The sequence below is a fragment of the Bacteroidota bacterium genome (assembly GCA_016699695.1).
Taxonomy (GTDB): Bacteria; Bacteroidota; Bacteroidia; order Bacteroidales; family UBA10428; genus UBA10428.
Genome location: CP065006.1, coordinates 115,343 through 230,685, shown reverse-complemented (window position 1 = coordinate 230,685; position 115,343 = coordinate 115,343). Strand labels below are relative to the sequence as shown.

Here is a 115,343-nt window from a genome sequence, read left to right as displayed (position 1 = left end):
ATATGTTATTATTTATTATATTTGTCAATCAAATTTTCAAGTGAATGGCACTTATTGAAATTAATGCGCGGTACAGCACACTTGCTACCGAAAACTGTTGTTTATCTTGCGGGGGAGCCTTAGATTATTCTAAACCCCAAACAGGTGAAACCTGCCTTGATCTTGGCAGCGGCAGGGGAAATGATGTTCTACGCATGGCGGAAGAGGTTGGTAAAGAGGGTTTTGTGTATGGACTGGATATTTCCGACGGGATGCTGCAAAAAGCGGAATCTACTGCTGTTAAGCTAGGTATAGAGAATGTAAAGTTTATAAAGTCGGAGCTTGAACATATTCCCCTGGAAGATAATTCAATCGACCTGGTCATTTCCAACTGTACCATTAATCATGCCACCGACAAGCAGAAAGTTTGGAATGAGATTTTTCGGGTACTTAACACCAATGGAAGGTTTGTTGTGAGTGACATTTACTCTTTACAGCCTGTGCCAGAGCAATATAGAACAGATCCGGAGGCTATTGCAGAATGTTGGGCAGGTTCTGTAACCCGTCTGGAATATTTAGACCAGCTCGCGAAGGCAGGTTTTAAGAAAATTGAAATTCTGGAAGAAAGTGCACCCTATAAAAAAGGTGCAATCTCGGTGTGTAGTTTTACCATAAAGGGGTTTAAAACAAATAATTGTTGTAATTAAGAATAAATTTTATGAAAACACTTGTAAACAAAAAAGTAACCAACAAACAGCAAGTTGCTCAATGTTGTGCCAAGCAATCTAAAATTGTTGCTGGCTGTCACGATTAAAGAAAGTGGGGTTTTCCCCACATTCTTTTTTTTTCTGTTCTGGTTGGATTAGTCTAACAAAGTAAAATTCCCTGTTACACGATTATTCTTACTTGCAATTTTATCAGTTCACGGTAAAATTGAGATGTGAATTTGCTTCTTGTTTGTGAAGAAGCAGGTATCAACCAAAATACTTTTAAATTCCTGATGAAGCTATCAAGGTTTAACATTATATCAGCCATAAAAGATTCTGACAAATACTTTGTTGTTAATTTATTGTCTCAGAATGCCGATATTCTGTCGAAAGAAGAATGGAAATTATTAAACTCTGAAGATGGATTAATGCGTCAGGAGTTTATCGAGGCTGGCTATGTGGTTGATTTGGTGGAAGAGGAAAAGATGTATAAGAAGAAATACCTCGATTTTATTGATACGCGCAGTACAGACGAGGTTCAAATATTTTATGTGCCAGGTTATGTTTGCAATTTCTCTTGTTCATATTGTTACCAGGATGAATACATCAATACACAGAGCAATTTTTCGGAAGAGGTTCTTGGTGCTTTCTTTGGCTATGTGAAGGCTCAGTTTTTGGGTCGGAAAAAATACATTACCATTTTTGGTGGCGAACCACTTTTACCATCCGGGCAGCATAAAAAGCAGATTGCAAGCTTGCTAAACAGAGCCAAAGACGCGGGTTTAGACGTAGCTATTGTTACAAATGGTTTTCACTTAACCGAATACATACCAATACTAAAAGAAGCACATATTCGCGAAATTCAGGTTACCCTCGATGGAACCGAAAGTGTACACGATAGCAGACGGAAACACAAGAGCGGACAATCTACTTTTGCCAAGATTGTAGAAGGAATTGATGGCTGTATCCGGGAGAAAATACCAGTTAATCTGCGTATGGTACTCGATAAAGAAAATATCAGCAATCTGCCTGAATTTGCGCGCTTTGCAATTGAAAAGGAATGGACAAAATCGGCCTATTTCAAAACTCAGCTAGGGCGTAATTACGAACTTCATCATTGTCAAAGCCAGGCATCGCGCTTGTTTAGCAGACTTGAGATGTACGAATCAATTTACCAGATGCTAAAGGAATATCCTTTTGTAGCTGAGTTTCATAAACCTGCTTTTTCTGTCGCCAAATTTTTATTTCAGGAAGGAATACTCCCAGATCCTTTATTCGATTCCTGCCCCGGAACCAAGACAGAATGGGCTTTTGACTATAGAGGTAAAATATATTCTTGCACTGCCACAGTCGGTAAGCCCGGCGAGGAGCTGGGTAGCTTTTATCCGGAAGTAAAACTGAATGAGGATGCTGTTGCCGAATGGTCGGATCGTGATGTGCTGTCGATTGAAAAATGCCGGTCGTGTGAGTTACAACTGGCTTGTGGTGGAGGTTGTGCTTCGGTAGCTAAAAACAATCACGGTTCGGTGAATACTCCCGATTGCAGGCCTGTGCGTGAATTGCTTGAACTTGGTATTGCTCATTATTTTACAAAGTAATTCAAACTGTCTTAAAAGAACTGTTCGATTCTTTTTCTTAACTTGCCGTATTGTTCTTACGCTTTAATATATCTATTATATCTACATATGCAGATAAGTATGTAATTATGTCAGTATCATGCAAACTGGCACAATAAGTGTAAACGAAATGTTAAAATTTAGGAAACACTAATAATATAAAATAATGAAGGAAATATCTTCAGCTGAATTTGAAAAGGAAGTAATACAAGGTGGTAAAGTAGTCGTTGATTTTTATTCCGATGAATGTCCACCTTGTGAGGCTCTGGCACCAAAGTATGATACTGTGGGCGAACTATTTAAGAATGAGGCAAAGTTTGTGAAGGTTTTCAGGCAAAAGAACCGTGACCTTGCTGAAAAACTGGGTGTGAAAGGATCACCAACCGTTTTGTTTTTCGAAGATGGAAAGGAAGTTGGAATCAGGCTTACCGGAGGTATCAAGCGACATGAACTCTTCGAAGGAATGAAGTTTTTAGTAGGCAAAGAAAAGGTAGATAAAATAAAATCAGCCATTAAACCACAGATTAGTGAATACGATGTCGCGATTCTAGGGGGTGGCCCCGGTGGCTTAACTGCTGGTTTGTATTTGTGCCAGGCTCGTGTGAATGCTGTATTAATTGATGTAGGATTGCCCGGCGGTGCTGTTTCTACCACCCACCAGGTTTCGAATTATCCGGGTTTCATCGATCCTCAGCCTGGCTATATGTTATCGCACTTTATGAGCGAACAAACCAAACAATGTGGTACCTCATACAAAGTGGCCGTAGATGTGACCAAGGTAGATTTAGTGAATAAAGAAATTGTGATTGACGAGTATGAAACCATCAAGGCAAAGAAAATAATTATTGCTACCGGAACAACGCCTAACCTGCTGAATGTGCCAGGTGAACAAGAATTAAAAGGAAACGGGATCTCGTATTGTGCCACCTGCGATGCAAAGTATTTCGTAGGCAAGCATGCGGTAGTAATTGGCGGCGGTAATTCGGCCATCGAAGAATCTGATTTTATCTCCAAATTTGCGAGTAAAATTACCATTGTTCACCAGTTCGATAAGCTTCAGGCCAATAAATTAGCACAGGAAAAGGCTTTTGCCAACGAAAAGATTGATTTTATGCTGGAGCATGAACCTCGCGGTTTTAGAAGGCTTGGTGATAAAATAATTGTAGAAGTAGAAGACCTGAAAACAAAAACCCGCAAGGAAATCGAATCGGATGGCGCATTCATCTTTATTGGATGGAAGGCCAATACAGCCATGTTTACCGATAAATTGGAGCTTGATGATTGGGGTTTCATTAAGACCAATGAAGATAAACTTACCAGTATCGAAGGAGTTTATGCAGTGGGCGATGTAAGCAGTAAAAAATACCGCCAAATTACCACTGCAATTGCCGATGGAACTATTGCAGCAATTTCGGTTACACGCGAGCTGGACAGTCACTAATTGAATTGGTAGTGGTAAAACAAAAAAACCTTCATCCTCGATGAAGGTTTTTTTGTTATTAGTTAAACTATAAGTAAGGTGGCTAATCCCATACATATTTCCAGTTTCCATCTGGTAATTTTTTCCATATCGTATGGTAAACTCCCTGCCAGGATTTTACATTACCGGTTGAGTCGCGAAAGTGCCATTGATATCGCCCATAGGAGTATGCTATTGAGCCATCTTCCGAAACTTCGATAAAATCAGGTTTCCATTCAGCCGTAGCATTTTCAAAAATTGCTTGGGAATAATAATTTCTAATTGGTTCTTTGCCCTTTATCAGAGAATCATTTCCTCGAAGAATTACCGCATCTTCGGCGGCGTAATTGTAAAAGGCTTCAGCAGCACCTTTGGTTTGCAGTTCTAACATAAAACCATCTTCTGTTTGCTGAATTTCAGCTTTGAGTTCTTCTAGGTTTTTTTGTTGGCAGGCAGAAAATACACCTGAGCACAGTATTGCTAAAAGTAAAAATTTTGGTTTCATGAAGTAAGAGATTGTAATCTTATTTACTTGATAATAAATGCTTTTCGAGAAATATTTCCATGGTTCGATAGAATGCGAAGCGATTTTCCTCATTTTTAAATCCATGCCCTTCGTTTTCAATTAAAAGGTATTCAACTTCCTTGCCTTGCGCCCTAAGGGCGTTTACAATCTGGTCTGCCTCAGCCTTATTGACCCTAGGATCGTTTGCACCCTGCGCTATTAAAACGGGGGCACGAATGTTTTCGGTATGAAGAGCTGGGGATATTTTAGCTAATAATAGACTATCTTTTTCAGGGTCTCCTACCATTTCGAAGAACATTTCTCTTAATGGTTGCCAATAGGGAGGTAGAGATTGCATAAAAGTAAACAGGTTCGATGGGCCTACATTATCAATGCCACAGGCATACAACTCAGGAGTAAATGTCAATCCAGCCAGGGCGGCGTAACCTCCCCAACTCGAACCATAAATAGCTATTCGCTCCTGGTCAGCAATTCCTTTATCGATGAGCCATCTGGCCCCATCGGTAAGGTCATTTTGCATGGCGAGCCCCCATTGTTTCACCGATTTAAGCCAAAACTCTTTTCCATATCCAGCAGAACCACGATAGTTTATTTGCAAAACAGCATAACCACGATTGGCTAAAAACTGTATTTCAGGATTAAATTCCCAATAATCGCGAATCCACGGACCGCCATGCGGATGAATGATCAATGGAAGATTTTTAGCTTTGATGCCTGGCGGAAGAGTAAGGTACCCATTTAGTGTTAGTCCATCGCGGCTTAAAAAGCTTACTGGTTTGGTAGTAGCCAGATGTTCTTCTTCCAGCCAACTACTTGTGTTTGTAATTAAAGTAAGTGATTCGTCGTGAGTGCGGTACAGAAAATAAATGCCTTTTGCCCGGTCGTTGTATGCCTTTACGATGAATATGGTTTCATCTGTATTGCTCGACTCAATTTTAATATTATATTCTTTAAGTTTATTTTGAATCAACCGAAAGTGGTTTTCACGAGTTTCGTCGAAAAAGTGCTCGTGCTGCTTTGCAATATGGAATCCTGCGGATATGAGTACCTTGCGATTGCGGCTGAATTTAAGATCCGTTACATCGACATGTTCATTTTTAAAAAGCACCGATGTTTCAGTTTTCGATTTTGGATCGAACACCACCACTTCTAATTTATCACGACCAATATTGGAGAGAGCAAAAATACCGCGGTTGTCAAAAGTGAAAAACTGAGGGATAAAACTATCGCGCCAGGTTGTGGTGAGGATTGGTACAAAAGGTTTGCTTTCTGAATCGCGGTAAAGGATAACCTGATTCACACCTCCAATTATGGCCACTGCCAAGCGCAGATTTCCTTCATGATCCGTAATCCATTCGATAATATTTCCTGGATTTTTGGCAAGTAACTTAATTTGTCCTGTTTCGATATTTAAGCGGTATGGATCAAAAACAGTCGAGTCGCGTAGGTTTAATCCAATGATAACTTCTTCTGGTTTACAGGGTAATTCATTAATTAAAACCATGCTAACTCCTTTAAAACAAGTAAGGCATTTCGAGTCCGAACCATCAAGGTTTACTGAGTAGAGCTTAAACTCTTCGTTGCCTTCTTCATCTTTCACAAAAATCAGTCGCGTATCGTTGGCCCAGAAATAGCCACCAAGGTCGCGGGTAGTTTCGAATGTAATTTGGGTTGTTTTATTGGTTTCAAGTTCTTGAACATGCAAGTTCATTCGGTTATTCCATGGCGCCAGATATGAAATGTAGCGGCCATTTGGAGAAATCTTTATGGAAATCATTTCCGGATTCCGAAAAAAATCTTCCAAAGGAATTTTGGGTGGTTTTTGATCGAATTGAGAACAATTATCACAAACCAGCACTGTTAATAAAAGAAGTACCAAAGTATTAATTCGCATCTTTCATTACTTTTGAGAGAACTTTTAAATACTATCTATTTGATGGTAACAGATTGAAATTTATCTAATTTGTAGGCGATTTTGCAATGAATAAAGATACATTAAATAGCTTTTCGAAAAGAGTAAAAGGTGAGTTTTATCCGGATCAGCTGCACCGTTTAATATATGCTACCGATGCTTCTGCCTATCGCGAGGAACCTGTCGGAATACTGGTAGCAAAAGATGTAAACGATGTGAAAGAGGCAATTGCTTTTGCCCGCGAAAACAAGCTCAGTATTATTCCCCGTGCAGCGGGTACTTCGCTTGCCGGACAGGTGGTTGGCAAGGGTTTGGTTGTGGATTGTTCGAAATACATGAATCAAATTCTGGAACTCAATACAGAGGAACATTGGGTTCGTATTCAACCCGGAGTAGTGCTGGATGAGCTGAATCTTTATCTGAAAAAATTCGGTTTATTCTTTGGACCTGAAACATCTACCTCTAACAGGTGCATGGTAGGCGGAATGGTTGGAAACAATTCTTGTGGGGCGCATTCCGTTGTTTATGGTAGCACCCGCGACCATACCCTCGAAATTAAAGGACTTTTAAGCGATGGCTCCGAAGTTGTTTTTAATGCATTGAGCCATGAAGAGTTTTTGTTAAAAACACAAATAGATGGATTAGAAGGAGAAGTATACCGACAGATTGCACAGATACTGTCTCCTTTAGAAGTAAGGCAACGTATTGAAAATGAATTTCCTGATACAGAAATAAAAAGGCGCAACACGGGTTATGCCATCGACTTGCTCAGTCGCATGAAACCTTTTAATGATTTGGGAACTGATTTTAATTTTTGTTCGCTTTTGTGTGGATCTGAGGGAACCTTGCTTTTTATTACAGAGGTAAAATTGAACCTTGTTCCGCTTCCGCCGGCCCATACAGGCTTGTTGGTGGTGCATCATAAGAGTATCGAAGAAGCCCTAAAAGCAAATCTGGTAGCGCTGGCACACAAGCCTGTGGCCATAGAGTTAATCGATAAGTTCTTGCTCGATTGTACCCGCAACAGTGCAGAACATAGCAAGAATAGGTTTTTTCTTGAGGGCGATCCGGAGGCTTTGCTATGCATTGAGTTTGTAGCAGATTCGCAAAGGGCCATCGTAGCAAAATCGGAAGCGCTTATTTCTGCATTTAAACAAGAAGGTTTTGGATATCACTTTCCGCTTTTGTTCGGCAATGATATTTCACGAGTTTGGGCCTTAAGAAAGGCCGGATTAGGTTTGCTCTCCAATATACCCGGTGATGCCAAACCCCAACCGGTGATTGAAGATACTGCTGTGAATCCACGTCATTTGCCAGAATACATTGCAGAGTTTAATAAAGTATTGGCGCAGCATAATTTAACGTGTGTGTACTATGCCCACATTGCTACTGGCGAGTTGCATCTTCGGCCGGTTCTGAATCTTAAGGATCCGGAGGGAGTGAGGCTTTTTCGACTGGTAGCCACCGAAATTGCCCGTTTGGTAAAAAAATATCGGGGGTCGTTAAGTGGCGAACATGGCGATGGCCGGCTCCGTGGTGAGTTTATTCCATATATGATAGGACAAGAAAATTTCCAGCTTTTATTGGACATTAAACAAACCTGGGACCCTGAGGGTATTTTTAATCCGGGAAAAATTACACGCACACCACCCATGGATAGCTCTTTGCGCTTCGTGCCTGGCCAGGATACTCCTGATTTTGAAACCATACTTGATTTCTCCGATACCTTAGGTCTGGTTCGCATGGCCGAAAAATGCAATGGTTCGGCCGATTGCCGAAAATCTGCCTTGATAGGAGGAACCATGTGTCCCAGCTACCAGGCTACTTTTGATGAAAACAAAACCACCCGGGCGCGTGCCAATTTGTTGCGCGAAGTATTAAACAATCCTACAAAACTTAATCGATTCGACAACAAAGAATTGTACGAAATACTGGATATGTGCCTGTCGTGCAAAGCCTGCAAAACAGAGTGTCCGTCGGGAGTAGATATGGCCAAACTCAAATCGGAATTTCTTTATCAATATTACCAATCGAACAGGCGTCCTTTGCGAATGTACCTGGTAGCCTCCTTTAGTTATAGTCAAAAACTAGCCTCTTATATTCCAGGAATATATAATTACCTGGTTAGTAATGCTCTAACGAGCAGAGCGATTAAAAAGATAATAGGTTTTGCAAAGCAGCGCAGCTTGCCAAAAGTCCGACGCTTAACCTGGTCGCGCTGGTTAAACAAGAACGTGGATACCCTAAATCAGGCAAATTCAGGTTCAGATCGGCAAGTGGCTTTGTTTGTGGATGAATTTACCAATTACAACGAAGCTGACATAGGTATTAAAGCTACACAGCTCTTATCAAAACTCGGATACAGGCTTATCTACCTAAATCATTTCGAGAGTGGCCGGGCAAGAATTTCGAAAGGATTTTTAGAAACAGCCCGCAGGCTTGCCCTTAAAAATGTAAGGCTTTTCTTTGAGAAATTGCCAAATCAAGTCCCTTTAGTAGGCATTGAACCTTCGGCCATCTTAAGCTTCAGAGACGAATATCCTGATTTATTGCGAGGTGAGCATAAACAAGAGGCTATAGAGTTGGCAAAAAGAACTTTTACAATTGAAGAGTTTATGGCCAGTGAATTTGCAGCAGGAAGAATTGATGCTAACCTATTCACACTTCAAGAGACAAAAGTAATCTATCATGGGCATTGCCAACAAAAAGCAATGACTGGAACCTTAACGGCAAAACAAGCACTTTCAATACCGAAAAATTACCAGGTGGAAGAAATTAAATCGGGTTGCTGTGGAATGGCTGGCTCTTTTGGGTACGAAAAAGAACATTATGATTTGTCGATGAAAATAGGAGAGCTCATACTCTTCCCAAAAGTACGCTCACTAATCACAGATGAAGTAATGGTAGCTTCGGGTACCTCATGCAGGCACCATATAAAAGATGGCACCGGAAAGACAGTTTTTCATCCTGTTGAAATATTATGGAATGCCTTGAAAGAAAATCGAACTTAATCACCCTTATACTTAACATAATATAAGCGATTTTTTTAACCAAATCACTCCACATATACAAAAGGGGTAAGCACTTGGCTTGCATTATCTGCATGATTTTTTTTCTTTGTTCGAAAGTGTTCTGAATGGAAGACTTACAAGAAATCATTCAGAAATGATAATAGAGTATTTAGAGTAGACTAGTCAATAATTTAACTTTTCACCTTCCGATTTTGCTACAAGAACAGTAACCACTGTATCGCCAAATACATTCAGCGAAGTTCGGAGCATATCCAGGGGCCTGTCAACCGGCATTACAATAAGCATGTATTCGACCGGCAAACCAACAGCGGTAAAAACAATGGCCATGGTAACAAAACTTGCCATAGGAATTCCAGCTGTACCAATGGAAGCCAGCAAAGCTGTTGATACTAGAATAATTTGCTGACTGATGCTAAGATCGATACCTAGGAGTTGAGCCACAAAACCAGCCACCACAAGTTCGTATAGAGCTGTTCCATTCATATTGATTGTGGCTCCCAGAGGCAGCACAAAACTTGCAATTTTATTCGAGACGCCAGATTCTTCTTCCACAGTTTTTAGGGTGAGAGGCAAGGTGGCATTGGAACTGGCTGTTGAAAAGGCCGTTAGCATAACTGAAATTAATGCTTTGAAGTGTTTTATTGGATTGACACGGGCAATAAGCAACAGAAATAGCGGGAGCGTAACGATATAATGTATTGAAATCCCTAAAATAACTACCAGGGAAAACTTTCCAAGTCGTATCATTAATTCGCTGATATTGTCCTGCTCAGAAACTACCTGGGCAATGATTCCCATGATTCCTAGGGGGGCAAAGCGAATGACGAAGAGGGTTATTTTCATCATAAGGTCGAAAAAAGCATCGAAGAAATTAGTAAGAACAGCCTTATTCGAGGTTTCGAGTTTGCTTATAAAAATGCCTGCAAGAATGGAAAAAAAGATAATGGCAAGCATGTCGCCCTTTACCATGGCGCCTATTATGTTATCGGGAATGATTCCAATCAATGTATCGAGGAAACTGGTGGAAGCAAGATTTGGAGCTTGATCGCTGGCTAAACTAAATTCTTTTCCAACTCCTGGTTGTAACCAATTGACAAGAGCCAGACCAGTTACAAGGGCCAACAAGCTGGTAATCAAAAAATAAAATAAAGTCTTTCCACCTATGCGTCCCAGGGATTTTCCGCCTCCCAAACTGGCAACCCCAGAAATCATAGAGCTGAAAATAAGTGGCACCACAATCATTTTTAGAGCACGAAGAAACAAAGTTCCCGCAATGGAAAAGCCAGGCACCAGAGAGGGAAGGAAAACTCCTATGAAAGCACCTAAAATGATACCGATTAAAATTTGCCAATGAAGTGCAACTCGATTAAGCATAAGCTATGTATATAGATTTAAAGGTAAAATAATTTTTTGTTAGTCGGCAGGGATTGAATATTTAGCACCTAACCCAGATCAAAAAATTATACGACATTCTCAGGGGCTTTCGACAAAATCCAGTAAAAAACTACATTCTAAGCGCTACGTTACAAATGTAACAAAGGCAATAAAGTAATAAGTTTACATATCTACACTCAGAATATATAAAAGCTTAATAACAAATGTAAATAATAAAGGCTTAATATACATTGACATTTCATAATAGAATATTGAATTATAACTCACATAATATCAATGATTTATAATCAGTAAATTAACCTGTAGTTGAAATGAATTAAAGCTTTTAACTCCTATGACTGTATAAATGATCTGTATTTATTCTTTATATATAACAATATCAATTAATTATACTATTTATATAAACAAACAGATAATATAAAAGGGAAATAGATGAATCATTATTTGGAATTACCGGGTTACAGATGTATATTTAATAATCGGTATGAATACCTAAAACAACAATACAAAAGTAAACCTCTCGTTTGTTACAAATGTAAATATGAAAGATCGTTTCGAGCAAATCCTAACTTTTTACCAGCTTTCATCGGCTCAATTTGCCGATAACATTGGCGTTCAGCGTTCGAGCATTTCGCATATTGTTAGCGGCAGAAACCTGCCTAGTTTCGATTTTATACAAAAAATGTTGCTTAAATATCCAGAAATTGATGCCAATTGGCTCATTACGGGCAAGGGATCGCTTAAACGATCGATGGAAACAAATACTGTACCTGTGAGTAAGAGCGATCCTAATATATTTAGTCAAAACCCTGTAAAAGAATCTGTTATATTCAATAAAACTCCTGATAAAATAGACAGCGAAAGGAGAAAGGAAGCTATTTCTGAGTCAAAGAATGTAGCAATAAATAACGAGATTACAAATGTAAACAATGTAAAATCTATTATTTTAGTCTATCATGACGATAGTTTTAAGATTTTATCGGGCAGATAATTTCAATCTGCTTAACTTTGCATAAAAATTTCATGTATAAATTGCTTATCCGGCCTTTGCTGTTTCTCCTGGCTCCTGAAAAGGTGCATCACCTGGTGGTTTTAACTCTGAAAATTGCTTTTTATCTTCCTTTCGCGCGCATAATTGCAAAAAAAATATTTTCAGTTCAGAATTCTGCCCTTCAGCGCGAGATTGCCGGACTGGTTTTTCCAAACCCGGTTGGGCTTGCCGCAGGTTTTGATAAGAATGCAAGTTTTTATAATGCAATTGCAGCCTTTGGTTTTGGCTCTGTGGAAATTGGCACAGTTACACCGCTGGGTCAACCTGGCAATGCCAAACCCCGCTTGTTTCGTCTGCCTGCAGATAAGGCTCTCATTAACCGCATGGGCTTTAACAACCTAGGATTAGAAGCTGCTAAAAAGCAATTGTCGAAAAAGCGCAGCATTATTATTGGGTGTAACATTGGAAAAAACACGCTCACACCTAACGAGAAGGCCTATAGCGATTATTTGACCTGTTTTGAAGGACTGTATGCGCATGTAGACTATTTTGTTGTAAATGTAAGCTGCCCCAACATCTCCGATTTGCATAAATTGCAGGACCAGGATATGCTCGAACAAATTCTGAACGAAATTATGGCAAGTCGTGCCCAAAAAGTCTTTAAAAAACCTGTATTTCTTAAAATTTCTCCCGACCTGAATTCTCATCAGGTGGATGAAACACTTGCCATTGTGCAAAAAACCGCAATCGATGGTTTGGTGATATCCAATACCACCGTATCGCGTGAAGGATTAATCACCCCTGAAGGCACCATTCGTTCAATTGGCAATGGAGGCTTAAGTGGTTTGCCCATTCGCGACCGTTCTACCGCATTAATCCGCTATGTAGCAGAAAAAACGAACCACCAGTTGCCCATAATTGGTGTGGGAGGTATTCTATCACCAGCGGATGCAATCGAAAAACTGAAAGCTGGCGCCAGCCTGGTTCAGATTTATACAGGTTTTATTTACGAAGGGCCATTTCTTGTAAAAAGGATCAATCGGGCCATTCTCAATCAAGGACTCTGAGCTATAGCAAGTTAATATTTATCTTTAGGCCCAATTGACCATATGCGCTTAAGAACTTATATTTGTATATTTGATTATGATTAAGGACAAAAAAATATTAGTAAAAATTAAGCAGTTGGTTAATTTGACAGAGCCTTCAGCTACTATTATTTTATATGGTTCACACGCTAGAGGACAGAATAATAAACAGTCTGATATTGATATACTTATACTTGTTGATAATGATAAGATTACATACTCTGATGAACAGAGAATAAAATATCCTTTATATGACTTAGAGTTTGAAACAGGCAAGATAATTAGCCCATTAGTGTTTAGTCGTAAGGATTGGGAAACACGTCACTCAATTACACCTTTATATAAAAGTATAAAAAAAGACGGTGTTAAATTATGATTGGTAATTCAGAGGATTTAATAAAATATAGAATAAGTCGTTCTTTAGAAACATTCAGAGAAGCTGAAACGATGATTAAGAACAGGTATTGGAATGCATCTGTAAATCGGATTTATTATTCTTGCTATTATGCAGTAAGTGGATTATTATTAAAGAAATTCATTGAGACTAATTCTCACAAAGGAATTCGACAAATGTTTGGACTTCACTTTGTACAGACAGGATTAGTATCTAAAGAAGACGGAAGATTCTTTTCGGATCTTTATGATAGAAGACAAACTGGAGATTATGATGATTTTATATTGTTTGATGAGGATACCTTTTATAAACTTCATAAGCAGGCTGAAGGATTCATTAATCGCATAGAAGCATTACTTAGTCAGAATAGCAATTGGGTCTAACAAACGGTTTAAGGCAATGGAGGGTTAAGCGGTTTACCCATTCGCGACCGTTCTACCGCATTAATCCGTTACGTAGCAGATAAAACGAACCACCAGTTGCCCATAATTGGTGTGGGAGGTATTCTGTCGCCTGGGGATGCGATCGAAAAACTGAAAGCAGGTGCCAGCCTGGTTCAGATTTATACAGGTTTTATTTACGAAGGCCCTATGCTTGTAAAAAGAATCAATCGGGCTATTTTGCAAAGAAAATTCGAAAACAATTTATCGCTAATAATCTTTATTCTTGTAGATTAACATCTTCTTATTGAGTGTTTTATAAATAGCATCATTATGTGCAGTTATTCCTCAGAATGGATTACCTGAATCATTATTTTTTGAGGTGAGACAAGAGCAATTGTGAAAATCCCTTTCTATTTAAGCACAAAAAACCTCAAATTTCGCTACATTGCTTTATCATTTTAACAATTGTAAAATGCACACAAAGGCTAAACTATTTCTTGGAATTTTAACGTGTTGCGGAGTTTCTTTTCTTTCGCAGCCACTTTTAGGGCAATCGGCCAACCTGGTCAATAACTACAGTTTCGAAGATTATGAAAAGTGCCCGCAGGAATATACACCGCAGGATCATTCGCACAAATTCATTCCTGGATGGAGCTATCCTAGCCTTGCCACCCCCGATTATTTTAATCGCTGCTCACCGGGCAGGGCAGATGGGGTAAGTGTTCCTAAAAATTTTGCAGGCGAAAGTGAACCCCGTACAGGCGATGCCTATGCAGGAGCCATTTTAAGTGGTACCGACGATGGTTACCGCGAATATATCCAGGGCTCGCTCTCGCAAAGCATGATTAAAGGCCAGAAATACTGCATTACCTATTATTATAAACTGGCCTCGTATTCGAAATTTGCGGTTGATCAGCTAAGCGTTTACCTGAGCGATATTGAGATCAAGAATAGCCTTACAGTGAATCTTCCTTACAATGCGCAAATCAACAATTCAGCAGGTTTGTTTTTAGACAATATCTCGGAGTGGGAGGAGGTTTGCACTGTCTACACCGCCACTGGTGGAGAAAAGTTCTTCATTATCGGCAATTTTAAATCGTACGAAAACACCAATTATGTGGCTACCGACAAAAATATGGTCAACCTGAGGAATAAATCCTATGCCTATTATTTCTTCGACGATATCATTATAAGGCCACTCGAAAACTGTACCGATTGCGGCTGTGTACAACACGATTTTGAAGCACAGGTCCTCGATTCAACCTACCATGGCGGCCTTAATCCAATTACCCGCAAAATTGATAAAAAAACCAACGATGGGCATATTAAAATAGGCATGGCAGGCGGTACACCGCCTTACCGTGTTGAATGGGCAGATAGCATGCAGGGAGCAGAGCGCTGGAATTTAACAGAAGGAGTATACGATTATATAGCCTACGATGCCTATAACTGCCAAAGCAAGGGAAAAATCACTTTTGTTAAACCGGTGGAAGAACCCGATGAATTTGAAAAAGGCTTTGAAGATATTGAAGAAGGTGAGTCGTTGGTGTTGAAGAATATCTTTTTCGAATTTAACAAAACAACCCTTTTGCCTGAGTCCTTTGCCGAGCTCGACAGGGTTTTTGCTTTTATGCAGGAAAACCAGATAGACCTGATCGAAATATCGGGGCATACCGACAGCGAAGGTACCGACACTTACAATCAGAAACTCTCCGAAGGTAGAGCCAAAGCCGTTGTAGCTTATCTTCAGGGTAAAGGAATACAAGCTACACGGATGAAAGCCATGGGTTATGGAAAAACAAAGCCCATAGACTCCAACACCCTCGAAGCAGGCCGTGCCCGCAACCGTCGAGTTGAATTTACACTCATAAAAAAGTAACCAGAAATGTACCTCCGCATGAAATTATTTATTCTGATAAGCATACTGCTAGTTTTTTCCATCAGGCTCGAAGCCCAGAATGCCAAAAAAGGTTTTAATAGCCTGGAAAAACTCGAGTTCGACAAAGCGTATGACAGTTTTCAGAAGAATCTGGCTGAAAACAAAGACCATGTAGCTTCGAATTTTGGAATGGCCATGGTATTGGCCGACGAGCGTTCGCCCTCTTTCAATATTGTCGATTCCTGGCAATATGTAATCAACATGAAAGACCGCATCAACGTGCTTAGCCAGGAAGAATTGGAATACCTTTCGGAATATTTTTTAGCTACCGAAGAGCGTAAAACAAATCGTCCGGTAAAGAAAAAGATTGAGTTGGCTATTGAGGCCGTTGAAAGTAGATTAATCAAATACATTCGCGAAGAAAACAACTTAGAAGCCGTGTATTCGGTATTGGAAAAATATCCCGATTTTAAGTACCATGGCAACGTGGTTCATATTCGTAACCAATTCGAATTCAGAAAGTATGAGAAGATGCATACCCTAGCCGGATACGAAGAATTTATCCAAAAATTTCCGGATGCAGCACAAGTTCCTAAAGCCACGCGGTACCGAAACCAGCTTGCTTTTGACCAAACAAAATCGGCCAACACCGTTCAGGCATACAATCAGTATATCAAAGCTTATCCGCAATCTGCTTATTTGCAACAGGCTATAAAACTTCGTAACGAAGCTGCCTATGCCGAATCGCGCAAACTGCATACACTGGCTGCTTATGATAATTTTATTGCCCTTTATCCCGATGCCCTTCAGATTCCGGAAGCCAAACAATACCAGCGCGAATTGATGTACGAACAAGCGAAGCGAATTAAAACCCTCGAGGCCTATAACCGTTTTATCAGCATGTACCCCGATGGAGCTTATTACATCGATGTATTTAACCTGAAAGCCAGTGATTTAGGCCAGAAACTATTTCAAACATCCGGCTTTCAGGCCGATAAACTTAAATGGGCCCGGGCTTTTGACAACAACAACCAACCCGATCGGGCAGAGGCGTTTGCCCTGTTGCCCGATGGCAGTTATGTGCTCGCTGGCACAACCCGCAGCAGCGATTCGGCATATACCGATGTGTGGATCATTAAACTCGATGCCGCAGGGAAAATGTTGTGGAATAAAACCATCGATCAGGGTTATCACGATGCTGTTCAGCATCTTGTAGTTACAGACTCCAATGCCTTGATTGTGATTGGCAAAACCCAGGTTAGTCCTGAGCTTAACGATTATGCAGGTTGGATGTTTATGATGGGCCCCGACGGGGAGAAAAAGTGGAACAAAAACCTGGGTCCGATAGAAGTGCCTGCAGTTGTTTTGGGAGCAAACAATAAGTTGTTGTTGTCGGTACAGCGCACAGATACCACTGTTGCGTTTCATAATCTGAACCTTTTCGACCTGAATGGAAAAAAGGTAGCAGACCGCGATTATTCCCGCCCTGGGACCTTTAAAAATATTTCCTCACTGACCTCAGGAGATTTGATGCTATCTGGCGAAAAATGGATCATCCATTGCGACAATAAACTCTACATCAAGTGGGAAGATACCCTGACCACACAATCGGATTTTATAGCAGAATCAAGCTCCAACACTGCAACCTACCTGGTAAGTTCCGATAGCGTGCAAAGTTATTTCTATCGCTATTCCACAGCCGGGAAAAAGGAAATTAGTCTGCCCTTGAATCTTCCTGCCGATGAGCAGCTTGGTGGTCTCAAAGCCCTGAGCTCTGAACAGGTTTTGTTACATAGCAAAACTTCCACTGATGCCCGCATCTTAAAGCTCGATAAAATGGGCAACCAGATATCGGAAACCCGCATTGCAAATGGTTACTGCGTGAAAAGCATTATAGAAACTGCTGGTGGAGAAGTGAGTTATCTGTTGCAGGGCCCGGATATTTTAATAATCACCTTAACTGGTGCTGGGTTTTAGTGGTTGATTTCGAATGACGGCCCTTGGTGCTTAGTGAACGCTATCGGAATTAACCTCTCTCGTCCTCGTTTAGCTTCGCTGAGCTCTTCCGATTTACATCGGAAGAGGTTGTAACGAGGATGGGCAGGATAAAGAGCGATGAGTAAGGCATTTGTAATGCCAAAAAAAGAGATAAAGTAATATAGATAGCCAACTAAGTTAAAAACTTAAAAACATAAAATCCTCGTCGCAGACGAGGACTAGATAGCGGTAACAAGTTGAACCAGGTTATTTTGTATATTTGATAAAAATTTTAGTATGTCGACGAAAGAATTAAAAGAAGAGATAAACAAAGTACTATCTGATGCTCCTGACGAAATACTTGAAAGTGTACTTGATTATCTTAAAGGATTGCTCTCAAGATCAAAATCAAGCGCTATTCTTTCAAATAATTTAAATAGAATACTTCACGAGGATAAAGAAGTTCTTGAAAGATTAGCTAAATGATATCAATTTCAGAAGTAATCTTGATTCAGGATATCCTTATTGAGAAATTTGGTGGTACTCATGGGATACGTGATAAGGGATTATTAGAATCTGCACTATCCAGACCATTTCAAACATTCGACAAGAAGGATTTATATCCAACAGCGATACAGAAAGCAGCTGCGCTGATTGAAAGTATTGTAATAAATCATCCATTTATTGATGGTAATAAGAGGATTGGATTTGTTATAATGAGACTGTACCTGATGGAACCCCTCTCGTCCTCGTTTGTAACGAGGATGGGCAGGATAAAAAGAGATGAGTAAGGCATTTGTAATGCCGGTTAAAATGAGATAAAATATTATAGGTAGGCAATAAGTTAAAAACATAAAATCCTAAAACCCCCCGCGTCCGGGTTTGCAACCCGGACCCAAAGGATTTTAAAGAATATATAGTGCAGAAAAAAAGGCAAAAATAGGCACGCGCGCTAGAAAAAGATCCTTCAGAATAGATAAGTATACATACTTAATTAATGTGCAAAACGTTTATAAATCAGTGGTGTGTTAAAACTCCTTTTGAACCCTGGCACAATGCATTTACCTAAATCTATGCCATCAGAAAGTAAAGACGATTTATTCGACAACCTGATCAAGCAGAAAAAAGAGCTCGACCAGAGCATTCAATATGCCAGCTATATCCAAAGGGCTATTTTACCTACCGAAAAAGACCTTCAGCGAGTGTGGCCTCAAAGCTTTGTTTTCTCCCTGCCACGCGACACCGTAAGCGGCGATTTTTTCTGGATTCACCGGCAGAAGAACAAGTTCTTTCTGGCAGTGGGCGATTGCACCGGCCACGGTGTGCCAGGAGCATTTCTGAGCATTTTAGGCATCTCGTTCCTGAACCTAGTTAGTTCGAAGTACGATCCGGACAATCCGGCCGAGTTATTGAATCTGATGCGCGAATACATCATGCATGCCCTCAATCAGCAGGGAAATGCCGACGAACAAAAAGATGGAATTGACCTATCGGTGTGCATGGTCGATTTTAACAAGCAACTGTTTTTGTATTCAGGTTGCTTCAACCCTTGCTATGTCATTCTCGGCAACGAGCTCATTCAGCTCCAGGGCAGTAAAATGCCGGTGGGGGTGAATGCCGATACGGAGCAAAGCTTTACCAACCAGCAAATGCCTTTAGACCAGGTCGATTTTGTTTACCTCTTCACCGATGGATTTCCTGATCAGTTTGGGGGTGAACATGGGAAAAAGTACAAATACCCAGCGTTTCGCAATCTGTTACTGAAATGTAAAGATATTCCTGTGCTTCAACAAAAGGAATTTTTAGGTCAGGAACTCCAACGCTGGCAGGGAGCCCTTCCGCAACTCGACGATGTAACCATTACAGGCTTTAACCTGAAATAGACCAATAAATATTTGTCTCCTGCCGATTTGCCAAGGCAACAATATCATAAATAGCATCCTTCAACCGTTAAATATTCGTATTTTTCCATTGTAGCACTAATCTGCCAGAAAATGTCGAATGTTGAATTGCAGTCTTTTCGCGTACAGAATTTCCGTTCCATCGTCGATTCCGATTGGCGAAACCTCTCATCCGATCATATCACAGTGCTCATTGGGCAGAACGAGTCGGGAAAAACCACTGTACTGGAAGCACTTTACAGTTTCTATACCGGTAAAATTATTGAAGATGTATTCCGAAGCGACCAGCGTTTGCCGGAAGTGAGTTGCCAATTTACTCTTCCACAAGGTGAAAACCTTCTTGCGCATCTCGATGCAGAAAGAATTCCTGCCGAGCTGAAAGAAAAGATAAAAAAGCAAAAAACCTTTACCTTATCGCGAAGTTGGAGTAAAAACCACGAAAGTAGCATTCTTTATTCTGGCGATGAAATATTGAATTATTACCAGAAACGGGCACAGGAAATAGAAAAGTCCGAAAAGCAAACTATACAACTTTTGGATAGTTTTTTTGCACAGGCCGAAAAAGAATTTGCCGCATTACCCGAACTCGAGAAACTACGCGATGCCTCCCTGCAGCAGCTTATAGAGCTTCAGCAACAAACAAAAGCTCAGCAATTGAGAGTAAATAAAGCACAAAACGAAGAGGAAAAGAAGATAGCCTCAGATGCACTTCAGCAACTTACCGAGAAACAAGACCAGAAAAACAATGAATTTTTAAAGCAAAAATCCAACTTCGATACTCAAAAAGCTGCCACAAATGCCCTCACAGAGCGCTTGTTATTTTTTAAAAGGTGCCGTCAATATACCCACGAATCTGATGAACTTGAAGCACAGCTCAGCGAAATAAAAACTCAGTTAAGTGGTATGCATCAACTCTTCGAGCTTGGCACTCATAATAGAGACAAACACCGCATTAAAAAACAAATTGAGAAGATAAGCCTTGAACAAGCCAGGACAGATGCCAGGCTTAGCAGTTCTCTGGCCCAGAGGCATATTCAATTAGCGGCTGCCGAAAAGGTTTTAACAAACAATACCGACATTTCTGAGGCTGTTAAAACCTCAAAACTCGACTATGCGCAAAGCACCAGGTTGTATACTCTGACTCAGCTGGGTAAAGAGTGCATGAAGCTGGTGCCTGTTTTTGAATTTTTCGAAGATTTTAGCGGACTATTGCCCAACAAAATCGATCTCGAAGACATTCTGCACGAACGTGAGCACACTGAAGGCTACAAGGCAGTCTGTAATTTTTTGAGCCTTGCCGGCTTGAGCAGTTCATTCTTTCACGAAAAAAATCAGCGCATTTTAAAGCAGGGCATAGAAGCGTTAAATACCGATGTCACCATCAATTTTCACGACTACTGGAGTCAGATGGTAGGAAAGAATAACAAAATAAAACTTCACCTTGAATTGGAGCATTACGATTATACAGTGCCTGAAAAGAGTGGAAAACCTTACCTCGAATTCTGGATCAAAGACAAGCACGAACGCTTATATCCCAAGCAGCGGAGCAGGGGGGTGCGCTGGTTTTTGTCCTTCTACCTCGAACTAAAAGCCACCGAAAAACAAAACTCCGGCAACAGAATATTGCTCATCGACGAACCCGGGCTTAGCCTTCATGCGCGTGCCCAGGAAGATGTGCTGAAAGTGTTTGAAGACCTGAAAGATAAAATGCAGATCATTTACTGCACCCATTCGCCACACCTGGTGAAACCGGAAAAACTATACCGCATATTGGCCGTGCAGCGGCTCGACCAGACCGACGACCACAGTGAAACCCATATTCTCGATCCCCAAATGCTTACGAAGGCATCGGCCGATACCCTTTCTCCTGTTTATTCCATTATGGGCATGCACCTGGGCGATTCGCAGCTTATCAGCAACCGAAATAACATTCTTGTTCCCGATATAATACATTATTACTACCTAAGCAGGATTTCAAAAATAATATCGGGTGCCGATAAATTGAATTTCATACCTGCAACTTCTGTCGAAAGCATTTCCCTTTTGGTTAATATACTCACTTCCTGGCAGGTTCCTTATGGAGTGTTGTTTTTTGGCAATACCCCGGAAACGCTCATCGAACAGCTGCAGTCTGAAACATTAATTCACTCCGATTCAGTAAATCATCAGAAGTTGTTGTATTTTAGCACACTGGACGAGGTGGAGGATATTTTTTCGACCCTTGATTTTAAAAAGTACATTTTACTCAGGCGCGAAGGGATAACTGTCACAAATTCGGCATATATTTTCGAAAATGACTTGTCAAGAAAGATTCTTGCAGCTAACTTTGTAAATAGTTTTGAGGCGGAGAAAAATCCTGCCGATATGTTTGACCAAACTACCATAAACAACATGAACCAAGTGTTCGATTCAATTAAAATACTGATCAAACCATAATATCATTTGTATGAATTTTGTAACTGGATGGAATCTTTTTCATAAGCGCACTGTTTTAATAGCAGGAATACTTATGCTAACCCTTAGCCTGCAGGCCCAGTTGCCGGAGCCTAAGCGCGAACGCAGGCTAACGAAACAGGGTGATGAGCTATTTCAGCAAAAAAAATACACTAAGGCAATTGAAAAATACAAAGAAGTGCTCAGCCGGTACGACGGAAACCCCGATGTATGGTTTAACCTGGCAGTATCTTACCAGGAAGTGGGGAATCCGGATTTGGCACAATTGTATTATTCGAAAATTTTAAAGACAAACGATCAGGCAAATCCCATAGTGCACCTTGCCCTTGGAAAGGTTTTAATGATGCAGGGTAAATACGACGAGGCCCGAGAGCAGTTTATTGCCTACAACGAAATACTCGAATACAACGATCAGATGGCGATGCGGTATATTTCGAGCATCGAAAATATCGATCGATATTTTGCCGATTCTACCTTTTTTCAGAAAGAATCCCTGGCCATTAACTCACCGGCAGCAGATTTTGGAGCCTCTACAGCCGATAAATCGTTTTACTTTTTGTCGACGCGCGACCGTAAAAGCGATCTTACCGACCTTTATACCTCCGATTTATTTACAGCTCCTTTAAAAGATATTGAAGCTTCCACTACTACTCCTGTGCCCCAGAAAGTAAAAGGTCCTACCAACACACGTTTTGGTGAAGTTGGCTATGCCATTGTACCCAGTACCAACGAAATTTACATTTGCCGTTTTCATCCCAACGAGCAAGATCAGTATTCGCTGGGTTATAGCCTCTACAAAGCCTATATGGGATACAACAAAGACATTACCAAACCAGAAAGGATAGTAGCAGACAAATTTAAATTTGCCATAGCTTACCCCACGCTTAGTGAGAATGGCAAGAAAATCGTATTTTCTTCCGATGCCCCTGGCGGTTTTGGCGGTTGGGACCTTTATCAGGCCGATTTTACTTCAACCGGGTTCAAGAACATTCAAAATCTCGGCGAGAATGTGAATTCGGCCGGCGATGAACTCTATGCCTTTTTATTAAACGACAGCATACTCTTCTTTGCCACCGATGGGCACGGAGGTTTAGGTGGATTCGATATTTATTCGAAGAACCTGGGTAACACAGAATACGCCCGTAATCTTGGTTATCCGGTCAATTCCTCCGCTAACGATTATGCCATCTATTTCGAATCGGGCCTGAGTGGCTATTTTACCTCAAACCGCGAAGGTGGAAAGGGTAGCGACGATATTTATAAATTTGATATTCATCAACTTAAACTATCGAGCGAGATTGTTGAAAAGGGCAGTGGAGATAACCTCAAAAATGTCAATATTTCGGTTACTCGAAGCAAAGGCAACGACGAAGTCTTGGCCCTGGCCGATAACGGAAAACTGGTGTTGGTTGCCCAACCCAACGAGGTGTTGAAAATAACTGTTGAAAAGGAAGGCTACGAAACCAAAACCTTTGAGGTAAATACAGCCGGCATGTCATTTATTGGTAATCACTCTCTGGAGCTGGGTAAGTTTGAAGTATTGAAAATCGAAAAGGACATTCCCGATACCTATACGCTTGAACCTGAGCTAACGGTGCAGGCCGAAGTGAAGGAAGAAATCTTCTTTGCTACCGAAATTAAATATAGCCGTACACGTTTGAGTCAGGCTGAGCTTAAAAAGATATATTCGGGTAACCTTGAAATTACAGAGATGCGTGACGATAAATACTACCGCTATATGATCGGTCGCTACGATTCGTATTTCGAAGCTAAAGAAGTGTTTTTGTCAGAAAAAATCGAAGAGCCGGTACTTGTGGCTTACATCAATGGCATACCAGCCAAGGTGATGAAAGCCCTGAAAGACGCACATGTGACCCCGGCAGAAGCCAAAGACCCTTTAGTTCATGACTTTATCGATCGCACCAATCAATTGGGTTCCTCTCTGGTGTTTTACGATCTGGATAAGTTCAGGGTGCCTCGTGGTTCGGAAATTAAACTTCAAGCGGTTGTCGATACACTTAAAGCCAATCCGGACTATTTCCTTGAAATAGCAGCACACACCGACAGCCGTGGCTCAGACATGTATAACCGTGCATTGTCCGAAGAGCGGGCCCGCTTTTTACGCGAATACTTTTTAAGCAAGGGTATCGACGAGCTGAGGATAATTTCACATGGAATTGGAAAAAGTCAGCTAAAGAAATACTGCACAAATTGCACCGAAGAAGACCATGCCTTAAACCGTAGGGGTGAATTAATCATTCGCATTGATAAAAACGGGAGCAAACAATAACATTGGAATGTAAAGTTATTGTTAATAACTTTTTAAACTAATTGAAAATATTTATTGACGAACGCTTGCAAATCTTTGACGAATGAATAAATTTGTACAAAACAATTCGTCATGGGTACAATTTTAATCATTCATCTTGTTTCGGCCATTATAATTGGTGTGTTTATTTTTAGAGCACCCGAAATTTCAAATGAATTAGCAGAATAGTTAAAAAACGGAAATTGCAGAGAAATCAGGAGCCCGCTTAAGGGTTCCTGATTTTTTTTAGGTCATTTAGCAAGATTGCTTATTTTTGCATGCCAAGCACAAGTTTAAAATGATTCAACCTTATCGCTCTATCTTATTCTTAATCGGTATTTTCGGCAGTATGCTGATCAATGCCCAACACTTTACAGTGGCCGATTTTCAGAAAGGTGTAGCCTTAAAGTTTTCTATCATTGACGAAAAGCGTATCGAAAAAGCTGTAAGTATTATTAACGATGCCAGTGAGAAAGAAAGTGCCGCACTGGCCTATATTGAATCCATTGCCGAGGACGAAAAGTTAAATGCCACCTCGCCTGAGTACAAAAAAGCCGTAAAAATGTTGCTCACAACATCAGAGACTTACCGCGAAGGTTTTATGCTTTTTTATACCATATACCAGGAAAAAGCCATTGGTTTTAAGGAAACCCAACAGAAATTGAACCATTATGCCGCTGGCGTAAACAAAGCCCGCTATTACGAAAGTAAATCGCGCAAGGCATACGAAAGAGCTATGTCCATCCGCGACCTGCTCATTCAACTCGAGAAATACGACCTTATTCAGTACAAAATGACTGAAGCCTTTGAATTGGAAAAAACCGCCATTCGCGACAGGGGCAGGGCTTTACAGATTTACCAGGATTTTCCGGTAGAATATAATTATGGTTGGGAAGATGATGTTACGCCTGAGCAAGTGAATGCTGCTTTTGGCGATCCTACTATCAACAGGCCACCCGACGATTTGTTTGTTCAACGCACAGTAGTGGATACCAGCTCTGCCGAAAAAAGCAAACCCGCAATGGAGCCAATTGTATTTTATGTGCAAATTGCAGCCCATACCGAACCCATGCCAATGGAATATATTCGCGAACACATTTATGCCGGTAATTATGAAATACGAGAGGTTTATGAAGGTAACTGGTATAAATACTCCATCGGAACTTTTGATAATTTCAATGATGCCAAGGCTTTGTTAACTTCCAGCCGTGTGCAGAAAGCCTTTGTCGTTGCCTATCAGAATGGTCAGAAACTCACCATTCACGATGCATTGAACCAGATTCGCCAGAATCAATAGAAAAGAACCCGGTAGATTATGTTGCTGAGAAACAGAGAACTGTTTGCCTGACAGATAACTTTTACCGACATCCAGCGGCCAATACCTTTGTTTAGTACTAATTCTTTCATTTCCTGGGTGATGGCACCATTGTTATTCGACTCACCAATGTAATATCCGCCATAATTGTAGCCAATAGTAAACTCACTTATACGAAGCCATTTGTCGGAGCCAATCAGGTCGTTGGTATAAACCATAAACATAGTATCGGCATTGATAAAATCCTTATGATCGACAAGAATGCTGTCGGAAACTATAATCTCGTCAAAAGCCAACTGTGGTGAAGGCAAGGTATTCACTTTAAAGCTTTTATAGCCAAGGGTGTCAATATTATCGTCAATAAATCCAAACACTTCGATACGCAAACTACCTGGACGGCGCGGTATCACTACATAGCACGAATCAAAAAAAACCTTTCCGTTGTTACATTGAAGGATTATGCTGTCATAACCCATTGTTTCATCAAGTTTTAATTCCAGGTAATTGTCAATGCCAGTGTACAATGTATTTGATCGGGAGCTTGTAGAAAAAATAGTTTCGGCACTTAAATCGAGGCCAAATCGCGATTGCGCATATAAAGAGGGAATAAAAAAAAGAGTTATCAGAAAGAAAAAAAGTGGTCTCATATCATCCATCGCTATTAGGTAGAATCAATATGTTGAGTATCTATTGATCCTGAATAATCTTTCCGGTGGAAAGCATTCCGCAGGCAGCCATAATATCTTCACCCCGCGAGGTGCGAATAGTGGCAATGATACCCTTGTTGTTCAATTGGTCGCGGAAATTGGTGAGCGATTGATGGCTGGCACCTTCCAGTCCCGAACCAGGAATGGAATGATATTGCATCACATTAACCCTGCATCGCAGGCCGTTTAAAAGTTTGGCCATCTGATTTACATGGGCCTGAGTGTCGTTTATGCCCTTGAAGAGAATATATTCGAAAGAGATGCGTCTTTGGCGTTCAAAATTGGCCTGACGAATGACCTCTACTACCTCATCAATCGGGTATAACCTTTGAACGGGCATTAATTTTTTACGCTCCGGGTCGAAAGGGCTGTGCATACTTACTGCCAGATGGCACTTCGATTCGGTAATAAACCGTTTCATGCCGGGTATGAGTCCGATGGTGGATACGTTTATTCTACGCGGACTAAATCCAAAACCGTAATCGGCAGTCAGCAATTCAAGCGCTTTCAGAACCTCATCGGTATTATCAAAAGGTTCGCCCATTCCCATAAAAACCATATTGGTTACTTTTTCGCGCTCGGGTAGGCTTAGCAGTTGGTTTAAAATATCGCTTGCAGTTAATTGTCCCTGCAAACCCTGGCGGGCAGTCATGCAAAACCGGCAGCCCATTTTACAGCCCACTTGAGAGGACACACAAAGTGTATGGCGGTTTTCTTCCGGAATATAGGCTGTTTCGATGTATTTTCCATTAAGGGCATGAAAAAGGTACTTTTTTGTGCCATCGGTCGATTCTTTCACTTCGTCAGGAGCAGCTAGCTGTATGGAATAGTGCTCTTTGAGCAAATCGCGTCCCTTTGCTGGAAGGTTAGTCATTTCGTCGAAGCTTTTGGCACCGCGTTGGTAAATCCATTTGCCTACCTCTTTAGCAAGGTATTCGGGCATTTCGAAAGATTTGACAATAGATTTTAGGTCGGGTAGGGTTAAACCCACAATGTTTTTCATAGCGATGTGCAAAAATGATTGGCAAAGATATAATAAATAATTGGCTTGCAGTTTAACCTGTTAAAGGCAGGCCATAAAGCGGTAACAAACCGGCAACAGTTCGAATTAGCGGATTCAACGAATTAAATCATACAGAAGTGATTTTTTTGTAACTTGTTTATTTATGCTTTTTTATTTTAATCAAACCAAACTAAAATTAAACTTATGGCAAAAAAGTTATGTTTTCTCAGTATTGGTTTGCTGGGTGGTATGCTGACCGTTTTAGTATCAGCCCAGCAGCAGGTAATTGCCAGTTCAGGGGGAGAAGGGGTAGCAGCGGATGTGAACCTTCAGTGGACACTCGGAGAGAGTATTGTCTATTCTTCTGCGGTAGTTACAGGAGCCCAGCTTACACAGGGTTTTCAGCAACCTGGGTATGAAGTAACCACTCTTGTCGATGCACCCGGCCTGGCATTCGAATTAATGGTCTTTCCCATTCCATCCTCCGATTTTCTTACTATTTCTGTAGGAGAAGACGGAATGCCTGGAATGACCGCTGTTCTTTTAAATATGAGCGGTAGTGTTATTAAACAACAATTGTTGTACCTGAATCAAAATCAGATTGATATGCAGGTGCTGCCAGCCGGCTTATACCTGTTGAATATTTCGGATAATTCAGGTAAATTATTAAAATCCTTCAAAATTGCTAAACCCTAAATCCTATAACCATGAAAAACTTATTTTTATCACTAATACTATTTCTTTTCGTTTCATTAGTTTTTGCTCAAACCCCCGAGATGCTCAATTACCAGGCTGTGGTGAGAAACACTGGCGGCGAACTGATAAAAAGCCAGTCAGTTAGTTTCAGAATAAGTGTTTTACAAACAAACGAAACCGGAACGGTTGTTTATACCGAAACGCATAATGCAACCACCAATACACAGGGCATTGTGAACCTGAAAATTGGCAGCGGAACCACAACCGACAATTTTGTCGATATTGAGTGGGGTGCCGACCTTTATTTTTTAAAGGTAGAAATGGACCCAGCAGGAGGCACGGCTTATTCGCATTATTCCACTACGCAGCTTCTGTCGGTGCCTTATGCCCTCAATGCAAAAGAAGCTGCGACAGTTGCAAACAATGCTATCACAGCCGGAAAGATATCTAATAATGCCGTTACTGCGGCAGAAATTCTTGATGAACCGGGTATAGCAGCTTCCGTTAAAACCCCTTTGAATTCATTTAAAGATATGCCAACCACGATTTCTGCAATTGATACGGTCTACATAGAGGTTCCTGCCGAAGGTTATGTATATGTTACAAGCTCATTATCTTTAAAAATCAACCATTCCAATGGCACGAATGATGAAGCTCATTTTCAGTTGATGGCAGATAAGAACGATGTTAATTATGGACAACCAGGATTTGGTTATGTCCGCCTACCATCGAGCCTTCCAACCGAATCTAATTATGGTTATCCGGTGCATCTTTCAAGGGTATTTTATGTACCGGCCGCCGGATCCTATACCTTTTATTTAAACGCACGTATGTTTTACGGAGGCGACACAGGTGATGATTTTTTTAATGCCCAGATGGCTGCCATGTATTTTCCGACGGCTTATGGAGGTGTTTATTAATCAGCTTTGACCAGCAACACATCATCAAAAAATTTTTATGATATGACGGAGAGGCTTTTGCATAAGCTTCTCCGTCATTCTTTTTAATTTTATGCGGTTGTAGCAAACATGGCATTAATATGAATAATATATGCCCACGGCATTCCTGTATCAGATAAGAATCGGTTTGCCCTGTTGCAAAAAAAAAGACCGCCCGGTGTGGGGCGGCCGCCTTCTTCTAACGAGATAGGTTAGTAAACATTCATCTGAGAATTGCGCTTAACCAATATTTCGGGTTTACCTTCGTAAGCAGTAATTAATCCGGTGATTGCAATATCCTGGTTCATAAAGTACCTGGCAGGTTTGTGGCTATAGTTACGGGCAATGTGTCCGGGAACAATTACAGTCAGGTGCTGATAGGGAAAGTATGGTCCAATGTAGAGAAAGAACTCATCGGTTTCGGGTGCGTAGTATACATCGGTTACGCGACCGTAAACTTTACGTACATCGCCAATGTAGTATTCAGCATTGTAAGCTGGTACCGATGCAATGCGGTAGCCATAAGAATACTGCCAGTAACGGTGCGATGGATACATTTCAACATAATGCCTGTGTAAATCGGCTGTCCAAATTACGTCAACATGACTCGGTGCACGATAAGTATAGTACACATCGCGGTATACGGTAGTAGTATGATTGTGATGACTTACACTGTGAGCCGGGCGTCTGTAGGCAGAATGATTCACGCTTTCGTAACTTCCGTTGTGGTGTTCTCTCTGGTAGGTTCCGGTATTTACATCTCTAGAAGTGTTGACTTCTCTGGAAGTATTAACCTCTCTTGAAGAACTTGTATTAGGAGCACTTGTATTGACTTCACGAGAAGTGTTGCTATTGCGTGTAACAGTAGTTGGAGTGTTCTGGTTACGATTGGCTGTTTCTGTATTTGCACTGGTAGTCCTCCTTGAAGACTGATTGTATGCTGTTGCAGCTGTGATCAGCATTACCAATACGAGTATCGATTTTTTCATGGTCTGAAATTATTGGTTTCGATTATCAAATTTGCAAAGAGTATGCCAAAAATGTAAAAATCATATTATCAGATATATACACCGTATTTTACAAGCATGATTTTTATCATGACGATTAGCTTAATTGTATTATTTTTACACCATAAAATTTTTAACATGCCATTAAACATCCCCGATAAACTTCCCTCTGTTGAAATTCTAGAGCAGGAGAATATTTTTGTGATGAAAGAAACTCAGGCCATTCATCAGGATATCCGACCGCTCAGATTGGTGTTGCTTAACCTGATGCCTTTAAAAATTAAAACTGAGACCCATATATTGCGCCTGCTTTCGAATACTCCTTTACAGGTCGAAATTGTTTTATTGCACACCCGCGAGCATATTTCGAAAAATACACCCCTGGAACACCTGAAGGCCTTTTACAAATCTTTCGACGAAATTAAAGATCAAAAATACGATGGTTTAATTGTAACCGGGGCACCTGTGGAGCAGCTCGATTTTGAACAAGTCGATTACTGGGATGAAATTAAGCGGGTAATGGACTGGTCGTTAAGTAATGTAACCTCATCGCTTTTTATTTGTTGGGGCGCGCAGGCCGGATTGTACCATTTTTATAAGGTTCCTAAATACCCTCTTAAAGAAAAAATGTTTGGTGTGTTCGACCATACTTTGTACAACCGCCATATACCGCTCATCAGAGGGTTCGACGAGGTTTTTCAGGCTCCCCATTCCCGGCATACAGAAATAAGGCGCAACGATATTATTGGCATTGGCGATCTGGAGATAATATCGGAGTCGAACGAAGCCGGAGTTTACATTGTAATGGAGAAAACAGGCCGTCAGATTTTTGTTACCGGACACTCAGAATACGATCCGAGTACTTTGCTGGAAGAATATCAGCGCGATTTGGCCCGTGGACTGGACATACAGGTACCCAAAAACTACTTTCCAAACGACGATCCTACGCAACCGCCCAGGGTGCGTTGGCGCAGTCATGCCAACTTGCTGTTTTCAAATTGGTTAAACTATTATGTTTATCAGGCTACTCCATACAATATCAACGAAATCGGATAAGAGTCTACTTTAAAATGGAGGGCACTCATCAGGCATAAGTATTCGTTCATAAAAAGGCTTATTTAAGAAAAATGGAAATAGTATTCATTTTTTAGTCTATTTCTTTTCCTTTCCAAAACCTTCCTGCTGTGGTGTTTTTTCATACTTCAAGGGAGCTCTGTCACTCAATTATTTTATATATATTCGAAGAAGAAAAAAGCTTAGAAAAAAAAATAGTAAAACCTTTTAACAATACCGGCGTATATTGGAACATTGTTTATGAGTGAGTGGAAGGTATTTTAAAGGGTAAAACGTTTTTAAATGACAGAAAAGATTTTTGAAGGTATATCGTCGAAAACTATCGAGAGGAGTACAAAATTGGAAGAGACAATCGACTGGAGCGCCAAAACAATATTAATTGCGGAAGATGAAGATGTGAATTTCCTTTACCTGCAATCTGCATTGCAAAAGACCAAGGTAAACATTCTACGGGCTCATAATGGCGAGGAAGCATTGGAAATGGCCCGAATCTATCCGAATATCGATTTAATTCTCATGGATATTAAAATGCCAAAGATGAATGGAATCGAAGCCACCAGAGCAGTAAAATCGTTTCGCAAGGATGTGATTGTCGTGGCACAAACCGCTTTTGCCATGGAAGAAGATAAACAAAATTGCTTTTCGGTAGGTGTTGATGATTTTCTGGCTAAACCGGTTCGTTATAAACTTTTGTACGATACATTAGCGAAATATTTAGCATAGAGCATTAACCTTTTTATCCACTATATGGCAGAAGTCCAGCTTACACTTGCTACACCCGCCCTTCTTTTTTCTGCTATTTCTCTATTACTTCTGGCTTATACCAACAGGTTTCTGGCACTTGCCAGCCTGGTAAGAAGTCTTTATGCCCAGTACCAGGCAAACCCTAACTCAATCATCTTCGGACAAATAAAAAATCTGAAAAAAAGGTTAAACCTGATTCGCAACATGCAGTTTTATGGCATTACAAGCCTTCTACTTTGCGTGGTGTGCATGTTTATGATTTATGTGCAGTGGCAGGCATTTGCAGAAGTAATATTTGGCATTGCCCTTGTGCTACTGATTCTTTCCCTGGCTTTGTCGGTGCGCGAGATACAAATATCAGTAAAGGCACTCAACATCCAGCTGCAGGATTTGGAGTAGACTTTTCTCCTTCTTACAATTTCGACGAAATCTTTATGTTAAGCCGTCTGCCGGTCAGGTAGTTGGGCACTGCAAAGCTGTCCTGTCTTCCTTCGTTGTTTTCTACTGTCTTTACCCAATCATAAGAAGCCATATTAGAGGCATCCAACAGATTCAATATTTCTATACCAATCCAGATGTCATGCAATCCCACTTGGGTTTGTTTCTGACGTTTTATGTTGCGCGAAAATCCAACATCCACTCTCCGGTAGGAGCTTAACATGTAATATTCCGAAGGTCTGTCGGGTGTGGGCCCTGAATAGGGAAGTCCTGAACCATAATTTACAAGCAAATGCAATTTATAGTTTGGGTTCGAGGGCAGATAATCCTGAAAAAATACCGAGAATGTAAAAAACTGATCCGATGGCCGTCGGTAATAACCAGGGTAGTTGATCGTACCATCCGATAATTGGTAAGAGTCCTGGTAAGTATCTTCGCGGGTTTGGAGCAATGATAAACTAAACCAGGATTCGACTCCGGGTACAAATTCGCCATTCACCCTTAAATCGAGGCCGGCAGCATAGCCTCTGGCCCGATATTCCGGCAAATACTTTACCTGCACGTTTTCTATCTTATATGGTGTTAGCTGGTAGAAGTTTTTATAAAAAACCTCACTTGTAAAAATAAAAGGTCTTCCCCAGGCCTGGTAGTGATAATCGGTTCCAAGTACAAAATGTGCCGATTTTTGGGCTTTGGCATCGAGAAAAAGCTCTCCTTTGTAATTGGTAAGCTCTTTAAAAAGTGGAGGTTGTGAATAAATGCCTGTGGCAAAGTAAAAATGCACCTTTCGCTCCCAATCGGGTGTAAGGCCAATGGATGCCCGGGGCGAAAGCAAAAACTCCTTGTTAAGGGTCGAATAGTTTGCCCTCACTCCATAGTTCAGCTCAATGCGCGCCAGAGAAGCATAAAACTCATAAGTATGCTGTACAAAAGCTTTATACCGATAAGAAAATATAGAATGCTGGGCCTTATAAGAATAATCCAGTAGTAACTCAGATTCGGAATAGGGTAGGGAATAGCCTGCCGAGTCGATCAGCCTCCATTCGCTTAAACGGTTATCGAAAGACTCTTGCTGCATGCTCAATCCCCATTTAAGAGAAGCATTGTTGAAAGTATAGAGACCCTTGTGCTCAAGGGTGGACACATTTCCTTTCAACTTATTGCGGGCATGTTCCAGGCTAGCTCCTGTGCCGATATTGATAACCGTATCACGATTCGAAGCACCGGAAGAGATCTGGTTCAGCCAATACTCCGAAATTATATCATAATTTACCTGCTCGGCCGTACTGAATACGGAAGAAATTAACTTGAGAACAAGTCGCGAATTAGGCGTATAGGTGTAATTCAAAGCGCCCTGGTAACTATCGAAACGATCGTATTCCTGACCCTCGTAGAAAACTGTAAAATTGAGGGTTTGCGTAAGTGTGCCAAAGTCTGTGCTGCGGCTTATCGGTTGCAGTGCGAACTGATTGGAAGCATAATTTCCAAGGAACGAAATACTTGATTTAGGGCTGAAATTGTATTGAATCAGGGTCTGAAAATCGGTAAATCGTGGTTGGTATTCGCCTTCGATGTCAAGCGAGTTTAACAGGTAGTTTGTAGTTTTGTAACGAATGCCTGCATTTACAGTTAATTTCTTCGATTTATCTGCCCCAGCCAGTTGAATGCCTCCTCCAAGTAAACTGGCATATACATTTCCTTCGAAATCGGTAGGTCGTTTGTAATTCACATCCAGCACCGAAGCCATTTTATCGCCATATTCTGCCGCGAAGGCACCAGCCGAAAATTGCAGGGAACCAACCATATTCGGGTGAACAAAGCTAAGTCCTTCCTGCATGGCACTCTGCACCAGCAGAGGCCTGTAAATCTCAACATCGTTGACATACACCAGGTTTTCATCGAAACTACCTCCACGAACAGAATATTGCGAACTCATTTCGTTGCCCGATACAACCCCCGACATAGTTTTAATGACGGTTTCGATGTTTCCGCTGGTATTTGGAATCTGGTCAATCGATTTCATGTTGATGCGCATGAGCGTGTTCTCGCGCTGCTGAATACCTGTAACCGTAACGCTTTCAAGTTCGCTGGTTTCTTCCTGAAGTATTAAATCAATTATCAATGTTTTTCCGGCTTCTAACATTATGCTATCAATTATGCTTTTATAGCCAAGGAAGGTACATTGGAGTGTAAAGTTTCCTGTCGGAAGGTTTTCAATCAGAAAGCTTCCATCGTCTTTGCTTATTGTACCAAAATTTGTTTGAGAAATTATAAGCGTAGCTCCAAGCATTGGTTCACCGGCTGAGTTGGTTACCTTGCCTGAAATGCGCGCTGATTGGCCATGGACAAACGAAACACCAAAACATGCAAAAAAAAGCAGAAAGCCGATATATCTGATATGGATCATGAATTCTCTTATGCAATTATGGAACAAACTCAAAGAATGCAAATAAATTGTAATAAAACAAGCCAAAGTTTCTGTCGCGCGAAATTTTTGCTATTCCTTGTTTTGCTTGAAATCGCCATTTTTTAGTGCCTCGAAAAACTTGCTCCAGGCCATGATATTAAATATCTGGTAAGTAGGATAGGTGCCTCGTGTCAGCGAACCATTCATGTTTTGTTGCATTACATGGCGGTAATTGGCCGAACCTGAAGGGTCTTGTTCAAGCTTAATCTGTGCTTTTATCATGGCAATGTTTCTTTGGGCTCTATCCATATCATCTTCCGGTAGCTGAAGGTTAAGAATAGCTTCTTTGAACTCGTTATAATCTTTCCAGGGGTAAATTTCAACCTCGGCAATCATAAAAGTATCGGCTTCGAGCAAAACATCACGGGTATAGAATTTCTTCGATAAAGTGTCGGGAATAATTACAAAGGCCTTTTTGTAACCTATCGATGTAAACCTTATGGTGTCAAAGGGTTCAACCACAAAGGTGAATTTTCCTTCACGATCGGTAATGGCACCTCTTTTCTTGTTCACGATGGCAATATCGGTAAATGGAAGAGGTTGAACAAATTCGTTAAAGACCCTTCCGGTAAACTGAATGAGTTTTTTCTCCTGAGCCATCAGCTTGCAAGAAAAAATCAACAGAAGGGATATAACAAGTTTTGTATGCATAATTTCTTACCCTTTCAACCCGTACGCTTGTAATTGGTTCAAAAGTATCGAAATCTTAATAAAAATTACCAGAAGATTTACCATACAAGGTTAAAAAGTCTTAATTTGAAGTATTAAAACCAGACTTTGATTTTGGCATGGTAAGGCAACAAGAATTAGTACTGAAGGGATACAGCCGTGGGTTTCATCTTATCACACCGCTTATCGAGCAGGAACTGGAAAGCCAGCCCGAAACGGGCTTGTTGAATATCCTTTTAAAGCACACTTCGGCTGGTATTTGCCTTAACGAGAATGCCGATCCATCGGTTCGAGCCGATTTTAGAAGTTTTTTCGACCGCCTTGTACCCGAGAATCAAGGCTATATTACCCATACGCTTGAGGGTAGCGATGATATGCCTGCACACTTGAAATCAGCACTGGTTGGGGCTTCATTGTCTATACCTATTACAAAAGGCCGGTTGAACCTTGGCACCTGGCAGGGTATCTATTTCTGCGAGTTCAGGAACAGCGGTGGCCCACGAAATCTTGTACTAACGATTATTCATTAAATTAATATAACTGAATTCAACATGTTTAACCAGCAAGACATTAAGGTATTACAAGACAAAGGAATAAGTCTTGAAAAAGCAGAATGGCAGCTTGAGATGTTTCGAAACGGAGTAAAACCCGCCGTAATTGTAGCTCCTGCCACACCTGAAAAAGGAATTATACAGCTTGAAGATGCTCAGAAATGGGCTGCAAAGTACGAATCGGAAAGTTTGAAAATAACCAAATTTGTGCCTGCCTCGGGTGCGGCCAGCCGTATGTTTAAATCTCTGTTTGAGTATAGAGATGCTCTAAAACAAACCCCGGCTCTTAGCCCAGATAAAAATGAAGAAATAAAGAGTTTTTTTCAGCATATCCGGAAATTTGCTTTTTACCACGATCTTTCAGATACATTAAAGGACGAAGGCCCTATCGAAAGGCTAATAGCAGGAGGAAAGCACCTGCTCATTTTAAATGCACTTCTCGAAAGTCAGGGACTATCTTATGGCAACCTGCCTAAGGGGTTGCTGAAATTTCATTTTTACGCCGGCAACATTGCCCGCACACCTTTTGAGGAGCATCTGGTGGAAGGATCGCGCTATGCCCGTTCTGCCAACAACGAGGTTAACCTGCATTTTACTGTATCGCCCGAGCACCTGAAGCTGTTTCAGGAATTGAAAGAAAGGGTAGTTGTAAAATACGAAAATATGTACAGTGTAAAATATCGTATCGGATTTTCTGTTCAGAAAAGCTCTACCGATACATTGGCTGTGCAGTCCGACAATAGTCCCTTTTACGACCAGGATAAGAAGCTGCTTTTCCGCCCCGGTGGACATGGCGCCCTTATTGAAAACCTGAATGAAATTGATGCAGACATTATATTTATCAAGAATATTGATAATGTAGTGCCCGAGAAAAAAATTGGTGCCACGCTTTTATATAAAAAGGCATTGGCAGGAATTTTAATTGATACTCAAAAAACCATTTTTAAGATTATTAAAGCCTTGAAAGAAAATCCTGATTCCGTTACCATTCAAAAGGCTTCGGATTTTATCGAACAAACACTTTGTATTTCGATTCCGGAATCGGTCAAAACCAATGCTGATTGGTTGCTTCAAATATTAAACCGGCCACTAAGGGTATGCGGAATGGTTAAAAACACCGGAGAACCTGGGGGCGGACCCTTTTTAGTGAAGGATAAGAATGGCGTAGTTTCAACACAAATATTAGAGTCTTCGCAAGTTGATTTAAACAATTCCGAACAAGCAGGATTGTTTGCCAAGTCCACCCATTTTAATCCTGTAGACCTGGTTTGTGCTGTAAGAGATTATGAGGGAAACAAATTCGACCTGAAAGATTTTATTGACGAGGATACATGCTTTATTTCCATAAAATCAAAGGATGGAAAAGAGCTCAAGGCATTGGAATTACCCGGCTTGTGGAATGGTGCCATGGCAGGTTGGAATACGCTCTTTGTGGAAGTTCCCATCAGCACGTTTAACCCGGTAAAAACAGTCAACGATTTGCTTCGCGAAGCCCATCAGTAAAATTCGCAAAAAAGGAACGGTACTGTTTTAGAGAAATAAATATTAAGCAAACGCCCTTTGAGGGATTGTTTCGAGGTGCAAAAAAAAGAGGTCTTACAATAAAAATATGAAGGGTTTTTGGCTTGCTCTTTTTCTGCTTTATTTTTTTGGCGCTTCCTTACAGGGCCAGGATGATAAATTCAAAGCCCTTTTCATGTACAACTTTACCAAATACCTCGAGTGGCCTGCAGAAAAGCAAAGCGGCAATTTTATCATTGGCATTTATGGCAATTCCAATGTGATGGGCGAACTGGCTATTATTGCCCAAAAGCGCAAAATAGGCGATCAGACCATGGAGCTTCGAAAAATCTATACTGTTCAGGAAGCACGCAATTGCCATATCCTTTTTATACCGAACAACCGAAGTGCCCAATTGAATGAAATTCTGAAAGAAATTAGCAGGGCAGGGGTTGTAGTAATTACCGAATCGCCGGGGATGGCAGAAAAAGGTTCGGGCCTGAATTACATTAAAACTAACGGAAACCTAAATTTCGAAATAAGCAAAAAACACCTTGAACAGCAAGAAGTTAAAGTGAATCCTGCCTTGCTAACCCTGGGAGTTTTAGTTGATTAATTGCCAAATCTGTATGAAAAATCCGATTCTATTTTTACTAATCATGTTGTTGGCGCTCAAGCTGCAGGCGCAGCACACCGACATTGACAACATGACCAAAGAAGATGTGTTGCAAATGAGTTACAATGAGCTGCTTGCCCTGCCCTTTGAAGATTTGCTCAAACTAGCCCAGATTGTAGGGGTATCGCTCGAAGAATTAACTGATATGCTACTCAATAAAGAACTGGTTTCTGCCTCGAAGAAGTTGGAGAGCAGTTTTATCTCGCCCTTATCGAGTTCTGTTATTTCGTACGACGAAATTAAAGCATCGGGAGCCAGGTCGGTCGAAGAAGCCCTGCGGCTTGCTCCGGGTTTGATTGTGCGCGAAAAAACCAATGGTAATTACGATATGCACATTCGGGGAACAGATAATCTGCCCTCGGAACACATGCTTATCTATTCCGAAAATTCCAATACACTTGTAATGATAGACAACAGGCCTGTTTATAACTATGCTCATGGGGGTACTTTTTACGAATCACTACCAGTGGGAATTGAAGACATAGACCGGATAGAAATTGTGAGAGGGGCTTCCAGTGCACTGTATGGGCCCAATGCCGTGTCGGGAGTAGTGAACATTATTACAAAAAAATACATGACCCGTAAACTTAAAGTGAGCGGTAATCTTATGGTAGGTTCTCAGAACAGCCTGCTGGCAGCCCTTTCGGCAGGCAAAAAGATTTCTAAAAATTGGAGTATTGGGCTTACAGGAAATTTTGAAACCCTCGACCGCACAACCGATAAACTTTATGTACACAAAGCAAATTATGGTCAGGGTGCTTTTATATCGAAAGAAGAATTAGAGGTTTTACCGGATTATGCTGCCCAGGCAGTAGATACAAGTCAATATTCCGGCGATATCGATAAACTCATCTGTCCCGAAGGCGATAGCAATTATTATTATAGGGTACTCGACCCAAAAGACAATATTGACCTGATGTATCCAAATCCTTCGCTTTCGCGCAGAAGAGCGGGAAGCAACGCCTATCTGTCATTTAAACCTTCCACAAATCTGGCATTCGACCTTAAAGGGGGCTTTCAGCATTCTGAGGTTTTTAGTTCTACAATGGGCGATACCCCATCGGCACAAACAGGTCGGGTATCGAATACGGCTTATACCGATCTGAATGCCAAAGTATATGGCCTTGGTGCTCAAATTAACTATCTTGCTGGTTGGCAAGACATTGTTCGAGAGGATACAGGATTCAAAGTAGATGTGCAGCATGTAAACGCCAATGCAGAATACGATTTCAACATAGGCAAACTGAATATCAGGCCGGGAATAACCTTTCAGTCGGCCCTCTACAACGATTTACCGTATTTAAGCTACAATGGTCAGGGTTTTTTAAATGGACCCAAGGAGTTTACTACCCTGGCTTACAGTCTGCGGCTCGATTACCTGGCTTTGGAAAAGCTAAGGTTTATAGGTGCCTTACGAGTAGAGAAATACAACACCCATGAGCGACCATATCCTTCGTTTCAGTTAATAACTACTTATCGTTTCAACGAAACACATTTGATTCGGGTTGTAGCATCGGGGGCAAACAGAAGTCCCTTTATGGTCGATTCTTATTCAGATTTTCTATGGGAGCGTGAGGCCAGGCCGGCACCAAACAACATTTTATACAAAGGTCAGAAAGACATTGATTTATTGCGTATGAATAGCTTTGAATTGGGTTATCGATTGAAACCTTCGGAAAATGTTTTAATCGATTTAGAGGCATATTATAACCTAACAAGCGATTTTGGTGCCTTGTACCCCGATTCGGTAAACCTGCTTACCGATGGCATGTCTGCTAGCTGGGTGCGCATGCATTATACCAGCATCGACATGAAAGCCAGACAATTTGGAGTTTCGGCTGATATTAAGTGGGTTGTAAACGAAAACGTTTATTTTAAGATTTTTGGAACCCTCCAGACCAGCTATCTGACGGATTATATACCCTTTTCTCTCGATGAGACCATTACACTTATGTTGGAAGATGCCAGTTCAGATTCAACAAAAAACTATTCTACAAGTTTTCCGGAACGGCGAGAGAGTGGCCAGCATACAGCTACCCCTGCATTTTATGGAGGTATGATGGTGAATGTTCGATTTTTAAATGATTTTACTGTCAATGTCAATGCATATTCCTATACGCAACAGACATTTGCAAGCAAATACAGTTCGGTTGACATAAACGCTGCGTTGATAGTGAATACGCGCTTATCATACGAAATTAAAAACCGGGCAGAAGTGTTTATCAATGTTCGCAATATGTTAAGCCAATCACTCCAGTTTGCTTACATGGAAAAACCAGAACCTGCCTATTATGCGGGTATTAATTTTCAATTCTAGCAGGCTGCAATCACAAGCCCAACTCATATTAAATTAAGGTTAATTAACTCACTAATAATTAACATAAAATTAAGTAAAGGATAATTCTGATTTAAGGTCCATCTATTTTGCTTGCCCTACCTTTGCTGCATATAAAAAAGTATTTATGAAAAAATTATTTATTTTAAGTCTGGCAGTAATGTTCAGTCTTTCTTTAATGGCAGGTGAGGAAGTAGAAGGTAGTGCAGAAGGAAAAACCACACTTAACGGAGTGGTTGTCGATGCTGAGAATGGTGAAGCCCTGGCAGGCGTTGCTATCACTGCAAACGGCGAAACCCGCTTTACCGATTTTGATGGAAGGTTTACTTTCGAGAATGTCTCATTGGGTAGTGCAATTAAATTGGAAGCAACTTATGTGAGCTACAATACAGAAGTTGTAGAAATTGAAACAGTAAACAAGCAAGTTGAAATTGCACTTTTAAGCAAATAAGTCAACAAGAAAATAGATAAAAAAGGCCGGTTTTTACCGGCCTTTTTTTATGCTTAATCGGCAAGGTCGCCCTGGCCATAGTCGTCGACATTAAAGACAGAGGCATTGTTTTCTTCGTAATAATGTATGCGAATGCGCACTGTATCGCGCAGAAAGTTGATACGACCAATTTCGATGCGGTTAATTTTAATGCCTGTTCTTTCTTCAAGGTCAGCAATCAGTTCTTCTCTTCTGTCTTTTTTAATTAGCTCAATTTTTTCGTATTCCACGATTTTCGACGATTCGTGTTTTACCAGGTTTACTTTTTCCAATATCAGGGCAATGATCAATACACTGAAATTGGTGAACAGCAATTCGGCATAACTTACTTTTTTGTTGGCCAGGGCATTGATTACCGATATGCCAATGACCAAAAACAGGTAGGTCATTTCTTTAATCGGTATTGGATTGGTTCGGTAACGGATAATGCCAAAAATAGCAAATAGCCCCAGGGCAAAACCAATCTGAAGTTTTACATTATCGAGCAGGATGCACAATAAAAAGATGACTGTACTGATAAGTATGTAGGTAAAGAGATAATCTTTGCGCTTGGTACTGGGGTAATACAGAAACCTTACTGCAATTGTAACAATGAGTAAATTAAAGAGAAAACGAACAACAAGTTCTGTAAATTCTACTTTCTCGATTAGTTTGATTCCAAACAATTGGGTGTCGAATATACTAGATGCTTCGGCTATAAAATTTACCATGCTCAATATTTTTTAATGTAATTATTTTTCGTTTAAAGTTATTTTTCTTCAGGTTACTTTCGATCAGCGCCCTGCCGAGGCAATATTTGCTCATGCCATTCGGGTGTATTCCTTTTTGGTTTAAATAGCTGCCGATGGCTGAATGCAGGGAGTTTTCGTCGCGTTTAATTTCAATCACCACACAATTGTTCAGCTGGAAGGTATCGTGATTTTGGAAGTAAAAATCGATGTGGGTATCGATGGTTACTCTTTCGGTATGCATTTTATCTGTCAAGGTCATTCGGTTGAAGCGGGTGTAAAGCTTCGATTCGAGTAGCTCAGCATCGAAGGGAGTATGCTTCATAATAAAGGATTTCGAGTTTTCGAGTAGCGAAATTTCGAGGTTTTCCACAAGAATGCGTTTCTTGATAGTGCGCGAACCTTTTACCTTTTGCTTGATTTCTAAGAAGGTGTGGTTGCTCTGAAGGTATTTTCTGAAGCGGATTTTATGCCGGTTAGGTTTTCCATTGTGGTGGGCATGGTACATTTCGTTCTTCACCGTATCGTAATAAAGCGATTCATATGGAAATATTCGGCTGTTTTCCATCTGCAGAATGTAATAATCGTCTTTTACGGCGCAAAGAATTTCCATGAGTATTTCTTCGTTCAAAACATATTTTGTGTCGGTGCGGTTCATAAGTTTTACCCGGTCCATTTCTTCCAGACTGATAGGGTTAAAACTATTTGCAAGACTAGCGAGAGGCATTTTGTTTTTTTTGTTGATACGAAAATTTAAATCAAGTGGTTTAAATAAATTAAATTCGTTGCTTAATCTGTTTCTACTACAAGATTAGCAATAATAAGTAACCTTAATTTAATATTGGCTGTTTTATGAAAAAATATCAATGCATTGTTTGCGGTCTTGTTTATGATCCGGTTGAAGGAGACCCAGACTCGGGTATAAAGCCCGGTACGGCATTCGAAGATATACCAGATGATTGGGAATGCCCTGTGTGCGGGGTATCGAAAGCTGATTTTGAGCCACTCGACGAGTAATTTTAATACGTAGAGTAATCTCTTTGAGCTGCTCTGGTATTGAAATATGTTAACTTTTTTATTCGTGAGACTTAAATTTCATGAGTTCACGAAAAGAAATTTTATAGTCGAATTCTGATTTACATCGGGACTGAAATTGGTGCGTGGGTAAATACCCCGCCTCTTGTGGCGAACAAAATAAAATCCTTTGCAGATACCCCGTCAGTTTGCTGCGGGGAGCTTCATTCTTCGGGAATTTCTTCTAAAATCTTTAAAAAGAATGCCCAGAATTTTTCTACCGATGCAATATGAAGGCGTTCGTCGGGTGAGTGCACGCCACGCATGGTAGGACCAATGGAAATCATATCAAGATCGGGATATTTTTCGAGGAACAATCCGCATTCCAGCCCTGCATGAATAGCTTTTACTTTGGCTTGCTCGGAGAATAGAGTTTGATACACATTTTGGGCCAACCTAAGCACATCAGAGTTTGGATTAGGAGTCCATCCCGGATAGCTGTCGGAATGACGAATAGTGGCCTCTGTTAAGGAAAAAGTACTGATTACACGGTTCATGGTATCCAGTTTAGCCGATTCGACAGAGCTTCGTTGGCTGGTGACAATTTCAGCAATATCAGGCTCCTTAAAATGTACCGAAGCAAGGTTGGTGGAGGTTTCAACCAGTCCTGGAACGGTCTGACTCATGGCCATAACTCCGTTAGGGCAGGCGTATAGGGCATTGAGCAATTGAGAAGAAACCTTATTTTTCAACACTTTCTTAAGTGGTTTGTGTGCTTCCAGTTTTACTGATAAATCAGGTTCAGTATACGAAAATTCATTTCTTACCATTTTTTCGAAGCGGGCAACATATTTTTCAAAGCTTTTAGCATTTAATGCGTCCAATGTAACCAGAGCATTGGCTTCGCGCGGAATAGCGTTACGAAGGTTTCCGCCCTGAAAATCGGAGAGAAGCAGCCCGAAATCTTTTCTGGCTGTCCACAGCAGGCGTGTAAGTAATTTGTTAGCATTAGCCAGCCCTTTGTTAATGTCATCGCCAGAATGCCCACCCTTAAGCCCACGAATACTTACTTGATAAGTCGACCATTTCTTTGGAGGCTTAGTATATTTCAGTGGAAAGGAAATTAAAGTATCAATACCCCCGGCACAGCCAATAAAAATTTCGCCTTCATCTTCCGAATCGAGGTTGATGAGTATTTTGCCCGAAAAGAAGTCTTTTTCCAACTTATGTGCACCGGTGAGCCCTGTTTCTTCATCAACTGTAAAGAGGCATTCAATAGGACCATGCACAAGCGATTTATTGGCAAGTACGGCTAATGAAGTGGCTACCCCAATGCCATTGTCAGCTCCCAGGGTTGTGCCACTGGCTTTTACCCAATCGCCTTCGATAAGCGGCTTAATTGGATCGGTATCGAAGTTGTGCCTGACGTTGCTGTTTTTTTCGCATACCATGTCAACATGGCTTTGAAGCACAACCGTTTTTACCCGTTCTTTCCCTTTGGTGGCAGCTTTTTTTATCAGCATATTGCCGATTGCATCCTTTTTGTAATCGAGGTTGTTTTCGAGTGCAAAATTTTCAAGGTACGCAATAATCTTTTCTTCTTTCTTCGAAGGACGGGGGATTTTAAGGATGGCATCGAAATATTTCCACAATAAAGTGGGTTGTAAAGAGGTAAGCTGGCTCATTTTTAGTTTTTCTTGGCGTACTAAAATACTAAATTCATTTTTAATTTACGTTAAATTAATCTCATGTTAAAAATGGCTTTTAATCAGGTTGAAAAAAGTGTTTTTTGGCGCATAGCTGTTTACCCTGGATTGTGATTAAAATGTCTTTGGCCAAACATAAATGAAAACTTTATGATTATTTCGAAGGCTTTCGCATCTTTATGCGAGATTAATTCTAAACAGATTGATGGCATTGCACAAACAATGGTTAGGGCTAGTTAAGAAAGCCGCAATTGAAGCTGGAAAGGCTACGCTTGAGTATTTTGGAAAACAGGCAGGTCATAGCTTTAAGGCCGATCAGTCTCCGCTCACACTTGCCGATTTAGAATCGAACCGGATTATTGAAAGCTACCTTCAAACCACTCAAATTCCTATTATAAGTGAAGAAAGCCCGTTACCCGATTTTCAGCAAAGAAGAAACTGGGCTCAGGTATGGCTTGTAGATCCGCTTGATGGTACGCGTGAATTTATTCAAAACAGAGGGGAGTATACAGTAAACATTGCACTGGTGGAGCATGGCGCTCCGGTGATGGGGGTAGTGTATGTTCCTGTGCATGATGTTTTGTATTATTCAGTGAAAGGGAGCGGTGCCTTTAAAATAGAGAAGGCATCAGCCCTTGTCTTGGAAGAAGCTTTTCAATTAGCAATTAGTTTGCCTTGTACAAAAATCGTGAATAAAACCATAGTGGTTGCCAGTAAAAGTCACCTAAGCAGCGAAACATCAGATTTTATTCGAAATCTCTCGGTGAAACCCGAGGAGATAGAAATTCAGCAATATGGAAGCTCATTAAAGCTTTGTAAGCTGGCCGAAGGTGTGGCTCATATTTATCCGCGTATGGGTAACACCATGGAATGGGATATTGCCGCCGGACATGCAATTCTTGAAGAGGCTGGTTGCAGGTTGGCAACCTATCCGGGTTATGGAAAAATGCACTACAATAAGGAGAGTTTACTAAATACCTGGTTTGTTGCTTTTAACCCCTCGATAGAAGATTTTTTACCCGGATAGTAAAAAGAATAAACCCATGTGGCGGGCTAAAGGCCACATGGGTTCTGATTTTCCTTATTTGGTTAATTTTACAGTACCGTATTTGGTATCGATGGTAACCTGGGCAGTAGAGTTCTGGTTTGAGCCAACCTTCCCTTCGAGCCTCAATTCGTTCGATTCATTGAATCGATTCACCCGGGCATTGTCGGAAATAATGATGTTGCCATAATTAGCTAAACCATTTAGTTTATAAGAAGCGCCATCTTCCAGCCCCACCGAATAAGAGCCATAGCGGTTTATGATTTTAATTTCTTCGAACCCGGCTGGCATAAAGGCTATTTTGACATCGGTATATTTGGTTTCGGTGTTCAGTTTTTTTCCTATGCTCTGGAATTTGAAATTCGAATATTCGGCATTGGTCACCATGTTGGCCACTGTTCCAACTTCGTAAGTATCGTAGCGGGCTTCAGAAATTACAGAGGAACCGCGGTCGATAAACACTTTCGAATATTTACTTAAAATGATAAGAGCCTTGCTTTCCTGAATGTTTAGTTTAGAATATTTCATATTGATCTTCAGCCAGCTACTAGTTTCTATGGTGCCATCGGAATAAGCCATGTTCACTTCTGACATGGGCGATTTTTCAATCGAAGAAATGTCATTGACCTTCAGACTTCCGTATTTTAAATCGATTACAGACGCCCTGCTCAGTTTATCGACAAAGATACTTCCATACTTATTGCTCAAATTAGCCGGTACGGTATGGGGCATATTAATGGTATACACTATTTTAAATTGCTTACCTGCATCGCTTAACTGCGAGATACTTTCACCAAAATTGGCATCAAAAACAGTTTCGAAACTTATATCGTTGCCCTGACTATGGTTTTCAATCAATATCAATTTGGAAAGTTCCTGGGCTCTTTTATCAGAGACATCGGTAAAGATTAACTTTACTCTCACATCTACAGTTTTCTGATCCCAGTTTTTTACGTCGATGCTACCGTATTTATTGTTGATAGTGAGGCGTGTTTGCTCGTTTACAGAAAAGGTTTCGTGTACCTCTTTACCTACCTTTTCCTGCGCCACTGCCGGTCTGATACTCAAAGTGAGTGCTAAAAAGCCAGCCAGCAAAATCCATTGTGTTCTCGATGCTGTTTTCATGGTAATTATTTTTTATTTATTTCTTTTCAATTATTTAGTGGATAAATTAAACTGCTATCCGACAGTATTGTAAATGGATAAAAGATTGTCGAGGGTTTCTATTTTCAGCATGTAAGTATTAAAAACAGCCTCAACCACTCGCTTGTCTCCCGGGGCTTCTTCCAGGTCTTTCTTCAGGTTTTGCAACGACTTGTCAAACTCCCTGATTACTCTGGTAAACTCTTTATGGCTTGCACCTGAAGCTTTTATCTGAATGATTTTCTCATTGGCTATTTTCTTTAAGTACAATTCTGACTCTACCAATTCTTCGCCTTGGGTTGCCAGAATAAGCTCTGTTTCGCGATTTTGATCGTGAATGCGCACAGCCAATACTGCAATTAATATTAGAATGGCAGCGGCGTAACCAATACGGTAGAATAGAAGGATGCTTTTACCTGAGCTTTGCGAATTTATTCTCTGCTCAAACCTTCGCAAATGGCCCGCTGGTGGTTCAGCCATGTTGCTGTCTGCTTGTTGGAGGTATTCTTCGAAATTATTCATGGTGCTGTTCTTTTAGCTTTTTATACAAAATGGCTTTTGCCCTGGCATATTGCGATCGCGAGGTGGAGGCGGCGATACCAAGTATCTGTGCGATTTCGTCGTGATCGTAACCTTCGAAGACAAAGAGATTAAGAACGGTGCGGTATCCATCTGGTAAAAGATTAATTTCTGTTTTAATTTTCTCTATTTCCCTGGTCAACCCTTCAAGATTATCGGGTTCAATATCTTCTTCCAATCTATTTGCTTCGTCAAGTTCAACAAACTGAATTTTTTTCTTTTTTAAAAAGTCGATGCATTTATTGATTACTATTTTTTTCAACCATGCGCCAAAACTCACCTCTGCTCTGTACTGATCCAATTTTTCAAAGGCCGAAATAAATGCTTCCTGCATCAGGTCTTCTGCTTCAACCGAATTTTTTACCAACCTCAAACACACGTTGAACATGGCTTTGCAATAGAACCTGTACACTTCAATCTGTGCCTTGGTGTCGTTTTTTCTGCATGCCTCTATTAGTTCAAGATGCTGCTGGAAATGTTGGGATTCTGTTTTTTCAGTCATTTCTATATCTAATGACGAGCCAAATGGTTAGATGCTGCATTAAAGATAAGAAAAAGTGAAGTTTTTTTCTGTGGAAAAAAAACGCCCCTTGACGAGGGGCGAATGAGGCGGAAGTTATTTCTCTCTGAAATCTTGAATCTACTAATGGGATTACGGATAACTTAAAAATAACTGTTGTACAGGGCTTATGTTGAAATCGCTATACGAACAAAAAATCTCAGAACTAGTTAAAATGTCAACGCAATTGTAGAGATAACTTCCAAGACTTTATTCTGGAACATCGAAAAAGGTAACCCCATAAATCCTGTTTTTTTTTCGAAGAAGTCTTTTTGACTTTAAAGTCAGAGAATTAGGTTCACACAGAGATTTCTGTTCAGAGATATTTTAACAATATGTTTTTTATAGCCAATGCCCATTCATTGCTATCATTCAGACTTTCTACCATTTCAAAGTGTTGGCCTCCATGTTCCAGGAACAATTGCTTGTATTCCATTCCAATTTCTACTTCGGTTTCGAGGCAATCGGCCACAAAAGAGGGTGCAATGACAAGAAGCGATTTCAGGCCTTGTTTTGCTTTTTCGGTAATGAGCTTATCGCTGAAGGGTTGTAGCCAGTTTTTCGATAACCTCGATTGAAAACCTACAGAAAACTGATCTGGCTCGAGCTTAAGTTCACTTGCAATTAACCTGGCTGTTTGGTAGCACTGAGCTTTGTAACACCAGCCGCCATGGGCAGGCATGACCGAGGTGCACTTACAATTATCTAACTTAATCTCGGGGTGACATTGCTGAATGTGCCGTAAAGGCAAGCCATGAAAACTGAACAACACATGTTCGAATTTATCGGGTTGATAAGTATTTGCCCTTGCAATAAAAGCCTTTATAAAATCCGGTTGCTCATAAAACTGGTTAATAAATACAAGGTTTGGGATAATATTCCATTTCTTTATTCTATGTATTACAAGTTCATTGATTGTGCCAGTAGTGGAACTTGCATATTGCGGAAACATTGGGAAAACAATGATGCGGTCGTAGTTTTTATATTTTAAAGAATCAATCACAGTTTGCAGCGATGGATTCCCATATCGCATGGTGGTATAAACCTCACAATTTTCGGTTACCATTTTCTGTATTTTATCCCGTATTTGCAGGCTGTAATGTAATAATGGACTGCCATTAGCACCCCATAGCATTTGGTACAAGCGGGTCGATTTAGGTGCCCTGAATGGAACAATAATCAGGTTTACGAGGATTTTCCTCCATAACCAGGGCAGGTCTATTACCCTCGGGTCGTTCAGGAATTGGTGAAGGTAATGCCGTACGGCTTTTAGTTCCGGCTTATCGGGTGTGCCTACATTGGCAAGTATTATGGCTGTTTTCATGCTTTGTTTTCAAAGTAAATGATTACTATTTAGTCTCTTCAGACATGGCCATGGATATCCAATCGATATTCTTTTTGAGCATATTCTGGGTCATCATTTCCGGAGAGTTTTCGGGAAGTGGGTAATCGTAACTCCAATTTACCTCAGGAGGCAGGCTAATCAGAATTGATTCAGTATTGCCTCCAGATTCAAGTCCAAACCGGGTTCCGCGATCGTATAAGAGGTTGAATTCGACATACCTGCCACGTCTTATCTTTTGCCAGTTTTTTTGTTCATCGCCGTACGGTTTGCCTGAATTCTGCTTAATTAAGTCGATATAAATCAAGGGATAGTGATGCGCCAGTTCTTGTGTAAAAGCCAGCCATTCTTCCAGGCTTACTTTCTCATCTGGTTTCTGGCGGTCGAAAAAAATTCCTCCAATGCCACGGGTTTCGTTCCGGTGAGGCAGGAAAAAGTAATCATCTGCCCATTTTTTATATTTATCGTAAAAAAGCGGATTAAAATTGTCGCAAATGGCTTTAATTCTTCGATGAAAACTTGCAGCCTGGTTGAGATCGATGTAAGCAGGAGTAAGGTCTATTCCGCCTCCAAACCAGCAGGTGCCGTTATCAAGTGAAAAAAACCTGACGTTCATGTGTATAGTCGGCAAGTAAGGGTTGTGTGCATGAATTATGGAGGAAATTCCGGTAGCCTGATAGGATTTAGCTTCTTCCCCTAGAATTTGCTTAAGCGATGTGTTTACCGGTCCGCTAACTTTCGAATAGTTGAGCCCAGCCTTTTCGATGTGCTTACCTTGTTGCATGACTGCGGTTAATCCGTTTCCAATTTCCTTATCCCAGCGATTCAGCCTGAAGTGTGCCTTTCCGTCTGCTTCTTCCAGTACAGTGCACATTTTAAGCTGTAACTGGCTATAAATCTCTGCGATGTCATTAAAGGTAGCCATTATTTTTGCGATAGAATTTCAGAAGCAATTTGAAGTGCCAGGCTTTTTCCCTGCTTAATCCTGTCGGCCATACCTATACCATCCCGAATATTTCCGGCAAGCAAAAGACCCGGATAGCGTTTTTGGAGGTCCTGAATGCACGCTAATCTTTCTTCGCTCGAAGCCTGATATTGAGGTATGGCATGAGGGTATCTGAATATCTTAATTAAATCGGGTAATATGTTGTTATTTAGCATTCTATTTACATTAACCACAACCAGTTCTTCCAGTTCCTCATCTAACATTTCGAGGGCACTTGTCAAACGGGTACCGCCTACAAATACCGAAAGCAGGGCACCTTCTTCTGGTGCACGCTGCGTAAACAAGGCAGAGGGAAATAGAATACCTAAAATATTTTTCTTTTCAGCTGAAGGAACAAGTCCGCCAAAGGCGTTTAACGGCATGCCATACCACTCTTTATACCCAACAACAATTTGTGCCACAGCGGCATATTCCAGGCTGGTAATTGGTTCCAGAATACTTTTTTCGATATATGGCAATAAGTCGGGAAGGGTATAGGCTCCAGATGTAGTCACTACAAAACGACTCTGAAGACTATGTTTGATGTTACCAAGGCTAAAAGAAGTATGAAAACCACCATTAATTAAATTGATGGATGTTGAAGCCGCATTGTAAATGATATTTTCTTTACCAACTGCCTTTTCGAGTGCCAATACCATTTGCGTTAAACCACCTTTTACCGAAAATACTTCGCGGGTGGCTTTTTTCAATCGAACATCCTTTTTATTTTCTACCGATTTCTTTATCCCACCTCGAATCAAGCTTCCATAGGTTTGTTCGAGGTTGTAAAGCTTTGGCAATGCATATTTGGTAACCAGCTTTTGTGGATCGCCTGCATAGATGCCTGCAATGAAGGGGTCAATGGCATAATCGAGAAAGGACTTGCCGAGCCGTCTTTTTGTTAAATCAGCTACACTTTCCAGTGGGTTATCTCCCTTTCTTCGAAATGGTTCACCGAGAATCCGCAATTTATCTTTTAGCGTAAACAAGGGAGTGCCAATGGCCGAAATAAGTCCGGATGGCAGTGCATTCCATTTGCCACGTTTCCAAATCAGTCGTCTCTTTGCATCGGAATTAGCCGTTTCTAATTGACATGCAGGGTAGAGGTCTTCGAAAAGATCGGCTGCTTCAGGATTTCCCAGGACCCCTGTGTTGGGCCCTTTTTCGTAGGTAAACCCATTTTCGGTGATAGACTGTATTACACCCCCCGCAAAACTTTCTCTTTCAAGAATTATAAAATCAATGCCTTGCTTTTTAAGGTAATAGCCTAGTGTTAACCCGCTTAATCCGGCACCAACGATTACAACTTTTCTTTCTTCAGTCTGGTTCATATGCGGGTGCTAAATGGCCTTTGAAAAAGTTTTTTGGTTTTTTGCCATCAGGGGGTCAAAGCTGGCGGCCACATTGCGCAGAAAGGGTAATCCATTTTCTTCCATACAAATCATCTCCGGATTGAAAGTAAGAATTCCTTCCTCCTGAAATTCATTTAGTCTATTCTGATCAAATTCAATGCAATCAAATAGCTTGTTTTGCGGTATTCTCAACTGTTCCGATATCTCTGGCCAGACTATTCGTTTATTGCACATGAATTGGTTTATTACCTCGCGTATAATAAATTCTTTTTCATTAAGTTGATATGTTTTTTCTAAAGGGATAATATCATCATTTAGTTTGGATATATAAGTCTGCAAATTTTTGGTGTTTTGGGCATAAAAATGACTAAGCTGGCTAATAGCAGAAACGCCAAACGCATAAACCTGTCCGGTGGTTTCGCGGGTACAATATCCCTGAAAATTTCTATGCAAGGTGCCTTCATGCTGCGCTTTGTATAGTTCGTCCGTTTCGAGCACATAATGATCCATGCCAATGGATTTGTAACCTCTTTTTGCCAGTAGGTTATAAGCCGCCTCAGTCATGTCAATTTTTTGTTTTCCATCCGGAAGTCCAGCTGCCTCTAATTTTAATTGAGCCTGATTCACCCATGGTACATGGGCATAAGAAAATGTAACCAGCCTGTCGGGTTTGAGTTCAGCAGCCTGTTGTATGGTGCTTAAAAAACTCTCTTTAGTTTGGTGCGGAAGGCCATAAATAAAATCGAGGTTGAAAGTCACATTCTTGCCGGCCTGTAAGGCATTGATAAGTTCTGGCAAGGGCATTTTGGATGGTTTTCTGTTCACTGCCTTCAATACCTGGGGGTTGAAATCCTGTATTCCAAGACTAAACCGATTAAAACCAGCCAGATGCAAACCCTGAATGTAATCGGGAGTTAAATATGCAGGGTGGCATTCGATGGCAATTTCCGCCGAGGGTGAGAAGTTAAGTTGTCCGAATAGATAGCTGTTAATTTCGATCAGTTTCGACACAGGAAGGGCATTGGGTGTGCCACCACCGTAATGGAGTTGTGTCACAATCCGGTTTTTATCGAGTAGGGGCAGCACAATCGACATTTCCTTTTTAAGGGCAGAGAGGTATTCATCCATTGCATGCTGCGTACCTGCAGGAATTGAATTGCAGCCGCAATAAAAGCAAAGGCTGTTGCAAAAAGGAATATGAATGTAAATCGATATGTTTTTGGGCTCTTTCCGGTTTGATTCCTTTACAATATCCAGAAAGGAGGAATTGTCAATCTGACCGGTAAAAAAGTTGGCAGGTGGGTAACTGGTGTACCTCGGCACAGCCTGGTTGTATTTCTCAATGAGTGAACGATCAATTTTCATCTTAATTTCTGAGGATAAGAGTATTTAGCGCTGCCAATTGGCATTTTTAAGCCAATCGGCCATAAAACGGGCATTCTCGAACGAAATACCAGGCATAAAACCATGTCCCAGGTTAAAAATCCAATTCTGGTTATTACGTCCGAAATCCAGGTAAGCTTCGAGGGTCTTCTCAATCTGTTCTTTATTGCCATACAAGGCACGCGGATCGAGGTTACCTTGTAATCCAATGGCAGGATGCACCAATTCGCGTGCTATTTCGATCGGAGTATGCCAGTCGATGCTTACATAATCGCAGTGCTCCGGGGTTAATTCTCTTATGCCCACACCAAATCCCTTTGGGAAAAATATAAAAGGCACGTTTTGTTCTTTCACAGCTTTCGAAATTTTTAAAACCGAAGGCATAAAAAGCTCTCGATATAGTTCGAGTGGTATAAGTCCGGCATGACTTTCAAACAGCTGAAAGACCTGCACACCATGTTTTATTTGTTCCCGAATGTATACTATGGATAGCTCCGTTATGGCTTCGACTAGTTTCCGGGTGGTATTTTTATTTTCATAAATGTATTTCACCGCATCCGGAAATTCGGCCTTTCGGCTTAATCCTTGTAACATATAAAGCAACACAGTTAAGGGTGCCCCACAGAATCCAATTAGTGGTATATCAGAAGGTTTAGTGATAATAACCTGATCGATAGCTTTATAGATATACTGCAGTTTTTCAGAATCGGGATGCAATCTGCTCATAGGATCCGCAAAAAGCGAGAGTGGGGTATCGAAGTGCGGGCCGTTGTCGGTAAAATCGAGGCCCATACCCATGGCGTAGGGAATAACCAGAATATCTGAAAATAAAATGGCCGCATCGACCCCAAGGTCCTCCACAGGCAAAAGGGTAACCTGGGCAGCTATTTCGGGCGTTTGCATCATTTGCCAGAAGCTGTATTTTTCTTTAATAGCCATGTAGGAGGGAAGAACCCTTCCTGCCTGCCTCATAAACCAAAAGGGTGGGCGACTGGTGGCTTCTCCCGCAAGGGTTTTTAATAATAGAGGTTTCAAATTCTGATTCGGTTCCGGCATGTGACAGTTGATGTTTACTTTTTTATTTGTTGAATGGCTGTATAAGCTGCCTCAATGGTTCTTTCAATATCTTCTTTGCTGTGAGCGGCAGAAATAAATGCAGCCTCGTATTGCGAGGGCGCGAGGTAAATGCCAGCCTCCAGACTAGAGTGGAAAAATGAAGAATAATGCGAGGTATTGCAGGTCATTACTTCTTTAAAGCTTTTTACTTGTTTACTTTCGGTGAAGAACAAGGTGAACATTGAACCCACACGATTCACAACACCCGGGAAACTTAATTGTTCGAGGGTAGAAAGCAGCCCTTTTTCCAGCTCAGCTGAAATTGCTTCAAGCTTAGTGTAAAATAATTCATCCCTGTCCAGAATCTTTAAAGTGGCCAAACCGGCTGCCATTGCCATGGGATTACCGGAAAGCGTTCCGGCCTGGTATACTGGCCCAATGGGAGCAAGCTTTTCCATTATTTCTTTTTTGCCTCCATAAGCTCCCACAGGAAGGCCGCCGCCGATAATTTTACCAAACGTGCTTAAGTCGGGTTTTATTCCCAACAACTCTTGTGCACCACCTTTGGCCAGTCGAAAGCCAGTCATTACTTCATCGAAGATGAGTAAGGCACCGTATTGAGTGCACAACTGGCGCAGGCTTTGAATAAACTCTGTTTTTGGAATGACCACACCCATATTGCCTGTCACAGGTTCGAGAATTACTCCGGCAATTTGTTCTCCATGTTGCTGAAACAGCTGTTCTATGCTTTCGGTGTCGTTGTATACGGCTAACAAGGTATCCTGGGCTGTTCCCGGGGTTACTCCGGGCGAATTAGGAGTTCCAAGGGTGAGGGCTCCCGATCCGGCTTTAATTAAAAAACTGTCGCCATGCCCATGGTAGCAACCTTCGAATTTGATTATTTTATTTCGTCCTGTGAACCCCCGCGCGAGGCGAATAGCAGACATGGTAGCTTCGGTACCTGAATTCACCATCCGCACCAGTTCTACAGAGGGAACCATTTTTTTTATCAATTCAGCAAGTTGGGTTTCTATTAGGGTGGGTGCGCCAAAGCTGGTGCCTGTTTCGAGTGTATTTGAAAGGGCTTCCAACACTTCGGGATGCCGGTGGCCGAGAATCATGGGTCCCCAGGAACCTACATAATCGATGTAGCGGTTGTTGTCAATATCGTCGAGGTAAGCACCGGTGCCACGCTGAAAAAACACAGGATTTCCGCCTACACCTTTAAATGCCCTTACGGGCGAATTTACACCACCCGGAATATGCTGAATGGCTTTTTGAAAAGCTTCGATGCTATTTTTATGGTCTAACATGGTGTTCAGATTTTTTTAATTTACTCTGTTAAAAGGTAATGGTACAAAAAACCTTTTAGTCCAGAATTCCGGTCAGTTCCTGCGTGTGGTATGACAAAATTATTGAGGCCCCCGCCCTTTTAATAGAGGTAAGGATTTCGAGAGCAATGCGTTGCTCGTCAATCCATCCGTTGGCAGCTGCTGCTTTCACCATACTAAACTCACCGCTGACATTATAGGCTGCCAGTGGTATGTTATAGTTGAGTTTTACTTCCTTGATGACATCGAGGTAACTGAGAGCAGGCTTCACCATGACAATATCTGCACCTTCCATGATATCGAGCTCAATCTCACGCAATGCTTCCTGGCCGTTGGCAGGATCCATCTGGTAGGTTTTCCGGTCGCCAAATTTAGGAGCACTTTCTGCCGCATCGCGAAAAGGACCATAGAAGGCTGAAGCAAATTTTGCAGAATAAGCCATTATAGGAATGCTATCAAATCCATTTGAATCGAGGGCCTGACGGATAAAACCCACACGGCCGTCCATCATATCGCTGGGTGCTACCATGTCGGCACCAGCTTCAGAGAGCGAAATGGCTTGTTTGGCCAGAGTGTGCAGGGTGGCATCGTTGTCCACGTCGCCATTGATAATGGTACCGCAATGCCCATGGGTAGTATACTCGCAATTGCAAATATCGGCAATCACATATAAATCCGGCACCTCGCGCTTAATGGAACGGATAGCCTGTTGTACTATGCTATTATGACCACAGGCCACTTCGCCGGTTTCGTCTTTGGTTTCGGGTATGCCGAAAAGCAAAACCGATTTAACTCCTTTCTGATAAAGCGAAGCGCAGTTTTCGGTAAGTTTATCGACCGATTGCTGGTAATTGCCGGGCATAGACCGTATTTCGTTCCGGATACCTTCTCCCGGTCGCACAAACAGGGGCATTACCAGGTCGTTCATACTTAATCTGGTTTCACGCACCAAATCGCGGATGGATGCATTTTTGCGCAGGCGCCGCATGCGAAGTTGTGGGTATTGCATACTCTTTTATTTAGTTTGTTCTTATTTGTTTCATTATTTCAGCACCACCAAGGTTTTTAAGTGCCATGGCCAGTTGCTTACCAAGCTCCAGGGCTGTGGCGTGGGTACCTTCGACCATAGCCGAAAGGTATTCTTCTGCGCCTGGAGAGGCGATAAATGCCTTTAGTTGTATGGTTTGCTTACCAATTATACTGTAACAACCTGCCGGAATCTGGCAGCCACCCTCGAGGTTTTGCAGAAAGGAACGCTCGGCCTGCACTGCAAGCATCGTGTGAGGGTGATTAATGGATTGTAACATCTGATTGGATTCAGGATCGTCAATCCGGCATTCGATGGCAATAGCCCCTTGAGCCACCGCCGGGTAAAAATGATTCGGTTCGATAAGTTCGGTAATGTGTTTTTCGTAGCCCAGTCTTTGCAGGCCTGCTGCAGCCATAATCATTCCGTCACAAAAACCATTGTGCATTTTCTCCAACCGGGTATTCACATTTCCGCGAATATCGGTTATCCGTATATTGGGGTTAAGGTGTTTCAAGCTGGCAATGCGCCTGAGACTTGAAGTGGCGATCAGGTCTTCGTGATTAAGTTCGTGAAGCTTTTTGCCTTTTTTATGCACCAGTGCATCACGCACTTCGCCACGCGGAAGTACAGCACCCAGATGCAGTCCATCGGGCAGGGTGGTAGGAAGGTCTTTCAGGCTGTGCACTGCAATATCGATGCTTCTATCGAGCAAGGCCAATTCAATTTCGCGCGTAAAAAGTCCTTTGTCGCCAATTTTCGAAAGCGCGGTATCGAGAATGATATCGCCTTTGGTTTTGATGATACAGAGTTCAACCTGCAACTTAGTGAAGCTTTGTTCGATTGCATCTTTAACGGTTTCGGCCTGGTACATAGCCAACTTGCTACCCCGGGTTCCGATGCGAAAGATTTGTTTATTCATGTGAGTTAAATCACTGACTGACATCGGATTTATCATTCAGGTCGAATTCAAAAAGATGATTAATAATGTTGAGTGAATGGGCAGCATTGCCATTTTCATTCAATTCCTTAAGTTTTTTTATGAGGGTACGAATGTATTTCTGTGTAAGCCTGCCTGCGTACTCGTCGATAGCTTTAAGGGTTTCTGGCTCGTAGCAGCCTCGGTAACCCTCTATTTCGACCTGATGCATTTTCTGCATGTTCTCGGTGATAGCCTTTATCACGGGCCGCAGCGAGCGGTTATCGACCCAGGTAAAAAATTCACCGCTCATCTGGTCAATAATTATTTCGGCATCCTTCCGACTGTTGTAACGGAGGTTGGCTGTATTTTTAAGGTCGTCCTGCAGGTTATCGATGGTAATAAGTCTTGCTTGGGGCCATTCACATACATTGGGGTGAATGTTGCGGGGAACAGCCAGATCGATAAAAACCTGTGCCCGCGTACCATGGATATCGTTTTTATCGAATAGTACATGGCCGGCACCAGTGGCAGTAATTACAATATCGTAATCGTTCAGGTGCTTTTTAATGTCTGCAAAATCTACCGCAAAGCCATTGTTTTTTTCGGCAAACAGTGCAGCCGATTCGAAAGTACGGTTGGCAAAAAGAAAGTTCGATACGCCTTGTTTTTTCATTTTCTCCAGCACCAGCCGGCTGGTTTTGCCAGTTCCAATGATAAAAACTTTCTTGTCTTTTAAGTTGTTGTGGAGCAACTGCATGCATTTATCTACGGCTACAAAGCTAATCGACGAGGCACCATGCTGGATATTGGTTTCGGTTCGTACCTTTTTGGCCGTTTCGAAATTCTTTTGAAACAGACGCATCAATACCGCATCGGTAAGTGCGAGGTTGGTGCATAACAAGTAAGCCTCTTTTACCTGGTTTACGATCTGGTCTTCGCCAAGCACCATGCTGTCCAAGCCAGAAGTAACAGAGAAGAGGTGGTTCACTGCATCGATGTTGGAATGGGTATAGAAATATTCTGAGTAATCTTCGCTGATATTTTTATACTGGTGCAACAGGTCGCGCAGCATTTTGTCGGTTCGCTTAATGCAGGCTTTTTGATGGTAGTAATAGATCTCAGTGCGGTTGCAGGTCGAAAGAATCACCGTTTCGGTAATTTCGGTTTTTTGAAGTATAAGTTCTCCGAATTCTGCTACCTGAACGGAGGGAATGGAAAACTTTTCGCGTATATCGATTGCTGCTGTTTTATGGTTGATGCCAAGAACGCCTATCATGAATGCTGTCTGTTATGTAAAACAAATAAATGCGATAAGTTCAACCTTGCAAGGTTAAAACCAAGACGAAAGCAAGGTACTTTCAAACTAGTAACAAACAGGAGGAGGCCGCAGAAATGGCAGGGCAGGACTATGAAGCATCACCAGGTAACTATTCATCCCTGGAGGACTCATGCCATGGAAAGATTGGTTTATTGGCTGAGTAGTTATTGTATTAGTATCCAATGGATTGACTATATTGTGATCAGAGTGGAAAAAAGAAGCTATTTTTTCGGACCGAATTTCAGGTGTTTCATCCAGCACAAATTCTTTTTGCTCACAAGCCTCATCTTCTACTTTCATCGCATGGCGCGAGTAGGTCACAGTGGTATAGCTGGCCAAAGTGGTGATGGCAAGAATGACAAAAGGGAGAAATTGCGAAAACTGTCCGAAACTAAACATTTACCAGCAATTTTGTAGGAATCAAATTTAGGCTTTATTTCAATACTTTAAAAGAAATTGATGAGTTTTCATCGATAATGTTCCACCCGTTTTTGGGTTTCTTTTCCGCGGCATATAATTTCGGGTTTTTGAGGCAGAGAGCCATAAACCTTTATAAAATTGTCTACGCAAGAGGGCGATGTAAATATTACCTGATCAAAATTTTCTACCTCTGTTTTTTGGTTATTGGCTGGAAATGTATTTTCATAAACCGTAAGTCTCACAACCTGATTGCCCATTTCCTCCAGTGTGTCAGGCAGGAAGTTCGTAGCCAGGTTCGAGCGCGGTATCAGTATTTTAGCCCCTTTAATGCCATGCTCACTGAACAAGCTTACTAATCCTTCAGACGATTCGTCTGCGGCCTGAAGATCGGGCAGCAGGCCATATTCCCTGAGGCGCCCGGTAGTTACCGCTCCGATTGAGGCAATTTTTACCTGGGCAAGTTTTCGTGAATCTTTACCAAGATCAAACCATCTTTTCAGAAAATAATCTACCGCATACATACTGGTAAAAATCAGCCAGGTAAAGCTGCCAATAGATTCAATCACACGGTTTGTTTCAGTATAATCCTTTAAGGGTCTGAGCTCAATCATAGGCTGATGAAACACGTACCCTAAATGGGCGTATTTGCCAAGGTTTGTTCCGGTAAAGAGTATTTTTGGTTTGTATTGAAAGGCTTGGTACCAGCAATGCCGGTTGCCAACTTCGCCGGCTATGACCAGCAGGGGTGCTTTGTATTCTTTTTTGTGGTTTAATATTGACTGAATAGTCTCATAAAAAACTTCTTGGTCAGGGCCACCGATGTTGTAAAATAGGGTAAGAGGAGTCTCCTGTGGCCTTTGGTGTTCCAGAAGAGCATTGGCAATGGCCCGAAGGTTTCCTGCACCCATAAAATACACGATGGTATCGGTGTCGGGTACTTCAATTTTCGACCGCTCGTGTCCGCTGCAAAAGGAAACTGAATTACTGATGTTACGAAGCGTTAAGGGTAGGTTGGCCAGTGCTGCAGCCCCTAATACACTGCTTATGCCCGGCACTGTTTCTACCTGAATCTGGCGGGCTTCGAGAAAGGCAATTTCTTCGCCGGCATGTCCAAAAACCATGGGGTCGCCACCTTTCAGGCGTATCACGGTAGAGTGTTTCAGTGCGGCTTCAAAGAGCAATCGGTTGATATCTTTCTGGTCTTTAAAGTGATTGGCAGCCCGCTTGCCAACAAACACCTTTACGGCTTGAGATAGTTCCAGAATGCTGTTGTCGATGAGGCTGTCGTAAAAAATTATATCGGCTTTTTGGAGCAATTCATAGGCCTTGATCGTAAGCAGCTCCTTGCTGCATTGCCCGGCACCCACCAGGTAAACTTTTCCGAACGTGTGCTGAATGGATGAGTAACAGAATCTTTCATAATGCGCAAAAACCCTTTCATTTGCCAAAAGGGCAGCATAGGTCTGATTCTTATCGAAAGAAAGTATTGCTACTACTTTAATGCTTTCGGGCAATGGAAATGGCAATGCTTCGAGGTCTAATATAGACAGCTGGTCATGCAACTGCTCTAATACCAAATGCTTATTGGTTATTTCAGTTGTTTCAGGAGCCAACAAATAGGCCGGTAAAAATTTTTCTTGAGAAAATTTCTCTGCCATCTGCTGAACCAGGCTTCTATGCAAAGTATCGTCTTGTGTAAGCAGCTGTGTTGTCATAGAATAGAGTAGGAGTCAAAGATACTACGATTGGCTCAATATAGTTTGGATGGATTTTACTGATTTTTTTGAATATCATTCTTCCGGGTTACTTTCCAGGTAATTGCGGATACGGTCGCGCCATCGGATGGAAGCATACACATCGCGGGCATTAGACCCCACGGCCACGGTCATGTGATCTTTTTTGTAGATGGCGGGAGACACAAAATCGCAAAGTGGTGGATTATCGACTACGTTCACCAAAATACCCAATTTGTGGGCATCGTGGTATACCTGTTCGTTCAAGTTTTTAATGTTAGTGCAGGCATAAACCAGAAAAGCATCTTCGAGATCGGAGTCGATATAGTCCTTTTCGATAAAGGGTATATGCAAATCCCTTAATTCCTGACAGACTTCTCGGGCAATTACCTTAATGTGATTGGTAAATGGCAGAAGTAGTTTAATCTTATGATAAGCCACCCTTCCGCCTCCCACAATCACAATCAACTTGTGGCTGATGTTAAGACTTATGGGGAGAAAATTCATTTCTTTTTCTGCGTATTTCATGGTTAACTGTCGGGTTAAAACTCTCCAATATACACAATTCCCCTACGGATTACAAAATCGCCAAAAGCTTCTTGCGACTGACGTTCAAGGCTGTATTGCCCAAATAAAGAATCCAATTCCTTAAGAATATCTTCCTCTTTCAGCATTTCTTTGTACAATACATTCAGCCTTTTACCAAGGTGGCTGCCGCCCAGATAAAGGTTGTAAATGCCTGGGGCACGGCCCACCAGGCCAATTTCAGAATTATAGGGACGGGCACATCCGTTGGGGCAACCCGTCATACGCAGGGTAATTGCCTGTTTTTCGAGTTTGTGTTTTTCTAACAATAGTTCCATTTTATCTACCAATGAAGGCAGATAAGTTTCGGCTTCGGCATGTGCTAAGGTACAGGTATTAAGCGCCACACAGGCCAGTGAAGAAAGCCGGAGGGGACTGAAATTGTTCTCTGCATCGACCTGATACTTACGAAGAAGTGTGGTAATTTTTTCCTTTTCAGAAGCGGGCACATTGCCAATTATCACATTCTGGTTGCCTGTAAGCCTGAAATCGCCTTGATGAATGCGGGCTATTTCGCGAAGCGCCGTTTTCATTTTCACTTTTTCGGTGTCTTTTACCCGACCGTTTTCTACGAATAGGGTATAGTGCCAGGTATTGTTGGCAGCTTGTACCCATCCATAACGGTCGGTGGTAGTTGTAAATTGAAAAGGCTTTGCTTCAAGGGCTTTTATTCCGCTGCGTTTCTCCAGCTCATTCTTGAACCAATCGAGGCCGTTGCGCTCAATGGTATATTTAAAGCGCGATACCTTGCGGTCCTCGCGGTTTCCAAAATCGCGCTGTATTTTAACGATCTCCTCTACAATTTTTAGGGTATCCTCTTTTTTATAATATCCAATAACATCTGCCAATCGGGGATGGGTGCGGTCGTCGCCAAAAGTAGTGCCCATGCCGCCACCTACGGCAATATTAAAACCTATAAGTCCGTTTTTATCGCCAATGGCAATAAGCCCGATGTCGTTGGTAAACACATCGGTATCGTTATCGGGCGGAATAGCAATGGCAATTTTAAATTTACGCGGCAGGTAGGTTTTTCCATAAATAGGTTCGTTGTCTTCGCTTTCCTCTCCTCCGGCAACTAATTGCTTTTCGAGCCATATTTCGTGGTAGGCTGTGGTAGCAGGGGTTAAATGCTCATGTATCTTTTTGGCAAATTCGTAGGCACCGGCATGCAATTCCGATCGCTCAGGGTTCGGGCTGCACATGACATTGCGGTTTACATCGCCACAGGCAGCAATGGTATCGAGAAGGGAATTGTTAATTTCCCGGATATGTTGTTTAAGCACTTTTTTAAAAACCCCGTGAAATTGAAAAGCTTGTCGGGTGGTTAGTTTCAGGGTGCCATTGGCATAGGTATCCGAAAGGCGGTCCATCTCGAGCCATTGCTGAGGTGTAGAGAACCCCCCTGGCAGGCGCACCCTTATCATAAACGAATACAAGGGTTCGAGCTTTTGTTTTTTACGCTCTGCTTCAAGTTCTCGTGCTGTTTGTTGGTAAATGCCATGAAACTTGATTAATTGGGTATCATCGGCAGCAATACTGCCTGTTATTTCATCAATCAGGCTTTCGCGAATGGTGCCACGCAGATAATTACTCCTGGTTTTAATACCTTCGACGGGCGATAGTTTTATTTCTTGTTGGCTCATTTTTTATATTCTTAAGTCTTTTACATAGAGAAGCCTGGTATGGCTTAATACACATCTTCCTGTAGCCTGTTTTCTTTTCGCAGTTGATTGAAATACGCTTCTGCTTTCTCTGATTTCAATCCACCTTCCGATTCAATTACTTGCAAAATTGACTGTTTTACATCGCGAGCCATTGAGTTTTTATCGCCACAGATATAGATGTGAGCTCCATCCTGAATCCATTTATAAAATTCTTTCGATTGTTTCAGAATCTTATGTTGCACGTAAACTTTCTCTGCCTGGTCGCGCGAAAAGGCCAGATCGATACGGTTGAGTTGTTTTTGCAGATGCCATTTTTGCCATTCGGTCTGGTACAGGAAATCGGTCGCAAAATTGCGGTCGCCAAAGAAGAGCCAGTTTTTACCGCCTGATGCATTGAGTGCTCTTTCCTGCATAAAAGCCCTGAAAGGAGCTACACCGGTGCCTGCACCAATCATTACAATAGGCACAGAAGGGTCTTTGGGTAAGCGAAAGCTGATGTTTTCATCGATGTAAATCGGTAATAAACTGTCTTCCTGTATTTGGTCCGACAGGTAGGTGGAGCAAACCCCAAAGCGGTTACGTTGATTGTATTGATATTTAACAGCCGAAACGGTAATGTGAACTTCGTCGGGGTTTGATTTTTGGCTGGATGCAATGGAATATAGCCTTGGTTGCAATTTCCGTAAGGTAGATAACAGGGTTTTTGCATCGAATTGTATGGGAAACAATTCAAAAAGGTCCAACACATCGCGTCCCCAGGTAAATTCTTCCAGCTTTTTCGAATCCTGTAAAAAGCTGTGGAGCTTTTCACTTTCAGCAAGCACAGCCCAGGCCTTAACAAGAGGCGGAGTAAGGCGGGTAAGTTCGTAATGGTGCGTGAGGGCTTCGCGGATGGTTTTTTCTTTATCACCAATCTGAATTTTTTCCTGTTCGTTCAACTTACTGTGCCTGAGCACCAGGTCCACCATCTCTGGATGGTTGGAGCTGTAAACCCCAAGAGAATCACCCGGAGTATACTTTAAACCAGAGTCTTCCAATGAAATTTCGTAGTGATACACTTCTTTGCCTGAACCAAGACCGGTAACCAGTTGTTTTGTAAGCACGGTTGCCTGAAAAGGCTTTTCTTTGTTGAAGTTTGCTTCTGAAATTAAAACTTGTCTTGAGTTTAAAGTAATGCCTTCTAACTCAGCTGGCAGGTTCTCTGTAGCATACTTTTTAATAGAAGCTTCAATCCATTGTTGTGCTGCCTCCTCAAAATCGAGGTCGCAATCAATGCGGTCGAAAAAGCGCGTACCGCCTAATTGTTCGAGGCGTGAATCGATGTCGCGACCAGTTTTGCAAAAATGCGTATAACTGCTGTCGCCCAATGCCAATACAGAATACTTGAGCGAATTCAATTCAGGTGCTTTTTTACTGTGCAGAAACTGGTAAAACTCCTCTGCGCTGAGTGGGGGTGCACCCTCGCCATCGGTGCTCACTACAATCAACAAGTTTTTTTCCTGTTTTATTTGTTTGGGATTGTATTCGTTCAGGTTTACCAATTCTACGGGTATTCCAATTGCCTCAGCTTTTTTCTGGGCTTTTTGGGCCAACTTCTGGGCATTGCCCGAACGGGTTCCGTAGAGTATTTTTAACGCTGGTACCTGCGAAAGCTTGTTTGAACTTCCTGGCAAAGGGTGTTGCTGATCCAGTAATTTGAAGAGTTGATTGGTGCTTTGGTTAAGCCCGCTCAGATATCCGCCCAGCCAGATTTTTTGTTCGTGACTGAGCGTGTTAAGAAGTTTTGACAATAGGTCGTACTGGGCAGTATCGAGCGCGTCTGAAATCGTAGGTGTTGGATTCATGCGAAATGCTGGCTGAAAATTAATAATGATAGGTTTGTTCGTTGAATGAATAATCAGGTAATGCGGCTGGGCATATCACTCAATCTTTGTAAAGTGTTTTCGCCTAATCGACCAGAAACCATTCTCCCGGGTACGAAAGTGCCAAAAGCTTTTCATGCTCTGAGCGCCATGCATGTGTTTGAAGGATATTTTCGTTAGCGGCTTGTTTAAATGAATTATAGCTCTCAGCACTCAGGTATTCCTCGGCCGCCAGAAAATCAAGCCAGAATTTTACACTTGAAAGGTTTTCCAATACCAGGTTTAATTGATCATACACTTGTTTTCCCGGCTTTTCGAGCAGGGCAAGTTTGATAGCAGTGGTTGCTCGGGTAGATGATGTAAGGATTTCTTTTTGGGCATTTGCTCCTATTTTGTCTTGTGGCAGGTCAATTGCAAGCTTTACGATTTGGCGGGTAAAAAGCTCAATATTATCAGGATTAATTTTCTTTTCCATAAGGCTTAGTGTTATATTTTACTTTGATTGATTCAATATATACTACAAATACTATAATAATGATAGGACAAAGATATAAAAAAATAAACTACAAATCCTATAGTGAAGATAGAAAATATAGACTTTTATTCTTTCTATATCGTCTTGTTAGAGAAATCTGCATTTGATAATTCGAATATTTCGTATTGCATTGAAAGGCAAAAAGGCTATTTTTGATAGAATTAAAAGCGCAAAAACAATGAGTGTATTAGTGAATAAAGCATCGAAAGTACTGGTGCAGGGCTTTACAGGTACCGAAGGTAGTTTTCATGCCAGTCAGATGATAGAATACGGAACCCAGGTAGTAGGAGGGGTAACACCCGGAAAAGGCGGGCAAAGTCACCTCGATCGCCCTGTTTTTAATACCGTTGCCGATGCAGTAAAGGAAACCGGAGCCAATGTATCCATTGTTTTTGTGCCACCACCCTTTGCCGCCGATGCTGTAATGGAAGCTGCCGAGGCAGGAGTGGAGCTTATTGTTTGTATCACAGAAGGAATACCCACCTCGGATATGATGAAGGTAAAAGCCTTTTTAAATGGAAAGAAAAGTCGTCTCATTGGCCCTAACTGTCCGGGAATAATCACGGCTGGCGAGTGTAAAGTGGGTATTATGCCAGGATTTATTTTTAAACCCGGTAAAATCGGAATTGTTTCCAAATCCGGAACCCTTACTTACGAAGCTGCCGACCAGATTGTGAAGGCAGGAATGGGTATTTCCACAGCAATAGGTATTGGAGGCGATCCCATTATTGGAACCACCACCCGCGAAGCCCTCGAATTGTTTATGAATGATGCAGATACTCAGGGAGTAGTGATGATAGGCGAAATTGGAGGCACCATGGAAGCCGAAGCAGCTTATTGGTACAAACAAAATTCGAAAAAGCCCGTGGTAGGCTTTATTGCCGGCCAGACAGCACCCAAAGGCAGGCGTATGGGCCATGCAGGAGCCATTGTGGGCGGAAAAGACGACACCGCAGAAGCCAAAATGCGCATTATGCAGGAATGTGGCATTGCAGTGGTGCAGTCGCCGGCGGAGATTGGGGAAAAAATGCGGGAAATACTTAAATAATCAGATTCTCAGCCCCGGCGGCGCCTTGCAACTTACACGAAAAGCGTTTAATTTTGGCCGAAAAGATTTTGTGGACGGCCAGGTATTTACAGCACTCACCTCTCAGAAACAAGTAGATGGCATGCTTCGAACAGTAACTTCGACCATAAAAATTTATGGTGAGAACATGAGTGTGCAATGCATAAGCGCCACCATCGACCCTCCGCTTACACTTGAAGAAGAAAAGTACCGTGGCCGCATTGCCCTGTATGTAAAAGGCTTAGAGACCAGCTCGAACAACGTTATTGTACAAAGCTTTACCGACTACTACCCCTTCGGCTCGCCCATGCCAGGCCGCAGGTATGTCTCCTCAAATAAATACCGCTTTGGCTACTAGGGCCAGTTTGCCGAAGACGAAGGCGACGAAAACGGTTATAACAGCTTCGAAGCCCGTATGTACGACAGTAAAATTGGCAGGTGGACTACCATTGACCCCAACAAACAACATTGGAGCTCTTATCTAGCTATGGGCAATAATCCACTTAATAAATATGATCCAGATGGACGTGATGATTGGTATTTAACTTCTCAGAACACGTTTATTAGAGTAGAGCACAATTCACCTTATCATGCATACTTTGATGTAAATGGAAAGTTTATTTCAGCAATTTATGATGAAGATATGATTGATCCTATCAAACTTACAGCTTCACTTGAAAAATTTGCAGGAGGACGTAGCGATATGGCGGGTGATATTAATTTATATAAGGCATTTTATCAGCGTCAAAATAATCAAGATAGATATCAAATGCAATATAAAGCGAAATCGCTTGGATTTCTGGATGCATATACTCAGATGGAAACAGTTTATTCATTGACTGGGGCGGCAATCATACATGAGGATGTTGCGACTGTTTATAGTTGGCTTTCTTCTGGACCTAAACTTAATTCTGTTGGAGATATTATTAATACAATTGATGCTGCTGATTCATTTTTTGACTCAGTGAATATCGATTTTTTGGATCTCTTATTAGGGAAAGATTATGCTACTCCAGCAGATAGAGTCGATCCTTTTTCTGAGTATAATTTAGGAGTTAGAGTTGACAATACTACGACCAAATAATAACATTTAATAATGATGAAATATTTTTTTTTAATTCCAATAGTATTAAATCTATTCTTAGTTTTAGGTTGTTCTTGTCAAAACAGACCTGGAAATGAAATTGATAATCAAAAAAATGGAACATTTCAGGAGTTCTATGTTAGCGGGAAAATAATGGAGATTGCGAATTACAAGAATAATGAACTTGAAGGTTGGCAAATATCATTTTACGAAAATGGCCGTGTGGCTAATGCTTTTTATATACATAATGGCTCAATTATAGGGGAAGCAAAAAAATGGTATGAAAATGGCACCTTACGTAAGATAGAGTATTATTTGTCTGAAATGAGAAATGATTCTATAATAAGAGTTTGGTATGACAATGGCTGTAAGAGATTGGAAGGTCAATACAAACTTGGAAAAAAACAGGGAGTGTGGATTCAATATTATAATACTGGAGATACGGCTCTTGTTCGGCACTATGCAATTAATGGTGAGCCTGATGGAGTTTGGCGTTTTTATAGATCAAATGGCGAGTTAGAAAAAGAAATTGACTTTAATCTTGATCAGTCGAGATCAATTGTAGTATTTCCCTATCGAAGTATCGATGGAGAGGTATTTTTTCCAGAAGACTAGGCCCCTAATTGAGCGTAGTTTGCCGGAATAACTGGTACAACAAATAAACAAAGAGACCAAGCGTAGGTTTTCCTACGCTTTTTTATTTTTGTAGCATTTTCCCTCCCCACTAGCGCAAGCAAACAATAAAAAATAGAGACTGGTTCAATCCCGATGTGCTTCGGGCTTGGACCATTTTCATTAATACCAAAAAGCAAATATTTAATAATGCTAAAGCCAACAACTTTTTTTAACCCCTCTCGTCCGCGTTTATAACGCGGATGGGCAGGATAAATAGCGATGAGTAAGGCATTAGAAATGCCGGAATAAAAAGAGCTAAAGTATTTTAGATAGGCAGATAAGTTAAAAACTTAAAATCCTAAAATCCCCACTGGCGCGCTTTTGTAAAGCGTGCTGAATTGTTTTGTATAACATTAGGATAGGATTTGCAATCCGGCATTTTTAGTAAATTGCTGCCTAGATGATAGTTCAATAAATGTTGGAAAAGTATAAAGTCTGAGAGTTTTAAAAATAGAAAATCTAAAATCCGCACGCTTTACAAAAGCGCGCGAGAGGGATATTGTGGATAGTACAAATTATCCTAACTAAGCGTAGTTTGTCTGAATAACAAGCACAACAAACCCACTGGCGCGCTTTTGTAAAGCGTGCTGAATTGTTTTGCATAGCATTAGGCTAGGATTTGCAATCCGGTATTTTTAGTAAATTGCTGCCTAGATGATAGTTCAATAAATGTTGGAAAAGTATAAAGTCTGAGAGTTTTAAAAATAGAAAATCTAAAATCCGCACGCTTTACAAAAGCGCGCGAGAGGGGGGTGTTGTATTTAGCACCTCACCTTTATATTTAGGATCAAGCACTGGCACAACGATACCACTTTTAAATTGGAGAAATGATTAAAAATATTGATAAAATAGGAAGTATTATTAGATCTGTACAGTTTTTTTTCATTTTGATTTTTTTTTATTTAATTTCTATACAGATACGAGATATTAAACTGAATGAAACTGTAATTTGGATAAGTAAAATTATGTTCTTTTATATTTTACCTGTTTTTATGGTATTACCTCTTTTCTTTTATACTTTAACAAATAGAACGAATTACAAAATTGAATATATTAAAGTGATTTTAATATTTATTTGTATTGCGATTTTGTTTGAGATTTTTTTACTTAACCCCTAATTGAGCGCAGTTTGCCGGAATAACCGGCACAACAAATAAACAAAGAGACTAAGCGTAGTTTTTACTACGCCTTCACTGCCGCAAGTCTGAGACTTGTGGCTATAAACAATAACATATAACCGAATAACAAATTTACCTGGAATAAGTGCCAGGCATTTTTCTTGTTGTTGTTTTATTGAATTGGCCACAAGTCACAGACTTGCGGCAGTGGGGTGGCCAGTTGGGGCCAGCTGGTGTGTTGGGTTATAGGATTAAATCTGACTTCCGGTTTCTTTAAAGATTCTTTCTCTTATGGATTCTGCAACAAAGCTATTTAACGACATTTTATCTTCCATTGCCAGTAAAGCCGCTTTTTGATGAAGCCTTGGTGATACCCTTACATTAAAGCTTCCTTTAAAAGGTTTCTCCGGAGTAACTCCATCACTCTTACAGTCAGTCAAGTAAGTATCAATAGCCTCTTTAAAATCCGTCTCTAATTCATTGCCAGTCTTTCCTTCATAAGATATAAGACCGTTAATACCAAGCACTTTCCCAAACAGCAAATCATCTTCTTTGCTGTATTCAATACTACCTGTGTAGCCTTTGTATTCTAAGTTTTTCATAATCCTAATACCTCCTTAATTTGTTTTAGCTGATAGTGTTTCATTATTCCCGTTGGATGGGGTTTGTGTAACATAATCGGGACTCCTTTCTTGTTCATGAACTTAACTCTTGAACCGGAAGTTTTTCCCTTTTTTACTTCTTCAAAATCAAAGTAACCTAAGAACTTAACCACTTCATCATAATGAAAATCAGATGGTATGGTTAAAAATCGAGCAATAAGTTTTTCTTTCTTAGACATACGCAAATGTAACTATATTTAGTTGCAAAATCAATTCTATTTTTATTCAATCGATGATATTTTTCCAAATCCTTTTGCAAGTCCCCCGCTAGTCCAAGCTTGTATCAGGCTGGTTCGAGCCTTCACTGCCGCAAGTCTGAGACTTGTGGCTATAAACAATAACATATTACCGTATAACAAATTTACCCCCTCTCGTCCTCGTTTATAACGCAATTGGGCAGGATAAAAAGCGATGAGTAAGGCATTTGAAATGCCGGAATAAAAAGAGCTAAAGTATTTTAGATAGGCAGATAAGTTAAAAACTTAAAATCCTAAAATCCTCGTCGCAGACGAGGACTAGATTGGGGGTGTTTGATTTAAATTTAAAATTCAATCTGTATTTTTATTTTTCCGCCAAGTCCTTTCTCCACTATATCATATAGAGTTTTTAATGTCATATTACTTGCGTCATTTTCAATACGTGATATAAAACTCCGTTTTTTATCTATAACCTGTCCTAATTGGTCTTGGGTCATTTGTTTTTTTTCTCTTGCTTCTCTGAGCATTAATCCGACCCTTAAAGACTTAAATTCCCGGTCTAAACGATCTCTTCGCTCGGTTCCTTGTTTTCCATATACTTGGTCTTTCAAGTCAGTCCAGGTTGTTGTGTTTGCATTTTTCATATTCATTCTCCTTTTTCTTTGAAATACTCATTCATTAACTTTTCCGCCCTATCAATTTCAGATTTTGGTGTCTTTTGCGATTTCTTCTGAAATCCATTCAGTAGGATCACTAATTTTCCTTTGTCAAAAAAGCAAAAGACTCGCCAAATATCAGAACCAAGATTTATTCTTGCCTCGTAAAGTCCTTTTGTTCCTTCAATATGCTTGAGATACTTTTCTGGAATCCGTTGCTGAAATTCAATTATTTCAATGATTTTGAAAATTTTGTCTTGAACTCTTTGAGGCTGTTCAATAAGAAATTCCTTGAAATAACCCTTATAAGCAATGACTGACCGAATTCGTTCCATTCAATCCATTTTTCGTCAAAGTTAACTTATAAGTTACAATTTTGCAATTACTTTCTTTCCTCGCTAGTATAAGCTTGTAGCAGGCTGGTTCGAGCTTGTAGCTCGGACCAAGGTAATAATTATATGTTTTATAATCGGCTTGAAAATCCTCCCATCCCTCATTCTCATTTGTAACGCGGATGGGCAGGATAAAAAGCGATGAGTAAGGCATTTGAAATGCCGGAATAAAAAGAGATAAGTATTATAGGTACTCAAATAAGTTAAAAACTTAAAATCCTAATATCCTCGTCGAATACAAGGACAAGAAAAGGAAGCACATGCATTTTGTGCACATTTACTACATAGGCTGAACCGCAAAAACTATTTGCAAAAGAGTATAAATTTTGCCAACCCACTCAAACAACAAAACATCAGATTTTCAAGCCTAATGTTCGTATCGCAAAGATAACCTTTACATCACTATGCTTTCACATAGCAAGAAAATTTAGATTAAGGAATACCATAAAAAAACTCCCGGCTAAATAAATCAACCGGGAGTTTTTAATTGATGAGATTTCTATTTCTTAAAAGACCATCCTCCTTTTAAACCAAATACAAAGTAACCCAGATATAAAGCTCCAATGGCAAAAATTGTATCACCAACTGCGCGTAGCCATCGTAAGGTTTCTATTGCCGGAGTTCCTAAAAATTCAGCAGAACGAGCATACCATAAACCATGCTTCACACTTGCCACAGTTTGTGCTAAACCTACAGGCAATACACTTATTAGTACCATGAGCAGTAATCCAATATTCATAGCCCAAAATGCAATTTTAATTGGCCTTTCTTTCCATACCGACTTAATGTCCATATCTCTTAATACAAATAACATTAAGCCTATTCCAAGCATACCATAAACACCAAACATGGCAGTATGGCCGTGAACAGGTGTAGTATTTAATCCTTGCATGTAGTATAGAGCAATAGGAGGGTTTATTAAGAATCCAAAAATACCCGCTCCCAATAAATTCCAAAATGCTACGGCAATAAAAAAGTAAATGGGCCATTTGTAAGCATTTACCCATTCGCTTATGCGACTCAATTTTAAGTTGTGATATGCTTCAAAACCCATAAAAACAAGCGGTGCTACTTCTAAAGCACTAAATGTGGCTCCAAGAGCCAAAACCCCTGTTGGTGTTCCAGTGAAATAGAGATGATGGAAGGTTCCAATAATTCCACCGGAAAGGAAAATTATGGTTGAAAACAGAACGCTTGATGTGGCTACACTTGCTTTTAATAACTGCATTCGAACAAATATGAAAGCAATGGCAACAGTTGCAAAAACCTCAAAAAATCCTTCTACCCAAAGGTGAACAACCCACCAACGCCAATATTCTGCAACCGATAGGTGTGTCTGTTGTCCCCACATCAATCCTGCTCCATAAAAAGATGCAATGGCAATTGAGGCAATTAAAAACATCAATAATAGATGACGGTTTTCATTCCGCTGTCTTAAAGCAGGTAATAAGGCTCTGCCCATTAGAAACAGCCAAATAAATAGTCCAAGAAAAAGGAAAATTTGCCAAAAACGGCCTAAATCAACATACTCATAACCTTGATGTCCAAACCAAAAGTTTTGGGCTAAACCTAATTTTTGCATGATGCCCATCCATTGACCTGCCAGTGAACCAACCACTATCACTAATAATGCTCCAAACAAAACATTTACGCCTAAGCTTTGATATTTTGGTTCTTTCCCTGAAACAGCAGGCGCAATAAATAATCCTGTTGCTAACCAGGAAGTTGCAATCCAAAATATTGCTAATTGTATATGCCATGTTCTGGATACAGAATAGGGCAGAAAGTCAGCCAGGGGTAATCCATAAAAACCATTCCCTTCAACGCCATAGTGAGCTGTAATAACACCCATTATTATTTGTACCAGAATTAGTGCTGTAACCACCCAAAAGTATTTTAAGGTAGCCTTCATCGACGGTGTCTGTTGAACACCCGACAAGGGGTTAACTGCTGGTACATCCACTTCTTCATCATCTTCTTTTCTTTTGGTGGCATAATACCAGGCTAATAAACCAATTCCCACTAATAGAATAATTACACTAAAACCTGTCCAAAGGTGCAAGGAGCCGGTTGGTACATTACCCACTAATTTTTCAGCTGGCCAGTTATTTGTATAGGTAATTTCTTGTCCGGGGCGTTCGGTTACAGTAGCCCACGTTGCCCAAAAGAAAAAGTTATTCATTTTAGACATCCTGTCTGCATCTTTTATAGTATTTTCTGGAATGGCATAGGCTTCACGCAAATCAGCCAATTCTTTACCATCCATAAACAGTGCTGTGTAATGACTACTTACAGCTTTTATAGCATCAGCCCGAATGTCAGATACTTGTAATGTTTTAGTTTCTTTATCATAGGTGTTGGTTCGCATTTCTTTCTGAAGCCTAATCTGAAGCATAGCTTGTTTTTCTTCATCCAGCTTATTGTATTCCATAGCAAATTCCAACTGGGCAAAACGCTCAAGAATGTACACTGCTTCGCGGTGCAACCAATCCGCAGTCCAATCGGGAGCCTGGTATGCCCCATGTCCCCAAACAGTCCCTACTTCTTGTCCTCCGATTGATTGCCAAATATTCTGACCATCCTTAATATTCTGTCCGGTGAAAAGTAAATTCCCCTCACTGTCAACTACTTTTTCTGGTATAGGAGGGGCTTCGCGATATATTTCCCTGCCATAATAGCCTAAAATTCCAAAGGAGATTACCATAACAAGGATAAATCCAATCCAAAGTTTTCTTGTATTCATAGTCCATTTGATTTTAAAGATTAAAAACAAATGTATAATAATTTTATAAAAGGACAATAATGTCTTTATATAAAAAAATTTTATCTTTGTGGAAATAAAAAACAACGACATGAATATCAATATAAGAACCAGTGTAGGAGACATCGTGAAAGCCAACTTCAAAACAGCCCAAATTTTTGAAAGAAATAAGATTGATTTTTGTTGTGGAGGAGGTATAAGTCTTGATGAAGCCTGCAAAAAGAGCGGAACCAATGTTGAACAGTTAATCCCTGAATTAGAAGCTACAATTCAATTAACCGACCCGGATTCGAGGTATATTGATGAACTAGAACTTAATGAACTTTGCGATTACATTGAGAAACGACATCACTCTTATGTGAATGAAAACATCCCGTTTCTTCAACAAAAAATGCAAAAGTTATGTGATGTTCACGGAGACAATCATAATGAACTTTATGAAATTAAGGCATTGTTTGATGGTGCAGCCGAAAATCTTAGCGCGCACATGAAGAAAGAGGAATTAATTCTATTTCCATATATCAGAAAAATGGTAAAATTTCAGAAAGAAGGTAAAACTGCAAAAGATGAATTGGGTGTTGCTGTGAAAACTATAAACACCATGCATGAAGAGCATCTAACTGAAGGTGAGCGCTTTGAAAAAATATCACAATTAACATCTTCCTATACATGTCCGCCCGATGGCTGTGGTACTTACCGGGTGACCTTTCAAACCTTAAAAGAATTTGAAAACGACCTGCACCGGCACATTCATTTAGAAAACAATATTCTGTTTAAGAAAGCTTTACTTTTGGAAAGTGATTTAATAAAATAAACAGATATGTTATCTAAAAGTACAGAATATGCCATTAGAGCTTTGGTTTTTGTGCAATTGCAAATTTGGGAACAAAAAAGGCCGGGCGTAGGAGAAATTGCCAGAGAAATTGAAGCACCGGAAGCATATACCGCAAAAATACTTCAAATACTCACAAAGAATAAGCTATTGGAATCGATGAAAGGCCGCGGAGGTGGATTCTTTTTCAGCGATAACCAATCAAATCTGACTTTATTTGATGTGATACTTGTGGTAGAAGGGGATGCATTTTTTCATAAATGTGGTTTTGGGTTGAAACAATGCAATAACAATAATCCCTGCCCACTGCATGAAAAATATAAAGGTGTTCGGGATAATTTCTTTGAGATAGTAAAAACAGAAACTATTCAATCTTTATCTGAAACGATAAAACAAGGTGATGCAGTTTTAAACAGAATACTAAATTATGATTCACGATGAAAAATATAACTCAAATTTTATCAGACGAACATCAAACTATTTTGAAAGTCATTGATGCTGCCTTACAGGAATGTGAAGCCATTGAAAAAGGAAAAGCCATAGAAGCCGGGTTCTTTCAGAAAGTAATTGACTTCATTAAAAACTATGCCGACAAATTTCATCATGCCAAAGAAGAAGACATTTTATTTAAAGCTATGCTGGAAAATATTGAGCATTTGCACTGCAACCCGATTCCGGTTATGTTGCATGAACATGATGAAGGGCGGGAGTATGTTAAAGGGATGGAACTTGGTTTAGCCAATTCTGACACAGGGCAGATACTTGAAAATGCAAGAGGATATTGCTACTTGCTGCAACAGCATATATACAAAGAAGATAATGTGCTATACCCCATGGCAGAAGAGGCTTTAAGCGATGAGCAAAAGGATGCAGTGAATCAAAAATATCAAAAGGTTGAGTTAAAATTAAAATCTGAGATGGATTTTGATTCCTTTAAATTTGCATTTAATTAGAAGATATGAAAGTAGCAGTTTGGGATACTTATGTGCAGCGTGTAGATGGAAAGAAGATGCACTTTGATATAATCGTACCGGAGGAGATAAAAGATGCAGGTATTATTTATCAGTTTGGGGAAGAATACCTGAAAGGGAAAATGGTTCAATCTGAAAAAATAACTTCTAAAGAGTGTGAATTCTGCCATGTTGAGAATGCAAATATTAATGTAATTAACGATATAGAATTCAAAGGTTATCACATCGTTGAAATGGAGAATTGTGATTAATCATGGGGGATTCAGCTAGTAAGTGGGCCAAACTGTATAAGAAACTACATAAATGGCCGGGACTCATTATTGCAATGTTGCTTCTTTATTATGCCGTAACGGGTATTTTTATGAATCACCGGGAGTACTTCTCGGGAATTGACGTTTCCAGAAATTTTCTTCCCGCCAATTATAAATATCACAATTGGAACAATAGTGCCATTAAGGGAAATCTCATCCTCAATAACGACAGTATATTGGTTTATGGCAATATTGGTGTTTGGTTAACGGATTCTAACTTTAAAAATTACAGTTCCTTCAATTCAGGTTTGCCTGAAGGGAGCGATAACAGAAAGGTTTTTGACCTTCACTCATCAAAAGAAGGGAATGTATATGCAGCTACACAATTCGGTTTGTTTGCTTTTGACAAGAAAAATAGTCAATGGAACAAATTTAACCTGGATGTTGACATAAAACGCTTTGTGGCTATTGAAAGTGTCGGAGATACACTCTATGTATTAAACCGCTCATTTTTGTTTAAAGGAAAATCAGCAGGAATTAATACTCAATTTAAGAAAATTGAATTACAACAACCACTTGATTACAAAAATAAAGTTTCGCTATTTGAAACTATTTGGCAAATACATTCAGGTGAGATTTTTGGAATGCCCGGAAAGCTATTTGTCGATGCCTTAGGTGTGATAAGCATTTTCTTATCCCTGACCGGAATTACTTACTTCTTTTTTCCAGGCTGGATAAAACGTAGAAAGAATAGTTCGAAACCAGTCACACCCCTTGTAAAAGCTAACCGATGGACTTTAAAATGGCACAATAAAACAGGTGCCTGGTTATTTGTCTGTCTGATTTTTTTATTTTTTACTGGAATGTTTTTACGTCCTCCGTTGTTAATTGCCATAGCCTATTTAAAAGTAAATCCCATAAAATATTCTCATCTCGACCAGCCAAATCCCTGGTACGATAAACTGAGGGATCTAAAATATGATGATACCCGAAATAGCTTTCTTTTGGCAACCTCAGAAGGGATGTATTCTATGGATAAGGATGAGCTTGCTCCCAAAGTTTTTCAGATTCAGCCTCCGGTAAGTGTTATGGGAATAAACGTGCTGGAACCATTCTATGAAGGAGCATATATTGTAGGTTCGTTCAGTGGTTTATTTTTATGGCATCCGGCTCATCCTGAAATTTATAATTATGCCCAGGGGAAAATACATACAGATAATACAACAGGCAAACCAATTGGCGAATTTAAGGTTACAGGATTGATAACTGATTTTGACGGACAGCAATACATGATCGACTACGACAAAGGAGCAATTCCTTTGTATCACCAGAAGAAGTATCCTGAAATGCCGCAAAATATTCTTGAAGAATCAAAAATGTCACTTTGGAACTTATCCCTCGAAATCCATACCGGACGTTTCTTTCATTTTCTTCTTGGAGATTTATATATTCTCCTGGTTCCCTTATCAGGATTGGTAGCTATTGTAGTTGTTTTGAGTGGATATTTACTTTGGAGGAAGAAATTCAGGAAACCTAAAACTTATTAAAAAATTGTAACTTTTATAAATTTTAAAATAGAATAATATGATATCACGAAGCTATAAAACAGAAGAACCAAAAGAAAACCCGCATAAGGTAGATGTAAAACAGTTATACAATAAGGAATCGGCACAAGTAATGCATATTACTTTGCAACCTGGTGAATCCTTACTGCCACACAAAACGCCTGTTGATGTATCGTTTTATATTCTGGAAGGAACGCCAACCGTAAAAGTAGGTGAAGAATCAGAGGTGTTTGAGAAAGATACCTTAATTGAAAGCCCTGCTGATATTGTTCATTATCTAAGTAACGAGGGAGATAAGCAATCACGAATATTAGTTATTAAAGCACCAAGGCCAACAAAACAAACGAAGCTATTATAAATTACTAATACTAAAGGTATGAGCGAACTCATCAACAACTCGAAATACAGGAAAGAAAAGCTGAAAGAACTTATCCTGAAACTCCATGAAGGGGAAAACCCGGCCCAGGTACGCGCCGAACTGGTAAGTACACTTCAGCATATACCCTACGGCGAAGTGGTAGAAGTAGAGCAGGAACTTATCCAATCCGGACTACCCGAAAGCGAAGTGTTACGACTTTGTGATATTCATGGCGAAGTGCTGGATGGCCACATTGATCAAAGCGGGGCACAAACTATTCCCGAAGGTCACCCGGTAGATGTTTTCAAACAGGAAAACAATGAGCTAAGAAAGATGGTGGAGAAAACAAATCAATTGTTGGCTATCCTGTATTCGGTTTCCGATGAAACATTCAAAGAACATTCATTAAAAGTACTTGCCTGCTTCAACGAACTGATGGATGTCGACAAGCATTACAAACGCAAGGAATATCTTTTGTTTCCCTATCTTGAAAAAAACGAAATTACAGGCCCGCCCAAAGTAATGTGGGGCAAACACGACGAAATTCGCGAACAGCTTAAGGGTTGTATCGAAATTATACGTGCCGAAGGATTAAAAAAATCCGACCTCGAAGATGCACAAGAACTATTGTTCGTTCCGGTATTGAGGGCATTGGCCGATATGACCAAAAAGGAAGAAGATATTCTTTTCCCCATGAGCATGGATGTGCTTAGTCTCGAAGACTGGTGGCAGATTCATAAACAAACGCTCGAATTTGGTTTTACACTCTACGACCCGAAAGTCGATTGGAAACCCGAAGGTTTATCGGCCGGAAGTTATGAAAACAATGGCGTAGTAAACGAAAATGGTACCATTCAACTGCCATCTGGCAGTTTTACTGCCAGTGAAATTATGGCCATTTTAAATACCATTCCGGTGGATATGACTTTTGTCGATAAAGACGATAAAGTGAAATATTTTACCCAGGGGAGCGAACGCATTTTTGCCCGCAGCCGCTCCATCATAAACCGCGATGTTCGCCTGTGTCACCCTCCGGGAAGTGTACACATTATCGAAAAAATTCTGGAAGATTTTAAATCGGGAAAAGCTTCGCATGCCCCATTCTGGATTCAGATGCATGGCAAGTTTGTACATATCGAATATTTTGCCCTGCGCGACGAAAACGGAGAATACCTTGGCACACTTGAATTTTCGCAGGAATTAACAAACCTACGCAAGCTGGAAGGGGAGCAGCGAATTCTTTCATATACAGAAAAAAAATAAGCAATGGAAAAACTCATTATAACACCTAAAACAAAGATATTCGACCTACTTGAAGCATATCCCCAGCTTGAAGATGTACTCATAAGCCATGCCCCGGAATTTAAAAAGTTAAAGAACCCGATACTGCGTAAAACCATCGCCAGGGTAGCCAGTATAAGCCAGGCTGCTGTTATTGGCGGATTAAACGTAGAAGAATTGGTAAATAAGCTTAGGGCGGAAGTCGGACAGGATAACATTCATTCCCTCGACGAAAGTGGAAACAAGTATACAACAGTTTGTCCCGATTGGTTTAAAAAGGAATTAATTGTAAAAACAATTGACATCCGCGAAATGCTCAATCGCGACGAACAGCCTGTACATGAAGTTTTAGCTGCCGCCAAAAACTTACAGGAAAATGAAATACTTAAAATTATTGCCCCATTTATTCCGGCACCTCTGCTCGACAAATCGCTTAGCTTAGACTATAAACATTGGCTCGATAAAAAAGGAGATGAAGAATATTGGGTGTTTTTTAAAGCTTAAAAGAACAAGATGTCGGAATTTACAAATACAAAAGAGAAAAGACTATCTAAGTTAATTGAGGTTTCGGAACTGATATTGAAAACAGGCAATGCCAGCTCATTTATAAAAGAAAACAAAGACTTTATACCAACTGTAATCCCTACGGATTTTATTACCCTCTTTGATGAAATCATCAAACAGGGGTACAAGATGGATGATATTAAAGTCTTATCAAATAAAGTCTTGAATATCTTTTATATTCCGATTAGGGATTTTGTAATAGTTGAACCCATACCGGATTCATTTCTGGGAGTACTCCAGCAAAATAACCTTGAAATGGAATTGTTGCTGAAAAAAATCCGTCCGGTATTTAAAGCCTTTGTAAAAGACATTCATAACCATGATTTGCAAAAGCAACTCAATGTACTCTTTTGCGAACTTGAAGTGTTCTCAAAACATTACACCATTAAAGAAAATGTTCTTTTCCCTGTTATCGAAGAAACATGGCCCGACTATCGTTGTATACAAATTATGTGGTCGTTTCATGATGATATTCGCAGAAATATAAAAAATGTTCTGGCTCAATTACAAATAGAAGAAATTGACCTTAAAACATTCAATAAATGTGTTGGTGATATCTTTTTCAATATGCTGGCCATAAAATTTAGGGAAGAAAGAATTCTATTCCCCTACATTCTCTCCTCTGTTAGCGAAAAGCAATTGGAAAGAATGAACCGTGAGAGCTTTGAACTTGGGTTCCCTTATATTCAGCCCAGATTAAATTCCTCAAAAAATGAAACAGTAGTTTTTGATGGAAATGAAGTAAACCTTGGAACAGGCAAAGTAAGTATAGAACAAATTAAACTTATTTTTAACCACCTTCCGGTTGACATTACTTTTGTAGATGAGAACAATAAAGTTTGCTATTTCTCCAATCCGCCAAAACGTATTTTTCCTCGTACCACATCTATTATTGGTCGAGAAGTAAGTAATTGCCATCCACCTGAAAGTGTTCATGTTGTTCAACAAATTGTAGATTCCTTTCGAAGAGGAGAAAAAGACCAGGCAGATTTTTGGATTCAAATGAGAGGGGAATTTATTTTAATTCAATATTTCGCTGTTCGTGATGAAAACAGAAACTACAAAGGTGTAATGGAGGTTTCTCAGGAGATTTCAGGAATTAAGGCTTTGGCAGGAGAAAAAAGATTGTTGGATTGGTAATGCCGCAACCAACGATTGAAAGGATACTCAACCCGCAATGCCAGGCACATTGGTAATTCGCACTTAGCCAGCGCTTGATACCAAAACCTGCCACAGAGTTTGTGAATATTGCCTACACTTAAAATCGATTAATTAATTCGTAGTTAGCGTTTCGTCCTCTTTCGTCAGTTTGTTGCAAGATACCTTTTTCTACCAGGTCTTTTATATCGCGTAAAGCCGTGTCGGTTGAAGTTTTGACAATTTTAGCCCATTTTGAGGTTTGCAGTTTTCCTTCAAAATCATCAAAGAGTTTGTTGAGCATCAGACGTTGGCGTTCGTTGATGGGGGTATGTTCATGCAATTTCCAGAACTCCGCTTTGCGCAATATTTTCATTGTAGTATTATCGGTGGCGAGCATCGCATTCTTAAGGCAATTTAAAAACCAGTCGAGCCATTCGGTAATGTCCCCTGAACTATGCTGTACTTTTTGCAATACTTCATAATAGCGTTTACGTTCGGCTAATATTTGGCTTGACATACTGTAGAAACGTTCTCCACTGCCTTCGGCACGGGCAAGCAACATATCGGTTATGGCTCTTCCAATTCGGCCGTTTCCGTCATCAAAGGGGTGAATGATGATAAACCAAAAGTGTGCTATGGCTGCTTTTAAAACAGGGTCGAGTCGGGTTTCGTTGTTGAACCAATCCAGAAATTTGTCCATTTCTATTTTCACGAATTCAGGCTTTACGGCTTTGTAATGTACTTTTTCTTTGCCCATTGCGCCCGAAACTACTTGCATTTCGCCGGTGCGGTATCGACCCACTTCTATTAAGTTAGGCCCACTGTAACCAGTAGGGAAAAGTGCTGCATGCCACCCAAACAAGCGTTTTTCGCTTAAAGGTAAGGTGTATCGCTGAGTGGCATCCAGCATCATTTCTACCACTCCTTCGATGTGGCGACTGCTCGGCACAAGTCCTGCAGTGTTGATGCCCAAACGTCTTGCAATAGACGAACGTACTTGTTCATAATTGAGCAATTCTCCTTCTATTTCTGATGATTTTACTACGTCTAAGGTTAAGGCTGTAAGTGTGGCTTCTTCTTTAGTAGAAAAACCCAAAGCGTTCATTTGTCCTATTATTTTTCCTTGCATAAGCCTTACCTCACCAAATACGACATTTATGGCTTTATCCTGCCACGAAAAATCTGTCCAGTTTTGATGCTCGTAAAGGTATTTGACCATAACTTAAGAATATTCTACGGTAAATATACTAATTATATACCGCATTTTTGCGGCGAATAATATGTTTTTTCACCGCGATAATAAAAGTTGTAATACTCTGAAATTTTGATTCGGTCTTATTACCAGTGGCTATAATGGTTGATAATTAGGCCAGTAAGGGATTGCGGCTGATTTCCTATCAGAAAAAGAAAAAAATACAACGAATAAATTCTACGAAAAATAGCAAAAAGGCTTATTTTCAATTCGCTTTGTTTGAAGATATTAGGATCGAACAGGAGCGTTTGGTGCAGAATGCCCAAACTATAACTGCCCGGATCGATTATAATTTTCTGAAAATAAGAAATGCATTTTCTGTTTCAGCAATGCTCATCTCGCTGGCCAAAGAATATGTTATGTTCGGCCTGAGCTCCTATTCCTCTTTATAGTTATGGTATCCCGCCACAAATATACTTTAAGATTGTTCGGAAAAATGGTTCGAAAGAAGAAGAGGCACACATTTATTTGTCATTTTGCGCATTCTTTCTTTATTTTGCCACGCCATTTTATCGGTGTATTCAAGTACTAAGGCAAAATGAGCCCTAAGTAAGTATTCATTTGTGTGTAACTAACTTTTTAAATATGAAACTATTAGAAGGAAAAACAGCAATTGTAACAGGTGCTGCAAGAGGCATTGGCCGGGCAATTGCCATCCGTTTTGCCCAGGAAGGGGCCAATGTGGCGGTAACCGACCTGCGGCTCAATGAGAATACCGAATCGCTCGAAAAAGAATTGAAAGCACTGGGTGTAAAGGCTAAAGCCTATGCCAGCGATGCCAGCAATTTCGAAGATACCGACAAGGTGGTCAATGAAATACTCAACGATTTTGGTACCGTGGATGTACTGATCAACAATGCTGGTATTACCATGGATACTCTTCTGATGCGTATGACCGAGCAGCAATGGGATACGGTTATCAACGTGAACCTGAAGTCGGTGTTTAACTTCACCAAAGCCGTGCAGAAAATCATGCTTAAAAATAAACAAGGCTCCATTGTAAACCTTAGTTCGGTAGTAGGTGTTCACGGAAATGCCGGTCAGGCCAACTATTCGGCTTCGAAAGCAGGCATTATTGGTTTTACCAAATCCATTGCCCAGGAATTGGGCTCGCGCAACATTCGTTGCAATGCCATTGCTCCCGGTTTTATCATTACCGAAATGACCGCCAAACTTTCCGAAGAACAACGCCAGGCATGGGAACAGCATATACCAATGAAACGCGGCGGTACCCCTGAAGAAGTGGCCAATGTATGTTTATTCCTGGCTTCAGACTTATCGTCTTATGTAAGTGGGCAGACTATCAGCATTTGCGGTGCGATGAAGACCTGATTCTTTGCAGATAAATTGATCACAAAATACAAAGCGTTCCATTGGAGCGCTTTTTTTTGTGTAATTCAAACTTTAAAACATTTTATCCTGCAAACTGTTAGAGTTTTACTATTTTTAGCGCCTTAAACCAAAGAAGAATGCTTGTTCTGATTTCTAGTTTCCTTGTAAACATGGGCCTGTTTATTCAGCCTTTGATTGAGCATCACCGGGGTAGTTTTTACAATGCTCCCTTTATGCTCATTGTGCTGATAATCATGTTCAACTTTGTGTTGGAGCGTGTGTTGGATTTTCTCAACTCGAATTACTGGAGCGATAAGTTACCTGCCGAATTAAGCGATGTGTATGAGTCGGAGAAATACACTCGTTCTCAGCAATACAAACGCATCAACGATAAATTTTCACTGCTTACCAATACCTTTAGTTTTTTGGTGGTAACCAGCATGCTTTTTTTCCATGTTTTTGGTTATTTCGATACAGTAGCCCGCAGCATAAACAGCAACCCCATCATTGTTACCCTTCTTTTTTTCGGCATGGTGATGTTTGCTTCCGATATCATTAATACACCTTTTGCCTTATACGATACCTTTGTAATCGAAGAAAAATTCGGTTTCAACAAAACAACCATTCGCACCTTTATTACCGATAAGCTCAAAGGGTGGTTGCTTTCGGGATTGATAGGCGGTGGCTTACTTGCCCTTATTACCTGGTTTTACGGCATTGCCGAACAACAATTTTGGTTGTATGCCTGGGGCGCCATCACCCTGTTTATGATTTTCATTACAATGTTTTATTCCTCTCTGATAGTTCCAATTTTCAACAGGCAAACCCCTTTGGAAGAAGGTCCATTAAAGGAAGCTATTAGCGAATTTAGCCGCAAAGCAGGTTTTCAGTTAAAGAATGTATTTGTCATCGACGGATCGAAACGTTCCACCAAGGCCAATGCCTATTTTACCGGCCTGGGTTCGAAAAAAAGAATTGTTCTCTACGATACCCTCATACAAGATTTAACCTCCGAAGAAATTGTTGCTGTGCTGGCACACGAAATAGGGCATTACAAACGCAAGCATACCCTTTCTGGCATGGTATTGAGTGTGGTTCAGACAGGAATTACCCTGTATGTATTTTCGTTGTTTACAGTCAACCCAATGCTTTCTGAGGCACTGGGTGCCAGGGTGCAGGGATTTCATCTGGCTTTGATGGCATTTGGTGTCATCTACAGTCCATTTTCAACCATGGTTGGTTTATCCATGAATGCCCTCTCGCGCAAGAATGAATACCAGGCCGATCAATATGCAAAGGATTACCAACTCGACCAGCCCTTAATTTCTGCTCTTAAAAAACTCTCGCGCAACAACCTCAGCAACCTCACACCGCATCCGGCTTATGTCTTTTTCCACTATTCTCATCCTACCTTGCTGCAGCGAATACGAAACCTTAACCGTAGCGGAAAGAATGTGTCGTAGTGTGGAGCATGGATAATTTTTCGAAACAATGCAGGCAACCCTCATTACCATTGGCGACGAAATACTGATAGGACAGGTGGTGGATACCAACTCGGCCTTTATGGCTGCCGAACTGAACAAAATCGGCATTCGGGTAAAAAGCATTCATTCCATTTCTGACAAACATTCGGAAATACTACAGGCATTCTCAGATGCACTATCCAATTCAGAAATTGTGCTCATTACCGGAGGATTAGGACCAACCCGCGACGATATTACAAAAAAAGCACTGGCCGATTTTTTTAAGTGCAAGCTAATCAGGCACCAGCCTAGCCTCGAAAAAATTGAAAAAAGACTCACTCAGCTGGGTGTGAAGCTTTCGGAGATAAACCGCACTCAGGCTGATGTTCCCGAGGTTTGCAAAGTTCTTCCAAACAACCAGGGTAGTGCTCCGGGTATGTTGTTCGAAAAGGAGGGTAAGGTTATGGTATCCATGCCCGGCGTACCCTTCGAAATGAAAGACATTATGTTGAATGAGGTAATTCCCTATCTTCAAAAGCATTTTACCCTCCCGCTGCGCTTGCATAAAACCTTTTTAACTGCCGGGGTGCCCGAATCGACCCTTGCTGATCGGCTAACTAGTTTTGAAAACATGCTCCCGGAAGGCTTTTCGCTGGCTTATTTGCCTTCGCCAGGCATTGTGCGATTGCGCCTGAGTGCCACAAGAACAGATGAAACGGACCTGAAATTACTGTTTGAAAATACCTGTTTGTCTCTGGAAAAGGAGCTGGGTGCAGATTTATTCGGCTACGACGAGGATACACTCGAAGCAGTTTTAGGGCGTCTATTAGTAAAATACGGGTATAATATATCTACTGCCGAAAGTTGCACCGGAGGCAATGTGGCCAAAGCAATCAGCTCAGTACCGGGTGCTTCGGCCTATTTTGAAGGAAGTATTGTTGCCTATTCGAACCAGGTGAAAACAGGGATATTAAAAGTGCCCCAGGAAGTAATTGACCAGGAAGGGGTAGTAAGCGAAGCCGTGGTAAAAGTGATGGCCCTCAGGGTAAAAGACCTTTTGCAAACCGATTGTTCCATTGCTGTATCGGGTATTTCCGGACCTTCCGGGGGCACCAAAGAAAAGCCGGTAGGAACCGTTTGCATCGCCATAGCCACCCCCAGGGGTGTCGAAAGCTTTAAGTTTAATTTTGGCGATAACCGCGAAAGAACTGTTCAAAGGGCTACCATTACAGCCATAAATAAGCTTCGAATGGATTTACTTTCCATGTAAAAAAATCTCTCTAAAAAGTTTGAATATTAAAATTAAAATGCCGTAATTTGCGTCTCGTTTTTCGAGCACATAAAATACTAAGAAAATGTCACGAGTTTGTCAGATAACAGGTAAGAAAATCATGGTTGGTAACAATGTTTCGCATTCGAACCACAAAACCAAAAGAACTTTTGCTCCCAACTTATTCGATAAAAAATTCTATTTAGTTGAGGAGAATCGTTTTGTTTCAATTAGGGTATCCGCTGCGGGTATTCGCAATATCAACAAAAAAGGTCTGAAAAAAGCCCTTGAAGAGGCCAAAGCAAGCGGCCATATTTCGACATATTAATATTTAACAGTTTACAGTAATGGCTAAAAAAGGAAACAGGGTGCAGGTAATATTAGAATGCACAGAACATAAAGAATCCGGAATGCCTGGTACTTCGAGGTATATTACCACCAAGAACAGGAAAAACAATCCGGACAGGATGGAAATTAAAAAATACAACCCAGTTTTAAAGAAAGTAACCGTTCACCGCGAAATAAAATAATTCATTATGGCAAAGAAGGTAGTAGCAACATTACAATCGAAAGACAGCCGTTCTTATGTAAAATGCATTAAGATGGTGAAATCGGAAAAAACTGGAGCTTATGGTTTCCAGGAAGAAATTATACACAACGATAACCTGAAAAACTTTTTAGCCGACTAAGCTCGCTTCATTTTTTAGATTATCTAACGAATTAAAGCTTTCTGAACAGAAGGCTTTTTTATTTTCATAGCATGGCAATCTTTTCTCTCTTCAACCGCGAAAACAAAGAAAACCTCGACAAAGGTCTCGAAAAGTCGAAGGAAAGCGTTTTTAAAAAACTTTCCCGCGTTGTAGTAGGCAAGTCGACAGTCGATAGCGAAGTGCTCGATAATCTCGAAGAAGTGCTGGTAACTTCCGATGTCGGTGTCGATACCACCTTGCGCATCATCGAAAGGATCGAAAAACGTGTTTCTCGCGAGAAATACCTCAACACAAGCGAGTTAAATTCTATTTTAAAAGAAGAAATTGCAGCCCTGCTCGAAGAAAGCAACAAGGGCGAGGTCGAAGATTTTTCCGCCGTTTATGCACAAAAACCTCATGTGATTATGGTCGTTGGCGTAAATGGGGTAGGGAAGACCACTACCATTGGAAAAATAGCCCATCATTATAAATCGGCCGGGAAAACGGTGCTTCTTGGAGCTGCCGATACTTTTCGTGCTGCCGCCATCGACCAGCTCGATGTGTGGGCAACAAGAGCAGATGTGCCCATTGTGAAACAGCAAATGGGTTCTGACCCTGCCAGTGTGGCTTTCGATGCACTTTCATCCGCTATGTCGCGCAACATCGATGTAGTGTTGGTCGATACTGCCGGCAGGTTGCACAATAAAGCGCACCTGATGGATGAACTCTCTAAAATAAAACGCGTGATGGAGAAGGTAGTGCCCGGTGCACCTCACGAGGTTCTTTTAGTGCTCGATGGTTCGACCGGACAAAATGCCTTTGAACAAGCCAAACAGTTTACTGCCGCTACCCAGGTAACAGCCCTTGCCATTACCAAACTCGATGGCACGGCGAAAGGAGGAGTAGTGATTGGTATTTCCGATCAGTTTAAGATTCCGGTAAAATACATTGGGGTGGGCGAGAAAGTCGGAGATCTATTGCTTTTTAACAGAAATGAGTTTGTCGATTCGCTTTTCTCTCACTAATTCCGCTTTTCTCCTGTTTCCAAAATACAGAAACTAAAAGTTAATTCCGAAAAAGTTGCCTTGCGCCTCAACTTCATGAGTATTTTATTGTTTCTTCATCATCTGTTTATTTCGTATCTAAGGGTATTATATTATGTTAACCAAGAAAAAAGCTTCAAAAATTAATGTTGTCACGCTAGGTTGTTCGAAAAATCTGGTCGACTCAGAAAAACTCTTAGGTCAGCTTAAGGCGAATCAGTTGTCGGTGGTACATGATTCGTCCGATGCCGATGCACGCACCGTGGTAATAAATACATGTGGATTTATTGCCGATGCCAAAGAAGAATCGGTGAATACTATATTGGAGCATGTACGTGCCAAGCAGGAAGGTTTAATCGACAAGGTTTTTGTAATGGGATGCCTCTCTGAGCGCTACAAAGACATGTTAAAGACTGAAATTCCCGAAGTGGACGGCATCTATGGCGTAAACAGTCTCGACCAGATTGTAAAAGACCTGGGTGGCAATTATAAAAAAGACCTTGTGGGTGAGCGTTTACAAACTACCCCCGGACACTATGCCTACCTTAAAATCTCGGAGGGTTGCGACCGCACTTGTTCCTTTTGCGCCATTCCTTTAATAAGGGGCAAGCACAAATCGAAACTTAAAGAAGAGCTTGTCCATGAAGCCAGCTTGCTGGCTAAAAGCGGGGTTAAAGAAATTATTCTTATAGCGCAGGATTTAACCTATTACGGAGTCGACCTCTATAAAAACCAGGAATTACCAAATCTTTTGCTTCGCTTGAGCGATATCAGCGGGTTGGAATGGATACGCCTGCATTATGCCTACCCGGCTTCTTTTCCCTATGAAATATTGAAAGTAATGCGCACACACCCGAATATTTGTAATTACCTCGACATTCCTTTTCAACATATAAGCGACCCGGTATTGCGTAACATGCGCCGTGGAATTACAAGTTCGCAAACCTACGACCTCATACAGCGCCTTCGCGACGAGGTTCCTGGACTAACCCTTCGAACTACTTTATTGGTAGGCCATCCGGGTGAAACGGAAAAAGAATTCGACGAATTGCTGGCTTTTGTCGAAAAGTCGCGCTTCGATCGTGTGGGTGTGTTTACTTATTCCGAAGAAGACGACACCTTTGCTGCCGGAAAATTCAAAGATAGCATCTCCCAGGAAGAAAAGGAAAGAAGAGCCGCTACCCTGATGGAAGTGCAGGAACAAATTTCTCTGTCGCTTAATGAGAAACGGGTTGGACAAACCCTTAAAACCCTCATAGACCGTAAAGAAGGTGAGTTTTATGTAGGCCGCACCGAGGCCGATTCTCCCGAAGTGGACAATGAAGTGCTTATATCGTCTTCGGCCAAACTCGAAACAGGAAAATTTTACCAGGTAAAAGTCACCTCGGCTGATGCTTTCGACCTTTTCGGAACCCTTTAGTAAGCAGGCTAAGTGCTGATTAAATGAAGTATTTTACTGTTATAATTTCTTCAGCACAAAAAACTCATAACCAAAATAGGCGTGATAGGTGCGATAGATATCTATCTCATGCTGAATGGCATTAAAAGTTTCAATGGCTTCGACATTGTCGGGGTATAGTTTACGAAAATGGGCAAGGGCTTTTTCAATAGGGTCGTAAAACTCCTTTATCCATGAATCTGTATGGATGGTAAAGTTCGAAACCGTTTCATAAGCTTCTTTCCTAGCTGTATCGAGAATATCTCTCACCGTCGGCAATTCAATGCCCTCGGATTGCCAAAAATCGAGCAGCTCGTTAGGAGCATTTTCCTTTAACCACACACAATCGGTAAATACCAGAAAGCCACCTCTTTTCAGGTAATTCTTCCACTCCCTTAGCGCTTTCTTGTAACCAATGATAAACATCGATCCTTCGGCCCAGATGATATCGAACTGATTGGGAAGAAAAGGCAAAGCCCCCATGTCGCCTATAAAGCAGGTGATTTTGTGGGAGAGTTTTTCCGTTTGAGCCCTTTTCTGAAGAGCCTCCAGAAAAAGTGGATAATTGTCGAGAGCCAGGATATGACCCTCAGTGAGGCCACATAAATCCATTGTTTGCGCACCCTTTCCACAGCCGATATCGAGAATGGCTGGGTTTTGGGGTAGTTCGGAAAGACTAGACCAAGCCCTTTCGGTTTCTGCCTTCGAGCCTGGTCCCTGGCGAGGCACATAGCCGAAAACTTCTAAAAAATATTGGTTTATCATCGGATTATGAATGTAAATAATAATTTAAGTTTTATTGTAGATTATTTACGAACTTTATTAAGAGTGTTTGTGTTCAAATTACATGAAGAGAATGACGAAATATTTTTTAAAAAATTACAGCAATAAGTCCTTTGTGATCCAACTTAAGGCTCGATTTATTCTGTACAGTTATTCTATCGTATTGTTTGCCATAATAATAGCTGCATTTTACACAGCCTATGCTAATTTAAACAACCCGATGCTAAATTACTCGATTAATTTTAAGGTAATCTGGTTGTTCGTGGGTGCATTTTTAGTAGTACTTTTTGGAATATTTCTACTCGTACGCGGATACTATGCCATTGCAGCCCATTTAATGCTTATCATTGGTTTTGTGCTGATTTGGACTGTGATTCTGGTTGATAAAACACAGGCCTTATCCAGGCTCGATACCATTGCTCTTTCCATCGCTCTTTTATCCATGCTCCCGATAGTGTTTACAAAGCGGCCATTAGGAATGTTGTTCTATGCATTTGCCAATGTGGCTGCCCTTCTTATTGTGATTTACTTAATACAAGACGAACTAAGCGTCCCAAAATCGTCCATCATATCCTACATTTCCGATAATCTGGTTGCCATAATCGCGGTTGTTCTAATCTCTTATCAGGTATTTTATATCAACAAGCGGGCGCTTGACAAAGCAGAACATGATATTGCTGAGCGAACAAAAGCTGAAAATGCCTTAAAAATCAGCGAGCTGTTCAAACTACGCGTGTTCGACAGCTCAAGAATTCCAATTGTGGTAATGGATTCTATTCACTATAAGTTTATCGAATTTAACCAGGCTGCTATAAAGGCTTATGGTTATACTTCTCGAAGCGACCTGATGGGAAAAACACCACTTGATGTTTCTGCACCCACCCAATACGATGGAAGTCCCTCTTCAGAAAAGGCTGTGTACCATATCAACCAGGCACTTAAAGATGGAGCAGTTGTTTTCGAATGGAAGCATTTGCAGCCAGAGGGGGGGTATTGGGATGCGGAAGTACACTTGTTACATTTTATATCGAACAACGAAAGTTTTTTGCAGTTTTCTTTAATTGACATTACAGAAAAAAAGAAAGCTGAGTTTGAGTTGAAAGCTTATCAGGACAATCTGGAAGAATTAATAAAAATAAGGACAGAAGAACTGGCAGCAACCAATACTAAACTGCAGGAAAGCAATCAATCATTAGTTACAAAAAGCGAAGCACTTGAAAAAGCCCTCTCGGAATTAAAACTTGCACAAAATCAGCTTATTCAGGCCGAAAAGATGGCATCCTTAGGTGTATTGTCGGCAGGTATTGCACACGAAATAAACAATCCGCTTAACTATATTTTTAATGGCAGTGCAGTGGTTGAACAATACATGGCTGAGAATCACCACGACGAATCCGTCAACCTTGAACCCATGTTTAATGCCATAAAAACGGGTGTAGACCGGATCAGTGAAATAGTAAAAAGTATAGAAAAATTTACGAGTACCGAAACAATGCTTCTCTCCAATTGCAATATTCAGGTTGTAATTGATAATTGTTTGCAAATACTTAGCCCTCAATACAAGGATAGAATCGAGATAGAAAAAAGCTATCCTGGTAATCTGCCTTTTGTTTATGGCACCGAGAGCCAACTGCATCACCTGTTCATTAATGTGCTGTTTAATGCAATACAGGCAATTGAATCTCAAGGAAAAATATCAATCCATGTCGAACAGAACAGCAAACAACTCATTATTTCAATTTCAGATACTGGCAGGGGCATACCTGAAGAGCATCTGAATCGGATTTTCGACCCGTTTTTTACCACCAGGGATCCGGGCGAGGGAACAGGACTGGGTTTGACCATTACCCAAAAAATTGTTAACGAGCACGAGGGAACTATTGAGTATAACTCGCAGCAGGGGAAAGGTGCCACCGCAATAATTAAATTACCTGTTTCGGAACATTAGATATTCTCTTAGAAGCTTAATAGAGTTTGAAATTGAATCTTTAAAGAGGCTTTAACTAAAGATGAGAGATTTCCTCGTTGTTAAATCAGACATCATTAGCAAGAAATTCAAACTCAGCTTGTGAAGTATCTTCCAATTTTTTATGAGAAAAGCACTTATTTCATTACATTTAAGTAATTGGAATAGGCTGATTGTATGAAAAATACGCTTTTCATAATTGTTGTTTTAATTCAATTACAACCTTTTGCATTGCTCCATGCACAGAGGAAGGAGTTATTGGTTAAGAATTATAAAATTTCCGAAGGATTATCGCACAATACAGTGCATTGCATTGCTCAGGATGACAAGGGTTTTCTGTGGGTAGGAACCGAAGATGGTCTGAACAGGTTCGATGGATATTCTTTTATTCCTTATAAGAAAAACATACAGAATCCTTATTCGATACCAGATGATTTTGTAAACAGCATTTTTATCGATAAACAACAGAATATCTGGATTGGCACTAACAGTCGAGGTCTTTCTCTGTTTAATAAAGAAACACTTCGTTTCAAATCCATTTCAACCTATAATTCTCAGGGTAAAGAATTGCCCCTGAAGATGATTAATGCCATAAGCCAGGACAGCAAAGGGCACTTGTGGCTAGGAACTTTTTCGGGACTGTTTGAATTTGACCCAAAAACAGAAAAAATAATTGCACATTATCACCCAACAAGTTCCCCTTTAGCAATAGCAGATGACGAAATTCGCTGTTTGTTTATGGACAAAGAAGATGTTTTGTGGATTGGAACAAATTCTAAAGGCTTAAACCGATTTGATATCAAAAACAAGACTTTCACTCATTACGCCAAAGACGAAAAAAGCCGAAATAGTATTTCTAACAATAGTATTGGCGCCATTTTGCGCGACAAATCGGGCAATTTATGGGTTGGTACATCCTGGGGATTGAACCTGCTGGATGAGCAGAATAATCAATTCAAACAGTTTTACAACAATCCCAAAAACCCGAACTCCATCAGTGCCAATTCTATTCATTCCATTTACGAAGATCGTTTGAATAATTTATGGATAGGAACTTTAAACGGACTGGATCTATACGATAAAAAGAGCCAGACCTTTAACAACTATGCTTTTGTCCAAACCAATAATCCCTCATTTTTCGAAAATCAGATTTTTTCACTCTTCGAAGATAAATTTGGCCAATTATGGATAGGAACGGCCACGAGAGGCTTGATGAAAATCAACAATCAGCTTAAAAGTTTCAAATACCTCTCATTGGAGAAAGAAGATACTGAGGATATCGACAAAGACAACATTATCAGAGAAATATACGAGGTTGATGCCTCGCAGATATGGATTGGAATATTAAACGGCGGATTGAAAATTTATAACCCCCAGAACAAACAAGTAAGAAGTTTTAAAAATAATCCACTCAATCCGAATAGTTTATCTGATAACCGGGTAAATACAGTTTATAAAGATTCTAAGTCGAATATCTGGATTGGAACCTGGGAAGGGGGTTTAAATAAAGCCGTTGCTGAAAACGGAACTTTTCGGTTCGAGCGATATCTCCATGATGCAGACAATCCAGCCAGCATTTCGAACAATGTAGTGAAGGAGATTTTAGAAGATCCCTGGGGTAGAGTATGGCTTGGTACTGAAAATGGACTCGATATTTTCGATCCTATCCGAAAGACCGCCATTCATTTTGTACATCAGGCAGATAATCCAAACAGTCTGGTAAACAATAGCATTCAATCGGGCTGCATAGTTTTCGATAAGCAAAACAACATGTGGGTTGGCACCTGGGGTGGCCTATCAAAAGTAACATTTTCAGAAAAGAACCTGATGCCTGAAAAATATATAAATTTTCAGGAGAACGATAGCTCTAAATTTTCACTCAGCGAAAACAGGGTTATATCCTTGCATCTGAGCAAAGACAATGTATTGTATGCCGGCACTTTCGGTGGTGGGTTAAACAAAATAGTGTTCAACCAACAATCGGATGTAACAGAAATAAAGTGTTACCTTGAAACAAATGGCCTGGCCAATAATGTGGTGTATGCAATTCTCGAAGATGACGATGGGTTTTTGTGGCTTTCGACCAACAATGGTTTGTCGAAATTCAATCCAAAAACGGAAAAATTCGAGAATTACGATGAATATGATGGCCTTCCCAGCAATCAGTTTTTTTGGGGTGCAGCATGCAAACTTAAGTCGGGAGAAATGGCTTTTGGCAGCATGAAGGGCGTAACAACCTTTTTCTCCGATCAAATACAGCTGGATAACATAAGTCCTGAAATAGTAATTACCGATTTTAGAATTTTCGATCAGCAGCCTGAAATATCCCCTGATTCGAAACTCACAAAAAGCATTATCTATACCGATACAATTTATCTCGATTATAAAGACCAAGTAATCTCCTTTGAATTTTCGGCCCTTCAATTTTCAGATCCATCAAAAAACAAATATGCCTACAAGCTAGAAGGTTTTGATAAACAATGGAATAACACCGATGCCAATAAAAGATTTGCAGTATATACCAACCTTGCCCCACGGGAATATACCTTTTTAGTGAAAGCTACTAATGCCGATGGAATATGGGGTGATAAGATTAGCAGCTTAAAAATATTTATAGCTCCCCCATATTGGAAAACCTGGTGGTTTCGCACTTTGTTGATACTATCCATAGTTATCAGTCTGGTTTTATTATACCGCTTCAGGCTTGCCACGCTAAGAAAGCAGAAAAGATTATTGGAAAAAACTGTGAAAGAAAAAACCCTCGAAATCCAAAGTCAAAACGAAGAATTAAAGTCGTTTAACGAAGAAATAACGGTTACAAATGAGATACTTGAGCACCAGCGCGAAGAGCTTGAGGTAACACTTCTATCGTTAAAAGATGCTCAAGCCCAGTTAATTCAATCAGAAAAAATGGCTTCGTTAGGTGTATTGGCTGCAGGTGTTGCCCACGAAATTAACAACCCATTGAATTTTATTCAGGGTGGTATTGTTGCACTTGAGACCTATTTTGAAGAAAACCTTCAGGATCATATTCAAGAGGTTAGTCCATTGATGAACGGTATACAGGTTGGCATTAGCCGGGTTGCCACCATCGTAACCAGCCTCAACCATTACAGCCGGCAGGATAATCTATTGTTTACTGAATGCGATATACCCACGATAATTGACCACTGCCTGGTTATGCTTCAGAATGAGACTAAGAACAGGATAGAAATACAGACAGATTATGTTTCAATACCGTACAAATTAACTGGTAATGAAGGTAAGCTGCACCAGGCTTTTCTCAATATTCTGGCCAATGCCGTGCAGGCAATCGAAGCGGATGGAACAATCACCATTCAAACAAAAATTGAGTTAGGTAAACTATCTGTTACTGTCACAGACACCGGATGTGGCATTAATTCAGAGGATTTAACCAGAATTTTCGACCCGTTTTTTACCACAAAAGAACCCGGACAAGGAACCGGACTTGGCCTTTCAATTACTTATAACATTATTAAAGAACACCAGGGTACTATTTCATGCACCTCGAAATTAAATGCCGGAACCACTTTTATAATTCAGTTACCAGTAAAAACATAAATTTCATGTTATGCTCACAATTCTTTATGTCGACGACGAACCAATCAATCTTCTGCTTTTTGAAAGAATGTTTAATAAAAAGTACCATGTTATCACGGTTGAGTCTGGTGTAGAAGGCCTCGAAATATTGAAAGAAAGGCCTGAGATAGAACTGGTTATCAGCGACATGAAAATGCCTCAGATGAATGGAATAGATTTTATTGCACAAGCAAGAAGGCTTTGTCCTGAAATACAATACTATATTCTAACGGGATATGAAGTAACTACTCCTATACAGGAAGCTTTAAACAGTGGTTTAATTTTAAAATATTTTCGCAAACCATTTAATATGCATGAGATTGATAATACGATTACAGGAAACCTAAAGAAAAAAGCCTGAAAACATCACTTTCCAGGCTTTTTATATTATGATATAGAGGCCAAAAATAGTTGGTAAAAAGTTTTTTATTCCTTGTCACTATTGAGATACAAAAGAGTTAATTGAAAGTTGTTTCAGTTAACTCTTTTATATTTATGAAAACATCAAAAAAAAGCGTTGTTGGGCATGTCAAAGTTTGAATTTAATCAAATGGGGAACCCAGCAAGGAAAACAACGTTTTAAATGTCAATTTTGCGGTATATTATTCACTAATGCTAGTCTATTTACAAAGAAAACAAATCAAAAAGTTTGGTTTCAGCATTGGGTTATTGGACGACAAACGATACCACAGATAAGCAAATCCAGTGGATACTCTGAGCGGACGCTTAAGCGAATGTTTTCTTATTATCTCTCACAATCCCCTGTATATGCAGTTAAGCCATCAGAGAAGGTTAATTTATTGATAGATGGAACCTACTTCAGTAAAGATCTTTGTTTGGTTCTTTACAGAGATAACACGATAAAATTCACACAGTTGTATCGATTAACTGATGGGGAATGGTATGACGAAATGAAAGAAGACCTGGAAAATCTATTAAAGCTTGGAGTCCAAATAGAAAGTATAACATGCGATGGACATAAATCACTGCTTAAAGCGATTCGTAAAGTATGTAAACATGTAACCGTTCAACGGTGTATTATTCATGTTCAAAGAATGTGTCGTATCTGGCTTACAATGAACCCCAAGAGTATTGCAGGTATGGAACTTAGAACTATTATAAACCAGTTACATAAAATTGAGAATAAAGAGCAATGGGGGAATTGGGTTGTCAACTTATACAACTGGCATGAAAAACATAAGGAATTCTTAGATCAAAAAAGCTACAACTTTGATACTGGAAGGTATTGGTACACTCATAAAATGGTTAGGCGTTCATTTACAGTTATTAAGAAGGCTTTGCCTGATATGTTCCATTATCTGGACAATGACAGAATTCCAAAATCCACAAATGGATTAGAGTCATTTTTTGGACATCTTAAAAGTCACATAACTCTACACCGAGGACTATCCAAAGAACATCGTAAAAGCTTTATAAGATGGTATTTATACTATAAAAACCAAAGAGTTTTCTAAGCCATAATCACAGAAATTGAATAAAAAGGCCCTGATTGTTAGTCAGGGCCCAATTCCCGTGGTAAATCTTATTGCTATCAGGTTGCTCTCCAGCAGAGCCTAAGTCCTCTTTAGATTTACTCTTGTATTTTACAAAATTTAAAACAAATAATCACCAACTATTTTTGGCACCATTACCTATATTATTGTTCCTCGTTGCTAACCTTCTTTCACTTCCGGATCTTTCTTCTTTTCTTCTTTGGGTTTCTCGAGGGCTTTAGGTTCCAGGTTGCCTTCTGTCAGCTTTTTCTCCTGATGAACCACATTGATAATAATCTCCTCTTTTTCCTTGTCAAATCCAACCTCTAATTTGTCACCCTCTTTTATATCAGCCTTAATGATTACTTCGGCCATGGGGTCCTCGAGGTATTTCTGAATGGCACGTTTGAGCGGTCTGGCTCCAAATTGCACATCGTAGCCTTTTTCAGCAATGAATTCTTTGGCTTCATCGGTAAGTACAATTTCGTACCCCAGCATTATAATTCTCTTATACAAGCCTTTGAGTTCAATATCGATAATTTTAAAGATGTCTTCCTTGCTAAGGGCATTGAACAATACTACATCGTCGAGCCTGTTCAGGAACTCAGGAGCAAATGCCTTTTTCAATGCATTGTGTATTACACTCTTGGCATAATCGTTGGTTTGGGCATTTTTTGATTGAGTCGTAAAACCTACACCCTGGCCAAAATCCTTGAGCTGACGGGTGCCGATGTTGGAGGTCATGATAATAATAGTATTGCGAAAATCGATGCGACGACCAAGACTATCAGTAAGCTGACCTTCGTCAAGCACCTGAAGCATGAGGTGAAATACATCGGGATGGGCTTTCTCAATCTCATCAAGAAGAACAACCGAATAGGGTTTGCGCCTTACTTTTTCAGTAAGCTGACCACCTTCTTCGTAACCAATGTAACCCGGAGGTGCACCCACAAGGCGCGATACAGAGAATTTCTCCATGTATTCACTCATATCCACCCGAATAAGGTTATCAATCGATTCGAACAGGTATTGAGCTAAAACCTTGGCAAGTTGCGTTTTACCAACACCGGTGGGGCCTAAGAAGATAAAGGAACCGATGGGTTTGTTCGGGTCCTTTAGTCCTGCCCGGTTACGTTGTATGGATTTTACAATTTTTTCGATGGCTTCGTCCTGTCCGATGACACTACCTTTCAGCTCGGTATTCATTTTCAATAAACGAGCACCTTCGGCTTGTGCTACGCGCTGCACTGGCACACCAGTCATCATTGCCACCACTTCAGCCACTTTCTCTTCGTCGACTACTTCGCGGTTACGGGCTAGTTCTTTCTCCCAACGAAGTTTTTCAGCTTCGAGCAATTCGATAAATTCTTTTTCTTTGTCGCGGAAACTGGCTGCTTTTTCGAAATTCTGGTTTTTAACAGCCTTTATCTTTTCTTTCTTGGTTTCTTCTACTTTTTTCTCCAGTTCGAGAATGGAATCTGGCACCACTATGTTGGAGATATGCACCCTTGATCCGGCTTCGTCCATGGCATCGATAGCCTTGTCAGGAAGGTGACGGTCTGTAATGTACCGGTTAGTAAGGCGCACACAGGCATGAATAGCCTCTTCTGTATAAAACACATTGTGGTGATCTTCGTATCGCTCTTTAATATTATTGAGTATTTCAAAAGTCTCAGCTTCACTGGTGGGTTCAATCATCACTTTCTGGAAACGGCGTTCCAGGGCACCATCTTTCTCAATGTGCTGACGGTACTCATCGAGTGTGGTAGCACCGATACACTGGATTTCTCCGCGTGCCAGGGCTGGTTTTAACATGTTGGCAGCATCGAGCGAACCTGTTGCACCTCCGGCACCTACAATGGTATGTATTTCGTCGATAAACAGAATGACATCGTTGGTTTTTTGAAGCTCGTTCAAAATGGCTTTCATGCGTTCTTCGAACTGCCCACGGTATTTGGTACCGGCAACAATAGATGCTAAATCGAGGGTAACAACCCTTTTTCCAAACAAAACACGCGAAACCTTACGTTTGATAATGCGCAAGGCAAGACCTTCGGCTATGGCCGATTTACCTACACCAGGTTCGCCAATAAGAATAGGATTGTTTTTTTTGCGACGGCTAAGAATCTGAGCAATGCGCTCAATTTCCTTTTCGCGGCCTACAATGGGGTCAAGGCGGTCTTCTTCGGCTGCTTTGGTAAGGTCGATACCAAAGTTGTCGAGCACTGGGGTATCAGAACTCGATTTACCGGTTTGTTCGGGACTTGCACCCATGTTTCCTTTACCGGGGCCAAAAGTGCTGCCAGGGCCTTCGTCTTCGTCGCTGGAGTATTCCGATTTGGTTTCCTGTGGTTTGGCAGGCTCCTGTTTGTTTTCCTTTTCAAGCTCGGTGCGCACCCTGTAATAATCTACTTTGTGGTTGGCCAATACCTGACTTACATTTCCCTTGTCGTCTTTTAGTATAGCCAATAGCAAATGACCAGTATCTATGGTGCTTTTATTCAGCGATTTGGCTTCGAGGTACACAAGTTTTAAGATACGCTCAGAAGCCCTTAACAAGGGTATATTTTCGGTTTGAGTTACCTTTATAGGACCCGAAGGGGTTAAGCTGTTTTCGATATCACGCCTCAGGTCGTATAAATTCGCACCCAGAGAAATCAGTATATCGATGGCAATGCCTTCACCTTCCCTTAATATTCCGAGAAAAAGGTGCTCAGGCCCGATTTCAGTATTTCCAAGCCTTATCGCTTCTTCTTTGCTGTAGGAGAGCACATCTTTAATGCGCTGTGAAAATTTTGCATCCATTTTAAAAAATATCTTCAGTTTTAGCTATTTTGCTCGCTTCCAATCCTTACAAAGATAGCGATAATAGTAACGCTTTATAAACATATTTTGTTGATAATTACTACCATTTTAATACCTTAAAATTGACAAGATTGGCTACTTTCGTAGGCTGTTTGAATTTTAAGTTATTGCTAATTCTTTTGGTAATTCTAACGGCAAATGAAAATAGCATTTTAAACAAACGCACATTCTTAAAATTACAAAATATTTTCAACAAATAAAACGCAAACTTCGAAATGGCAGAAGGTGAAAACATAATTAAGATAAATATAGAGGAGGAAATGAAATCGGCCTACATCGATTATTCGATGTCGGTGATTGTTTCGCGTGCCTTGCCCGATGTGAGAGATGGTTTCAAACCGGTTCACAGGCGGGTTTTGTTTGGCATGTCTGAGTTGGGAGTTTTATCGAACAGACCCTATAAAAAGTCTGCCAGAATAGTAGGTGAGGTATTAGGTAAATATCATCCTCATGGTGATTCGTCGGTATACGATACAATGGTGCGCATGGCCCAGGAGTGGTCGCTGCGCTATCCTTTGGTAGACGGACAAGGTAACTTCGGATCGATGGACGGCGATAGTCCGGCTGCAATGCGTTACACCGAAGCACGGCTCCGGAAAATTGCAGAAGAAACCCTTGCCGACTTAGAAAAGCAAACAGTCGATTTTCAGCTTAACTTCGACGATACCCTCGAAGAGCCCACTGTACTACCTACACGCATACCAAACCTTCTTGTGAATGGTTCATCGGGTATTGCCGTGGGTATGGCTACCAATATAGCCCCGCACAACCTCAGAGAGGTTTGCCAGGCCATTCGGGCATATATCGACAACAAGGATATTACCATCGATGAGTTGATGGAGAAATACATCGTAGCACCAGATTTTCCAACCGGAGGCACCATTTTTGGCCATAAAGGCATTCGCGATGCTTTCGAAACAGGGCGTGGAAGAATTGTGCTTCGTGCAAAAACAGAAATTGAATTCACCGAAACAGGGCGTGAGCGCATTGTAGTTACCGAAATACCCTACCAGGTTAATAAGGCGGAGATGATCAAGAAAATCGCCGACATGATTAACGAGAAGAAGCTGGATGGTATCTCTTATATCAACGACGAATCGGACCGGAACGGACTTCGAATTGTAATTATTGTTAAGAAAGATGCACAGGCGAACGTGGTGCTGAATAAACTTTACAAATACTCTCAATTACAAACTACTTTTAGTGTCAACAACATTGCCCTGGTCAAAGGTCGTCCGCGCACGCTCAATCTCATTGAGCTGATTAAATATTTTGTTGAGCATCGTCACGATGTAGTAGTTCGCCGTACTCAGTTTGAATTGAAAAAAGCAGAAGACCGGCAGCACATACTCGAAGGGCTGATAATTGCCAGCGACAACATCGATGAAGTAATAAAAATTATTCGTGGTTCAGCCTCGCCTGACGAAGCACGTGAGCGACTTATGGAGCGATTTAGCTTGTCAGACCTGCAAAGCCGAGCCATTGTCGAAATGCGTCTGCGTCAGCTTACCGGACTGGAGCAGGATAAATTGCGACAGGAATACGAAGAGCTAACCCAGCTTATTATCCGTCTAAAAGAAATTTTGGCCAACGAAGATTTACGTATGGCAATTATTAAGGAAGAAACCCTCGAGGTGGAAGAAAAGTTTGGCGATGCAAGGCGTACCGATGTAGTACCCGATGCAGGCGAATTTAATCCGGAGGATTTCTATGCCGACGACGACATGCTCATTACTATTTCGCACATGGGCTACATTAAAAGAACAAACCTGCAGGAATTCCGTACACAAAATCGGGGAGGAGTTGGTTCGAAAGGAAGCGATACCCGCGATGAAGATTTCCTGGAACATATGTTTCATGCCACCATGCACAATACGCTTCTATTTTTTACTGAGAAAGGTAAGTGCTTCTGGCTTAGAGTATATGAAATACCAGAAGGAACTAAAACTTCAAAAGGAAGAGCTATACAAAACCTGATAAATATCGACAGCGACGATAAAGTCAGAGCCTTTATAAAAGTAAAAGACTTTACCGACCCGGAATATCTTAAATCGAATTACATTGTATTGGCTACCAAAGAAGGGCTTATTAAAAAAACTACCCTTGAGGCCTATTCACGTATTCGTTCGAATGGTATTATAGCTATCAGTTTCCGCGAAGGCGACAGCCTGATTCAAGCCCGCCTGACCAATGGAAACAATGAGATTTTGCTGGCTGTAAAGTCAGGTAAGGCCATTCGGTTCAACGAGAAAACAGTGCGCACCGTGGGTCGTACCGCATTAGGCGTAAGAGGAGTAAGACTGGCCTCTGAGAGCGATGAAGTAATTGGAATGGTAACCGTGGATGCCAGCAACAAAGAAACCACCATATTAGTGGTATCGGAACAAGGTTATGGAAAGCGTACCGATATTGACGATTACCGGGTAACCAATCGCGGTGGAAAAGGAGTAAAAACTATCAATATTACCGAGAAAACTGGTTCACTCATAGCCATTAAGGCAGTTTCCGATGATTCTGACCTGATGATCATCAACAAATCAGGACTTACCATCCGGCTGGCTGTTGAATCAATTCGTGTGGCAGGAAGGGCCACTCAGGGAGTCAGGTTAATTAACCTTCGAGCCGACGATTCGATTGCTGCTGTTGCTGGAGTTGCTAAAAGTGCAGAAGAAGAGGAAATAATTCCTGAAGGAATCGAATTAGCTGATAATGAAGCAGAAGAAGGAGATAACTCCTGATTTTTTGAATCAGGATCTGAGCTAAATCCTTTGCAAAATAGATAAATTGCCATACCTTGCGCCCGGTATGGCAATATTTTTGCCTATATTTTTAATTTAAATATTTAACTTATAAACTATTAAACTCATAAAAATGAATAAGCTGACAACCTTCTTTGCAGTTGTACTTTTTGCATCTGCAACTAACTTGATGGCCCAAACAGAAAGCACTACTGTTACAGCGGCCTCTTCTTATGCTGGACTTGAGAAAAAGCTTGCATCCAGCGAAAAAGACATGCAGGATCCAAAGAAAAATGTGACCCCAAAGTTTTGGTTATCAAGAGCAGGACTTATGATGGATGCGTATTATGTGAATCTTCAGTATCTTGCTAAAGACAATCAACTACTTCTGATGGCTTTCCAGTTCGGCGAACCTAAAGAAAAAAAACAAGAAACTAAAGAAGGGATTACTTATGATGTGTATGTGTACGAAAGAGTAACCATTACTTATTTGAATGGCATGGTTTATAGTTGGGTAGAAACAAATCCTTTGCATTCTAATCCTCTTCCAACAGCCATGGAAGCACTCGATAAAACAGTTGAACTCGACGCAGAAGGTAAATTGGTGAAAAAAACCAAAGAAGAATACAAACGTTTGATTGATCTTTTCAAACGCCAGGCAATCGAAACTTTTATGGTGGATGATTTTAAATCGTCGTTTCAGAATTTTGAATACGCTGTGAATGTATCTCTAAAGCCTATAATGGGTGGGGCGGTCGATACAGTATCGATGTTTAATGCCGGTATGGCCGCTTCGCGCGCTGAATTGGACGATGAAAGTATTAAATATTACGAAATGGCGCTTTCGTACAATTATCCCGAGCCAACCTTGTATGTATTTTTGAAAAACAAGTATTATGCTAAAGGTGATACCGCCAAAGGAGTGGAGACTCTCTTGGCTGGATTTAAGAAGTTTCCGGATAACCAAGACATCGTTGCCGAGATTATCAATTATTACTTAATGGCTGGCAAAGCTCAGGAGGCATTGGATTATATTCATATCGCTCAGGAGAAAGATCCGAGCAATGTATCGCTCTATTTTGCAGAAGCAACATTGTACGACAAACAAGGTGATATTGAGAAAGCTACTGCTACTTACAATAAATGTATCGAAATTTCTCCTGAATATTTTAATGCCTATTTCAACCTTGGTGTGATGCATTACAACCAGGCACAAAAATATTTCGATGAAGCAAGCAAAATAACGGATAATACTTACAAGGTTGTGATGGCACAAGGTGATGAGGAATTGAAGAAAGTGATTCCTATGATGAAAAAATGCCACGAACTTAATCCGGCTGACGAGGTTGTATTGGAAACATTAAAATCAGTTTATTACCGTTTAAAGATGACTGCAGAATACGAAGAAATCAAAGCTAAATTGGCAAAATAAATTTTAAAGAAAATAGGGCAGTGTAGACTGCTCTTTTTCTTTGTATATAGCAGTTAACATAATATAAATTATAAGACAAATCATTTGTTTCTTTTGCAGCCCGGCAAAATGGACAATGAAGTAATTGATTAGAAAATCAGTCATCTAGGTTCCGGCTTTTTGACAATTTTAAATTCAAACTACAGCAGACTACAGCAGAACTTTTCAAATCTAATTTTCAAAAGAAAATATAATGGATTTGACAAGCTAAGCTGGTAAAACTTATACGCTGTTAAAATATCAAAACCTCAAAAACCTCAATAGAAGTGATTTTAGAAAGCTAGAATTGATTTGGCATTATGCAAATTATATATTCAGGTATTCCTTCTTTCGTTTGTCATTTAATTCATTAATTTTCTATTTAACATAATACACCATAAAATTAGAATGGTATTCTATCACCATTAAAACTCACTTATAATATGGAAGTGAGCAAAAAGATGAACTTTATAAAATTCATATAATCAATCCAATATACCATTTTAAAGTTTTTGTATTTGAAAATTAGAAAGGTTCTGGTTTCGTAGTGTTAAACTTTTCTATCATAGCTATTTCAAATGCTAGATATTTAAATTGTTTTTATACATTTGCGCATTAAAATAAAAAGGTATTTGGTCGTAATCACTCACAATTAATCGGGTTAAAGAATTGAAAACTAGAATGAAAAACTCCTATTTTGATTTGGTTGAGCAGAGCTTTTATTTTCCGCAAGAAGGCTTTGATTTGCGTGATAAATATTTAACCTTTCATGGCATTTCGCTCAAATACCTGATTAATAAATACGGAACGCCGTTTAACCTTATTTACCTACCCAAAATCGGCGATCAGATTAAAAAAGCCAGAAACCTCTTTAACCGTTCGATACGTAACAATGCATACCGTGGCGAGTACCAGTATTGTTATTGTACCAAGTGCAATCACTTTCATCATGTGATCAGTGAAGCACTTAAGCACAAGGTAAACCTTGAAACATCGTCGGCCTTTGATATTGATTTAATTTTGCATCTCTATAAACAAAAAAAGCTCGATAGCAAGCGTATTATCGTACACAACGGATATAAAACAGACGAATACATCGATCGTATCTTGAATCTTCAGGAAGCAGGCTTTATCAACTCCATTATTATTTTGGACAGTTTAAAGGAGATGGAGAGGCTATTTACTGAGATTAACAAGAGAAAACTCGACCATCGTGTTAAAATCGGGCTTCGGATGTCGATTAACGAAGAACCCCAATCGGCCTATTACACTTCCAGGCTTGGTATTCCACAATCGGAAGTAATGGACTTTTTTCGCGAAAACATCAAGAATAATCCCAGTGTGGAGTTGAAGATGTTTCACTTTTTCGTGGATTCGGGAATTAAAGACAGTTTTTATTACTGGGGTGAGTTTAAAAAGGCCATTGACCTTTATATCGAACTAAAAAAGGAAAGTGATACGCTGGATTCTTTTAACCTTGGCGGCGGGTTTCCAATTCGCAACCACATGGGTTTTGAGTACGATTACGAGTACATGATCAATGAGATCATTAAAAACATCAAGGAGGCCTGCGAAAATGAGCAGGTTATTGAGCCCCACATTTTTACGGAGTTTGGCAAATATACGGTTGGAGAGAGCTCTGCTATCATTTTTAAAGTGCTGGAGCAAAAACAACAGAACGACGCCGAATTATGGTACATCATTAACAACAGCCTGATGAATACCATTCCCGATGCATGGTCGATTAACGAGAAGTTTATTTTGTTGCCGGTGAATAAATGGCAAAACGAATATACGCGTGTGGCCATTGGTGGAATTAGCTGCGATTACTCCGATTATTATAACTCCGAAGACCTGAACCAGGAGGTGGTATTGCCCCGTTTTGACGACAATGATGAGGAACCACTTTACATCGGATTTTTTCATACAGGTGCTTACCAGGATTCGATCAGTGGATATGGTGGTATCAAACACTGCTTAATTCCTGCCCCAAAGCATGTAATTATTGACCGCGATGCTGAAGGAAACTTTATTGACTACATGTACCGTAATGAGCAATCTGCCTCGGAAATGTTCAGTATCCTGGGTTACTCTGATCAATAATAAGGATTTAAACGCGAACTGGAATTGGAGCCTTTCTTAACTTCTTAATGGTAGATCTTTTCGACGAATTTAATTCCGTGTCCTTCCAGTTCATTCAGTATGGGGTCATAGATTTCCTTTTTCGTGGGAATATGCACTCCTTTGAGGTTAATCTGACCAATTAGTACCATTTTAGTTGCAATGGCTAGTGGTAGGCCCACCGTTTTCGACATGGCAGTATGCTGCATGTTGTCGCCTATGCAACCCATTGAGCTTGTTTTTAATATGGGCTTAGGCTTAGAAGGATCGAAATAGATAAACTTATGCCACATTACCAACATGTCTTTGTCGTTCTCGTCCAGCTCCCATTTCTGGCTAAGAATATGCTGTAATATTTGTGCAGGTGTGGCATTTTTTAATCCTACGGGTGTATTATCAAATATTCCCAGCCATTCGAGTTTGTCGATGATATCTGAGTCGTTATCAAGGTGCATGTAGTGCAACAATTTCAACTTTACACTATCGGTTTCGGAATAATACAGAAATGAATTGATAAATTCCTTATAAGTCATGGTGTCTGTGTTTTCCATGATATAGGAATCGTCCGTGGCACCCAATTGCACAAACACATCCCAGGCGCGGCAAAAGCCAGGTCGGCGTAAGGTACCCCTGTAAACGGTTGCCACATCTTTTAGGTTATATTGCTCGATATAATGCAATGAGTCGCGGTTGGCATAACCTTCAAAAGTGCCATACCCTTCAACTTCTATTTTTTCAGTGCGCCGAAAAAGCCTGTTGTAGGGAATGTATTTGTATTTTCCTTCTTGTATAAATTTTGCAGGCCCACCCTGCCCTGCTACTACAACATTGCGGGGATTCCAGGTAAACTTATAATGCCAGGGATTGTTGTCGCTTTCGGGGGCAATCAGGCCGCCTGTAAAAGATTCGAAGGTATGCAGTTTATATCCTGCATCGCGAATCCGATCGATTTCGCGCATGGCCGACATGTGATCAATTCCAGGATCGACCCCCAGCTCGTTCATAAACAAGATACCTTTTGACCTGGCTTCTGCACTCATATCGGCCACTTCTTTCGATTCGTAAGAAGCGGTTAGCAATGACTTACCATGCTTCAGGCAATAACGGGCCACTTCTGGATGAAAGCGTGCCGGCAACATGGATACGACGATGTCAACCTCCAGAATTTCCTGTTCAAGCTGTTGAGGGTTAAAGATGTCGAGTTCCACAGCCCTGGTAGGTTCATGAATTTTTTGCAGCACCAAATCAATATCTTTGTCGGCTACGCGCAATTGCCAGTTGTAAATACCTCCCTGGGCTTCGAGGTATTGAATAAGTGTGGAAGACGAACGACCTGCACCTATTATCAGAATGGTTTTCATGGTCGGATGGCTTGGTAAAGTAAAAAATAAATCGGATTTACATTTCCGCTAATTCAATATAAGTAATTGAAATTCTGGCATTAAAATATTATGAGTTCAACCAATCATTCAGATATTCAAATCTGGATGTAAGAGCTCCATTGCGTGTAATTGTGGCTCTCTCAATAATTCCATCTTTGTCCTCTTCAAAAAAGAATGGAAATATTTTTTCTATCAGGCTGTTGCCAAATTCTTCCGAAGCATCGCGCGGCAATTCGTTGGGCAAATTGTCAACTGCCATTACCGTTATATTGGTTGGCTTGGTAAAAGCAAGTTCTTCCTTTCTGGTAAAAGGGTTGTAACCATAAAAGGGATCTTCTATAATTGCCGACCGAAGAGTGCTGGGAATGGATCCTTGTATATCGCAGGTAATATCGGCAATAATTCGAATTCGGAAAGAAGGTTCTGTCATTTCTTCGGCGGTAAACAGCACAGGAGAACGCGGATCCCAATAGGCCGAGGAAATGAACATATCGGTTGTATTGCAAAAACGCTTAAAATTGCCTGAATACTCTTCCGGATTTTGGACAAAATGATTAAAATCGAATGCACCGCCCTTTTTTGGTTGATAATAATCCGCAGGTTTTAGCTGCACAAAAACAGGCTCTTCAAAAAGTTCTTTTGCCAGGTACTCTTCCACTGTTACCTGCTTAATCTTCATATTTTGAAGAATTTCAAGGACCCCGCCAGCTACACGGCCTTCACCTGTAAAAGCAATTTTAATGGGTGGTAGCTTTATTTTATGTGCTTGCAAAAAAAGCTCTTTCAGGCTATTAAGCGTATGAGCCGGTTTGGGTTCAGGCATTTTATAACGAATGCAATAACCCCTCATGGCATTGTAGGTTCCTACTAAGCCGGCAAAACGGCCAAACCCCACCAAACGACGACCTTGTTTGTCGGTGAGTAATTCGAAATCGATCAGACGAATATTCTTCTTTAATACGGCTTTAAGCAAATCTTTATTACGTTCCTGTTTCTTAGCACAATGCGAGAAAAACAAATAAGTTTTACCTTCGATTAAACTTTTCACGGGCACTTCCTTAATGCCAATAAGCACATCGCATTCCTCCATGTTTTCGTTCAGCACAAAACATTGCTCGTCGTATTCTTCATCCATAAATGATCTGGAAGCACTGGGCTCAATCATTATTTGTATTTTTGGATAGATTTCCCGCAATCTCCGACATTGTTTGGGTGTAAGAGCAACCCTTTTGTCGTTTGGAATTTTTCCTTCTTTTATTAATCCTAATTTCAGCATAGTATTCGTTTTAATCCCAGTCTGTAAAAAATAAAAGCACTTATAAGCTAAAAATATCAACCAGTTTCACCAAGATTGAGTCTCAAAGATAGCACTTAAACATTGAATTCGATACCTTGGGCCAACAGGAGTTCAGAACCTCTATTTATGGTGTTGGTTTGTCTGCGCATGTATGTTTTCCATGCATCTGAGCCCGATTCCCTACCCCCACCTGTATCTTTTTCACCGCCAAATGCACCGCCTATTTCTGCCCCCGAAGTGCCAATGTTTACATTGGCTATTCCACAATCAGAGCCTTCGGCAGAAAGAAAACTTTCGGCTTCGGTGAGATTGGAAGTAAAGATGGCGGAGGATAAACCCTGTGGCACATTGTTATGCAGAGCAATTGCCTCATCAAGATTACTGTATTTTATTAAATAAAGCAAGGGTGCAAAGGTTTCTTCCTGCACTATTTCAAAGCTGTTTTCCACCTCGGCAAGGCATGGTACCACATAACAAGCTGATTTAAAGTTATCATTTTCAACGGGTGTTCCACCAAATAGTATTTTACCTCCTTCTTTCTTCACTTCTTCGATAGCCTGATAAAAGCTTTCGGTAGCAGATTTGTCGACCAGAGGCCCCACATGAGTAGTGGGATCTAATGGATTGCCAATTCGAAGGCTTTTATACACGCTTACCAATTTATTTTTAAACTCGGTATATATGGTATGATGAATAATTAATCTTCTTGTCGAAGTGCAGCGCTGACCACTGGTACCCACAGCACCAAATACAGCTGCTCTCAATGCCATATCAAGGTTGGCGTGCTCGCTTATGATGATGGCATTGTTTCCACCAAGCTCCAGAATGCTCCTACCAAGCCTTTCGCCTACCAGGCGACCCACTTTCTTACCAATGTGTGTCGAACCGGTAAAGGAGATTAGTGGAATGTTTTTGTCGCAGAACATATCATCGCCCAGGTATTTCGAGCTGGTGGCTACCAGCGTGAGAATTCCTTCCGGAATTTCATTTTCGGTTAAGACTTTAGCTACGATTTTATGCACAGCAAGGGCACATAGAAGTACCTTCGAAGAGGGTTTCCAGATTACTACATCGCCGCAAATAAGGGCCAGCATGCTGTTCCATGCCCACACTGCCACCGGAAAGTTAAAGGCTGACACCACTCCCACTATACCCAGCGGATGATACTGATCGTACATACGATGTTGTGGCCTTTCGGAATGCATGGTAAAGCCATACAACTGACGCGATTGTCCCACTGCAAAATCGCATATATCAATCATTTCCTGCACTTCTCCCAGCGCCTCCTGGTAAATTTTGCCCATTTCGTAACTTACTATTTTGGCAAGAGGTTCTTTGTAAAGCCTGAGCTGGTTGCCAATTTGCCGCACCAAATCTCCCCTTTTGGGAGCGGGTACACTGCGCCACTGAAGAAATGCATTTTGGGCAGTGCGCACAGCGAGCGCATAATCATCCAAGGTAGCTAACTTTATTCCAGCTATTTTTTTACCATCGACCGGAGAATAAGAATATACCAGTTCGCCACTGGCAGCGGGCCAGTGTGTTCCTGTGCAAAGTCCGCTATTTTCTAATTCTATACCCAACTTCTGGAGGGCTTCCTGTATGCCAAAATCTTTATTCATAGAGCGGTTATTTTTAAGGTTGAACGAATTATGCTGATAATTAATTTCCAATATTTTGAATTATGACTGTTTTTGTCGGTTGGTGAGGTAATTGACTAATCCACCTTCTTGCAAAACATGTGTAATCTTTTCAGGAAAAGGTGGAAAATGATATTCTTTCTTTCCGATTGTTGCAAGGCCCTTTTCGAGTTCAATTTTAACCTCGTCCCCTTTCTTATAAGCGTCAATTGCTGAAGGCAGCACAATTACCGGAAGACCTTGGTTTACAGCAGATCGGAAGAAAATTCGCGAAACTGATTTGGCTATCACTGCTCTTACACCTGCATGGAACATACCTACAGCAGGGTGTTCGCGTGAGCTTCCACAACCAAAATTTTCACCACACACCAGAATATCACCTTTTTCAACCTGGGTGGCAAACATTGGATCGAAGCCCTTTAACAGATGTGGAACAATTTTTTCCGGTTCCGAACTGTTGATTTCGTAAGTGAGATTGCCAGCAAACATCTGGTCGGTATTCAGGTTGTCGGCATCGTGGTAATCCCATACATTACCAGATTTCCGGAAATCACTTGATTTAATTTCATGAACCGGGCTATTGGACTGCTGAAAGGGGAATACATTTGTTCCGACCTTTACTGCAGGACTGGTAATGACACCATTTAAAGCAGAAAGTGCCACTGTAGCCGGAGAGGCAAGGTAAATATTTACGTTTTTATTACCCATTCGACCTAAAAAATTCCGGTTGGCTGTGGATATTACGGTTGTTCCATCGGCCGGAATTCCTTGGCCTGTGCCGAGACATGGTCCGCAGGAAGGCGAAAGAATGTTTGCATCGGCATCGAGAAAAATCTCTACCAGACCCTCCGAAACCGCCTGTTGGTATATTTTACGCGAAGCCGGTGTGATATGCAATTGAAAACCTTTCGGAACTTTTTGCCCTTTGAGAATTTGAGCGGCCTCACGCAGATCTTCGATGCGTCCGTTGGTGCAGGTGCCAATGAGGGCTTGGTGCACAGGTGTTCCGGTTACCTCATCCACGGCTTTTACATGGTCGACATGATGAGGACAGGCCACCAAAGGGTAAAGCTGGCTGAGGTCTATCTTGTATGTTTGCAAGTAGTTGGCCTCAGCATCGGCCCATACACCTTCAAATTTTTGATTCAGGAATACAGCTAATTTTTCGTCAGGAGGAAACACGGCATTTTTGGCACCCATTTCCGAAGCCAGGTTAGCGATGGTCATTCGGTCGGCTATGGATAAACCCGCTATGCCCTCTCCATGAAATTCGACAGAGCGGTAGTCTGCTCCATTGGAACCAATCATTCCTATGATATATAAAGCAATATCTTTTGCGTATACACCACGCGGAAGTTGACCTGTAAGTTCAATTTTGATAGTTTCGGGAACCAAAAGCCAGGTTTCGCCGGTGGCCCAGATACCCGCTGTTTCGGTGCGATCAATTCCTGCCGCAAAGGCATTGAATGCCCCGGCTGTGCATGTATGGCTGTCGCTGCCAACAATCAACATTCCCGGCCTGGCATATAGCGAAATTAGCTGGTGACAGATACCTTCTCCGGCATCGTGAAAGCGTGCTATGCCTTGTTCTTTCACAAAATTTCGAATTTGTTGGTAATCGTTGGCCAGTTTACTGGTAGTTGGAGGGGCATTGTGGTCAAGTACAATCATCAACTGCGAAGCATCGGCTAACTTGCTGTGGCCCATCTTTCTGAAAGTCTTTTCGATACTGGCTGAATTGTCATGCGAAAGCACAATGTCGGGCTTTACAAATACAATACTGCCTTTGGTTGCCCCCAGTATTTTCTCCACAAATGTTTTGCCTGCCATACTTTAAGAATTACGCGTTTAACAAGTCGCCTTTTTGATAGATATCCATTTGCACATTGGCAAATTTGCCGATAAAAATTACTTTTTGATTATGAAGATTTTCGAACCGGCCTGTAGAAAAGTCAAGTTCTACCGTATCGTTTTCTTTAAGTTCGAGCGTATCGAGTTGTGTATAGGTAAGCACCGGAAAGCCTGCATTAATGGCATTACGTTCGTAAATGGCACCAAACGATTTTGCCACAATGGCCTGTATGCCAAGAGATTTAAAGCAATCTACAGCCTGTTGCCGCGAGCTTCCGGCACCAAAATTCTTTCCGCTTATTACAATATCTCCTGCTTTGGCTTTTTTAGCAAAATCCTCAAATCCCTTGAGGTTTCCAAATGTAAACTGCCCCATTTCTGCCAGCTCTGTAATAGAAAGGTGTTGGTTATGATAGATCATATCAGTGTCGATGTTGTCTTCAGGAATTATCCAGACCCTGCCCCTTACACAAGTTAAAGGTGAAATTCTTTCCTTTTCTTTCGGTTTATCCTTGTGAAAGGCTTTGGTTCCTTTTGCAGTAAAAGTCGTAGGATTTGATGGCAGGTTATCCGGATCGGTTATATGTCCGGCAATGGCAGAAGCAATAGCTATCTCGGGCGAGGCAAGGTAAACTTCACCCTTTCCCTGTTTGCCGGGGAAGTTTCGGTTACCTGTGCTGATTGTAATTTCTCCCGGACCATTTTGACCTATCTGCCCGGCTGCACAACCTGCGCATCCGGCATTACCAAACAAAGCACCTGCAGCTTTAAAACTTTCGATTAGACCCTCTTTAAGGCATTGTTGCCAGATTTCATCGGTAGCAGGAACTATTTTTAAAACAACACCCGGAGCAAGTTTATACTTTTTCAATAATCGGGCTGCTACGCGCATTTCTTCCATTCGTCCATTGGTGCAGCTTCCCACAAAGGCCGAATCGATTTTAATGCCTCTTACTTCCTCTATCGGAACTACTCCATGTGGTTGACCAGGAAGAGCAATGGCTGGAACAAAATCTTCGATATTGATTTCAAATGTTTGTTCATATTCTGCATCCTTGTCAGCATACACAGGTGTTACTTTTTTTCCTGCTTTCAGACTGCAATATTCCAGTACCTCTTCGGAGGGCGGTATGAGAAGGGCAATAGCTCCCAGCTCAGTAGCCATGGATGAAATGGTAATCCGCTGGTCCAGCGAGAGTTCTTCTATTGATTGTCCATAAAGCTCGATAGAGTATCCTAGCAGTGAATTTGCACCAAATTCAAGCAATAGATTCAATATGATGTCTTTGGCTGTAACCGCATCTGGTTTTTTACCATTCAGGATAATTTTAACACTTGGCGGCACCTTAAACCAAACAGCACCATTGGCCCATGCAGCCGCAATGTCCCGGTCGCCCATTCCCTGCCCAAAAGCGCCAATGGCCCCAAGAATATTGGCATGTGAATCGGTTGAAACCAATGTAGAACCGGGCACAGCCAAACCCTGGTCAATGGCAATGTGAGTGCCAATTCCGGCATTGATATCGAACACACCTATGTTGTTCTCCCGGGCATAGATGCGACATTTGTGCTGGTTGGTAGCATAGCTCTGATCCGACCCGGTTGGATTGCAATCGAAAGTAAAAAAGGTTTTGCTGGGATCATTCACATCCAACATATTGTCATTAAGGTTCTTAATTACATTGGCTCCGCCAAAATCGCGGGCCAGACGAACATCAATGTCAATGTCTACAATATCACCTGGCACTACTTTCTCTCTATGACAGTGCATGGCCAGTATTTTCTCTGTAATATTCATTTTATTATATATTGAATATCAAATTATTATACCACTTTTTATAAAGTTATAAGTTACATTATACCTTTAACCTTTCCTTAAAAGGAAGAAAGGCCATAAAATCGGAATGGTGCACGATATATGCTTCGGTGGTGCGCTTTACCATGTCACCCTCACCGGCATGGGTAGCAATAATATGGCATACTTCAGAGGGTACACCGCAGGCCTCTGCAAGCGATACCCCTGAGAAGGGATGCCTCAGGTATTTTCCATAAGTTCCCTGCCGGGCATTTCCTTCTTTATCGAGTTCGTATTCCAACAATTTACCTACATCGGCCAGAATAGCGCCTGAAATAAGTACATCCATATTAATGGGCAGTTCCTTTCCAAAGAAGCTTTTCATTTTTAAGGCTGCTTCGCGAGCAATGTGCACTACGGCACGCTTGTGGGCCATAAAACTCACTTTCAGGTCGGGACCACATAACAAAGTAAAAGGAATGGTATTCAGGTCATCGGCAGAAAGCACGCTTTTTTCAAGAGCCAATTGCCAGGTATCCATGGTTTTCTGCCTCAATTGAGCATCATTTATCCATGTCATTTCGGGCCAAAGGGCAATAATCTGCTCCTTGATTAGGCTTTTATCTTTTGATGTTGATTGTGCCATAATGTTCTATCAGGCTTTATTTTTTTAACTTTTCAATAATTGCATCGGCCATTTGACGGGTCGAAGCTGCACCTTGTTGAATTACATCCTGTTTACCGGTCATTTTCATCATATCATAGGTGCGCACTTTGCCTTCGAGAATCACCTGAGCTATGGCTTTTCGAATTTGACTGGCCATATGCTTTTCGGAGATAAAATCGAGCATCATACAGGCCGATTCGACCATGGCAATCGGGTTTACAATTGAAGGGTTGAAAGTGGCATATTTCGGGGCTGAGCCATGAGTAGGCTCAAACACTGCTACCTTCTCCCCGATGTTGGCACTGCAGGCAAATCCCAAACCGCCAATCAGTCCGGCAAATCCGTCGGAGACAATATCGCCAAACATGTTACCGGCTACAATTACTCCATAGTCTTCCGGATTTTTTGTGAGCCACATCATCTGGGCATCGATGTTGGTATTCCAAAGTTCGATGTGGCTGTATTCCTTTTGCATGGCACGCGCCATGTTGTACATCATGCCCGAGGTTTCGCGAATCACATTGGGTTTTTCGCACACGGTAACCGATTTGTATCCGTTTTTGTTGGCATAATCGAAAGCAGCCCTCAGTATGCGTTCTGTGGCTCTTTTCGTGAAAATCCGGGTCGATACCGCTATTTCTTCGCGTGGCACCTTGCCAAAATTTTGTCTGAACTTAGGATGACTGTACAAAGCATCGTACACAATGCCATCGGGATGGGACCATTCCACACCGCCAT

The 115,343-nt window shown here is 40.9% G+C and carries 100 protein-coding genes and 1 pseudogene (1 of these 101 cut by a window edge); 57 read left to right on the top strand and 44 right to left on the bottom strand.

Going from position 1 to position 115,343, the window contains the following annotated elements; all coding sequences use genetic code 11:
* The first annotated feature begins 44 nt into the window (after positions 1–44).
* From IPM71_00985 to IPM71_00975, 3 genes are all read left to right on the top strand, one after another.
* The gene (locus IPM71_00985; GenBank protein ID QQS51329.1) at positions 45–686 is read left to right on the top strand and encodes a methyltransferase domain-containing protein; all 642 of its coding nucleotides are present in this window, start codon (positions 45–47) and stop codon (positions 684–686) included.
* A gap of 233 nt (positions 687–919) precedes the next feature.
* Positions 920–2,284: a radical SAM protein gene (locus IPM71_00980; protein ID QQS51328.1), complete on the top strand. Its 1,365-nt coding sequence runs from the start codon at positions 920–922 to the stop codon at positions 2,282–2,284.
* Positions 2,285–2,468: 184 nt separating this feature from the next.
* Positions 2,469–3,743 (top strand): FAD-dependent oxidoreductase, encoded by a 1,275-nt coding sequence (locus IPM71_00975; protein QQS51327.1) that lies wholly within the window; start codon positions 2,469–2,471, stop codon positions 3,741–3,743.
* Between the two features lie 82 nt (positions 3,744–3,825).
* Here IPM71_00975 and IPM71_00970 read toward each other — a convergent pair whose 3' ends face one another.
* Together IPM71_00970 and IPM71_00965 are read right to left on the bottom strand one after the other, a co-directional pair.
* On the bottom strand, positions 3,826–4,266 hold the full coding sequence (locus IPM71_00970) for a DUF4440 domain-containing protein (GenBank protein QQS51326.1): 441 nt from the start codon (positions 4,264–4,266) through the stop codon (positions 3,826–3,828).
* 19 nt (positions 4,267–4,285) lie between these two features.
* Positions 4,286–6,181: a S9 family peptidase gene (locus IPM71_00965; protein QQS51325.1), complete on the bottom strand. Its 1,896-nt coding sequence runs from the start codon at positions 6,179–6,181 to the stop codon at positions 4,286–4,288.
* 86 nt (positions 6,182–6,267) lie between these two features.
* On the opposite strand from IPM71_00965, the gene IPM71_00960 reads away from it, so the two are divergent.
* Positions 6,268–9,210, top strand: coding sequence for an FAD-binding protein (locus IPM71_00960; GenBank protein ID QQS51324.1), 2,943 nt, complete (start codon positions 6,268–6,270; stop codon positions 9,208–9,210).
* A 183-nt stretch (positions 9,211–9,393) separates the two neighbouring features.
* On the opposite strand, the gene IPM71_00955 is transcribed toward IPM71_00960, so the two are convergent.
* Positions 9,394–10,605, bottom strand: a complete 1,212-nt coding sequence (locus IPM71_00955) for a dicarboxylate/amino acid:cation symporter (protein QQS51323.1) — start codon at positions 10,603–10,605, stop codon at positions 9,394–9,396.
* A 562-nt stretch (positions 10,606–11,167) separates the two neighbouring features.
* Here IPM71_00955 and IPM71_00950 point away from each other — a divergent pair.
* The 13 genes from IPM71_00950 (at position 11,168) to IPM71_00890 (ending at position 25,295) form a co-directional block, all read left to right on the top strand.
* On the top strand, positions 11,168–11,617 hold the full coding sequence (locus IPM71_00950; protein ID QQS51322.1) for a helix-turn-helix domain-containing protein: 450 nt from the start codon (positions 11,168–11,170) through the stop codon (positions 11,615–11,617).
* Between the two features lie 32 nt (positions 11,618–11,649).
* Positions 11,650–12,684: a quinone-dependent dihydroorotate dehydrogenase gene (locus tag IPM71_00945; GenBank protein ID QQS51321.1), complete on the top strand. Its 1,035-nt coding sequence runs from the start codon at positions 11,650–11,652 to the stop codon at positions 12,682–12,684.
* A 76-nt stretch (positions 12,685–12,760) separates the two neighbouring features.
* Complete coding sequence (locus IPM71_00940) at positions 12,761–13,078, top strand: nucleotidyltransferase domain-containing protein (GenBank protein QQS51320.1); 318 nt, start codon at positions 12,761–12,763, stop codon at positions 13,076–13,078.
* A complete protein-coding gene (locus tag IPM71_00935; GenBank protein QQS51319.1) occupies positions 13,075–13,479 on the top strand; it encodes a HEPN domain-containing protein in 405 nt (134 codons plus the stop codon). Before IPM71_00940 ends, IPM71_00935 begins: the two co-directional genes overlap by 4 nt.
* Positions 13,480–13,518: 39 nt before the next feature.
* Complete coding sequence (locus tag IPM71_00930) at positions 13,519–13,773, top strand: hypothetical protein (GenBank protein QQS52755.1); 255 nt, start codon at positions 13,519–13,521, stop codon at positions 13,771–13,773.
* Between the two features lie 178 nt (positions 13,774–13,951).
* Entirely contained in the window at positions 13,952–15,358 is a 1,407-nt protein-coding gene (locus IPM71_00925) for an OmpA family protein (protein QQS51318.1), read from the top strand.
* 18 nt (positions 15,359–15,376) lie between these two features.
* Entirely contained in the window at positions 15,377–17,335 is a 1,959-nt protein-coding gene (locus tag IPM71_00920; protein ID QQS51317.1) for a hypothetical protein, read from the top strand.
* Between the two features lie 297 nt (positions 17,336–17,632).
* Positions 17,633–17,821 (top strand): hypothetical protein, encoded by a 189-nt coding sequence (locus IPM71_00915; protein ID QQS51316.1) that lies wholly within the window; start codon positions 17,633–17,635, stop codon positions 17,819–17,821.
* Positions 17,818–18,126: a type II toxin-antitoxin system death-on-curing family toxin gene (locus tag IPM71_00910; protein ID QQS51315.1), complete on the top strand. Its 309-nt coding sequence runs from the start codon at positions 17,818–17,820 to the stop codon at positions 18,124–18,126. Before IPM71_00915 ends, IPM71_00910 begins: the two co-directional genes overlap by 4 nt.
* A 282-nt stretch (positions 18,127–18,408) precedes the next feature.
* Positions 18,409–19,218, top strand: coding sequence for a SpoIIE family protein phosphatase (locus IPM71_00905; protein ID QQS51314.1), 810 nt, complete (start codon positions 18,409–18,411; stop codon positions 19,216–19,218).
* A gap of 111 nt (positions 19,219–19,329) precedes the next feature.
* Positions 19,330–21,672, top strand: coding sequence for an AAA family ATPase (locus tag IPM71_00900; GenBank protein ID QQS51313.1), 2,343 nt, complete (start codon positions 19,330–19,332; stop codon positions 21,670–21,672).
* 10 nt (positions 21,673–21,682) lie between these two features.
* Positions 21,683–23,980 carry an OmpA family protein gene (locus IPM71_00895; protein ID QQS51312.1) on the top strand — a complete coding sequence of 766 codons (2,298 nt, stop codon included), beginning with the start codon at positions 21,683–21,685 and terminating at the stop codon, positions 23,978–23,980.
* Between the two features lie 316 nt (positions 23,981–24,296).
* The gene (locus IPM71_00890) at positions 24,297–25,295 is read left to right on the top strand and encodes a hypothetical protein (protein QQS51311.1); all 999 of its coding nucleotides are present in this window, start codon (positions 24,297–24,299) and stop codon (positions 25,293–25,295) included.
* On the opposite strand, the gene IPM71_00885 is transcribed toward IPM71_00890, so the two are convergent.
* Both IPM71_00885 and rlmN read right to left on the bottom strand, forming a co-directional pair.
* Positions 25,289–25,960 carry a hypothetical protein gene (locus tag IPM71_00885; protein ID QQS51310.1) on the bottom strand — a complete coding sequence of 224 codons (672 nt, stop codon included), beginning with the start codon at positions 25,958–25,960 and terminating at the stop codon, positions 25,289–25,291. The genes IPM71_00890 and IPM71_00885 overlap by 7 nt on opposite strands.
* A gap of 40 nt (positions 25,961–26,000) precedes the next feature.
* The gene (gene rlmN / locus IPM71_00880; protein ID QQS51309.1) at positions 26,001–27,023 is read right to left on the bottom strand and encodes a 23S rRNA (adenine(2503)-C(2))-methyltransferase RlmN; all 1,023 of its coding nucleotides are present in this window, start codon (positions 27,021–27,023) and stop codon (positions 26,001–26,003) included.
* 204 nt (positions 27,024–27,227) lie between these two features.
* Between rlmN and IPM71_00875 the strand changes: the two genes are divergently transcribed.
* Positions 27,228–27,719, top strand: coding sequence for a T9SS type A sorting domain-containing protein (locus IPM71_00875; GenBank protein ID QQS51308.1), 492 nt, complete (start codon positions 27,228–27,230; stop codon positions 27,717–27,719).
* Positions 27,720–27,730: 11 nt separating this feature from the next.
* On the top strand, positions 27,731–28,639 hold the full coding sequence (locus IPM71_00870; protein QQS51307.1) for a hypothetical protein: 909 nt from the start codon (positions 27,731–27,733) through the stop codon (positions 28,637–28,639).
* 230 nt (positions 28,640–28,869) lie between these two features.
* On the opposite strand, the gene IPM71_00865 is transcribed toward IPM71_00870, so the two are convergent.
* Positions 28,870–29,646 (bottom strand): hypothetical protein, encoded by a 777-nt coding sequence (locus IPM71_00865; protein ID QQS51306.1) that lies wholly within the window; start codon positions 29,644–29,646, stop codon positions 28,870–28,872.
* A gap of 156 nt (positions 29,647–29,802) precedes the next feature.
* On the opposite strand from IPM71_00865, the gene metA reads away from it, so the two are divergent.
* From metA to IPM71_00850, 3 genes are all read left to right on the top strand, one after another.
* Positions 29,803–30,720, top strand: coding sequence for a homoserine O-succinyltransferase (gene metA / locus IPM71_00860; GenBank protein QQS51305.1), 918 nt, complete (start codon positions 29,803–29,805; stop codon positions 30,718–30,720).
* A gap of 300 nt (positions 30,721–31,020) precedes the next feature.
* The gene (locus tag IPM71_00855; GenBank protein ID QQS51304.1) at positions 31,021–31,461 is read left to right on the top strand and encodes a response regulator; all 441 of its coding nucleotides are present in this window, start codon (positions 31,021–31,023) and stop codon (positions 31,459–31,461) included.
* 24 nt (positions 31,462–31,485) lie between these two features.
* Entirely contained in the window at positions 31,486–31,881 is a 396-nt protein-coding gene (locus IPM71_00850; protein QQS51303.1) for a DUF2721 domain-containing protein, read from the top strand.
* 13 nt (positions 31,882–31,894) lie between these two features.
* Here the strand turns inward: IPM71_00850 and IPM71_00845 are convergent, their stop codons facing one another.
* Together IPM71_00845 and IPM71_00840 are read right to left on the bottom strand one after the other, a co-directional pair.
* Positions 31,895–34,327, bottom strand: coding sequence for a TonB-dependent receptor (locus IPM71_00845; protein ID QQS51302.1), 2,433 nt, complete (start codon positions 34,325–34,327; stop codon positions 31,895–31,897).
* 90 nt (positions 34,328–34,417) lie between these two features.
* Positions 34,418–35,038, bottom strand: coding sequence for a carboxypeptidase-like regulatory domain-containing protein (locus tag IPM71_00840; protein ID QQS51301.1), 621 nt, complete (start codon positions 35,036–35,038; stop codon positions 34,418–34,420).
* A gap of 137 nt (positions 35,039–35,175) precedes the next feature.
* On the opposite strand from IPM71_00840, the gene IPM71_00835 reads away from it, so the two are divergent.
* From IPM71_00835 to IPM71_00815, 5 genes are all read left to right on the top strand, one after another.
* Positions 35,176–35,586 carry a YjbQ family protein gene (locus IPM71_00835; GenBank protein ID QQS51300.1) on the top strand — a complete coding sequence of 137 codons (411 nt, stop codon included), beginning with the start codon at positions 35,176–35,178 and terminating at the stop codon, positions 35,584–35,586.
* 21 nt (positions 35,587–35,607) lie between these two features.
* On the top strand, positions 35,608–37,110 hold the full coding sequence (locus tag IPM71_00830; protein ID QQS51299.1) for a DUF4301 family protein: 1,503 nt from the start codon (positions 35,608–35,610) through the stop codon (positions 37,108–37,110).
* 106 nt (positions 37,111–37,216) lie between these two features.
* Positions 37,217–37,723, top strand: coding sequence for a YfiR family protein (locus IPM71_00825; protein QQS51298.1), 507 nt, complete (start codon positions 37,217–37,219; stop codon positions 37,721–37,723).
* A gap of 13 nt (positions 37,724–37,736) precedes the next feature.
* A complete protein-coding gene (locus IPM71_00820; protein ID QQS51297.1) occupies positions 37,737–40,100 on the top strand; it encodes a TonB-dependent receptor plug domain-containing protein in 2,364 nt (787 codons plus the stop codon).
* Between the two features lie 145 nt (positions 40,101–40,245).
* On the top strand, positions 40,246–40,569 hold the full coding sequence (locus IPM71_00815; protein QQS51296.1) for a carboxypeptidase-like regulatory domain-containing protein: 324 nt from the start codon (positions 40,246–40,248) through the stop codon (positions 40,567–40,569).
* Positions 40,570–40,622: 53 nt separating this feature from the next.
* On the opposite strand, the gene IPM71_00810 is transcribed toward IPM71_00815, so the two are convergent.
* Both IPM71_00810 and IPM71_00805 read right to left on the bottom strand, forming a co-directional pair.
* Positions 40,623–41,318: a DUF4956 domain-containing protein gene (locus tag IPM71_00810; GenBank protein QQS51295.1), complete on the bottom strand. Its 696-nt coding sequence runs from the start codon at positions 41,316–41,318 to the stop codon at positions 40,623–40,625.
* A complete protein-coding gene (locus tag IPM71_00805; protein QQS51294.1) occupies positions 41,290–42,063 on the bottom strand; it encodes a polyphosphate polymerase domain-containing protein in 774 nt (257 codons plus the stop codon). Before IPM71_00805 ends, IPM71_00810 begins: the two co-directional genes overlap by 29 nt.
* Positions 42,064–42,188: 125 nt before the next feature.
* Here IPM71_00805 and IPM71_00800 point away from each other — a divergent pair, with 125 nt between their 5' ends.
* Positions 42,189–42,353, top strand: coding sequence for a rubredoxin (locus IPM71_00800; protein ID QQS51293.1), 165 nt, complete (start codon positions 42,189–42,191; stop codon positions 42,351–42,353).
* A 221-nt stretch (positions 42,354–42,574) separates the two neighbouring features.
* Here the strand turns inward: IPM71_00800 and IPM71_00795 are convergent, their stop codons facing one another.
* The gene (locus tag IPM71_00795) at positions 42,575–44,035 is read right to left on the bottom strand and encodes an aminoacyl-histidine dipeptidase (GenBank protein ID QQS51292.1); all 1,461 of its coding nucleotides are present in this window, start codon (positions 44,033–44,035) and stop codon (positions 42,575–42,577) included.
* A 226-nt stretch (positions 44,036–44,261) separates the two neighbouring features.
* On the opposite strand from IPM71_00795, the gene cysQ reads away from it, so the two are divergent.
* Entirely contained in the window at positions 44,262–45,083 is an 822-nt protein-coding gene (cysQ, locus tag IPM71_00790; protein QQS51291.1) for a 3'(2'),5'-bisphosphate nucleotidase CysQ, read from the top strand.
* Positions 45,084–45,137: 54 nt separating this feature from the next.
* Here the strand turns inward: cysQ and IPM71_00785 are convergent, their stop codons facing one another.
* The 18 genes from IPM71_00785 to IPM71_00700 all read right to left on the bottom strand — a co-directional run bounded on the left by IPM71_00785 (position 45,138) and on the right by IPM71_00700 (position 64,837).
* A complete protein-coding gene (locus IPM71_00785; GenBank protein QQS51290.1) occupies positions 45,138–46,226 on the bottom strand; it encodes a hypothetical protein in 1,089 nt (362 codons plus the stop codon).
* Positions 46,227–46,280: 54 nt separating this feature from the next.
* Complete coding sequence (locus tag IPM71_00780; protein QQS51289.1) at positions 46,281–46,766, bottom strand: hypothetical protein; 486 nt, start codon at positions 46,764–46,766, stop codon at positions 46,281–46,283.
* Positions 46,759–47,325: a sigma-70 family RNA polymerase sigma factor gene (locus IPM71_00775; GenBank protein QQS51288.1), complete on the bottom strand. Its 567-nt coding sequence runs from the start codon at positions 47,323–47,325 to the stop codon at positions 46,759–46,761. Before IPM71_00775 ends, IPM71_00780 begins: the two co-directional genes overlap by 8 nt.
* Before the next feature lie 373 nt (positions 47,326–47,698).
* Positions 47,699–48,706, bottom strand: a complete 1,008-nt coding sequence (gene hemH, locus IPM71_00770; protein QQS51287.1) for a ferrochelatase — start codon at positions 48,704–48,706, stop codon at positions 47,699–47,701.
* 25 nt (positions 48,707–48,731) lie between these two features.
* Positions 48,732–49,649 (bottom strand): oxygen-dependent coproporphyrinogen oxidase, encoded by a 918-nt coding sequence (hemF, locus tag IPM71_00765; GenBank protein QQS51286.1) that lies wholly within the window; start codon positions 49,647–49,649, stop codon positions 48,732–48,734.
* The gene (gene hemG / locus IPM71_00760) at positions 49,649–51,040 is read right to left on the bottom strand and encodes a protoporphyrinogen oxidase (GenBank protein ID QQS51285.1); all 1,392 of its coding nucleotides are present in this window, start codon (positions 51,038–51,040) and stop codon (positions 49,649–49,651) included. The genes hemF and hemG overlap by 1 nt, the downstream gene beginning before the upstream one ends.
* 9 nt (positions 51,041–51,049) lie before the next feature.
* Positions 51,050–52,420, bottom strand: coding sequence for an oxygen-independent coproporphyrinogen III oxidase (gene hemN / locus IPM71_00755; GenBank protein ID QQS52754.1), 1,371 nt, complete (start codon positions 52,418–52,420; stop codon positions 51,050–51,052).
* Positions 52,421–52,450: 30 nt separating this feature from the next.
* Entirely contained in the window at positions 52,451–53,500 is a 1,050-nt protein-coding gene (hemE, locus tag IPM71_00750) for a uroporphyrinogen decarboxylase (protein ID QQS51284.1), read from the bottom strand.
* Between the two features lie 14 nt (positions 53,501–53,514).
* The gene (gene hemL / locus IPM71_00745; GenBank protein QQS51283.1) at positions 53,515–54,813 is read right to left on the bottom strand and encodes a glutamate-1-semialdehyde 2,1-aminomutase; all 1,299 of its coding nucleotides are present in this window, start codon (positions 54,811–54,813) and stop codon (positions 53,515–53,517) included.
* Between the two features lie 55 nt (positions 54,814–54,868).
* Positions 54,869–55,840, bottom strand: coding sequence for a porphobilinogen synthase (gene hemB, locus IPM71_00740; GenBank protein ID QQS51282.1), 972 nt, complete (start codon positions 55,838–55,840; stop codon positions 54,869–54,871).
* Between the two features lie 10 nt (positions 55,841–55,850).
* Complete coding sequence (gene hemC / locus IPM71_00735) at positions 55,851–56,780, bottom strand: hydroxymethylbilane synthase (GenBank protein ID QQS51281.1); 930 nt, start codon at positions 56,778–56,780, stop codon at positions 55,851–55,853.
* A gap of 10 nt (positions 56,781–56,790) precedes the next feature.
* Positions 56,791–58,056, bottom strand: coding sequence for a glutamyl-tRNA reductase (locus tag IPM71_00730; protein ID QQS51280.1), 1,266 nt, complete (start codon positions 58,054–58,056; stop codon positions 56,791–56,793).
* Between the two features lie 87 nt (positions 58,057–58,143).
* Entirely contained in the window at positions 58,144–58,497 is a 354-nt protein-coding gene (locus tag IPM71_00725) for a hypothetical protein (GenBank protein ID QQS51279.1), read from the bottom strand.
* Between the two features lie 68 nt (positions 58,498–58,565).
* The gene (cobA, locus tag IPM71_00720; protein ID QQS51278.1) at positions 58,566–60,233 is read right to left on the bottom strand and encodes a uroporphyrinogen-III C-methyltransferase; all 1,668 of its coding nucleotides are present in this window, start codon (positions 60,231–60,233) and stop codon (positions 58,566–58,568) included.
* 75 nt (positions 60,234–60,308) lie between these two features.
* On the bottom strand, positions 60,309–60,779 hold the full coding sequence (locus IPM71_00715; GenBank protein QQS51277.1) for a bifunctional precorrin-2 dehydrogenase/sirohydrochlorin ferrochelatase: 471 nt from the start codon (positions 60,777–60,779) through the stop codon (positions 60,309–60,311).
* Positions 60,780–60,793: 14 nt separating this feature from the next.
* Positions 60,794–62,479, bottom strand: coding sequence for an NADPH-dependent assimilatory sulfite reductase hemoprotein subunit (locus IPM71_00710; protein QQS51276.1), 1,686 nt, complete (start codon positions 62,477–62,479; stop codon positions 60,794–60,796).
* Between the two features lie 44 nt (positions 62,480–62,523).
* On the bottom strand, positions 62,524–64,344 hold the full coding sequence (locus IPM71_00705) for an assimilatory sulfite reductase (NADPH) flavoprotein subunit (GenBank protein ID QQS51275.1): 1,821 nt from the start codon (positions 64,342–64,344) through the stop codon (positions 62,524–62,526).
* A 103-nt stretch (positions 64,345–64,447) separates the two neighbouring features.
* The gene (locus IPM71_00700) at positions 64,448–64,837 is read right to left on the bottom strand and encodes a hypothetical protein (GenBank protein QQS51274.1); all 390 of its coding nucleotides are present in this window, start codon (positions 64,835–64,837) and stop codon (positions 64,448–64,450) included.
* Between the two features lie 238 nt (positions 64,838–65,075).
* Between IPM71_00700 and sucD the strand changes: the two genes are divergently transcribed.
* The 4 genes and pseudogenes from sucD to IPM71_00680 all read left to right on the top strand — a co-directional run bounded on the left by sucD (position 65,076) and on the right by IPM71_00680 (position 67,662).
* Positions 65,076–65,945 carry a succinate--CoA ligase subunit alpha gene (gene sucD / locus IPM71_00695; GenBank protein QQS51273.1) on the top strand — a complete coding sequence of 290 codons (870 nt, stop codon included), beginning with the start codon at positions 65,076–65,078 and terminating at the stop codon, positions 65,943–65,945.
* A gap of 25 nt (positions 65,946–65,970) precedes the next feature.
* Complete coding sequence (locus IPM71_00690; protein QQS51272.1) at positions 65,971–66,321, top strand: hypothetical protein; 351 nt, start codon at positions 65,971–65,973, stop codon at positions 66,319–66,321.
* A gap of 9 nt (positions 66,322–66,330) precedes the next feature.
* Positions 66,331–67,047, top strand: a pseudogene (locus tag IPM71_00685) (hypothetical protein).
* Positions 67,048–67,059: 12 nt separating this feature from the next.
* Positions 67,060–67,662, top strand: coding sequence for a toxin-antitoxin system YwqK family antitoxin (locus IPM71_00680; protein QQS51271.1), 603 nt, complete (start codon positions 67,060–67,062; stop codon positions 67,660–67,662).
* 1,429 nt (positions 67,663–69,091) lie between these two features.
* Here IPM71_00680 and IPM71_00675 read toward each other — a convergent pair.
* From IPM71_00675 to IPM71_00655, 5 genes are all read right to left on the bottom strand, one after another.
* Complete coding sequence (locus tag IPM71_00675) at positions 69,092–69,442, bottom strand: type II toxin-antitoxin system HicB family antitoxin (GenBank protein ID QQS51270.1); 351 nt, start codon at positions 69,440–69,442, stop codon at positions 69,092–69,094.
* Positions 69,439–69,681, bottom strand: coding sequence for a type II toxin-antitoxin system HicA family toxin (locus IPM71_00670; GenBank protein ID QQS51269.1), 243 nt, complete (start codon positions 69,679–69,681; stop codon positions 69,439–69,441). Before IPM71_00670 ends, IPM71_00675 begins: the two co-directional genes overlap by 4 nt.
* 362 nt (positions 69,682–70,043) lie before the next feature.
* A complete protein-coding gene (locus IPM71_00665) occupies positions 70,044–70,343 on the bottom strand; it encodes a helix-turn-helix transcriptional regulator (GenBank protein ID QQS51268.1) in 300 nt (99 codons plus the stop codon).
* Between the two features lie 2 nt (positions 70,344–70,345).
* Positions 70,346–70,690 carry a type II toxin-antitoxin system RelE/ParE family toxin gene (locus IPM71_00660; GenBank protein ID QQS51267.1) on the bottom strand — a complete coding sequence of 115 codons (345 nt, stop codon included), beginning with the start codon at positions 70,688–70,690 and terminating at the stop codon, positions 70,346–70,348.
* A gap of 556 nt (positions 70,691–71,246) precedes the next feature.
* Complete coding sequence (locus tag IPM71_00655) at positions 71,247–73,490, bottom strand: nitric-oxide reductase large subunit (GenBank protein QQS52753.1); 2,244 nt, start codon at positions 73,488–73,490, stop codon at positions 71,247–71,249.
* A gap of 109 nt (positions 73,491–73,599) precedes the next feature.
* Here IPM71_00655 and ric point away from each other — a divergent pair, with 109 nt between their 5' ends.
* Genes ric through IPM71_00610 form a run of 9 tightly spaced genes read left to right on the top strand, consistent with a single transcriptional unit; the run spans position 73,600 to position 80,470 of the window.
* Positions 73,600–74,322 (top strand): iron-sulfur cluster repair di-iron protein, encoded by a 723-nt coding sequence (gene ric / locus IPM71_00650; protein ID QQS51266.1) that lies wholly within the window; start codon positions 73,600–73,602, stop codon positions 74,320–74,322.
* Positions 74,323–74,328: 6 nt separating this feature from the next.
* Positions 74,329–74,781, top strand: a complete 453-nt coding sequence (locus IPM71_00645) for an Rrf2 family transcriptional regulator (GenBank protein ID QQS51265.1) — start codon at positions 74,329–74,331, stop codon at positions 74,779–74,781.
* A complete protein-coding gene (locus tag IPM71_00640) occupies positions 74,778–75,293 on the top strand; it encodes a hemerythrin domain-containing protein (protein QQS51264.1) in 516 nt (171 codons plus the stop codon). Before IPM71_00645 ends, IPM71_00640 begins: the two co-directional genes overlap by 4 nt.
* Positions 75,294–75,298: 5 nt before the next feature.
* Entirely contained in the window at positions 75,299–75,562 is a 264-nt protein-coding gene (locus tag IPM71_00635) for a DUF2024 family protein (GenBank protein ID QQS51263.1), read from the top strand.
* A gap of 2 nt (positions 75,563–75,564) precedes the next feature.
* Positions 75,565–77,109: a PepSY domain-containing protein gene (locus IPM71_00630; GenBank protein ID QQS51262.1), complete on the top strand. Its 1,545-nt coding sequence runs from the start codon at positions 75,565–75,567 to the stop codon at positions 77,107–77,109.
* A gap of 37 nt (positions 77,110–77,146) precedes the next feature.
* A complete protein-coding gene (locus IPM71_00625) occupies positions 77,147–77,485 on the top strand; it encodes a cupin domain-containing protein (GenBank protein QQS51261.1) in 339 nt (112 codons plus the stop codon).
* Positions 77,486–77,503: 18 nt separating this feature from the next.
* On the top strand, positions 77,504–78,748 hold the full coding sequence (locus tag IPM71_00620; protein QQS51260.1) for a DUF438 domain-containing protein: 1,245 nt from the start codon (positions 77,504–77,506) through the stop codon (positions 78,746–78,748).
* A 3-nt stretch (positions 78,749–78,751) separates the two neighbouring features.
* On the top strand, positions 78,752–79,270 hold the full coding sequence (locus IPM71_00615) for a DUF1858 domain-containing protein (GenBank protein QQS51259.1): 519 nt from the start codon (positions 78,752–78,754) through the stop codon (positions 79,268–79,270).
* A 9-nt stretch (positions 79,271–79,279) separates the two neighbouring features.
* A complete protein-coding gene (locus tag IPM71_00610) occupies positions 79,280–80,470 on the top strand; it encodes a DUF438 domain-containing protein (protein QQS51258.1) in 1,191 nt (396 codons plus the stop codon).
* Positions 80,471–80,588: 118 nt separating this feature from the next.
* Here the strand turns inward: IPM71_00610 and IPM71_00605 are convergent, their stop codons facing one another.
* A complete protein-coding gene (locus IPM71_00605) occupies positions 80,589–81,689 on the bottom strand; it encodes a Fic family protein (GenBank protein ID QQS51257.1) in 1,101 nt (366 codons plus the stop codon).
* A gap of 618 nt (positions 81,690–82,307) precedes the next feature.
* Here IPM71_00605 and fabG point away from each other — a divergent pair.
* The 8 genes from fabG (at position 82,308) to rimO (ending at position 88,939) form a co-directional block, all read left to right on the top strand.
* Complete coding sequence (gene fabG, locus IPM71_00600) at positions 82,308–83,054, top strand: 3-oxoacyl-[acyl-carrier-protein] reductase (GenBank protein ID QQS51256.1); 747 nt, start codon at positions 82,308–82,310, stop codon at positions 83,052–83,054.
* Between the two features lie 170 nt (positions 83,055–83,224).
* On the top strand, positions 83,225–84,517 hold the full coding sequence (locus IPM71_00595; protein QQS52752.1) for a M48 family metallopeptidase: 1,293 nt from the start codon (positions 83,225–83,227) through the stop codon (positions 84,515–84,517).
* 28 nt (positions 84,518–84,545) lie between these two features.
* Positions 84,546–85,787, top strand: coding sequence for a competence/damage-inducible protein A (locus tag IPM71_00590; GenBank protein ID QQS51255.1), 1,242 nt, complete (start codon positions 84,546–84,548; stop codon positions 85,785–85,787).
* A gap of 85 nt (positions 85,788–85,872) precedes the next feature.
* Entirely contained in the window at positions 85,873–86,115 is a 243-nt protein-coding gene (locus IPM71_00585; GenBank protein ID QQS51254.1) for a 50S ribosomal protein L28, read from the top strand.
* A 19-nt stretch (positions 86,116–86,134) separates the two neighbouring features.
* Positions 86,135–86,317 carry a 50S ribosomal protein L33 gene (gene rpmG, locus IPM71_00580; GenBank protein ID QQS51253.1) on the top strand — a complete coding sequence of 61 codons (183 nt, stop codon included), beginning with the start codon at positions 86,135–86,137 and terminating at the stop codon, positions 86,315–86,317.
* A gap of 6 nt (positions 86,318–86,323) precedes the next feature.
* Positions 86,324–86,476 (top strand): DUF4295 domain-containing protein, encoded by a 153-nt coding sequence (locus tag IPM71_00575; protein QQS51252.1) that lies wholly within the window; start codon positions 86,324–86,326, stop codon positions 86,474–86,476.
* A 71-nt stretch (positions 86,477–86,547) separates the two neighbouring features.
* The gene (gene ftsY / locus IPM71_00570; protein QQS51251.1) at positions 86,548–87,501 is read left to right on the top strand and encodes a signal recognition particle-docking protein FtsY; all 954 of its coding nucleotides are present in this window, start codon (positions 86,548–86,550) and stop codon (positions 87,499–87,501) included.
* A gap of 133 nt (positions 87,502–87,634) precedes the next feature.
* A complete protein-coding gene (gene rimO, locus IPM71_00565; protein QQS51250.1) occupies positions 87,635–88,939 on the top strand; it encodes a 30S ribosomal protein S12 methylthiotransferase RimO in 1,305 nt (434 codons plus the stop codon).
* Between the two features lie 39 nt (positions 88,940–88,978).
* Here the strand turns inward: rimO and IPM71_00560 are convergent, their stop codons facing one another.
* A complete protein-coding gene (locus IPM71_00560; protein QQS51249.1) occupies positions 88,979–89,722 on the bottom strand; it encodes a class I SAM-dependent methyltransferase in 744 nt (247 codons plus the stop codon).
* A 91-nt stretch (positions 89,723–89,813) separates the two neighbouring features.
* Between IPM71_00560 and IPM71_00555 the strand changes: the two genes are divergently transcribed.
* From IPM71_00555 to IPM71_00540, 4 genes are all read left to right on the top strand, one after another.
* Positions 89,814–91,688, top strand: coding sequence for a GHKL domain-containing protein (locus IPM71_00555; protein ID QQS51248.1), 1,875 nt, complete (start codon positions 89,814–89,816; stop codon positions 91,686–91,688).
* Between the two features lie 195 nt (positions 91,689–91,883).
* Complete coding sequence (locus tag IPM71_00550; protein QQS51247.1) at positions 91,884–95,288, top strand: hypothetical protein; 3,405 nt, start codon at positions 91,884–91,886, stop codon at positions 95,286–95,288.
* Between the two features lie 10 nt (positions 95,289–95,298).
* Positions 95,299–95,667: a response regulator gene (locus tag IPM71_00545; protein QQS51246.1), complete on the top strand. Its 369-nt coding sequence runs from the start codon at positions 95,299–95,301 to the stop codon at positions 95,665–95,667.
* 175 nt (positions 95,668–95,842) lie between these two features.
* Positions 95,843–96,781, top strand: coding sequence for a transposase (locus tag IPM71_00540; GenBank protein QQS51245.1), 939 nt, complete (start codon positions 95,843–95,845; stop codon positions 96,779–96,781).
* Between the two features lie 198 nt (positions 96,782–96,979).
* Here IPM71_00540 and IPM71_00535 read toward each other — a convergent pair whose 3' ends face one another.
* Complete coding sequence (locus tag IPM71_00535; protein QQS51244.1) at positions 96,980–99,604, bottom strand: ATP-dependent Clp protease ATP-binding subunit; 2,625 nt, start codon at positions 99,602–99,604, stop codon at positions 96,980–96,982.
* Between the two features lie 275 nt (positions 99,605–99,879).
* Between IPM71_00535 and gyrA the strand changes: the two genes are divergently transcribed.
* The 3 genes from gyrA (at position 99,880) to IPM71_00520 (ending at position 105,955) form a co-directional block, all read left to right on the top strand.
* Positions 99,880–102,402, top strand: coding sequence for a DNA gyrase subunit A (gene gyrA, locus IPM71_00530; protein QQS51243.1), 2,523 nt, complete (start codon positions 99,880–99,882; stop codon positions 102,400–102,402).
* Positions 102,403–102,535: 133 nt separating this feature from the next.
* A complete protein-coding gene (locus IPM71_00525; protein ID QQS51242.1) occupies positions 102,536–103,834 on the top strand; it encodes a tetratricopeptide repeat protein in 1,299 nt (432 codons plus the stop codon).
* 699 nt (positions 103,835–104,533) lie between these two features.
* Positions 104,534–105,955 (top strand): arginine decarboxylase, encoded by a 1,422-nt coding sequence (locus tag IPM71_00520; GenBank protein ID QQS51241.1) that lies wholly within the window; start codon positions 104,534–104,536, stop codon positions 105,953–105,955.
* Between the two features lie 44 nt (positions 105,956–105,999).
* On the opposite strand, the gene IPM71_00515 is transcribed toward IPM71_00520, so the two are convergent.
* From IPM71_00515 to IPM71_00485, 7 genes are all read right to left on the bottom strand, one after another.
* Entirely contained in the window at positions 106,000–107,334 is a 1,335-nt protein-coding gene (locus tag IPM71_00515; protein QQS51240.1) for a saccharopine dehydrogenase NADP-binding domain-containing protein, read from the bottom strand.
* 88 nt (positions 107,335–107,422) lie between these two features.
* Entirely contained in the window at positions 107,423–108,631 is a 1,209-nt protein-coding gene (locus IPM71_00510) for an alanine dehydrogenase (GenBank protein QQS51239.1), read from the bottom strand.
* Positions 108,632–108,726: 95 nt separating this feature from the next.
* Positions 108,727–110,274 (bottom strand): aldehyde dehydrogenase family protein, encoded by a 1,548-nt coding sequence (locus IPM71_00505; protein QQS51238.1) that lies wholly within the window; start codon positions 110,272–110,274, stop codon positions 108,727–108,729.
* A 60-nt stretch (positions 110,275–110,334) separates the two neighbouring features.
* Positions 110,335–112,122, bottom strand: a complete 1,788-nt coding sequence (locus IPM71_00500) for a 3-isopropylmalate dehydratase large subunit (protein ID QQS51237.1) — start codon at positions 112,120–112,122, stop codon at positions 110,335–110,337.
* 10 nt (positions 112,123–112,132) lie between these two features.
* Positions 112,133–113,941 carry a 3-isopropylmalate dehydratase large subunit gene (locus tag IPM71_00495; GenBank protein ID QQS51236.1) on the bottom strand — a complete coding sequence of 603 codons (1,809 nt, stop codon included), beginning with the start codon at positions 113,939–113,941 and terminating at the stop codon, positions 112,133–112,135.
* 58 nt (positions 113,942–113,999) lie between these two features.
* The gene (locus tag IPM71_00490) at positions 114,000–114,551 is read right to left on the bottom strand and encodes an HDIG domain-containing protein (protein ID QQS52751.1); all 552 of its coding nucleotides are present in this window, start codon (positions 114,549–114,551) and stop codon (positions 114,000–114,002) included.
* Positions 114,552–114,600: 49 nt separating this feature from the next.
* A protein-coding gene (locus IPM71_00485; GenBank protein ID QQS51235.1) for an isocitrate/isopropylmalate dehydrogenase family protein crosses the window boundary here: on the bottom strand, positions 114,601–115,343 show its 3' portion. Its footprint extends 451 nt past the window's final position; only the last 743 of its 1,194 coding nucleotides appear in the window; its start codon lies off the right edge, out of view — the gene reads right to left on this strand; it ends in the stop codon at positions 114,601–114,603.

What these genes read in the sequence shown, in the direction of transcription:
- IPM71_00985 (QQS51329.1), top strand. Translation starts at nt 45, where the DNA reads ATGGCACTTATTGAAATTAATGCGCGGTACAGCACACTTGCTACCGAA.
- IPM71_00975 (QQS51327.1), top strand. Translation starts at nt 2,469, where the DNA reads ATGAAGGAAATATCTTCAGCTGAATTTGAAAAGGAAGTAATACAAGGT.
- IPM71_00970 (QQS51326.1), bottom strand. Translation starts at nt 4,266, where the DNA reads ATGAAACCAAAATTTTTACTTTTAGCAATACTGTGCTCAGGTGTATTT.
- IPM71_00965 (QQS51325.1), bottom strand. Translation starts at nt 6,181, where the DNA reads ATGCGAATTAATACTTTGGTACTTCTTTTATTAACAGTGCTGGTTTGT.
- IPM71_00960 (QQS51324.1), top strand. Translation starts at nt 6,268, where the DNA reads ATGAATAAAGATACATTAAATAGCTTTTCGAAAAGAGTAAAAGGTGAG.
- IPM71_00955 (QQS51323.1), bottom strand. Translation starts at nt 10,605, where the DNA reads ATGCTTAATCGAGTTGCACTTCATTGGCAAATTTTAATCGGTATCATT.
- IPM71_00950 (QQS51322.1), top strand. Translation starts at nt 11,168, where the DNA reads ATGAAAGATCGTTTCGAGCAAATCCTAACTTTTTACCAGCTTTCATCG.
- IPM71_00945 (QQS51321.1), top strand. Translation starts at nt 11,650, where the DNA reads ATGTATAAATTGCTTATCCGGCCTTTGCTGTTTCTCCTGGCTCCTGAA.
- IPM71_00940 (QQS51320.1), top strand. Translation starts at nt 12,761, where the DNA reads ATGATTAAGGACAAAAAAATATTAGTAAAAATTAAGCAGTTGGTTAAT.
- IPM71_00935 (QQS51319.1), top strand. Translation starts at nt 13,075, where the DNA reads ATGATTGGTAATTCAGAGGATTTAATAAAATATAGAATAAGTCGTTCT.
- IPM71_00925 (QQS51318.1), top strand. Translation starts at nt 13,952, where the DNA reads ATGCACACAAAGGCTAAACTATTTCTTGGAATTTTAACGTGTTGCGGA.
- IPM71_00920 (QQS51317.1), top strand. Translation starts at nt 15,377, where the DNA reads ATGAAATTATTTATTCTGATAAGCATACTGCTAGTTTTTTCCATCAGG.
- IPM71_00915 (QQS51316.1), top strand. Translation starts at nt 17,633, where the DNA reads ATGTCGACGAAAGAATTAAAAGAAGAGATAAACAAAGTACTATCTGAT.
- IPM71_00910 (QQS51315.1), top strand. Translation starts at nt 17,818, where the DNA reads ATGATATCAATTTCAGAAGTAATCTTGATTCAGGATATCCTTATTGAG.
- IPM71_00905 (QQS51314.1), top strand. Translation starts at nt 18,409, where the DNA reads ATGCCATCAGAAAGTAAAGACGATTTATTCGACAACCTGATCAAGCAG.
- IPM71_00900 (QQS51313.1), top strand. Translation starts at nt 19,330, where the DNA reads ATGTCGAATGTTGAATTGCAGTCTTTTCGCGTACAGAATTTCCGTTCC.
- IPM71_00895 (QQS51312.1), top strand. Translation starts at nt 21,683, where the DNA reads ATGAATTTTGTAACTGGATGGAATCTTTTTCATAAGCGCACTGTTTTA.
- IPM71_00890 (QQS51311.1), top strand. Translation starts at nt 24,297, where the DNA reads ATGATTCAACCTTATCGCTCTATCTTATTCTTAATCGGTATTTTCGGC.
- IPM71_00885 (QQS51310.1), bottom strand. Translation starts at nt 25,960, where the DNA reads ATGAGACCACTTTTTTTCTTTCTGATAACTCTTTTTTTTATTCCCTCT.
- rlmN (QQS51309.1), bottom strand. Translation starts at nt 27,023, where the DNA reads ATGAAAAACATTGTGGGTTTAACCCTACCCGACCTAAAATCTATTGTC.
- IPM71_00875 (QQS51308.1), top strand. Translation starts at nt 27,228, where the DNA reads ATGGCAAAAAAGTTATGTTTTCTCAGTATTGGTTTGCTGGGTGGTATG.
- IPM71_00870 (QQS51307.1), top strand. Translation starts at nt 27,731, where the DNA reads ATGAAAAACTTATTTTTATCACTAATACTATTTCTTTTCGTTTCATTA.
- IPM71_00865 (QQS51306.1), bottom strand. Translation starts at nt 29,646, where the DNA reads ATGAAAAAATCGATACTCGTATTGGTAATGCTGATCACAGCTGCAACA.
- metA (QQS51305.1), top strand. Translation starts at nt 29,803, where the DNA reads ATGCCATTAAACATCCCCGATAAACTTCCCTCTGTTGAAATTCTAGAG.
- IPM71_00855 (QQS51304.1), top strand. Translation starts at nt 31,021, where the DNA reads ATGACAGAAAAGATTTTTGAAGGTATATCGTCGAAAACTATCGAGAGG.
- IPM71_00850 (QQS51303.1), top strand. Translation starts at nt 31,486, where the DNA reads ATGGCAGAAGTCCAGCTTACACTTGCTACACCCGCCCTTCTTTTTTCT.
- IPM71_00845 (QQS51302.1), bottom strand. Translation starts at nt 34,327, where the DNA reads ATGATCCATATCAGATATATCGGCTTTCTGCTTTTTTTTGCATGTTTT.
- IPM71_00840 (QQS51301.1), bottom strand. Translation starts at nt 35,038, where the DNA reads ATGCATACAAAACTTGTTATATCCCTTCTGTTGATTTTTTCTTGCAAG.
- IPM71_00835 (QQS51300.1), top strand. Translation starts at nt 35,176, where the DNA reads ATGGTAAGGCAACAAGAATTAGTACTGAAGGGATACAGCCGTGGGTTT.
- IPM71_00830 (QQS51299.1), top strand. Translation starts at nt 35,608, where the DNA reads ATGTTTAACCAGCAAGACATTAAGGTATTACAAGACAAAGGAATAAGT.
- IPM71_00825 (QQS51298.1), top strand. Translation starts at nt 37,217, where the DNA reads ATGAAGGGTTTTTGGCTTGCTCTTTTTCTGCTTTATTTTTTTGGCGCT.
- IPM71_00820 (QQS51297.1), top strand. Translation starts at nt 37,737, where the DNA reads ATGAAAAATCCGATTCTATTTTTACTAATCATGTTGTTGGCGCTCAAG.
- IPM71_00815 (QQS51296.1), top strand. Translation starts at nt 40,246, where the DNA reads ATGAAAAAATTATTTATTTTAAGTCTGGCAGTAATGTTCAGTCTTTCT.
- IPM71_00810 (QQS51295.1), bottom strand. Translation starts at nt 41,318, where the DNA reads ATGGTAAATTTTATAGCCGAAGCATCTAGTATATTCGACACCCAATTG.
- IPM71_00805 (QQS51294.1), bottom strand. Translation starts at nt 42,063, where the DNA reads ATGCCTCTCGCTAGTCTTGCAAATAGTTTTAACCCTATCAGTCTGGAA.
- IPM71_00800 (QQS51293.1), top strand. Translation starts at nt 42,189, where the DNA reads ATGAAAAAATATCAATGCATTGTTTGCGGTCTTGTTTATGATCCGGTT.
- IPM71_00795 (QQS51292.1), bottom strand. Translation starts at nt 44,035, where the DNA reads ATGAGCCAGCTTACCTCTTTACAACCCACTTTATTGTGGAAATATTTC.
- cysQ (QQS51291.1), top strand. Translation starts at nt 44,262, where the DNA reads ATGGCATTGCACAAACAATGGTTAGGGCTAGTTAAGAAAGCCGCAATT.
- IPM71_00785 (QQS51290.1), bottom strand. Translation starts at nt 46,226, where the DNA reads ATGAAAACAGCATCGAGAACACAATGGATTTTGCTGGCTGGCTTTTTA.
- IPM71_00780 (QQS51289.1), bottom strand. Translation starts at nt 46,766, where the DNA reads ATGAATAATTTCGAAGAATACCTCCAACAAGCAGACAGCAACATGGCT.
- IPM71_00775 (QQS51288.1), bottom strand. Translation starts at nt 47,325, where the DNA reads ATGACTGAAAAAACAGAATCCCAACATTTCCAGCAGCATCTTGAACTA.
- hemH (QQS51287.1), bottom strand. Translation starts at nt 48,706, where the DNA reads ATGAAAACAGCCATAATACTTGCCAATGTAGGCACACCCGATAAGCCG.
- hemF (QQS51286.1), bottom strand. Translation starts at nt 49,649, where the DNA reads ATGGCTACCTTTAATGACATCGCAGAGATTTATAGCCAGTTACAGCTT.
- hemG (QQS51285.1), bottom strand. Translation starts at nt 51,040, where the DNA reads ATGAACCAGACTGAAGAAAGAAAAGTTGTAATCGTTGGTGCCGGATTA.
- hemE (QQS51284.1), bottom strand. Translation starts at nt 53,500, where the DNA reads ATGCCGGAACCGAATCAGAATTTGAAACCTCTATTATTAAAAACCCTT.
- hemL (QQS51283.1), bottom strand. Translation starts at nt 54,813, where the DNA reads ATGTTAGACCATAAAAATAGCATCGAAGCTTTTCAAAAAGCCATTCAG.
- hemB (QQS51282.1), bottom strand. Translation starts at nt 55,840, where the DNA reads ATGCAATACCCACAACTTCGCATGCGGCGCCTGCGCAAAAATGCATCC.
- hemC (QQS51281.1), bottom strand. Translation starts at nt 56,780, where the DNA reads ATGAATAAACAAATCTTTCGCATCGGAACCCGGGGTAGCAAGTTGGCT.
- IPM71_00730 (QQS51280.1), bottom strand. Translation starts at nt 58,056, where the DNA reads ATGATAGGCGTTCTTGGCATCAACCATAAAACAGCAGCAATCGATATA.
- IPM71_00725 (QQS51279.1), bottom strand. Translation starts at nt 58,497, where the DNA reads ATGTTTAGTTTCGGACAGTTTTCGCAATTTCTCCCTTTTGTCATTCTT.
- cobA (QQS51278.1), bottom strand. Translation starts at nt 60,233, where the DNA reads ATGACAACACAGCTGCTTACACAAGACGATACTTTGCATAGAAGCCTG.
- IPM71_00715 (QQS51277.1), bottom strand. Translation starts at nt 60,779, where the DNA reads ATGAAATACGCAGAAAAAGAAATGAATTTTCTCCCCATAAGTCTTAAC.
- IPM71_00710 (QQS51276.1), bottom strand. Translation starts at nt 62,479, where the DNA reads ATGAGCCAACAAGAAATAAAACTATCGCCCGTCGAAGGTATTAAAACC.
- IPM71_00705 (QQS51275.1), bottom strand. Translation starts at nt 64,344, where the DNA reads ATGAATCCAACACCTACGATTTCAGACGCGCTCGATACTGCCCAGTAC.
- IPM71_00700 (QQS51274.1), bottom strand. Translation starts at nt 64,837, where the DNA reads ATGGAAAAGAAAATTAATCCTGATAATATTGAGCTTTTTACCCGCCAA.
- sucD (QQS51273.1), top strand. Translation starts at nt 65,076, where the DNA reads ATGAGTGTATTAGTGAATAAAGCATCGAAAGTACTGGTGCAGGGCTTT.
- IPM71_00680 (QQS51271.1), top strand. Translation starts at nt 67,060, where the DNA reads ATGATGAAATATTTTTTTTTAATTCCAATAGTATTAAATCTATTCTTA.
- IPM71_00675 (QQS51270.1), bottom strand. Translation starts at nt 69,442, where the DNA reads ATGAAAAACTTAGAATACAAAGGCTACACAGGTAGTATTGAATACAGC.
- IPM71_00670 (QQS51269.1), bottom strand. Translation starts at nt 69,681, where the DNA reads ATGTCTAAGAAAGAAAAACTTATTGCTCGATTTTTAACCATACCATCT.
- IPM71_00665 (QQS51268.1), bottom strand. Translation starts at nt 70,343, where the DNA reads ATGAAAAATGCAAACACAACAACCTGGACTGACTTGAAAGACCAAGTA.
- IPM71_00660 (QQS51267.1), bottom strand. Translation starts at nt 70,690, where the DNA reads ATGGAACGAATTCGGTCAGTCATTGCTTATAAGGGTTATTTCAAGGAA.
- IPM71_00655 (QQS52753.1), bottom strand. Translation starts at nt 73,490, where the DNA reads ATGAATACAAGAAAACTTTGGATTGGATTTATCCTTGTTATGGTAATC.
- ric (QQS51266.1), top strand. Translation starts at nt 73,600, where the DNA reads ATGAATATCAATATAAGAACCAGTGTAGGAGACATCGTGAAAGCCAAC.
- IPM71_00645 (QQS51265.1), top strand. Translation starts at nt 74,329, where the DNA reads ATGTTATCTAAAAGTACAGAATATGCCATTAGAGCTTTGGTTTTTGTG.
- IPM71_00640 (QQS51264.1), top strand. Translation starts at nt 74,778, where the DNA reads ATGAAAAATATAACTCAAATTTTATCAGACGAACATCAAACTATTTTG.
- IPM71_00635 (QQS51263.1), top strand. Translation starts at nt 75,299, where the DNA reads ATGAAAGTAGCAGTTTGGGATACTTATGTGCAGCGTGTAGATGGAAAG.
- IPM71_00630 (QQS51262.1), top strand. Translation starts at nt 75,565, where the DNA reads ATGGGGGATTCAGCTAGTAAGTGGGCCAAACTGTATAAGAAACTACAT.
- IPM71_00625 (QQS51261.1), top strand. Translation starts at nt 77,147, where the DNA reads ATGATATCACGAAGCTATAAAACAGAAGAACCAAAAGAAAACCCGCAT.
- IPM71_00620 (QQS51260.1), top strand. Translation starts at nt 77,504, where the DNA reads ATGAGCGAACTCATCAACAACTCGAAATACAGGAAAGAAAAGCTGAAA.
- IPM71_00615 (QQS51259.1), top strand. Translation starts at nt 78,752, where the DNA reads ATGGAAAAACTCATTATAACACCTAAAACAAAGATATTCGACCTACTT.
- IPM71_00610 (QQS51258.1), top strand. Translation starts at nt 79,280, where the DNA reads ATGTCGGAATTTACAAATACAAAAGAGAAAAGACTATCTAAGTTAATT.
- IPM71_00605 (QQS51257.1), bottom strand. Translation starts at nt 81,689, where the DNA reads ATGGTCAAATACCTTTACGAGCATCAAAACTGGACAGATTTTTCGTGG.
- fabG (QQS51256.1), top strand. Translation starts at nt 82,308, where the DNA reads ATGAAACTATTAGAAGGAAAAACAGCAATTGTAACAGGTGCTGCAAGA.
- IPM71_00595 (QQS52752.1), top strand. Translation starts at nt 83,225, where the DNA reads ATGGGCCTGTTTATTCAGCCTTTGATTGAGCATCACCGGGGTAGTTTT.
- IPM71_00590 (QQS51255.1), top strand. Translation starts at nt 84,546, where the DNA reads ATGCAGGCAACCCTCATTACCATTGGCGACGAAATACTGATAGGACAG.
- IPM71_00585 (QQS51254.1), top strand. Translation starts at nt 85,873, where the DNA reads ATGTCACGAGTTTGTCAGATAACAGGTAAGAAAATCATGGTTGGTAAC.
- rpmG (QQS51253.1), top strand. Translation starts at nt 86,135, where the DNA reads ATGGCTAAAAAAGGAAACAGGGTGCAGGTAATATTAGAATGCACAGAA.
- IPM71_00575 (QQS51252.1), top strand. Translation starts at nt 86,324, where the DNA reads ATGGCAAAGAAGGTAGTAGCAACATTACAATCGAAAGACAGCCGTTCT.
- ftsY (QQS51251.1), top strand. Translation starts at nt 86,548, where the DNA reads ATGGCAATCTTTTCTCTCTTCAACCGCGAAAACAAAGAAAACCTCGAC.
- rimO (QQS51250.1), top strand. Translation starts at nt 87,635, where the DNA reads ATGTTAACCAAGAAAAAAGCTTCAAAAATTAATGTTGTCACGCTAGGT.
- IPM71_00560 (QQS51249.1), bottom strand. Translation starts at nt 89,722, where the DNA reads ATGATAAACCAATATTTTTTAGAAGTTTTCGGCTATGTGCCTCGCCAG.
- IPM71_00555 (QQS51248.1), top strand. Translation starts at nt 89,814, where the DNA reads ATGACGAAATATTTTTTAAAAAATTACAGCAATAAGTCCTTTGTGATC.
- IPM71_00550 (QQS51247.1), top strand. Translation starts at nt 91,884, where the DNA reads ATGAAAAATACGCTTTTCATAATTGTTGTTTTAATTCAATTACAACCT.
- IPM71_00545 (QQS51246.1), top strand. Translation starts at nt 95,299, where the DNA reads ATGCTCACAATTCTTTATGTCGACGACGAACCAATCAATCTTCTGCTT.
- IPM71_00535 (QQS51244.1), bottom strand. Translation starts at nt 99,604, where the DNA reads ATGGATGCAAAATTTTCACAGCGCATTAAAGATGTGCTCTCCTACAGC.
- gyrA (QQS51243.1), top strand. Translation starts at nt 99,880, where the DNA reads ATGGCAGAAGGTGAAAACATAATTAAGATAAATATAGAGGAGGAAATG.
- IPM71_00525 (QQS51242.1), top strand. Translation starts at nt 102,536, where the DNA reads ATGAATAAGCTGACAACCTTCTTTGCAGTTGTACTTTTTGCATCTGCA.
- IPM71_00520 (QQS51241.1), top strand. Translation starts at nt 104,534, where the DNA reads ATGAAAAACTCCTATTTTGATTTGGTTGAGCAGAGCTTTTATTTTCCG.
- IPM71_00515 (QQS51240.1), bottom strand. Translation starts at nt 107,334, where the DNA reads ATGAAAACCATTCTGATAATAGGTGCAGGTCGTTCGTCTTCCACACTT.
- IPM71_00510 (QQS51239.1), bottom strand. Translation starts at nt 108,631, where the DNA reads ATGCTGAAATTAGGATTAATAAAAGAAGGAAAAATTCCAAACGACAAA.
- IPM71_00505 (QQS51238.1), bottom strand. Translation starts at nt 110,274, where the DNA reads ATGAATAAAGATTTTGGCATACAGGAAGCCCTCCAGAAGTTGGGTATA.
- IPM71_00500 (QQS51237.1), bottom strand. Translation starts at nt 112,122, where the DNA reads ATGGCAGGCAAAACATTTGTGGAGAAAATACTGGGGGCAACCAAAGGC.
- IPM71_00495 (QQS51236.1), bottom strand. Translation starts at nt 113,941, where the DNA reads ATGAATATTACAGAGAAAATACTGGCCATGCACTGTCATAGAGAGAAA.